At 42.2% G+C, this 80,898-nt stretch carries 67 protein-coding genes, 1 tRNA gene and 2 pseudogenes (1 of these 70 cut by a window edge); 31 read left to right on the top strand and 39 right to left on the bottom strand.

Translation table 11 applies throughout. The features are described 5' to 3' along the window. Nucleotides 1-879 precede the first annotated feature (879 nt). The 5 genes from RMY31_RS12205 (at nt 880) to RMY31_RS12185 (ending at nt 5,694) form a co-directional block, all read left to right on the top strand. Nucleotides 880-1,062, top strand: coding sequence for a hypothetical protein (locus tag RMY31_RS12205; RefSeq protein WP_322658002.1), 183 nt, complete (start codon nt 880-882; stop codon nt 1,060-1,062). A gap of 733 nt (nt 1,063-1,795) precedes the next feature. Beyond that, nucleotides 1,796-2,626, top strand: a complete 831-nt coding sequence (locus RMY31_RS12200; protein ID WP_322658001.1) for a phytoene/squalene synthase family protein — start codon at nt 1,796-1,798, stop codon at nt 2,624-2,626. 143 nt (nt 2,627-2,769) lie between these two features. Beyond that, nucleotides 2,770-4,230, top strand: a complete 1,461-nt coding sequence (hpnJ, locus tag RMY31_RS12195) for a hopanoid biosynthesis associated radical SAM protein HpnJ (protein WP_322658000.1) — start codon at nt 2,770-2,772, stop codon at nt 4,228-4,230. Between the two features lie 120 nt (nt 4,231-4,350). Beyond that, the gene (gene hpnK, locus RMY31_RS12190; protein WP_322657999.1) at nt 4,351-5,220 is read left to right on the top strand and encodes a hopanoid biosynthesis-associated protein HpnK; all 870 of its coding nucleotides are present in this window, start codon (nt 4,351-4,353) and stop codon (nt 5,218-5,220) included. A gap of 333 nt (nt 5,221-5,553) precedes the next feature. Beyond that, nucleotides 5,554-5,694, top strand: a complete 141-nt coding sequence (locus RMY31_RS12185) for a hypothetical protein (RefSeq protein WP_322657998.1) — start codon at nt 5,554-5,556, stop codon at nt 5,692-5,694. 250 nt (nt 5,695-5,944) lie between these two features. Here the strand turns inward: RMY31_RS12185 and RMY31_RS12180 are convergent, their stop codons facing one another. From RMY31_RS12180 to RMY31_RS12160, 5 genes are all read right to left on the bottom strand, one after another. Then, entirely contained in the window at nt 5,945-6,256 is a 312-nt protein-coding gene (locus RMY31_RS12180) for a threonine dehydratase (RefSeq protein WP_322657997.1), read from the bottom strand. 183 nt (nt 6,257-6,439) lie between these two features. After that, entirely contained in the window at nt 6,440-7,621 is a 1,182-nt protein-coding gene (locus RMY31_RS12175; protein ID WP_322657996.1) for an AbrB family transcriptional regulator, read from the bottom strand. A 459-nt stretch (nt 7,622-8,080) separates the two neighbouring features. Further along, nucleotides 8,081-8,419: a hypothetical protein gene (locus tag RMY31_RS12170; protein ID WP_322657995.1), complete on the bottom strand. Its 339-nt coding sequence runs from the start codon at nt 8,417-8,419 to the stop codon at nt 8,081-8,083. 133 nt (nt 8,420-8,552) lie between these two features. Further along, on the bottom strand, nt 8,553-8,993 hold the full coding sequence (locus RMY31_RS12165) for a (2Fe-2S) ferredoxin domain-containing protein (RefSeq protein ID WP_322657994.1): 441 nt from the start codon (nt 8,991-8,993) through the stop codon (nt 8,553-8,555). Nucleotides 8,994-9,173: 180 nt separating this feature from the next. Then, on the bottom strand, nt 9,174-9,368 hold the full coding sequence (locus tag RMY31_RS12160; protein WP_409877850.1) for a hypothetical protein: 195 nt from the start codon (nt 9,366-9,368) through the stop codon (nt 9,174-9,176). Between the two features lie 816 nt (nt 9,369-10,184). Between RMY31_RS12160 and ppsA the strand changes: the two genes are divergently transcribed. Both ppsA and RMY31_RS12150 read left to right on the top strand, forming a co-directional pair. Further along, nucleotides 10,185-12,680, top strand: a complete 2,496-nt coding sequence (gene ppsA, locus RMY31_RS12155; protein WP_322657993.1) for a phosphoenolpyruvate synthase — start codon at nt 10,185-10,187, stop codon at nt 12,678-12,680. Between the two features lie 579 nt (nt 12,681-13,259). After that, on the top strand, nt 13,260-14,210 hold the full coding sequence (locus tag RMY31_RS12150; protein WP_322657992.1) for an RpoD/SigA family RNA polymerase sigma factor: 951 nt from the start codon (nt 13,260-13,262) through the stop codon (nt 14,208-14,210). A 24-nt stretch (nt 14,211-14,234) separates the two neighbouring features. On the opposite strand, the gene RMY31_RS12145 is transcribed toward RMY31_RS12150, so the two are convergent. From RMY31_RS12145 to RMY31_RS12125, 5 genes are all read right to left on the bottom strand, one after another. Next, nucleotides 14,235-16,268 carry a carotenoid oxygenase family protein gene (locus RMY31_RS12145; RefSeq protein WP_322657991.1) on the bottom strand — a complete coding sequence of 678 codons (2,034 nt, stop codon included), beginning with the start codon at nt 16,266-16,268 and terminating at the stop codon, nt 14,235-14,237. Between the two features lie 673 nt (nt 16,269-16,941). After that, nucleotides 16,942-17,118 (bottom strand): hypothetical protein, encoded by a 177-nt coding sequence (locus tag RMY31_RS12140; protein WP_322657990.1) that lies wholly within the window; start codon nt 17,116-17,118, stop codon nt 16,942-16,944. Between the two features lie 402 nt (nt 17,119-17,520). Next, a complete protein-coding gene (locus tag RMY31_RS12135) occupies nt 17,521-18,159 on the bottom strand; it encodes a glutathione S-transferase family protein (RefSeq protein WP_322657989.1) in 639 nt (212 codons plus the stop codon). 118 nt (nt 18,160-18,277) lie between these two features. Beyond that, a complete protein-coding gene (locus RMY31_RS12130; RefSeq protein WP_322658008.1) occupies nt 18,278-19,573 on the bottom strand; it encodes a HEAT repeat domain-containing protein in 1,296 nt (431 codons plus the stop codon). 120 nt (nt 19,574-19,693) lie between these two features. After that, nucleotides 19,694-20,119 (bottom strand): ubiquinol-cytochrome c reductase iron-sulfur subunit, encoded by a 426-nt coding sequence (locus RMY31_RS12125; protein WP_322657988.1) that lies wholly within the window; start codon nt 20,117-20,119, stop codon nt 19,694-19,696. 492 nt (nt 20,120-20,611) lie between these two features. Between RMY31_RS12125 and RMY31_RS12120 the strand changes: the two genes are divergently transcribed. The 8 genes from RMY31_RS12120 (at nt 20,612) to RMY31_RS12085 (ending at nt 30,593) form a co-directional block, all read left to right on the top strand. After that, entirely contained in the window at nt 20,612-22,201 is a 1,590-nt protein-coding gene (locus RMY31_RS12120; RefSeq protein WP_322657986.1) for a ferredoxin--nitrite reductase, read from the top strand. A gap of 126 nt (nt 22,202-22,327) precedes the next feature. Then, complete coding sequence (locus RMY31_RS12115) at nt 22,328-23,821, top strand: NarK family nitrate/nitrite MFS transporter (RefSeq protein ID WP_322657985.1); 1,494 nt, start codon at nt 22,328-22,330, stop codon at nt 23,819-23,821. A 426-nt stretch (nt 23,822-24,247) separates the two neighbouring features. Continuing rightward, nucleotides 24,248-26,461 (top strand): nitrate reductase, encoded by a 2,214-nt coding sequence (locus tag RMY31_RS12110; RefSeq protein WP_322657984.1) that lies wholly within the window; start codon nt 24,248-24,250, stop codon nt 26,459-26,461. A 325-nt stretch (nt 26,462-26,786) separates the two neighbouring features. After that, nucleotides 26,787-27,233 (top strand): phosphate-starvation-inducible PsiE family protein, encoded by a 447-nt coding sequence (locus tag RMY31_RS12105; RefSeq protein ID WP_322657983.1) that lies wholly within the window; start codon nt 26,787-26,789, stop codon nt 27,231-27,233. Between the two features lie 49 nt (nt 27,234-27,282). Beyond that, nucleotides 27,283-27,735 carry a nitrate reductase associated protein gene (locus RMY31_RS12100; RefSeq protein WP_322657982.1) on the top strand — a complete coding sequence of 151 codons (453 nt, stop codon included), beginning with the start codon at nt 27,283-27,285 and terminating at the stop codon, nt 27,733-27,735. Between the two features lie 76 nt (nt 27,736-27,811). Then, a complete protein-coding gene (locus RMY31_RS12095) occupies nt 27,812-28,411 on the top strand; it encodes a DJ-1/PfpI family protein (RefSeq protein WP_322657981.1) in 600 nt (199 codons plus the stop codon). Between the two features lie 639 nt (nt 28,412-29,050). Beyond that, on the top strand, nt 29,051-30,436 hold the full coding sequence (locus RMY31_RS12090; protein ID WP_322657980.1) for a PrsW family glutamic-type intramembrane protease: 1,386 nt from the start codon (nt 29,051-29,053) through the stop codon (nt 30,434-30,436). A 22-nt stretch (nt 30,437-30,458) separates the two neighbouring features. Beyond that, a complete protein-coding gene (locus tag RMY31_RS12085) occupies nt 30,459-30,593 on the top strand; it encodes a hypothetical protein (RefSeq protein WP_409877849.1) in 135 nt (44 codons plus the stop codon). Between the two features lie 547 nt (nt 30,594-31,140). Here RMY31_RS12085 and RMY31_RS12080 read toward each other — a convergent pair. The 3 genes from RMY31_RS12080 to RMY31_RS12070 all read right to left on the bottom strand — a co-directional run bounded on the left by RMY31_RS12080 (nt 31,141) and on the right by RMY31_RS12070 (nt 36,074). Continuing rightward, entirely contained in the window at nt 31,141-31,788 is a 648-nt protein-coding gene (locus RMY31_RS12080) for a hypothetical protein (RefSeq protein WP_322657979.1), read from the bottom strand. 218 nt (nt 31,789-32,006) lie between these two features. Next, entirely contained in the window at nt 32,007-33,581 is a 1,575-nt protein-coding gene (locus tag RMY31_RS12075; protein ID WP_322657978.1) for a CHAT domain-containing protein, read from the bottom strand. Nucleotides 33,582-33,791: 210 nt separating this feature from the next. Next, nucleotides 33,792-36,074 carry a protein phosphatase 2C domain-containing protein gene (locus RMY31_RS12070; protein ID WP_322657977.1) on the bottom strand — a complete coding sequence of 761 codons (2,283 nt, stop codon included), beginning with the start codon at nt 36,072-36,074 and terminating at the stop codon, nt 33,792-33,794. 129 nt (nt 36,075-36,203) lie between these two features. Here RMY31_RS12070 and RMY31_RS12065 point away from each other — a divergent pair, with 129 nt between their 5' ends. Both RMY31_RS12065 and RMY31_RS12060 read left to right on the top strand, forming a co-directional pair. Continuing rightward, on the top strand, nt 36,204-36,338 hold the full coding sequence (locus RMY31_RS12065) for a hypothetical protein (protein ID WP_322657976.1): 135 nt from the start codon (nt 36,204-36,206) through the stop codon (nt 36,336-36,338). Nucleotides 36,339-36,566: 228 nt separating this feature from the next. Then, entirely contained in the window at nt 36,567-36,833 is a 267-nt protein-coding gene (locus RMY31_RS12060) for a hypothetical protein (RefSeq protein ID WP_409877848.1), read from the top strand. Nucleotides 36,834-36,996: 163 nt separating this feature from the next. On the opposite strand, the gene RMY31_RS12055 is transcribed toward RMY31_RS12060, so the two are convergent. Continuing rightward, nucleotides 36,997-37,356 (bottom strand): NAD(P)H-quinone oxidoreductase subunit M, encoded by a 360-nt coding sequence (locus RMY31_RS12055; RefSeq protein WP_322657973.1) that lies wholly within the window; start codon nt 37,354-37,356, stop codon nt 36,997-36,999. Nucleotides 37,357-38,156: 800 nt separating this feature from the next. Here RMY31_RS12055 and RMY31_RS12050 point away from each other — a divergent pair. Continuing rightward, nucleotides 38,157-38,444: an Npun_R1517 family heterocyst differentiation transcriptional regulator gene (locus tag RMY31_RS12050; protein WP_322657972.1), complete on the top strand. Its 288-nt coding sequence runs from the start codon at nt 38,157-38,159 to the stop codon at nt 38,442-38,444. Nucleotides 38,445-38,998: 554 nt separating this feature from the next. Here the strand turns inward: RMY31_RS12050 and RMY31_RS12045 are convergent. The 16 genes and pseudogenes from RMY31_RS12045 to RMY31_RS11970 all read right to left on the bottom strand — a co-directional run bounded on the left by RMY31_RS12045 (nt 38,999) and on the right by RMY31_RS11970 (nt 56,447). Next, a complete protein-coding gene (locus RMY31_RS12045) occupies nt 38,999-39,694 on the bottom strand; it encodes a response regulator transcription factor (RefSeq protein WP_322657970.1) in 696 nt (231 codons plus the stop codon). 130 nt (nt 39,695-39,824) lie between these two features. Further along, complete coding sequence (locus RMY31_RS12040; RefSeq protein WP_322657969.1) at nt 39,825-42,026, bottom strand: exopolysaccharide transport family protein; 2,202 nt, start codon at nt 42,024-42,026, stop codon at nt 39,825-39,827. Nucleotides 42,027-43,134: 1,108 nt separating this feature from the next. After that, entirely contained in the window at nt 43,135-44,094 is a 960-nt protein-coding gene (locus tag RMY31_RS12035; RefSeq protein WP_322657968.1) for a ribonuclease Z, read from the bottom strand. Between the two features lie 266 nt (nt 44,095-44,360). Then, nucleotides 44,361-44,579, bottom strand: a pseudogene (locus tag RMY31_RS12030) (arsenical resistance protein ArsH); the annotation flags it as partial. Continuing rightward, complete coding sequence (locus RMY31_RS12025; RefSeq protein WP_322657967.1) at nt 44,537-44,752, bottom strand: hypothetical protein; 216 nt, start codon at nt 44,750-44,752, stop codon at nt 44,537-44,539. The gene RMY31_RS12025 and the pseudogene RMY31_RS12030, both read right to left, overlap by 43 nt. Before the next feature lie 97 nt (nt 44,753-44,849). After that, on the bottom strand, nt 44,850-45,263 hold the full coding sequence (arsC, locus tag RMY31_RS12020; RefSeq protein ID WP_322657966.1) for an arsenate reductase, glutathione/glutaredoxin type: 414 nt from the start codon (nt 45,261-45,263) through the stop codon (nt 44,850-44,852). A 31-nt stretch (nt 45,264-45,294) separates the two neighbouring features. Next, nucleotides 45,295-46,362 (bottom strand): ACR3 family arsenite efflux transporter, encoded by a 1,068-nt coding sequence (gene arsB, locus RMY31_RS12015; protein WP_322657965.1) that lies wholly within the window; start codon nt 46,360-46,362, stop codon nt 45,295-45,297. 188 nt (nt 46,363-46,550) lie between these two features. Beyond that, nucleotides 46,551-46,868 (bottom strand): metalloregulator ArsR/SmtB family transcription factor, encoded by a 318-nt coding sequence (locus tag RMY31_RS12010; RefSeq protein ID WP_322657964.1) that lies wholly within the window; start codon nt 46,866-46,868, stop codon nt 46,551-46,553. Nucleotides 46,869-47,049: 181 nt separating this feature from the next. After that, nucleotides 47,050-48,417, bottom strand: coding sequence for a CHASE2 domain-containing protein (locus RMY31_RS12005; protein ID WP_322657963.1), 1,368 nt, complete (start codon nt 48,415-48,417; stop codon nt 47,050-47,052). 119 nt (nt 48,418-48,536) lie between these two features. Continuing rightward, entirely contained in the window at nt 48,537-49,214 is a 678-nt protein-coding gene (locus tag RMY31_RS12000) for a response regulator transcription factor (protein ID WP_322657962.1), read from the bottom strand. Between the two features lie 145 nt (nt 49,215-49,359). Beyond that, nucleotides 49,360-50,019: a hypothetical protein gene (locus RMY31_RS11995; RefSeq protein ID WP_409877847.1), complete on the bottom strand. Its 660-nt coding sequence runs from the start codon at nt 50,017-50,019 to the stop codon at nt 49,360-49,362. Between the two features lie 375 nt (nt 50,020-50,394). Next, on the bottom strand, nt 50,395-51,807 hold the full coding sequence (locus tag RMY31_RS11990; RefSeq protein ID WP_322657960.1) for an HlyD family secretion protein: 1,413 nt from the start codon (nt 51,805-51,807) through the stop codon (nt 50,395-50,397). A gap of 24 nt (nt 51,808-51,831) precedes the next feature. Then, nucleotides 51,832-53,982: a peptidase domain-containing ABC transporter gene (locus RMY31_RS11985; RefSeq protein WP_322657959.1), complete on the bottom strand. Its 2,151-nt coding sequence runs from the start codon at nt 53,980-53,982 to the stop codon at nt 51,832-51,834. A 122-nt stretch (nt 53,983-54,104) separates the two neighbouring features. After that, nucleotides 54,105-54,434, bottom strand: coding sequence for a hypothetical protein (locus RMY31_RS11980; RefSeq protein WP_322657958.1), 330 nt, complete (start codon nt 54,432-54,434; stop codon nt 54,105-54,107). Nucleotides 54,435-54,561: 127 nt separating this feature from the next. Beyond that, entirely contained in the window at nt 54,562-54,825 is a 264-nt protein-coding gene (locus RMY31_RS11975; RefSeq protein ID WP_322657957.1) for a CTB family bacteriocin, read from the bottom strand. Nucleotides 54,826-55,217: 392 nt separating this feature from the next. Then, nucleotides 55,218-56,447 (bottom strand): methionine gamma-lyase family protein, encoded by a 1,230-nt coding sequence (locus RMY31_RS11970; RefSeq protein WP_322657956.1) that lies wholly within the window; start codon nt 56,445-56,447, stop codon nt 55,218-55,220. Nucleotides 56,448-56,534: 87 nt separating this feature from the next. Here RMY31_RS11970 and RMY31_RS11965 point away from each other — a divergent pair, with 87 nt between their 5' ends. The 3 genes from RMY31_RS11965 (at nt 56,535) to RMY31_RS11955 (ending at nt 59,961) form a co-directional block, all read left to right on the top strand. Further along, nucleotides 56,535-57,353 carry an acyl-CoA desaturase gene (locus tag RMY31_RS11965; protein ID WP_322657955.1) on the top strand — a complete coding sequence of 273 codons (819 nt, stop codon included), beginning with the start codon at nt 56,535-56,537 and terminating at the stop codon, nt 57,351-57,353. A 241-nt stretch (nt 57,354-57,594) separates the two neighbouring features. Next, nucleotides 57,595-58,647, top strand: coding sequence for a fatty acid desaturase (locus RMY31_RS11960; protein WP_322657954.1), 1,053 nt, complete (start codon nt 57,595-57,597; stop codon nt 58,645-58,647). A gap of 234 nt (nt 58,648-58,881) precedes the next feature. Then, nucleotides 58,882-59,961 (top strand): fatty acid desaturase, encoded by a 1,080-nt coding sequence (locus tag RMY31_RS11955; protein ID WP_322657953.1) that lies wholly within the window; start codon nt 58,882-58,884, stop codon nt 59,959-59,961. A gap of 533 nt (nt 59,962-60,494) precedes the next feature. On the opposite strand, the gene RMY31_RS11950 is transcribed toward RMY31_RS11955, so the two are convergent. The 5 genes from RMY31_RS11950 to psbZ form a co-directional block, all read right to left on the bottom strand. Then, nucleotides 60,495-61,760 carry a glutamate-5-semialdehyde dehydrogenase gene (locus tag RMY31_RS11950; protein ID WP_322657952.1) on the bottom strand — a complete coding sequence of 422 codons (1,266 nt, stop codon included), beginning with the start codon at nt 61,758-61,760 and terminating at the stop codon, nt 60,495-60,497. Between the two features lie 4 nt (nt 61,761-61,764). Further along, nucleotides 61,765-62,172 (bottom strand): hypothetical protein, encoded by a 408-nt coding sequence (locus RMY31_RS11945; protein WP_322657951.1) that lies wholly within the window; start codon nt 62,170-62,172, stop codon nt 61,765-61,767. 695 nt (nt 62,173-62,867) lie between these two features. Then, nucleotides 62,868-62,939 (bottom strand) — tRNA-Gly (locus tag RMY31_RS11940). A gap of 225 nt (nt 62,940-63,164) precedes the next feature. Next, nucleotides 63,165-63,740, bottom strand: a complete 576-nt coding sequence (gene ribH / locus RMY31_RS11935; protein ID WP_322657950.1) for a 6,7-dimethyl-8-ribityllumazine synthase — start codon at nt 63,738-63,740, stop codon at nt 63,165-63,167. A gap of 167 nt (nt 63,741-63,907) precedes the next feature. After that, nucleotides 63,908-64,096 carry a photosystem II reaction center protein PsbZ gene (gene psbZ / locus RMY31_RS11930; RefSeq protein ID WP_322657949.1) on the bottom strand — a complete coding sequence of 63 codons (189 nt, stop codon included), beginning with the start codon at nt 64,094-64,096 and terminating at the stop codon, nt 63,908-63,910. 268 nt (nt 64,097-64,364) lie between these two features. Between psbZ and RMY31_RS11925 the strand changes: the two are divergent. Continuing rightward, nucleotides 64,365-67,090: pseudogene (locus RMY31_RS11925) on the top strand (CBS domain-containing protein). 43 nt (nt 67,091-67,133) lie between these two features. Here the strand turns inward: RMY31_RS11925 and RMY31_RS11920 are convergent. Then, nucleotides 67,134-67,382 (bottom strand): hypothetical protein, encoded by a 249-nt coding sequence (locus RMY31_RS11920; RefSeq protein ID WP_322657947.1) that lies wholly within the window; start codon nt 67,380-67,382, stop codon nt 67,134-67,136. An 811-nt stretch (nt 67,383-68,193) separates the two neighbouring features. Between RMY31_RS11920 and RMY31_RS11915 the strand changes: the two genes are divergently transcribed. The 5 genes from RMY31_RS11915 to RMY31_RS11895 all read left to right on the top strand — a co-directional run bounded on the left by RMY31_RS11915 (nt 68,194) and on the right by RMY31_RS11895 (nt 71,187). After that, nucleotides 68,194-68,667 (top strand): FAD/NAD(P)-binding protein, encoded by a 474-nt coding sequence (locus RMY31_RS11915; RefSeq protein ID WP_322657946.1) that lies wholly within the window; start codon nt 68,194-68,196, stop codon nt 68,665-68,667. Nucleotides 68,668-68,683: 16 nt separating this feature from the next. Then, the gene (locus tag RMY31_RS11910) at nt 68,684-68,965 is read left to right on the top strand and encodes a hypothetical protein (protein WP_322657944.1); all 282 of its coding nucleotides are present in this window, start codon (nt 68,684-68,686) and stop codon (nt 68,963-68,965) included. 51 nt (nt 68,966-69,016) lie between these two features. Then, entirely contained in the window at nt 69,017-69,343 is a 327-nt protein-coding gene (locus tag RMY31_RS11905) for a hypothetical protein (protein ID WP_322657943.1), read from the top strand. Further along, nucleotides 69,282-70,394 carry an MBL fold metallo-hydrolase gene (locus RMY31_RS11900; RefSeq protein ID WP_322657941.1) on the top strand — a complete coding sequence of 371 codons (1,113 nt, stop codon included), beginning with the start codon at nt 69,282-69,284 and terminating at the stop codon, nt 70,392-70,394. Before RMY31_RS11905 ends, RMY31_RS11900 begins: the two co-directional genes overlap by 62 nt. 376 nt (nt 70,395-70,770) lie before the next feature. Continuing rightward, the gene (locus RMY31_RS11895; RefSeq protein WP_409877846.1) at nt 70,771-71,187 is read left to right on the top strand and encodes a DNA mismatch repair protein; all 417 of its coding nucleotides are present in this window, start codon (nt 70,771-70,773) and stop codon (nt 71,185-71,187) included. A 242-nt stretch (nt 71,188-71,429) separates the two neighbouring features. Here the strand turns inward: RMY31_RS11895 and RMY31_RS11890 are convergent, their stop codons facing one another. The 3 genes from RMY31_RS11890 to RMY31_RS11880 form a co-directional block, all read right to left on the bottom strand. Continuing rightward, entirely contained in the window at nt 71,430-72,599 is a 1,170-nt protein-coding gene (locus RMY31_RS11890) for a cupin domain-containing protein (RefSeq protein ID WP_322657939.1), read from the bottom strand. 382 nt (nt 72,600-72,981) lie between these two features. Further along, nucleotides 72,982-73,311 (bottom strand): hypothetical protein, encoded by a 330-nt coding sequence (locus RMY31_RS11885; RefSeq protein ID WP_322657938.1) that lies wholly within the window; start codon nt 73,309-73,311, stop codon nt 72,982-72,984. A 315-nt stretch (nt 73,312-73,626) separates the two neighbouring features. Further along, nucleotides 73,627-73,800, bottom strand: a complete 174-nt coding sequence (locus RMY31_RS11880) for a hypothetical protein (protein ID WP_409877845.1) — start codon at nt 73,798-73,800, stop codon at nt 73,627-73,629. Between the two features lie 360 nt (nt 73,801-74,160). On the opposite strand from RMY31_RS11880, the gene RMY31_RS11875 reads away from it, so the two are divergent. The 4 genes from RMY31_RS11875 to RMY31_RS11860 form a co-directional block, all read left to right on the top strand. After that, nucleotides 74,161-76,275: a sensor histidine kinase gene (locus RMY31_RS11875; protein WP_322657937.1), complete on the top strand. Its 2,115-nt coding sequence runs from the start codon at nt 74,161-74,163 to the stop codon at nt 76,273-76,275. Between the two features lie 123 nt (nt 76,276-76,398). Beyond that, nucleotides 76,399-79,770, top strand: a complete 3,372-nt coding sequence (locus tag RMY31_RS11870) for a PAS domain S-box protein (RefSeq protein WP_322657936.1) — start codon at nt 76,399-76,401, stop codon at nt 79,768-79,770. Nucleotides 79,771-79,934: 164 nt separating this feature from the next. Beyond that, complete coding sequence (locus RMY31_RS11865) at nt 79,935-80,312, top strand: response regulator (RefSeq protein WP_322657935.1); 378 nt, start codon at nt 79,935-79,937, stop codon at nt 80,310-80,312. Nucleotides 80,313-80,572: 260 nt separating this feature from the next. After that, on the top strand, nt 80,573-80,898 hold the beginning of the coding sequence (locus tag RMY31_RS11860; protein WP_322657934.1) for a protochlorophyllide reductase. 637 nt of this gene lie beyond the right edge of the window; the window shows 326 of its 963 coding nt (coding positions 1-326); the start codon lies at nt 80,573-80,575; the stop codon falls past the right edge of the window.

Raw genomic sequence — 80,898 nt, 5'->3', positions numbered from 1 at the left:
CCAGCCAATCTCTCTGTTGTGCGAGCGATCGCTCTCAACATCCTCCGCCGAAATGGTCATACTTCCATCACAACTGCGACTAGATTTCTCTCTCATGATATTGACAAACTTCTTGCCCTTGTGGAATGAAACAGCCCTGCCCATAAAAAGGGGTACTACACTTGCTTTGGTGCATACGAATAGGATGGTATCGAATTGTGGGAACTAAAGATAATTGCATCATGTAATTGCTGGCAATTAATTAAAGCAGTAGTTAGCAGGTTTTTTCGCGATCGCATTAGGTGAGACGCACCAAACTAGTTTGTATAATTGGCTGCATTGCCCGTCAGCTATATCTGACGACAAACCCTAATCTACTTTGCGGGAACACTTTCAGCGAAGGATTACATTACGCAGTACTGTTACTCTGCGAGAACCCCTGAGGTAAACGCTAGTCATTAAATAAGGAAAACTACACTAATTTCTAGACTACAGGAAACTACGCTTCTTGGAATTTCTGTTAATTTCTTCAAATAAACACAAACTTTGGTTTAACTGTGTACTAATAACAGCATTTTTTTATGCTCCAAAATGATGTTTTTGAATATTTTTCAATGTCGTTATTTTTAAGTTACAATTTCTTTTTTCATAATGCAATGCGTCTTTGGGAAGAATAAAGCTACTTAAGAGTATCCATTTTAAAAGTAGGAAAAGTAGGAAAAGTAAGAAAAGTGGGAAAAGTAGGAAGTGAGGGAATTTAAAATATTTTTTTAGTAGAAAAATATGAATATTATAGTATTGATTAGAGGTTAAGAGCGTGCAAAAGTTATTGCAGAAAGTCATGCGAAAGCGATTGATATTATAGAAGCATTGCACTTCGAGAAAATATCGCTTATAGCTTTGTACGACTCAACAGCTATCTTGTTTCCCACGCTCTTCAATCTCATTACAGGTGATTCAAGATTAGGAATTACCCACGCTGCGATCGCAGGCAGACCTCTGACGGATATGATTTTGGGTAAAAAAATACTTGGGCTGATGTCTACGGTAATTAATTACTGGCGACTGGAGATTAAAAGTTGAAAAAAATATATAATGCCAATTCACATGCATTACAGCTACAAATCAATCTCCCTAGTTCCCAATATGCAGTTCCTTTTTATTCAATACGATAAAGACGTAATACCTGAAAGAGTTAAAATTAGATCTTCAAAAGTATTTTTTTAAGTAGATATTGCTCAATTTTTTTAATTTTTAGAAAGTGAATTTATAGAAAATATTCATTCATGAATCTCCGCATTGATAGCTTTTCCAAACCAGTATTTGTAGTCGTAAATATCAACTCAACTTTGCTCTATTTACCGAGAAAATACTAACCCACTATCTACAGACCTGTACAGATACTAGTATACTTTCTTGGGGCTTTCATAATTGTTCTAAAAGATACACTAGTTTGAACTTACTCTTCATATAAAGGCATTGCGGTAGCTTTGGTCGTATAAATATTAGATTATTATTACTGAAAAGCTTTTGGTTTTTAATGCTTTAAATTTTAGCATACTTATTTATATTTACACCAAAAATTCCCCTTGGCCATATCAACTTGCATACACCAGTTCGTGCAACCAAAGTCTTATATACTAGGATTTACTTTGATAAATTTTGTACATTTCGTTAATTTTGATACCGAAAAGTATCAAATTTTAGATGAAATACTATCACATCTCAACTTTTTCAAGTTCAGTAACAACTAGATCCAGTATCATCAGAAAACTGCTAACTGCATGTGGTGTCGAAACAAGAGGGGAGTGAAGACATGGATTTACGTAGCGATGCATTGCAAATCCTCAAAGAAACTAGCCGAACTTTTTATATTCCAATTAGTATATTGCCGCCAGGACTGCAAGAAGCAGTAGCATCAGCATACTTGTGTATGCGTGCCATTGATGAAATTGAAGATCATCCAGAACTGGATAATTTTACTAAGACCAAACTCTTGCGAATAATTAGCTCGACATTACAAGCAGGTGTTGATGGTTTTGCGGTTGATGCTTTTTCTGTAGGGTTTAGCGAATATGAGAATTCCTTAGAAGAAGTCACTGTCAGGGTGAGAGAATGGTCGCTACTAGCACCTGAAACGATCGCACCGCGAATTTGGGATGCTACCGCCGCGATGGCAGACCGGATGGCTTACTGGGCAGAAAGAAATTGGGAAATTTATACAGAATCTGATTTGGATCGTTATACCTTTGGAGTTGCAGGTGCAGTTGGTTTGTTACTCTCAGATTTATGGACTTGGTACGACGGAACGCAAACGAACCGCACTCAAGCAATTGGGTTCGGTCGCGGACTACAAGCAGTTAATATCCTGCGTAATCATCAAGAAGATAAAAGACGGGGAGTAAACTTCTTTCCTGATGGTTGGAGTACAACAAATCTACATGACTATGCTCGTCGCAATCTAGTGCTAGCAGATGCCTATACCAAATCTCTACCGCCAGGCCCTGCTTTAGACTTTTGCCAAATTCCTTTAACTTTAGCTCATGGTACTCTTGACGCTCTAGCTAATGGTCGAGAAAAACTCACCCGCAATGAAGTTATTGCACTTATTGAGCAATTTATCAGTGTAAACATGAAAGTCGGCTAACAGACTGGGGAGTAAGAAGATAGGGAATTGATTAAAGGTCAAAGCAATGGTGCTTTCCTTTTTTCGCTTTCCCCAATTCATAATCCCTAATTGCCAATATTGCTGTAGTTTAAATAAAAACATGCAAGTAGGAGAGATCTTCAGTGAAGAAAACCCTGTTCCTCAATCCTCCTTCCTTCGATGGGTTTGATGGTGGTGCTGGTTCGCGATACCAAGCCAAGCGCGAAATTACTTCTTTTTGGTATCCTACTTGGTTGGCGCAACCTGCTGCACTTGTGCCAGACAGCAAGCTTGTGGATGCTCCGCCACACGGTCAGACTTTGGAAGATGTGCTGAAAATTGCTAAAAATTACGAACTGATTGTTATGCACACCAGCACACCTTCACTGGCTAATGATGTCAAGTGTGCTGAAGCGATAAAAGCTCAAAATTCGGACGCACAAATAGGCTTTGTCGGGGCGCACGTAGCTGTCTTACCAGAGGAAACGCTACGAGATAACCCAGTTATCGACTTTGTATGTCGTAACGAATTTGACTATACCTGTCAGGAACTAGCCGAGGGCAAATCTTGGGAAGAAATCAAGGGTTTGAGCTACCGAGATCGGAACTCTAATATACGCCACAATGAAGAGCGCCCATTGATTCATGACTGGGATGCTATGCCTAGTGTCTTACCAATTTATGGGCGAGACTTAGACATTAAAAAATATTTCATTGGCTACCTGCTGCATCCCTATATTTCCTTTTATACCGGGCGTGGTTGTCCGGCAAAATGCACTTTCTGCCTCTGGCCGCAGACAATTGGTGGTCACCTCTACCGTCATAAAAGCCCCGAAGCTGTGGGACGCGAGATGGAAGAAGCCAAAGCCATCTTCGGCGATAAGGTACGGGAATATATGTTTGATGATGATACTTTTACCATTGATAAGCATCGAGCGATCGCTATCAGCGAACATATGAAGCGACTCAAGCTCACCTGGAGTTGCAATGCCCGCGCCAATTTAGACTACGATACCCTCAAAAAACTGCGCGACAATGGTCTGCGGTTGCTGCTAGTCGGTTTTGAATCTGGTAACCAAGAAATTCTGAATGGCATTAAAAAAGGTATCAAGCTAGAAGTAGCAAGGGAATTTATGAAAAATTGCCACAAACTTGGCATTACAGTCCACGGTACTTTTATTATTGGTCTGCCAATTGAAACCCCAGAAACAGTAGAAGAAACCATCCGTTTTGCCTGCGAACTCAGTCCGCATACAATTCAAGTCTCCATTGCTGCGCCTTATCCGGGTACGGAACTCTATGAACAAGCTAAGGTCAACGGCTGGTTTACAAACCAATCTCTTGTGGCTAACTCTGGTATTCAAACCTCAACACTGCAATATCCCAATCTTTCCAGTGCAGAAATTGAAGATGCTGTTGAGCGTATGTACCGTCAATTCTACTTCCGCCCGAAAGCGATTCTGCCAATTGTCAGGGAGATGTTGACTGACCGACAAATGTTAGTACGTCGTCTGCGCGAAGGTGGTGAGTTCTTCTCTTACCTAAAAGAACGCCGCGCCCAAGCTGTTGCCAATGCACAATCTAATCAAACAGCAGTCATTTAATAGAAGTCAGAAGGCAGGGGGAGCAGAGGAGAGAATTCTTAAATAATTTCTCTGTGCCCCCGTGTTCCATCATCCCCCTCATCTCCCCTTGCCTCCCTCGTCCCTCTGCCCCATACTCCCATGCCCCATTCCCCTCGTTTCGTCATTATCAATGGTGATGATTTTGGCTTTTCTAATGGCGTTAATCAAGCGATTATCAAGTCACACGAGCAAGGTGTGCTGACTAGTACCAGCTTGATGGTAACTGGTGATGCAGTTGAGGAAGCGATCGCTCTAGCACGTACTCACCCTAATTTGGCAGTTGGTCTACACTTGGTGTTGGTATGCGGTCGGGCTATTTTGCCACCCTCCCAGATTCCCCATTTGGTTGACTCAATGGGGAACTTCTCAGACAGCCCCTTCCAAGCTGGGTTGCGTTACCAATTCCATGCCGCTGCCCGTGAGGAACTACAGCAGGAGATTCGCGCCCAGTTAGAAAAATTCTGTGAATCTGGATTAACCCTTTCCCATGTAGACGGACATTTACATCTACACGTCCATCCTGTGGTACTGCATATTCTAGTTGAGTTGGCGCAGGAGTTTGACATTCGAGTCATCCGTCTGCCATCTGAAGAACTAGGTATGTCTTTAAAGCTCGATCGTCGGCGATTGCTGACTAAACTAGTTTGGTCGGCGGTGTTTGGTAGATTACGCCGTTATGGTGAGGTTTTGCTGACATCTCAAGGTATTGGCTTTGCTAAGCGAGTCTACGGTTTGCTGCAAACTGGTTCTATGACTGAGGAATATTTGCTCGGACTCGTACCCCAGATTCAGGCTGACTTGGTTGAGATTTACTCCCATCCCGCAGTACTTAAAGACGGAGAACCGCAAAATGGGCCATTAGGGACGGGTGAACTAGAACTCGCTGCCTTGTTGAGCGAACAAGTGCGCCAAGTGTTGACTGCCAAAGGCTTTGAACTAACTAACTTTCTAAAAGTTACGCGTTTATAATTTAAGGGATGAAAATTTATCTGAGAATTAGTATTTTTAAATGTATAAGTCGATTTTCGCAGAACCCTAAAAATAGAATGCAGATTGAAAGTTTTTTATAAAGAGTTTGTCATCTAAAGTAAGTTCGGACTGTTTCAACTTTTTAAGTAATATGTATCGTTTAACAGCTTCTTGCTGTAAATAAACTCTATCTGCTTCAGGATATGCAGCCTCAAAATTGTTTCTTATCATGGCATTTTGCCGTTAGTAGCTCGATCGAGGTGGTAGTTCTTAATTTACTCTTATAGTTAAAAATACGTAACTACCTGAGGAATGAGTTTAAGTAACTTTTGAATGTATTTATTTCTACAAGTACTGGCTAACAACCCTGCCTCATACATTCAATTAGCCTCAACTGACCAAGGAAGTTTCGCTGTCGCACCTAACTACAACCTTGATAAATATGGCACTTTGAGCAAGTCAGAAATTTTATAGCTTAACTTTTAATACCAAAGTCAACAACTGTTCTTTGCTTACACCAGCCATCCTCATAATTAAGTAAGTTAAAGGCAGCGCGATCCCAATGGTTATTTAATAGAGATTCAACGTTTCGAGACTGACAGCTAGCTTAATATTTAAGCTAGGGAGTTGTCCCCCTAGCTTAGTATCAACTTATTAGATGTGCGATCGCTGTAATTGTCGCATAACAAATACTCTGTTATTCGATACTTGTTGATGGCTTTGCTTATTTCTTTTTCAGATCGCGAGCCATGTTGAGGTAGTAGTCCATTTTAGTATTAGGACGGCGGCGGGAGTTGGCAGGAGTTTCCGGAAGAGCGGCATCCTGCTTAGCTTCTATTTGCTGTTTAGCCGAAGCTTGCTTGACACTTTGCGATTCATTAGATTCTAAGAAATATTCAGAGCTATTAAATCCAAAGAGATTAGCAAAAAAACCAAAGAAATTTCTGGTAAAACGCCAAAAAATGTTGAAAACAACAGAGAAAAAACCTTCAACACGAAGGAATAAGTTCTGAATAATTTGAGGTAGACGAAACATAGTAGCACCTTACTATGATTGCTTATTATTATTGTGACCTAAAAGGCAGGTAATTGGAGGGCAAGGGGGCACAAAGAAACAGAACACGGAGAGAAGTTGCGTGCAAACAGAAGAGATTCTCCCTCTTTGCGTCTTCTTCATCGCCATGTCTGAGTTACCCTCAAAGAAATAGAGTATAAATCACTAAGTTGTTTCTGATACTTGACTATCAAGACGGCGAAACAAAAATACCCAAAGCGGTAAGGAACTATTAATTGCAATAAGCCGCACTAAATGACCAGTCGTAACAATGTCCGCATTATGATTCAATGTCAAAGAAACCAAGATTATTTCTGCCGATCCTCCTGGTGCTGTGACTAGTAGACAAGTCAACCAGTCCCAAGAAGTTAATCGCATGGCTAGCAAGGCAGCAATAGCTCCAGCTACTAGGGTCATTGCTACAGATATGAAGGCATAAACTACAGTCCGTTTCCCGAAATTAGGTTTGTCTCCCCAATACTCACCAATAGTGATTCCCAAAAGCATTTGACCCAGTATATTGATTAAAGGCGGTGGAAAAAAGTGAACATCACCTATAAAAGGTAGCCAATGTAGTAAAGAATTAAATGTTATGCCGGTCAACAATGCTGCCAAAAAATCACCAGCCGGAATTTTGTATAAAAGGGCTAGATAAACTCCTAAAGCGGTAACTAGTAGTGCTAACAAGAGTAATCCTAATTGAGATTGCTCCAAATTCAGCAAAGCACCTATGACAGGTAGTGTTTGCGAATTACAGTAATTACCAACTGCTGTCCTGGCAATGAAAGGAATCAGAAAAACTACAGACGTAACGCGAATCGCTTGCACTAATGCAACTAAAGTGACATTTCTATTGTAATCTGCGGCAATGGCTGCCATCACTCCCACACCCCCAGGAACTGTAGCTAGCATTGCTGTCAATAAGCTGGTTTTACTCAAGCGAGAGTAAATGTAGCCAATACAGCTACCACATAAAAGCAGGAATAAAGTAAGAACAATAAATATAGGAATACCAGAGGCAAGACTTGTTATGTCGCTATTGCTATTTGACAAGCCAACAGTTAGCCCAACAAGTGCCATTCCTACTTTTCTAGCAGTCCGGTTTGGTTTGGGAGAATATTGATAGAAAAGCCGAAACACTTGCAGAACTACTGTACCAGAAGCAATCCCACCAAATATCCAGGCAATCCCGCCAATGTGGAACTTTGCCAAAGCTATACCCAAAGGCAATGCTAGCAGCATTTCTACCGCTAGAACATTTAGTTGCTTCACAAATGGCTCAGCAACAGCGCGATTGTTATGAATGGGTTCCTCTTGGATGGGAGCAACGCTTATGCTTTGATTCATCGATACGCGGTTTTTAAAATAATTTAACTATGTACTCAAGCGATCGCTTAGGACTCGCTACTTCTTCCATCCACAAAGGCAAGAACATGATACAATTCTTAATAATATTTTAAATATAGCATCCATTCAAAGTGTTACATAGCGACGATCTTTTGCAGTTATTGAAGAAAGGCAAAAGTACACGTCAGAAGGCACAAGGAGTTTAGAAGGTGATTCAAACCCCTCCTAAATGAAGACCACCAAATTTTCAATTTAGTGGGGGTCTTAAACCCAGTTTGTCCAAGGCAAAAAGGTATAGGCAGACCTTAAAACTTTTTTCTTCCCTTCGCCTTTTGCCCTCTGTCCTCTGCCTTGCCCGAAGGGCAGATAAATAGCAGGAGTACAACAACTGTTGCACTCCTATCTCTACAAATAAGCTAATTATGACAAATTTTTGAGTTTGCAAACAACAGACAAAGTTTAATCTTCGTCTAGTGCTGGAAAAGCCTCCTCAAACTGCCATAATTCATCTTTATGATTGAGAAACCAGATACGAGTTTCTGGAGTCAATTGACTCCAAATAATATCACCGGGAACGTGAGGAGATGCATATCGATATTGCTGACCAAGTGATTTCAGATTTTCTGCCACTTCATGGGGAATACCGAAATCCTGCCAGTCAACTTCTATATGTCTTCCTGAGAGTCCCGCAGCAGGGTCAAACATTATTTGTGCAGCTCTGATTAAATCGGCGAAGTGTTTTGGTTTGAGGCTGGCTAGCTGCTGAATTTGGAGTGATTCGTTATGCTCTTGAGACATTGTCAATGGAGTGGTGAAAGTTGCTAGTCCATTGAACTTACTGCCAGAGATTATCCTAATATCTTTAGTTTAGCGTAGAATTAGTTGCTGATGTGAGCAGTCTAAAGCAACTATATGGTTTATTACCAGCAAATTACTTTTTGTGCTTGATGTATGAGTAGAGAAGTTCGCGATCGCTTTGTGGGTTTACAATTAAGCACTGACTCTTGCCACCACCTGCATTACTATCGAGAACTACAACAACACGTGCTTTTGGACAAACTCCTAAACAACTAGTACTAACAACCCGAAATTCACCCCATAATCCCTCAAATTTCAGACGAGTTTTCAGCCAATTCTGTAAGTCTTCTGAAGCTGTTGAACTTCTGCTAGTTCGATGAGAGCTAGCTGGCTGCTCTTTTCCACACTGCGAACACACAAGTACTAAACCAGATGCCTCCCACCGAGGAGAAACAGTTGGAATAGGAACGCTGGACGGGCGAGAAGTAGGTGTTGCCAGTTGTTGAGAGTTGGATGAGAATAGCTGGATGATGCGTTGTATCAGTGTCTTGATACGTTTGATCGGGTTCTTCATCGATGAGTTCTCTACTTAATACCAATTCGTAATTCGTAATTACTAAAATTAAATTCAATCAGGGTTTTAAGGTTTGCATCTGTAGCAACATTTTGGAGAATTGATAAATACTCAGACAAAATTAATTACACAGATGTTTTTTTGTTCCCTGTTCCGTGTTCCCTGACCCCACCAATGAATTTAATTTTGTTCAACTAGCTTAAAAAAAGCAGAAGGAAAGAAAAGTTTTTCATCTGTCTTGGTGAGGTAGCGCGGTGAGGCAGTCCGGTGAAGCACTTGCTGTCTTCTCCCAAAGGGGAGACGCTGGCGCGAAGGCGGTTTTCGTCGATAGCAAAGTGCTGTTAGCGCAGCGAAGCGCGAGTATTCGAGCGTCACCCGAAGGGTCTTGGGGTCTCCCCAGGTAGAGGAGAACCCGCACAACGCAGTGTCTCCCCAACGCACTGGCTCTCCATGAGGACTGCTGTTAGCTACGCAGGAGCGTCACCCCGAAGGGGTGTAAGCAGTTCATGACGGCTACTTATAATTTCTGCTCCTCGATCTGAGAAACCCAAAACTTCCCAAACCTAACCCCCCTAGCCCCCATTGCCTTGTATGGAATGGAGGTTTCAAAGCCTCTCTTCGCTTCAGGGAGCCAGTTTTCCGGCTTGAGACAAGTGGCATGATTTCCCCCATGAGCGACTGGCGTTAAGAGGTTTGGAGAAGGGTTTTTAGTATACTTTACGATTTTCCAAACAACGCTCTTAACTAGATAGTTATTTCTGCCATATTGTACTAGCCTTAAAAAGGCTAGAATCTATGTTCTACTTGGATACGTTTTTGACATGCTTGTCTACAAATTCTTTTTTAAAGTTTTCTAAAAAGTCACAATTTATGACGTTATGTTAATTAGTTGAACTACAGTTACAAATCATTTTACTTTGCTCCCCGTACCATATATGTCCATTTATAGCCACTTTCAGTGAAATCAGACTCGATGCGTTTGCCCTAACCTGCAACACAGTTGGTAGAAAAACTAAAATTGAAAAAGGGAAAAATAATACTAGTGCAGTGTGACGGAAATTACTATCTAGTAAAAAAAGGGTAAAAAGGTTACTTTATCATCAATATTCTTTCTGCCTCCTGCTTTTTGCCTTTATAGACTAGCGATTACGCACTTAAAAAACCGAGCATAAACTAAAAGAGGTAATACTAATGAATACAGTAGCTATAAACACAGTATCTCCATCAGCCAAAGAGCGATCGCTGGTTCTCTGGTTTGATGAAGTTGGTATTGCTGATATACCCTTAGTTGGCGGCAAAAATGCATCACTAGGGGAAATGATTCAACAGCTGACACCCAAAGGCGTTGACGTTCCTACTGGATTTGCCACTACAGCTTATGCTTATCGTTATTTCATTCAATCTGCTGGATTAGAAGAAAAGCTACGGGAATTATTTTCTGATTTAGATGTTGAAGATATCAAAAATTTACGGCTACGGGGGAAAAAGGCGCGATCGCTGTTGATACACACACCATTTCCTGTAGAATTGCGGCAAGCGATCGCCACAGCTTACGAAAGTCTATGTGAAAAATACAACACAGAGACAGATGTAGCAGTCCGTTCTAGCGCCACCGCCGAAGACCTCCCCGATGCTAGTTTTGCCGGTCAGCAAGAAACTTACCTCAACGTTGTTGGTGTTGAAGGAGTTTTGGCAGCTTGTCATAAATGCTTTGCTTCCCTATTTACCGATCGCGCCATTTCTTATCGGCATAACAAGGGATTCGATCACTTTAACATTGCCTTGGCCGTTGGCGTACAAAAAATGGTGCGCTCTGACTTGGCAACCTCTGGAGTCATGTTCTCCATTGACACGGAAACTGGCTTTAAGGATGCTGCGCTGATTACAGCTGCCTACGGTTTAGGAGAAAACGTTGTTCAAGGGTCTGTCAACCCAGATGAATACTATGTTTTTAAACCAACTTTAAAAGCAGGTTTTCGCCCAATTATTGATAAAAAATTGGGCAGCAAAGAACTGAAAATGATTTATGATGACGGTTCTAAATTTACAAAAAATGTATCTGTATCAACCGCAGATAAAGGTAAATTCGCTCTTAATGATGCCGAAATTTTACAACTAGCACACTGGGCATGTTTGATTGAAGACCATTATTCCCAAGTCCACGGTGTTTACACCCCAATGGACATTGAGTGGGCAAAAGATGGAATTACTAACCAGTTGTTTGTTGTACAAGCACGTCCCGAAACCGTCCAGTCGCAGAAGAAGGGAAACGTACTGCGTAGTTATCGCTTGGTATTGGAGAATGGCGGTTGGGGACTGGGAACTGGGGAAAAATCTTCCTCACATCCCACACCCCACACTCCACACTCTCTTGTTACTGGACGTGCAATTGGGGAAGCGATTAGTCAAGGGAAAGCAAATCTAATTTTAGATGTACATAAACTCGACCAGTTCCAACCTGGAGAAGTGTTAGTGACAGAGAGAACTGACCCGGACTGGGAACCGATTATGAAACGTGCCAGTGCCATTATCACCAACTCTGGTGGACGTACCTGCCACGCAGCAATTATTGCCCGAGAATTGGGTGTACCTGCGATCGTGGGATGCGGTAATGCGACAGAAGTCTTGAAAACTGGTCAAGAGATCACAATTTCTTGTGCCGAAGGAGAAGAAGGAAAAGTATATGCAGGGTTATTACCTTTTGAAGTTCAAGAAGTCCCCCTAGAGAACTTGCCCCGCACCCACACCCAAATTTTAATGAATGTGGGAAATCCCCAAGAAGCTTTGAGTTTATCTGCCATTCCTAACGATGGGGTAGGTTTAGCGCGGACAGAGTTTATCATCGCTAACCAAATCCAAATTCATCCCATGGCGTTAATTTATTTCGACAAGTTAAAAGATGAATTTGTCAAAGCCAAAATCAGCGAAATTACCTCACTTTACAACGAGAAACCTCAATATTTTGTGGATAAATTAGCCCAAGGCATCGGCAGAATTGCAGCGGCCTTTTATCCCAAACCAGTAATTGTGCGAATGTCTGATTTCAAAAGTAATGAATATGCGAATTTATTAGGTGGCGAACAGTTTGAACCCAATGAAGAAAACCCGATGTTAGGTTGGCGAGGGGCGGCACGTTACTATGATGAAGGCTACAGGGAAGCTTTTGCTCTAGAATGTCATGCAATCAAGCGAGTACGGCAAGAAATGGGTTTGACTAATGTCATTCCAATGATTCCTTTCTGTCGCACCCCTGATGAGGGGCGTTTGGTGTTGGCAGAGATGGCAAACAATGGTTTAAAGCAAGGTGTTAACGACTTGCAAGTTTATGTGATGTGCGAATTGCCAAGTAATGTAATTATGGCTGAAGAGTTTGCTGAAGTATTTGACGGCTTCTCCATAGGTTCCAATGACTTAACTCAGCTAACACTAGGTTTAGACAGGGATTCAGCATTGGTAGCAAGATTGTTTGATGAGCGCAGTCCTGCTGTCAAGCAAATGGTGAAAATGGTAATACAGACTGCGAAAAAATGCCAACGCAAAATCGGCATTTGTGGACAAGCACCCAGCGATTACCCAGAATTTGCTCGGTTCTTGGTTGAACAGGGAATAGACTCTATTAGTCTGAATCCAGATTCGGTTTTAAAAACGATGCTGGAAGTAGCAAAAGTTGAGAACGGTGAGTCATAAATCTTGTAAAGTCGATAGCTCACTTTTTTCTAATTGTTCATTGGGCGTTGCTGATTAATGCCTCACCGTTCGCATAAGTAGCTAAACATAATTAATTACACAATGTCATTGCGCTAAGCGAAGCCATGCCCATTTGTGAAGCGTCTCACGCCACTTGCTCCACTTGAGAACCACCCCTGTGGGCGGGTCTCCCAACTTGTAGACGCGTTAGCGGTGAGGGGGGCGCAGTCTTGGCGGTGAGGCAGTCCGATCTTGGGGTTTCCCCAAGTGGAGGAACGCCGAACCCGTAAGGGTTCCCGTCGTTAGCGCAGCGAAGCGCGAGTCCTCGAGCGTCTTGCGATAGCGTAGCGTTAGCGACGTTAGGAGCGTCACCCCCGAACCCGAAGGGCTTCCCGCAGGGTGGGGAGTGGCGTGAAAACCATCGCCTGTCTTTACTTTCGTCTGCTTCTTCACACATCCTTTATTTAATCAAACTCACTCTCGATTAGGCGAACGGTGAGCGTTTAAACCAGGAAAATTTATTGAGCGATTTGATTTATACTTTTAGGTTCCCCTGGTTATTAAAGAACGTTAAGTTGTATGTCCAGCTCCAGTTCAGACATGGTTCGCATTTATTTGCAAGAAATTGGTCAGTTTCCGTTGTTAACAGCAGACCAGGAAATTGCTTATGGAAGGCTTGTACAGCAAATGATTGCGATCGAGCAACACAAAGATATGCTAAGCCAAAAATTGAATCGCGAACCAACGATGGCCGAATTGGCTGTTGATATTGGCAAAAGCGAAACTGAAGTAACTCAAATACTTCAGCTAGGTCAGCGAGCAAAGCAAAAGATGGTGACAGCAAATCTACGGCTGGTGGTTTCGATAGCCAAAAAGTATCAGCGCCGTAATCTGGAGTTCTTGGATTTGATTCAAGAAGGAGCGATAGGTTTACAACGAGGTGTGGAGAAGTTTGACCCGAATCGCGGCTATAAGTTGTCAACTTACGCATACTGGTGGATAAGTCAAGCAATTACAAGGGCGATCGCAGAGAAATCGCGCACTGTTCGTTTGCCGATTCATATCACCGAAAAACTCAATCAAATCAAGAAAGTACAGCGAGAATTGTTTCAAACATTGGGTCGTCTTCCCACGATCGCAGAAATTGCCGAAGCTTTGAACCTACAACCCAACCAAATACGAGAATATCTCAGTGCTTCAAAGCAGCCATTTTCTCTAGATTTAAAGGTTGGAGAAAACCAAGACACAGAACTCAATGAACTGTTAGCAGATGAAGGCATATCACCGAACGAACATATAACCCAAGAACTTCTGCGCCAAGACATGAATAATTTGTTGGCATTACTCAAACCGATGCAGCGTGAAGTATTAATTTTGCGCTTTGGACTTTTAGATAATCAAGAACGAAGTTTGGCCCAGATTGGGGAAAAGCTAAATGTCAGTCGAGAGCGAGTTCGCCAAATCCAACAGCAAGCAATGAATATTTTGCGTCGTCAACAACCAGAAATTGGACAGTATTTATCTTCCTAAAAGATGGCAAATTATAATTAATAATCATGAAAAAGATTGTTGAACAAGACGACTAATAAACCCACTTGCCATATTGGCTAATTCAAAAATCTTTAGATAGGTGGGAATCTCAACGATCGGAACTTTATAATCAGGATATTGCCAGTGTTTTACACCATCACAGTCAAGCCACGAAGAGTGAAGTGGAAAACCAGGACGTAAACCACGTTCACCAGGAGATGGACCTAGTTTACATATAGGGCCAAGATGAAGAGGACGAGACGCATCCCAAACCCATATTTCCATGTGTGGCTGATGAGGTACCCAAACTTGACCTACCAGCCATCCATCGTAAACACTCATTGAATCTTGGCGGGGAACAAATATTGGTGCAGCCATAAAATAGCCTGGTTCAAAAATGTATGCACTTTCCAAACATAAATTTCTATCTAGCCGAAAGAAACGAACTGTATTATTTGAGTTCTCTATTTGTTGCAGATATTCAGCTTCCGGTACAAGACGTTCTGAGGGATAGTCTTGGCGACAACGTTGATTTCTAAAAATATCGAAGACTCGCATACTCATAATTTGCGGAATCCACCCTCCGCTGACCCAATATGTTGCATCCCAGTGTTCAACTGCACTGAGTAAATCATAGTTGGTAGGGCGAGAACGGTAAGGCAGTATCTGCATTGGTGGCAGCAAATTTAGTCCATAAGGAAAATTTTCAAGATCGTCTGGTTGTGGAAAAGCAGTTGTGTTCAGTTGACCAGTATTCATATCAATTACATGTTTGCGTACTTGATTTAGGTCAGTTGCACCAGAAAATAGACCTACCAAATCTTCTAATACAACAGTGCCATCCATAAGTACATCCGCAGTTTCCATATGTTGAGCGGGATCTGCTCCAACGTTGTGTTGGCAAAAAACTGTGATGAGATTTCCCGAATCATCGTAATCAGCAATAGCATGGGTCAACTCCCAAGGAATATCAATCATCCGTTGTACATTAACTTGCTTGCTACTTGATGCGATCGCTTGGCGAATATCCTCTTTACTGAGAATATATAGCTGACAGTGAGGAGAAGGTATTGCAGCTGCTAAGCGGGTACATAGTTTCTCATAGATATCTTTAATCAATCGTGGGGTTCGTCCCTGGAAAATTTGGCACAGCCATACAAACACAATCTGTATTACAGGTTCTATCAGGGAACCAGCACTTAATACTAAGCAAGCATTGAAAATCAGCACATAATTGCGTGTAACACACATCTGATGGGCTGAAGCTTGCTCTAAAATCACAGGTTTACCATCGAATATTACTTGCATAGGTGTGGTTGGGTTGGAGACGGTACCATCCCAAGTCATAAGGTAGAGGTCGGCTGTGATTGGCTGATTAGTCCTAAAAAATGAAGCGATTCTTGGTACAAGGTGAGTGAAAAACAAAAGTGGTTGTTCTGGCGCAAATTCCGGGTCATATGCAGGATGTCCTGTGGTCATAATCATAGGCTTGAAGGAACTACCAACTGCTGCGTGGTAATCTTGGTTGCGACCAATCGGGTTGAGGTAATTTAAGTCACTCGGACTGACCTCACCTGGACGACCAGCATCATAAGAAAGTAATAATCGTACTCCTTGCTTACCATCATGGGATGGGATGGGAAAAATTGGTGTGGCTGTTGTATTACTTAAATCAGAAGTACCAAACCAACTGAACTCAGCAAAATGCGATCGCACAAACGCATTTGGGGCCAGTTTGCGTAAATGCCAAGCTGCATTACCAATAGTATGGGTACTAACTTCAAAGTATGGTGTTCCATCCTTAGCGTATAGGGGTTGAAAATTAATCTTTAAGACCCTCCCAGGCGCACTGAGCATGTGAGGATTAGCATTAATTTGTTCTTTTTGTGTAACTGACTCATAAGAAAATACAGTTGTAAATGCATATCCTGACAATTCATCAGGATAACTTCCCTCAATGCAAGTGTAGCGAGCTGAGCGGTCTGCTAATTCGCCGTGATAAAGGTGACGTAATCCCTTCAAAGTTTGAGCATTAAAATCTGCATATTGCGTTGACATCTGTACTATCCTAAAGTTAAATATCTTGGTGATTAAACGTGTTTTCAAAACTAAGTTTCTGAATAAGTTAAGACTGTCGTTTGGGTACATCCCAGTTTTTATTTTGCAATGAGATAATAGCTGTCATTGCGTTCGCGTAGCGTCTCGTAGAGAGGATGAATGACGAAGCAATCGCATGGACTCGCTCGTAGTTGGAGGATTTTGCGATTGCTTTGCTTCGCTCGCAATGACATGCAAAAAAGTGGGATGCTCCCCTGTCGTTTTGGCATTTGCAGTTAGTTTTAGTCAATATATATGTTTAGTTGAAATTATTTATGCATTTGATGAGTTGTAGGAGCCAGCAATAAAAATATATTTAAGTTGCAAACAGGATCTTTTGCAGCTAGGCTGAACTGAACCAGCTAGCAATCAATAAATTTAGCCAAAATTAAAATACTTGTCTGAAAATTTATAACCCAGTCGAAGCCAAAGTAGTTATTATCAGATTATCCTTTGAATTCAAAAACGTAAAGGTGGATAATTTAAGGAGTTTGATTCAATCAAATTCAACTACAAAAAAATTCAATTAAGGTTAAGTAAGGAAATTTAAAGATAGTAATCTTTGTTGAACCAGACTAGCTCTCAATTTCAGCTATTTAAATATTTTTTGGTGAAAACTCCACAAATTTTCGCATCAATAATTGGGTTGACTAACCAAAGCGATCGCTCGACGCTCGACATGAAGAGGTGCGAGAATCCTACAGAGTTCAAGTTCTATGTGTTTTAGTTTCATTTCTAGCCAGTTGCAGAGCGGGAACTGAACTCTGTTGAGTGCTGTATGAATCATGTAGAGCGGTTCTACAGTACTCATTCAACAACTGGCATAGAACGGGACAATAGAAGCACGGCTTTTGCCTGTGTTTCTCGTACAACTTCTTCACTGCCCCGTTGTGTTGATATCTCCATTGAAACTGCAATAGAACAACATAGGTTGCCAAATTGCCAAAATCTGTGATTTGTTTTGTGTTTTTGGGTAGGCAGTTAGAGAAATCAATAGTGGGAATTTGGATTTCCACCTACTGCTAACTGATTCGCTTATCGAATGTGTCTAATTTGGACACATTTACAAAGATCGGCGCGGCGAAATACAGTTTAAGTTATTTGACCTGCCTGCATAGTCCTTTCAAGCGAGGAAATCAAAAAGTAAACACTCCTTGTTGCGATCGCTGCACCTAGCTGCATTTATTTGTATATTGCATCTAAGCCGACAAAACTAGGGAGCTATCTTGGCATAAAAATCTTCATCAGCACGCATAAAAGCAGGTCGTTGCATCAAGTGGTTGATATATCCACTAAGGGGGTCATCATTTAATAGCATTCCTAGTTTCTTTGCCCAAAGCAAAACTCCTCCAATTACAATATCAGCAGATGTCAGTTTATTAGCCACTAAATAATTCCTTCCTATTAATACTTCTCTTAAAGGTTGAGCTACTCGGTCAAACCATTGGCGGGATTCTTGCTTTGAAGTTTCTGACCTGACGAAACCTGGCAGCAGCTTTTCTGGCAGATTTGGTAAAACATTAAACATAAAATGCTCCACGGGTGGCTCTAGGGTAGCCGCAGCATAGAAGAGCCATTGGTAGTAATAGGCACGCTCAGGACTATCTGGCAGTGGAGCAAATCCCATTCCTATATATTTGTCTGCAAGATAAGCACAAATTGCCGCAGACTCAAAAATTGTGACTGACCCATCCACCAAAACTGGTACTTTACCATGTGGATGTAGTTCTTTATATTCTGGTTGTTTTGTCATAGTCATATTGACTCGAACTAAGTCATAAGCAATTCCCATTTCTTCTAAAAGCCACCGAGGGCGTACCGCTCTTGTTGTGGGAATGTAATATAGCTTCATTGCTCCTCCATCAGCCAATGTTTACTATTCTTATACATAAAGTTCTGCCAAATTCTAGTTTCTAAATTAAACAGTGTTGCACGCAAACTCTTTGTAGACTCTTGAAAGCAAAATAGTCTTACCATTCCGCTAGAGCGATCGCTACTCCTTGTTGCAAATCTGCTGTGAGGCTGGGATTATTTGTCAATTGCTGCAATTTTTGCCATGCAACTTCTGGTGACAGCTTCTTGAGTGCGGCAATCGCGTGTAGTCGCACTTGTGGCTCGGATGCCAGCAGCAAAATCAATGTCTCAATTGCCTGGATGTAGCCTAACTGCCCTAAAGACAAAGCGATCGCACTTTTGATGCTGGCAATTTTGGTGGCTGGATGCTGCGATTGCAGGATGTCCAGTAAAATTTCTGCGGCTGGTGTAGTTAACTGCGGTTTTTCTACTCGTCCCAAAACTGTGACAATTTCCTGCCACACTGTCTCTGATTTACTTTGATTAAATGCTTGTTGCAAATATTCCAAACTGGATCGCGTCTCTACCCAAATTAAAGTGCGGATAATTTCTATTTGTAGGATTATTGGTGTGTGTGGTGATATCAGCACTTGAAATAAGTGCTTGGCAGCATCATCACTACCCATCCGCGAAAGGGCGATCGCTGCGGCACTACAAACTTCAAGACTAAAATCATACAGCCGAGGTTGCAGTCTTCTCACCAAATCTAATTCTGCATACAAGTCAGGGCGAAAACTCAAACCAAGCACGGCTGCACGTCTGACTGTGGCAGCTTTATCGTCCAAAGCGTTCAGCAACATTGGTGGCACGCGTCGATCGTGAAAGCTGCTGAGGGCTTCAATTGCAGCGACGCGTGTTGCTACTTGTGCATCTTGTACTACCCTCAACAAAGGTGCGATCGTTTCTGTGTGCTGGATATAGGAAAGCGATCGCACTGCTAAAAGCCTAGTATCTTCATTGTTTAGGAGTTCAGCAAGTGCAGTAATAGCAAGAGTACCTATTTGCCCCAATGCCGTGGCTGCGATCGCTTTAAGTTCTTCGTCTTCATTGTTTTTCAGCACTTGCACTAAAGGACTTATGGCATCTGGGTGCTGAAACTCACCCAAAATCCGTGCTGCATACCAACGGACTTCTTCTTCTGCGTCTTCATCTTCTAAGATGTCTATCAGCGCTGGGATAGTAATCTTTCCTAGATAAGTCAACACTTTAGCAATCTCCCAGCGTTGCTGAAAATCTGCCATTTCTAAAACTGACAGTGCTAATTCCAGCAAATGCTCTTGATTTTTTATTATCTCTGGATGTTTAGGGTTTGCCAAAATTATCTTTTGCAGATATTGAATCAGCAATGACCAATCAGCTGCATCATGTGCTGCCTGCGCTTGCACCAAAAGCTGGTCGATAGTATTCACAATTCCCTGGTTAAATTATCAATTTGTCAATAGTCATTGGTTATTGGTCACATTCTCCGCGTCCCCGCGTCCTCGTTGTCCCCACGTCCTACACATCTCCCCCTGTTCCCCTACCTCCTTGCACTAAGTCGGCTTAACCACAACCGAATTACCCTCAATCTTGGCGACGTAAGTTTTGAGCGGTTCTGTGGCTGGGCCTTTTTGTACTTTACCATCAGCCCCAAATTCTGACTTATGACAGGGACAAGCGAATTTTTTTGCTTCGGCTTTCCATGTTACCGTGCAACCTTTATGGGTACAGGTGGGATTAACAGCAATCAAATTTGCGGTTTTAGATGTACCGACTACCAATACAGGCCCAACGGGTGAGTTATTGGCAATTAATTGACCATTCTTATCTAATTCTCCTGAAGTCCCCACCGTTTGCCAAACTCCAGATGCTGAAGATGTTGGTGCAGTTGTCTGGGAAGTACAGGCGGCGATCGCTACGGGTAGGCTGCTAGCTATCCAACCCAAACCTACCCAATTGATGAAATCACGACGTTTCATAGTTGTGGAAATTAATTATTACTTGTGGATAATCCTGAAAATTCAGATTAAGGGCGATCGCGTTCTTCAAGGATTTTGCATCATAACATTAGCAGAATGTGATGCAGAAAACGCATTTTACAGATACGTTTTCTGCAATTTTACTAAAATTTCGTAGCTATTTATACGATTTTAACGAAAATCCCGCCTTAACCTGATAAGTATCGAAATTGTTACATAAACAGTAACCAAGTCCTCTTGATAAACTTTGCAAATGTAAAAGATTACAATTTTACTTTCACTAATTACGAAGTGGCGTTCAGCTTATCCTAAGCATCTTGACCGTTATCGAGTAACTAAAAAAACACCTGTGAACGCACTTAATTGCAAAAAATTAACCACTAATAAATAGACTTTTTCAGTAACTAAACCCTATAAATCCAGGGAATCAAGAGACAAAAGGTTAATTAGTATTAGGCAACTACCTTAGCAATTTGCAATGAGAATCAACTCATGACAGATACAGCAACTACCACCAAAACTAACCTTAATAAGTTCGAGAAATTCAAAGCTGAAAAAGATGGACTTGCAGTCAAGGAGGAAATAGAAAAATTTGCCTCTCTAGGCTGGGAAGCAATGGACGAAACAGACCGCGATCATCGCCTTAAGTGGGTGGGTGTGTTCTTTCGCCCAGTCACCCCAGGGAAGTTTATGATGCGGATGCGGATGCCTAATGGTATTCTCACCAGCAATCAGATGCGTGTATTAGCAGCAGTGGTGCAGCGCTATGGAGATGAAGGCAGTGTCGATATTACTACGAGACAGAATATCCAATTGCGGGGTATCAGGATTGAAGATTTACCCGATATCTTTAATAAATTTCACGCAGTTGGTTTAACTAGTGTGCAGTCGGGGATGGATAACATCCGCAATATCACAGGCGATCCTGTTGCTGGGTTGGATGCAGATGAGTTGTATGATACGCGAGAGTTGGTGCAGCAAATTCAGGACATGCTCACTAACAAAGGCGAAGGTAATCCAGAGTTTACCAACCTGCCACGGAAGTTTAATATTGCGATCGCCGGCGGACGAGATAATTCTGTTCACGCCGAAATTAACGATTTGGCTTTCGTGCCAGCATTTAAAGAAGTAGGGGAGCAAAATTTCCCCTCTGCCCACTCTCAACAAAAAGTCTTCGGGTTTAACGTTTTAGTGGGTGGCTTTTTCTCAGCCAAACGCTGTGAGGCGGCGATTCCTCTAAATGTTTGGGTATCTCCTGAAGATGTAGTCAGCTTATGTAGAGCCGTTTTAGAGGTTTTTCGCGATTGCGGCCCCCGCGCCAATCGGCAAAAATCACGGCTGATGTGGCTAATTGATGAATGGGGCTTAGAAAAGTTTCGTTCAGAAGTCGAAAATCGTTTGGGTAAATCGTTGTTACCCGCAGCGACAAAAGACGAAATCGACTGGGAAAAACGCGACCATATCGGGGTATATAAACAAAAACAATCAGGATTGAACTATGTAGGCTTGCACATTCCTGTTGGTAGGTTGTATGCCGAAGATATGTTTGAAATCGCCAGTCTAGCTGAAGTTTACGGCAGTGGTGAAATCAGGCTCACAGTTGAGCAAAACGTAATTCTCCCGAATATCCCTGACTCGCGTTTAGCAACATTTTTAACTGAGCCGCTACTAGAAAGGTTTTCAATCGATCCCGGTTTACTGACGCGATCGCTAGTTTCTTGCACAGGCGCACAGTTTTGCAACTTTGCCTTAATCGAAACCAAAAACCGCGCCCTAGCAATGATTAAAGCTTTAGAAGCTGAGTTAACATTCACTCATCCAGTCCGAATTCATTGGACAGGTTGCCCAAATTCCTGCGGACAACCTCAAGTTGCAGATATCGGCTTGATGGGAACTAAAACTCGCAAAGATGGCAAAACCGTGGAAGGAGTTGACATCTATATGGGCGGCAAAGTCGGTAAAGACGCTCATTTAGGAACTTGTGTAAGTAAAGGTATTCCCTGTGAAGACTTGCACTCAGTACTGCGGGTATTGCTGATAGAAAACTTTGGCGCACGTTTGCGAGAACCAGCCACAGTCTAAAAAAAGTCAAGGGTTAATAGTCAACACAAATCATTACTTTTGACTTTCCCAATAAATATTGGAGGCAATTTCACGATTGCCCACGGGATTCCTTATGCAATTTTTTTTTTAGTGAGGAAGGGCTGAATGCTTAAAAGATTATTTTCATTTGGTGGGCGCTACAGGATATTACATCAAACTTGGTTTGCCTTCTTTCTCACCTTTGTTTGTTGGTTTAATTTTGCTCCCTTTGCTACAACCATTGGTAAACAGCTACAGCTAGCACCTGAACAAATTAAAACTTTGGCTATCTGTAACCTTGCCCTGACAATTCCAGCACGCCTGATTATTGGTATGCTGTTGGATCGTTTCGGCCCCAGAATTACCTACTCTATATTGTTGATGTTTGCCGCTGTTCCCTGTTTAGCTACGGCACTATCCCAAGATTTTAATCAATTAGTCATCAGTCGTTTGCTAATGGGAATTGTCGGATCTGGGTTTGTTGTTGGTATCCGGATGGTGGCAGAATGGTTCCCCCCGAAGGAGATGGGAAGTGCCCAAGGTATTTATGGCGGCTGGGGCAACTTTGGTGCTTTTGGGGCAGAATTTGCTCTACCAATGATTGCGGTTTCTACTGCGTTTCTAGGTGGTGGTGCTTCCAACTGGCGATTTGCGATCGCTCTTACAGGTATCGTTGCTGCCATATACGGCGTAATTTATTACAATAGCGTCCAAGATACGCCTGCTGGCAAAGTCTATAAGAAACCCAAGAAAAATGGTGCTTTGGAAGTAACTAGTGTCAAAAGCTTCTGGGCAATGATTATCTCGAATTTTGGTTTGATATTTGCCTTGGGTTTATTAGCTTGGCGCTTGGAACAAAAGAACATTCACTTCCTGACTCTCAGCCAAATGTATCTCACTTGGGTAGTGTTAGCAGGATTATTTGCGTACCAAACCTACAAAGCTTATCAAGTAAACCGAGAACTTTTAATTGGTAAGAAAACCTACGCTCCTTCTCAACGCTATCAATTTAGTCAGGTAGCTTTACTCGAATTCACTTATGTCACTAACTTTGGCAGCGAGTTGGCAGCCGTTTCTATGTTGCCTGCATTTTTTGAAAAAACTTTCGGTTTAGAACATGTGATAGCTGGGATGATCGCCGCTACTTATCCCTTTTTGAACTTAGTTTCTCGTCCTAGCGGTGGCGTAATTTCTGATAAATTTGGCTCGCGTAAGTGGACAATGACAATTATCAGCGCTGGTATCGGTGTTGGCTATTTAATGGCACATTTTATTAATAGCAACTGGCCGATTCCTGTTGCGATCGCAGTAACTATGTTTGCTGCCTACTTTGCTCAAGCTGGCTGCGGTGCAACCTACGGTATCGTGCCTCTAATTAAAAAAGAAGCCACTGGACAAATTGCCGGCAACGTGGGAGCTTACGGTAATTTTGGTGGCGTAGTTTATCTCACAATTTTCAGCTTAACCGACGCATCAACATTATTTACCACAATGGGTATAGCTGCTATAATCTGCGCTTTTATGTGTGCATTCTTCCTCAAAGAACCGAAAGGCTCATTTGCAGGTGCCTTTGAAGGTGAAACACCCGAAAATTCAACTCATCACTCAATTGAAGTCTGAAAATTAACTTCATTAGGAGACTTCCATTTGAAAAATCTTCAATTGGTAGGGTGTGTTAGTCTTTGGCATAACACACCACGATAAATCAGAGCATGATGGTGCGTTCCTGTGTGAACGCACCCTACAAATAAATATTTTGATGATTTATTTTTTTGTATTCCCTAGTTAAATCATCAATATACTTAGCGCACTCTTCTCTGTGCCCCTGCATTTATACGTGAGATAAAAAATATCAATAAAACTACAGATAAAACAAATAAACACCAATAAATTATCTGTATTTATCTATGGTTTTAAACCTTTATTATTTAGAACTCATGTGCAACAAGGTAATTTTCCAACTATCGCTGCAAGTGGGGTTGCACAATCCAAAACACGCCACTTCGCTTAATAAGTGGCTAGAAAATCCAAAGTGGTGTGAATGCCATGAGTGAATTTACCAAAACTCTATGTCCTTACTGTGGTGTCGGTTGTGGTCTAGAAGTTTCGCCCCCGGCACAACAAGGCAAAGCAACTCATCGAGATAGCCAAGGAAATCCGATTTGGCGAGTGCGGGGCGACAAAGCACACCCATCTAGTCAGGGTATGGTTTGTGTCAAAGGTGCAACGATCGCTGAATCTTTAGATAAAAACAGATTACATTACCCAATGGTGCGAGACTCCTTGGATCGGGAGTTTCGACGAGTTAGTTGGGATGAAGTTTTTGATATCATCACGAGACGCATTCAAACAGTGCGCTTTACCCAAGGGCCAGAAGCTATATGTATGTATGGTTCCGGTCAATTTCAAACAGAGGACTACTACATAGCCCAGAAACTCATGAAAGGGTGTTTGGGTAGCAATAATTTTGATGCCAACTCGCGTTTATGTATGTCTAGTGCTGTGGCTGGGTACATTCAAAGCTTTGGCTCAGATGGCCCCCCTTGCTGCTACGAAGATTTAGAGTTAACCGATTGTGCATTTTTAATTGGCACCAATACGGCGGAATGCCACCCAATTGTTTTTAATCGACTGGAGAAATATCACAGAAAGAATCGCAAAGTCAAAATGATTGTGGTCGATCCCCGACGTACACCGACCGCCGAAGCAGCTGATTTGCATTTAGCCATTCGTCCCGGTACAGATATTGACTTGTTGAACGGTATCGCGCATTTATTGATGCGTTGGGATCGCATTGATACGATGTTCATTGACGACTGCACCAGCAACTTTTCTGCATACGCCGAGGTAATTCGCCACTATCCGCCAGATGTTGTAGCTCGTCAATGTGGAATCAGTGTTGAAGATTTAGAAACAGCAGCTCGCTACTGGGGTGAATCGCAGCGGGTGCTGTCGCTGTGGTCAATGGGTGTGAATCAATCAAGTGAAGGCACGGCTAAAGTTAGAACTATCATTAACCTGCACCTAATGACTGGACAAATTGGCAAGCCAGGCGCAGGGCCTTTTTCCCTCACCGGTCAGCCAAATGCTATGGGAGGACGAGAAGCTGGGGGTTTGGCACATTTGTTGCCTGGTTATCGCTTGGTAAAAAATGACCAGCACCGAACAGAAGTTGAGGATTTTTGGGGATTGAAGCGAGGTCAGATTTCTGCCAATCCTGGTTTAACCGCTTGGGATATGATTACTGGCTTGGAAAATGGCAATGTCGGGTTACTGTGGATTGCTGCTACTAACCCAGCTGTGAGTATGCCAGATTTGGAGCGGACTAAAAAAGCGTTGTTGCGATCGCCTTTTACTATTTACCAAGACGCATATTACCCTACAGAAACCACTGCTTATGCTCACGTTCTACTGCCAGCTGCCCAATGGGGTGAGAAAACTGGTGTGATGACCAATTCTGAACGGATGGTTACTCTGTGTCAAGCATTCCGCCAACCGCCCAGAGAAGCGAAAGCAGATTGGGAAATTTTTGCCGAAGTTGGTCGTAGATTAGGCTTTATCAAAGAATTTGCCTTTACCAACTCTGCGGAAGTTTATGCCGAGTTTGCCCAACTTACTAAGAGTCGCCCCTGTGACATGACAGGTATTAGTCACGAGCAATTACAGACACAAGGCCCAACTCAATGGCCTCACCCACAAGAGAGCAGGGGGAGCAGGGGGAGCAGGGAAGCAGGGGGAGAAACTTCTCAAAAGAGATTATACACCGATTTGCGCTTTCATACCCCTGATGGACGCGCTCGATTTGGGGCATATTATTCACGGGGACTGGCAGAACCACCAGATTCTGATTATCCCTTTGTATTAACTAATGGAAGACTTTACGGACACTGGCACACTCAGACACGTACTGGCCGTATTGAAAAAATTCGCTCTATGCACCCCGAACCATTTATAGAAATTCATCCCCGTGATGCTGTTAAGTTAGGAATTAGCGATAATCAAATAGTGGAAGTGCGATCGCGTCGAGGTCAAGCTCATTTTCCAGCAAAAGTGACAAAGGCGATCGCACCAGGTACAGTATTTGTCCCCATGCACTGGGGGGCACTGTGGGCAAACGATGCTGAAGCTAACGCTCTGACTCATCCAGAATCTTGCCCCGATTCACTGCAACCAGAATTAAAAGCCTGTGCGGTACAATTAATGCCAGTTTCTCATAAAATCACGGTTCAAAATTATCAACTCCAGTCCTCACAATGGTAAGCTGCTAGATATGCCCCTAAATCAAAAATAGGTAATCAGTAATTGGTATTTGGTAATAGAATCAATAGTTATCATTACTTTTAACTATCGATTTTCGGGCTTCTACTCTCGACTATTCCTAACTAACTCTGCTAAATTACCGACATAAAAAAGGCAAAATCTCTAGTAGAAAGCAGTTTTCTTCCTCCCATGCTTTTGTTATGGAATAGAAGAAAAAGTACGACAAAAAACTCATAGCACATCAACTAGACATTTTTTGTCAATCCTCTAGATTTATCTATGGGGTTTTTCTTTTGTCTTTTTACTTGAAAATGGGGTGCAGTAAATGAAGAAATTATTTAGACAAATCATAGCAGCTACCAAAGACGAGAACTTTATGCACTTCATAGAAAACATAGAGGTGCTAGTTTCTAAAGTTCTTTCTATTTTGATGGTCTTGGTAATTTTGGTAGCGATCGCAGACTTAGCAGTATTTCTTATTAAAGAGTTATTTGACGTACCCTACGGTACATTCAACACAACTTTATTTAAGATTTTTGGTTTATTTTTAAATATTTTAATTGCTTTAGAAATTTTAGAAAATATTACAGCATATTTACGAAAACATGTTTTTCAAGTGGAATTAGTTATTGTCACTTCTTTGATTGCGATCGCTCGTAAAATAATTATTCTTGACTTAGAAAAAGTTTCAGGTATTGATATTATTGGTTTAGGAATTGCAGTTCTCGCCTTATCAATCAGTTATTTAATAATTCGTTCAAGTAATAAATAGTAAATCCTTACAGCGTTTGTAATTGTTCATATATTTTTAGTTGTCAATTATGACAGATTTTTTTGAATTTGAAGCAGATTTTGTTGATTCTTTGCGTTGCATACCCATGCAAGTACGCTACAAATTAGACACCTGTGGCATCAAATTAAAATTAGCTGATTGGAGCCAAATGACTCAAGCTGAGCGCGCAGTTTTAGTCGAGTTACCTTGCACTACAGAAACAGAAATTCAATCTTACCAAGAGTATCTCCAGCAGTTGGTTTTAGAATGCACGGGTACACCACCTGCAAAATTGCCTATTGAACCTTATCCTGTATGGATGGACTCTAGCACCGTGCCAGCAAGCCTTCAAGAAAAAGCTCAAGAAATAGGTGTCACTCTCACACTGCAACAGTGGGCAGCTTTAACTTGCTTACAGCGTTTTGCACTGATTAAACTCAGCCGTCCAGGGCATGAAAACAAAAACTTTCCCCGAGCCATAGCAGAATTTCATTTGCTTTAACTTAGTTAATATCAGTGGTCAATTGTCAGTGCTAAATTGCAACTAACAAGTGACGAACTAAGTGAGCATACCAGACATGGCAGCTAAGAAAATTTTGATGCTGATTGGCGACTATGTAGAAGACTATGAAGTTATGGTTCCCTTCCAGGCTTTACAAATGGTAGGACACACCGTCCATGCAGTTTGCCCAGACAAGAAAGCTGGAGACAAAGTGCGAACAGCAGTTCATGATTTTGAAGGAGACCAGACTTACAGTGAAAAACCCGGTCATAACTTCACTTTAAATGCCACATTTGCAGAAGTAGAAGCCGAAACCTACGATGCTCTAGTTGTCCCCGGAGGACGAGCGCCAGAATATATCCGTTTGAATCAGCGGGTGTTAGATATTACCCGTCACTTTGCCCAAGCAAATAAGCCTATTGCTGCTATCTGCCACGGTTTACAGTTATTAGCAGCAGCTGATGTCCTGCAAGGCAAGAGTTGTACCGCCTACCCTGCTTGTAGTCCAGATGTACGCAGTGCTGGCGGTATCTACGTCCAGATCCCAGTTGATGAGGCAATAGTTGATGGCAACCTAGTGACAGCACCAGCTTGGCCTGCTCATTCCCGTTGGCTAGCGGAATTCCTCAAAGTACTCGGAACCAAGGTTGAACATCCAGAAATAGCTAAAGTATGAAGGATGAAGAGGGAGTCAGGAGTAAAGACGCGATTAATCGCGTCTGTGCAAGAGTTAGGAGTTAATAGTTTTATCCTGTTGCATTGCCCCTCTGCAACAGACACTTTCACGCCAGTTGCTTCAAGTCGGCAGAGCCGACGACAGTCGCTTCAAGTCGGGAAACCCTCCCACAGCGCTGTCTCCCCAATGCACTGGCTCTTCAACGGGGGGAACCCCCGTACGGAAGTATCCTCCCCTCTACTCCTCTACCCTTTTGCCTTCTACTGTCTTGCACTGTAAAATCTCCTACTTTATTCTTCATCAACGATTTTATGTTTTTTGAATACAATTAAATGTGGCAAATACTACTAATATTTGATCGACTGCTGTGAATTTAATTGGTAGTAGGATTTTAGAAGTCATTAGCTATGCATACTGAATTAATATGTCTGATAAACAAGGCACAAAAACTCTCCTAATCGCCAGAATGCTTGTCAAAATAGACTTATAAAATTTTAAATTTTGAATGAGTGAATTTTAAATTTATTAGCAGTAAGTAAAGCTATAGTGTATTTAGCAATGCTGCTGTTGGTGTGGCTAAGGTCAATTCCTAATGCCAGAAATCTTTTATGAATTAGTTTGGAAAGATACTCTAACTCGATGACAGGCAAAAACGCAAGACATAACGCTCTCCTGCGGCAAGTGTCTGGTAATGGAGCAGCTTCTGGGTCAGATCGCTACTCGCTGCTTACCAGTAAAGAGGTAGTAATTGGACGCGACCCCAGCTGCCAAATTGTCTTAGATGCCATGACGTATCGGATGGTATCTCGCCGTCATGCTGTGGTTCGTCCCCTTTCTTCATCTCCAGATAGCAAATTTAGCTGGCTACTTTGTGATTTGAATAGTGCTAATGGCACTTACTTAAATGGACAACGCTTGTATGGCTGTCAAGAATTGCACGCAGGCGATCGCATTGCTTTGGGTGCTGATGGGCCACAATTCATCTTTGAATATGAATTAATCTCTCAACCTACGGTATTAACAACACAAACACAAGTTGCACCGCTACCGTCCCCAGCGGCGAGTCTCCATAACCACACTCAATTAAAGCAGCCGGATTCGGTTAGCTTCACTCAACTGTTTCCGATTATTTCCACTGGCAAGGATTTGACTCGTAAAGCTTACCTCATACCAGGAATACTGACAGTAGTATTTGTGGTGCTGATGTTTGCTACGGTAGGTCAGCCTCAAGCTAATCAAGTGATAGTAGCAATTTATATAGCGTTTGCTGCCTACTATTTTGTTTACCAACTTTGCGGTAAACAGAAACCATGGTGGGTACTGATGGGTGCGGCATTGACTACGACGCTGATTTTGCTCAGTCCCCTATTGGATCTATTTATTTTCGTATTTCGCGTTGTCTTGCCTGGTAACTTGCCCTCACCTCAAGATTTTCCTACCTTCACAGAATTACTGGTGCGGATGTTTTTTGGTGCGGGGTTGATGGAAGAATTGCTCAAAGCGTTGCCTGTAATCGGAGCATATTTTATCGCCAGGGGATTACCCTCACCTTGGCGGGAACGCATTGGCATTTGGGAACCTTTAGATGGCATTCTCCTAGGAACAGCCTCTGCTGTGGGTTTCACTCTGTTGGAAACTTTAGCACAGTATGTACCAGAGATAACTAACAATGTTGCCCAACAGGTGGGTGTAGGAGCTGCTGGTCAACTGGTAGGTTTACAACTGCTGATTCCACGCATTCTCGGCTCTGTGGCAGGACATATGGCTTACAGTGGCTATCTGGGGTACTTTATTGGGTTAGCTGTACTTAAGCCCCGGCGGAGTTGGCAAATTCTTGCAGTTGGTTATCTTAGCGCTGCTGCACTCCACGCTTTATGGAACGCTACAGGATCTATCAACGCTTTACTTTTGGTGGTCGTTGGAGTGTTATCTTACGCCTTTTTGATGGCAGCGATTCTGAAGGCGCGGGCGTTGTCACCGACGCGATCGCAAAATTTTGCCACCCGCTTTCTTGGGCCTAAATAGGAGAGGACTGGGAGACGCGGGGATGGGGAGACGCAAAGAGAAGTGCGGTCTTGGGGAGACACTGCGTTGCTGGGGTTCCCCCGGTTGTAGACGCGCTTTACGCGGTGAACCAGCGTGGTCTTGGGGTTTCCCCCATGAGCGACTGGTGTTAGCGTAGCGGTAGCGACGTTAGGAGCGTCACCCGAAGGGCTTCCCGCAGGGTAGCAAGTGTCGTCTTTGCCCAAGTGGAGCAACTTCGGGGGGTTCCCCCCGTTGAGCAAACTTCTCCTATGGTCGACGCTACACGAACGCGGGACGCGGGGACTGAGATTTTTACCTTTGTTTGTGGGATTTTCTCGTGATTAGCTGACTTGAAAGAGGGTGTAGGGAAAGTTTCTCCCTTGTCTCCCTTGTCCTCTTTGTCCCTTTTTCATGCATGGCGGTGAAAATTTTTTCATCGGGACTGCCTCCGAACTCCTACAGTTGGTTGCTTCTCCCCAACGTTGTATGTTCAATAAATGAAAAATCTTTTTTATGTCTTAGGATAGATAGCGCTAGTTTTGCAATTAACTTATGGTTGGATTACTCTACAATGCCTATGCCTAAAGAGTGATACCTGGAGAGCTTTGAAACTAGCAGCACAAGCGCCACCGATAGACAAAATTATCTGCGGTCGAGATTTAATCAAAGCTAAAAGATAGGATAGGAAAACAAAACAACGGAAGTTAGGCTTTTGACTGAAAACTATCTAATTGTTTTAGAGCGTAGTAAGCGATCGCTATACTAACTTTTGCTTGCTCTATTTCTGATAAACTTGTCCACTCTCGATTCTCAACATTATTTATTACAGATGTCATATTGTGCGATTCACTGCTACGCATAGCATAAGCAAAGGGTCGAGCTAAGACAAAAAGGTCGTCTGCTGCCCATGTAGGTAGCACAGACTGAACGCACTGCACTAGTTGCTCACCCATTGATTGTTGTGGAGAAAAAATTTCAGCAGCTTTGGTCGCAATCTCGTTGAGCCAGCCTTGGGGTACACCAGCAGCAAAGGCTGTATGTAAACTTTTTTGAAGACTGCTTATAAGTGAATGTTCCATACTACACTTGTAATATGAATGATTTGAAACTTCAGACCAAAGATTGTCTAGTTGGTTGTAAAAAGTTTGCGAACGTATAGACAGTTCCTCGTCTAGCAATTCCTCCATACCAAACTGTTGTTCTAGTTCGTCAAAATATACTTCTGACTCATCGTCAGTCGGATTCCAAGGATAAGTAGTATCTTCTGATTCTAGTAATACCTCTAATAGCTCTAATTCCACTTGAGACTGTAAAGAGTGGAAAGTGTGTGAAGTGTTGATTTTGTTTGCCATTGATAGTCTCCTGATGAATTAATTAGCGTTATTGACAGCTACACCTGTCATTGTCATGTTTCCGTAAAAAAACTTGATTTTGTCTAATGATAAAACTAGGTTTTAAAGCTGGTGCTGGTAAGGCAAATCCAATTTTATTAATGATTAGGTATTAGTCAGTTATCAGTTATAATTTTTCTCACCCTGTTCCCTCATCTCCCTTATCCCCAGTCTCCACTTTAAGAATCTTCAATCATAAACTCCCAAGTCTCACCTCTAGAACTTCCAAACTTTAATTGCATTCCCGACTGGAGAGGAACTTCCTCACGGAGGATTTGTTGCCAACCGTTAGGGCTTGAACACCAAGTTGTTCCATAGGTAGAAAAATCTTGTAGGTAATATGTTCGCACCGGAGTATTGCCAGTGAGATTGTTCCGACAGAGGATTTCGGCGTGACGCTTGGAAACTGATGGTTCTGGAATGACAATATCATTGTCTTTTGTGCGACCGATGCGGGTAACACCAGATCGTAAAAACCATGTTTTACCCCCTGGTGCGAGCGATCGCAAACAAGCTCTAGCAAAACTGGAATTTATGCTGGGGATAGCAGTATCTGGTAGTTCCGTAATTCCTTCATCAAAGCTTTTAATCAGTTCGCCATCAAAATCCGGATGCAGGTAGAGAACGGGCAAAGTCCAAGCAGGTTGATTGAACTTATATACTGTTAGCAGCTGTTGTCTGGCTTCTGCTACTGCTTCATCAATGGGCTTACGCGATCGTAAAGCTTCGGCAAGGGATTGAATAAAACTACGGCTTTCGCGATCTGCAATCTCATCGCGCATTCCTAAAACAGCAGGCACACCATGACGAATCATTACTTCTGCTAAACTGCTGGCAGGGATAGCTTTGTGATTAACAGCAGCTGGTTGTGCCCCCCAACAGGCATTAAAAACCGCCAGTTTTAAACCACCACGGGTTAAGGCTTGTGCTAATTCTATGCCATTGAGGGTCATGCCTGAACGTAAAAAGAATAATCCTCCGTCTGGCCCTGGCAGTCCGTGACCAGCGTAAAAAAAGACGTTGTATGCTTTTGTTTCTAGCTCTTGAATCAACTCTTGTGGAGTTGGTTGCAGGAGTGTGGTTACTTTACAAGGTGCATAAGCGTTAAAATTGCCACCCACCTGACCAGTATTTGAGAGGGTTTGTTCTAGGATAGCGGCTTCTTTTGATAATTGCAGATTCTCATCATGTCCTAAAACCAGCAGGATGTTTAAATCCCGATCGGCTCGCAAATAAGGCAGGGCTTCAACTTCGCTAGTGGTACGACTAAACAGCAAATCTTGCGAAAGAGACATTGCTGATTGACCAGGCTCGCGCTGCATAATTTCCCAAGGTAGAGCGATGAGGTCTGGGTCACGAATTTCTAGTCGAAAGCGCAAACGTGTATGCTGACCCATAGCGATGCCGCGACTGCGTTCGAGACTACCAAGAATCGGCCCATCAAATACCCAACGCCACAAATTGATACCTAGGTGTTGCATCAAACGAACACTGTAAATAGAGGTTTGACCTAAAGGAGGCGAACCTAAATTGATAGGTGGGTTTACCTGATGCGTGCCCTTTGAAGAAATATTTAAACCACTATGACCAGCAAACAACTGCTGCCATTCTTGCCAAACTTGAGAGAGTTCAACAGGCCATACACAGTCACGCAGAACATAGCCACTGGGATAGGGAGCCTTGACCACCCAAATGGCAAAGTTGTCTGTGCCAGTGTTGATGAGACGGGCGATCGCCAAGTTCAGGGATGGCATTGATTCATGAAACTATAAAGGTAAAGGGAGCAGGAAAGAGCAGAGGGGCAAGGGAGCAGGGGGAGATAAAACTATTAACTCCTAACTCAGCAGTCTTTTAACTCCTACTTCCTACTCCCTAGTTTCTTTTTCAAGCTAGGAGGCAAAAGCCTTAACAGCTTGAGTTTTTATTTTGATAATTACCTGATATTATTTCAGGTTTTTACTAGTTTATCGAGTATTTGACTCAGTTGCACTGGTATCGCTTTGTGCATTTGGTTCGGGGGGCTGGCTGTCTGGAGATTGGGGCACAGTATCACATGGACTCCTATCGCTTGCTTGCAAAACAGTTACTCCCAAGCGTTTTAGTTTAGACAATTCTACCAATACTCTTTTTTCTTGTATCGGTAAACGAGAGCCTACTTTTTTGTTTGGATCTGCTGAAGTTAGCGTGTTTTCACTGGAGCAGAGCCGCATATTTACCAAAAAGCTTCCAGAAGCTTGAGGATTGTTTTTGTCGATAACTTCTAAAAAACTGTTAGAGGGCAAAATTTCCTTATTGTTCAAGGTAATTTCTCGGTTGGTTTTAATCACCCATCCACGAGCGAGATTATCAAGCGATCGCGCTGTTGGTGCCTCGGAAGCAGTTGGTTGCAAAGTCGCAACTGGATTTGAGAAAACTGGAATCGTTCCTGATGAAGATGGCGATAGTCGTTGCTTCACCCAGTATGCCATCGAACCAACTACGACAACTAATATTAACGGCACTATCAAATGAAACGGTAATTGAGTAGTTGTGGCAGGCTTGCTTTCTGGAATTACTTTAGTGTTCTGGGGAGGGCTATCTTCTAATAATGTTGCTTGTGTTGGGGATGCAGCAGCTTTGACATAAAGACCATCTGGAATGACTGCTTTCAGGCTTAACTCTGGTTCGTGGTATTGGACTTGATAGTGTACTAAAGCAATAGTGACATTATCATGTCCATTCTTGGTGTTAGCAATTTCTATTAATTTATTAGCAACATTTCCGACATTATCTTCACCAGTCAGAATTGGTAAGATATCCGTTTCCCAGTATTCCTCAATGCGGTCAAAGTCACTCAATCCATCGGATGTCAGTAGAAAAATAGCATCTTCGTCGAGAATAAACCGCTGGGAGGTGGGATGTAATGAGTTGCTGGAACTCATGCCCAAAGCCTGCACTAGAGAGCCTGCACCATTCTGTTGCACAGCTTCGCGATAGATGGCATAGCCGAGTCTTACTTCCCGAGAGGCGACATCATCGTCGAGGGTGACTTGATAACAACTGTGGTGTGTAATCCAATAGGCACGACTATCACCGACGTGGGTAATGTACATTTCTTGGGCAAGAGGCAACGCCATTACCAAGGTTGTGCCCATGCGTTGTCTTCCCTGTCGATGTTCGCCGTCATTACGCTGGCTAATTTTGTCATTGGCAACTGCTACGGCTGTGTCTAAGTCCGCCAGCAAAAGTGAAGGTTCTATGTGGTCGTAGGGAACCTTTGTCAGTTGCTGCACCTGTTGCTGAATTGTTTCAATCGCTAAATTGGATGCGACATTGCCTCCCTCGTGTCCGCCAATGCCGTCACAGACAATGGCTAAGGCTGTCGCCTGCGGTGGTTTGCTCACCAGCGTGCCACTGGGCGGATAACAAGCATCTTCGTTTCGTTGGCGGCTCGGCCCGGTGTCAGTTTTGGTGATAATTTTGATGCTGGGTGTTTGAGCGCGCCCTAATTCTGCCAGTCCTCGATCTAAAACAGCAATTAATATCTCTGGCGAGTTAATTTTTCCCTGAATCAGCAAACTGCTAATTTCGTTAACAAATTCAGCTATGACTGGTTTTGCCTGAGAGTGCAATTGTCGCCAAAATTCACCTAATTGAGTTAAGTCAACTGCCGTTGGGGAGTCAAAACGTAATTCTAATAAGCGGACTAAAGATCCTTCTACCCTTAATAAATGCGGGTCGAGTAAGCTAGAGGCCACGCCTTCACTTACAAAAGGTTGCCACAGATGAGCTATTTGCCATAGCCAATTGAGTTGACGCATTGATGTGGCATCGCGCCAAGCAGTAGTTAATTGGCTACATAGCTGCACTTGTAGAGCTGTAGTATCTGTTAACAACGGTGGTTTTTCTAAAAGTAAGACTTCTTTTTGAGCGCGTCCATCGCCTAGGGGAAGCACTCCATATACCTGCGGTACGTTTAAGCGATAGGGAATTAGTCTCAGATAAGCTCTGATGCTTTGTAAATTTTCTAATTCAGGTACTTCGGGTAGCAACCCAGGCTTAGTATCTAAAACAACAGATTTACTGATGACTAAATAGCGATCGGCTAATAATTCTCCAGGATTACCCACACTCAGACCATCTCCCACAGCCCAGAGATAACGCTTAGGTAGGGGTGTGGAGCATCGCTGGCAAAACTTGTGAGTCAGGGGGTTAGCAGCCTGACAAAGTTCATTGGGGCAGTAGAGCGTTGCCGCATCATTTTCCATAGTGTTCGGGGCGATCGGCGATTGGCAATTTCTTCAACAGCGTTGGTAGCGGCAATCTAAACCGCTCATATTTCTTGAATTTGACGTATCCAACTTGGGATCATAATTTTAGCTGGCAGATACCAGCAGATGCTAAAACGTAATTTACTAATCTATGCCAAGAACATACTCCTTAATCAACTCTACAGCCTCATGATAGCTTCTATTGCTCTATGGCTCTCCATCGGCATAGCAACTAACTTTAATCCTGTCACCAAAGCATAACCCAAGCATATCTAAACTGTTTAGTTATTAATGAATGAACTTATCATAAATAAGGTAAATAATACTGGTATTTCTTTAGTTTATAAGTCTCGTGCATCAATTAACTTTAATTAAGAATTAAGACGACTGAGATGCTGTCTCTTAAAGTACTTTTTTACCATTTTGAGTTTAATGACTATTTACTGATGACTAAATTATTTAGGGGTTTGTCGAGTTGGAGGCTTGGCGATGTCTGTCGACAAGCCTTACTCTACCCTTTGGGTTCTGCGAAGCAGTACGAGAATGACTAGCCTTCTCCTAGGTCTCCTAGGGGAGACGCTACGCGTAGCTTGCTTCCCGGCAAGGGTACAGCAACGCCAAGGGCGAACGCCGAACGGGTTCCCCGGCTTGTTCGCTCAAGCGCGTTCCCGCAGGGTAGCAAGTGGCATCCAAGACTGCGACTGCCTCACCGCTTTGCACCTACGCACCCAATTACTACAACCTCGTAGTGATTGATTTAGGAAAACATTTTATCAGTCTACTTTTTGGTAAAAAAGAGGAAACTATGAAGTTAATTTCAAAACGGCAGTTTGTCGGAAATTTGGGGGCATGGCACTGCCGTGCCCCCAAGGAGTTAGGTGTAATAGTAATTATTACTCATAACTCGTCAGTCTGAAATCTACTTATTCTCGTCAACTGCAACATGAGGAAGTCCCATGCTGTAGTTGGTGACGCGAGCAGAGAGATTGTAGCTGATTTCGCCTTTTTGTAGGAGCGATCGCAAATGATGCTCCAAGTCTGACCCAATGCGGCGTAAGTTGTAGTCTGTTAGGTCTGCGCCACTAGATGCTTCTACAAGTTCATCAAACTTGCGATAAACCTGTTGTAGCGCATCTTCATTCCAGTTGAATTCGTTGTCTGGGTCAACATCCAACGTTAATACCTGATTACTGGGAACCAGTTCGCCATCCCGGTCAATTTCTGCCGCAAAAATGCGAATATGCCGGGTTGTGGACTTGAGCAGCATTGGATTGTCCATAGAAGGGTGTAAGGTTTGGGTTGATTACACTGAAATCATTGTAGACGCTATGCCCGGGCTTAAATGCACTTCACGCACAAGCTGGGAATACAGCAAATCCCTTGACAAAAGTATAGTAAATGAGTGGATTGGGAAAAGGATAAGGGGAAAAGGAAATAACTATGCCTTTGCCCTTGAGCTTTTTCTCTTTCCCCCCTCTTGTTCCCAGTTTTCAATCGCCATTACCTCTAACCCTAATCCCCAGAGGAGACTGCGAGTTCCCAATCCCCTTCAATCCAAAATGGTATAACTTAGCTTGAACTTTACTTTCAATAAATTTATTCATCAAAATATCCTGATTTTTATAATGAAAAAAACGTACATACAGTAATTTTACGTAATTATCGTACAGCTACCTCTGGCTTTAATAAAATCAAAAAAAAACAGCGTTTTTACTTACGTGTAAACACCAAAAGTTCAGTAAAAACTCAAACTATTGTTGACATGAAGATAAAGTTGGTGTAAAAACCTTTAAAAAGCTATAACAACTTCTTACAAAAACTTTATTGTATAGAATCTTAAAAACTGAATAATAGTTATGGCTTACCTAAATCATATCTAGGGCACGAAGCTTGTGACAGAGGCAGTGTAAAGTTTAGCTAGGAAAAAATCACAAATGAGTGAAATGGAATATAAATGCTATGGACTGAGGAAAAATTCTTAATTTAAGGGCTGTGGATTCAAAAAAATATAAAGAATTTTTGCTCTTGGATATAGCTCACTCATCCTCATGACCACCAAGTACAGGAATCCTCAAAACTATGAACTCGAAAGCATTACCACGCCAAATAAGTAATATTGAAGTAGGTGTTTATGAGTGCGAAATACATCTTAAGTTTCGGTTGATCGAGGAAAAGAGTTTACTGGGCGATCGCGAGCAACTATTGCAGGTGCTATTGGATGCTTTGACCGAAGGGTCAGATGACTTTCTAGAGACGCTGCAAGCATCTGTTAAAGCCCAGGAAGTCTCTGAGTTCAAAGCCTCACCCCAAATGCGCCGCCAACTGATGCGCTTACGTAATTCTGTTGACAATAACAACAGCCAATAGTTAAGGCTAAAAGTCTAATTTGAGTGGTGGCAAATTTTTGATTGGCGTTATAATGGTAAATCTTTATAAATTAAGCCCATTCTCTCTAACCATGAGTTAGTTTGTATCACCTAACCTCTGGGCTACAGGCTAAAAATTGCACTACTTTCCCAAAAACCGAAAAAAGCATCTACAGGGGTCTTCGCCCTTCACACTACGAGTATTTTTAAGTGCGTAGTCATAAAGTAATACCTTGCTTTTAGGCGGGTTACGGTCTTTGAAAATTTATCTTTCATAGCAAGCAGCCCTAACCAGGGTTTTACTTGAGTTTCAAAAAGTGTTAGCTAGTACATTACAGCAGAAATAAAACTACCATTCAAAACAGCACAAAACACAGAGGTAGAGTTAGGAGTTATTATTCTCACTCTACCTTTGCTTTCTCTGAGCGATTACCGTTAACCAGTCTTTCCCCAAGTAGAGCCAGTGGCGTGAGACGCTACGAGCGAACGTCACCTGAAAGGGTGAGATTTTTCCTAGGGACTGACTTCTAGCTTCTGAATTCCCCAATATCGAGTTTATTTAGCAAGACCGTGTTCTAGTGCAAAACGAACTAACTCAGTACGACTATTGGTACCTGTTTTACTAAACAAACGACTGACGTATTTTTCTACATTGCGAACGCTGGTTTCCAAGCGACGGGCAATTTCTTTGTTCATCAATCCTTCAGCTACCAAATTTAAAACACTTTGTTCTCTGGGGGTCAGGTCGATTTTGAAGGGTGTTGGGGATTGAGCGATCGCATTTCTTTGGGTTAATAAAGCCTTAATTTGGGCAATCTGACTGGCTAGTTCAGCAATATCAGGTGTTTCACCCTCTTCACCCTTAGCCTGAGGCTTGGCTGAACGCCGGACCAGTAAGTTTTCAACTATTGCCACTAACTCATCTGGATCGAAGGGTTTGGGCAGATAAGCATCAACACCAGCTTGATAGCCTTGGATGCGATCGCCTGTCATGCCTTTAGCAGTTAAAAATATAACTGGGAGTGCTTGGAAGCGGGGGTCTTCTCGCAGTTGCTTGAGGAACTGATAGCCATCTACCTGGGGCATCATGATATCCGAAATCACTAAGTCAGGTGTGTTCTGCTGCATCCAGTCCCAACCTTCACGGGCGTTACTGGCGACTTGAACACTGAAACCGCTTTCTTGTAAATAGTCTTTCACGGCTTCCCGCAATCCTGGTTCATCATCCACCAGTAACAATTGTGCTGACATTGAAAGTTTCCTTGTGTTTACCTTTTTCCAATTTAGCGAAAGTTGGCAGTCATTGATCGATTGTCAGTTGTCAGCATCAACAGTCAACAGTCAACAACCACTATGAGTATTTATGCCTTTTTAATGCCCTTCAGTAAATATCATTAGCAATAATTCCAAGTAAATTCAACTGGCTCAAAATTCCTGTAGCCTGAGTCAGTTCATTTTGGCTGATCTGACCGATACGCCCCACCATGATAATGCCATTGCAAAAAGCTGCTAAAATTCTGCCATCTACTGTGTCTAAAATGGGCGGAGCATCTATCAGCACTAGGTCATAGATTTGCTCAAACAACTCCAGCAATTCTTTCATTCGCTGCGAACTCAGCAACTTGACTGTATCTTCTGGTGTAGGGCCAGCAGTCAAAATGTCAATAGCAGGGTGAATAGGCTGGATATAATCTTGAACGCGGGTATTTGTCTCATCGAGTAATAACAGCGATAGCCCCCAGTCATTGGATAGTTCCAGAATTTTGTGCAGCCTAGGATATCGAAGGTTGCCATCAATCAGCAGTACCCGTCGATGCATGTGAGCGGCGCTAGCCGCAAGCCCCAAGGACAGGGTAGTCTTACCTTCTCCAGATACGGCTGAAGTCAACATCAACGACTTAAAGGTGAAGGGATACTTTAATATTTGAATGTTTTGGTAGACCATATCCAAAGTTTCGTGGCAAGGCAACCAAGTGTCTGCTTCTACTAAAGAAGGAGCTAAGTTTTGCTGTTCGTGCAAAGACAGGCTTGGAAACCGCTTCTTAGCCCAACGCGGCTTGAGGTTTGGCACTGACCCCAGTAATCGGAGGTTTGTCAGCTTCTGTAATTCTTGTACGGAGCAGATTGCGTAACTAAACATCCCCCAAGTTAAAGCTACTGCAATGCCTAGAATGGGACCGATTACCACGCCCCCAAGTAAAATGAATAATCTATTGTCACTCGTAGATGTTTCCAGATCCGGTTCTCCTAACACCTGCCAATCAAATCCTCCTTGAACAATTTTCAATCCCAAAGATTGTTGTGTCTGAAGCAGTTGCTCAAGGATTTTGCGGTTATTTTCCACTGCTGGCAGGAGGCGGTTGTATTCTGCTATCAAGCTTGGGTACTTGCGTAACTTCGTGCGAAGCTGCTGTTCTGATTCGGTTAGGCTTTTTTCATTGGCACTTAGTCCTTGGGCAGTTACCTGCAACTGAATTAATTCTTGTGCTAGCTGCGGGTTAACTTCTACCATCTGCTCTTGTGTCAAGGATGCTTCTGTGCCGTCGATGGTAGCTTTTTCTTTTAGCGATCGCTCCACCTCTTGCCGTAATAACTTCTGTTGACTCTGGCGTTGCCGCTCCAATTCTTCTATTGTTGGAGATTCATCTGTATAGCGCAGCCGTTCCTTAGCTAAAGACAGTTCAGTCTGTTGAATCTCATTTAATAACGATTGGTAGCGGCTCGATTGGCTTAAACGAGAAGAAATAGCTGCCTTCTGGGATGAAACCGCCATTTTTTGCTCTAGGCTATTGTGGCGAGCTTGTACGTCTTGAAGCTGTGCCCGAGTACTTTGTAGCTGTTTTTGAGTGTCAGTAAGAGATTGTAGAATGATTTTACTTTCTACTTCTGGATCGAGTAAGTTATATTTCCTGCGAAAATTTTCTAAGTTTTGCTCTGCTTGATTCACTTCTTTTTTTATTTTAGGCAGCCGAGCATTAATGAAAGAAATACCTTTATTTAGACGTTCTTTTTGCTGCTCTATGTTGTAGTCTTGATAGACTTTTTGTAGGGATTGAATTACTCGTTTGGCTTTAACCGGATCGTCATCATTAAAAGAAACCTCATAGACTTTACTAAGAACTTTATTCACTCCTGTCCTAACTCCTACTTGGGTCACTTCCAGAGGTACTTTTTTGCCTTCCTCATTTTTACCTTTGATATCTTCTGACGTAATATCTGGATAATAGGCACGAAGCAAATTTACAGCTTTCTCAATTAACTTAGAACTCAGCATTAGTCTCATCTGAGTAGCATAGTCAACAACTTGCAGATTAGAGTCGTTAAACTCATTCTTGACATCTCTTTGGATATCACTTGACCGTAACTCTTCACCTAAATTGGAACTCACCAGTATCTGCATAGAACTTTGGTAACTTGGTCTGTTAATAACAGCCATTAAACCAGCAACTGACATAACTAAGCAGGAAACACCCAAGATAAGAAAGCGTCGGCGAAGCAAAGTTGTAGATATTTGTCTGATGTCAAACGCGTTTAGTGAAGTGTTAGTAACCAGTTGCTCTTGATTCAGACTCGTATTAGCCACTATCAAAGTCCTCTAATATCGAAACAATATGTACGGAAGATTGTGAAAAAATATCTTGAGCATGAGTTTTTTTAACTTATAGACATAACAATATACTAAATGTTTCCTAACCTAGCTATAAAGATTTCTAACGAGAAGTGATTGAGCAAAAATTGACACATACCGACTTTATTTAAGTCAATATAGTAAATTTTAAGTCGGCTACAATTACTAGTGAGAATATTGAGATTATATTAAGATTGTTATGAGAGTCAACCCTCTCTGTGAATCTTTAACAGATCCTTATTAGTTAAAAATGTTCTATTATTTAATATTTTTTGTTGTTTATGTAATTCAATTATTCTCAGTATTATAGTGATAAATTATGGTGTAATTACAAAATATAAATTTATTATTATTCAAGATGCTAATCTTCTAAATAAGTATATAAAAATACCGAGTAAAGACTATGCGGTCTATGTTTTGAGTTTGCTTGTCTATAATTCGATGCCTAGTGCAACAAAGCAAGTAACACTAATATTTAAATATTTGTCCTTTGATAATACTGAGTTGCTCGGTTCACTAATAACAGGTAAAAATTTGGATATCTATTCAAAACAAAAGTTATAAAACAGCATAGACTTGTATATTAAATGTATGCAAAATTTTGAAAAATTATTTAAATATGTATAATAGAATGTACTGTATTCAGTATTATTTATCTACTAAAAAAGTAGATAATATTACATTTTTATTTTGTCTTTAATATTTTAAATTGAAAATTACATAAAATTAGTAAATCATGTCCGGTTCAAAAATATAAGTGTTGTATAAATAAAAATGTGATTATTAAAAGAATAAATTTAACCCCAAAAGGGAGTAGTGTAGTTCAATTACTTGAAAAGCCCTGTAAATTAAGAAGAGAAAAATTATCTCCTTTATCTCCCCTTTAAGTGACGCTCGCAGGCTCGCTAACGCAGTCGCTTGAGTCGGGAAAACGCCATTTGCTCCCCTTGGGAGAGGACTCGCGCTTCGCTACGCTAACACCCAATGCAGTGGCCCCCTACCAAGAGCGCTGTCTCACTTTGTCTCCCTATCCCCCTTGTCTTTCCATCTCCGCTAATACAAGTTAAACGCTTACCTCGGTTAACTCTAGTTCCCTGCGTCTGGGGACATCATAAGTCATGAAATCATAAGCCATGTCCGTATTGGGAAAGATGGCACGGGCTTCCTGAAGCAGATCCTTCAACTCCAAGGAATTTCCAGGAGCATAGCGCGGACTGAAATGAGTCATAATTAATCGATGCGCTTTGGCGACTAAGGCTGTTTGTGCTGCCATCGTAGATGTAGAATGCAATCGCTGAAAAGCCATGTCTGCATCTTGATGGGCAAAGGTAGCCTCATGAATTAAAACATCTGCATCTTGCGCCAATTCAACTGCGCCTTCACAATAAACTGTGTCTGTGCAATAAGCAATCTTGCGTCCAATTTCTGTAGGTCCGCATAGTTCTGTGCCATTAATCACTCGCCCATCGGCAAGTGTCACTGTTTCACCACGCTTGAGTTGACCATAAATACGACCAGGAGGAATTTGCAAAGCTTTGGCTTTTTCCACATCAAAGCGTCCTGCTCGGTCTTTTTCTGCTAAGCGATAACCGAAAGCTGGGATGCGGTGATGCAAAAGACCACAGCTAACGGTAAATTCATTATCTTCATAAATGACTCCAGGACGGATAGCATGAACTTTGATGGGATAAGAAAAGTGCGTATGGGAATAACGAGAAGCAGCTTGGATATATTCATTTAATCCAGGCGGGCCATAGATATCAACTCGTGCCACGTTACCAGCCAAGCCGCAACTGGCCAGAAGTCCCATCAAGCCAAAAATGTGGTCGCCGTGCATGTGGGTGATAAAAATTCGGGATAGTTGGCTGCTTTTCAGGTCACTCCGCAAAAGTTGATGCTGAGTACCTTCACCACAGTCGAATAACCACAGTTCTGCCCGTTGGGGTAATCTGAGGGCAACGCTGGAAACATTGCGCCCTCTTGTGGGTACGCCCGAACTCGTCCCTAAAAATGTTATCTGCACAGCGTTCTTTAGCCTTCCTCTTGCTCAATTGGACGCTCTGTTTTCTATAGTGGCATGGTTATTGAGCAAAATTCTTTTGGACAGTTCTCAATTGTCTGCAATATGCTTTTGGTTAGGGAGTCAGAAGTCAGGAAAACTATACATTCTGGCTTCTGGCTCCTATACAGGGCTGCGGTCTTGTGTCCTTCCTCGCTATTAAGAATCCCCAGTCATAATTAATTTAGATGAATATCTAATTTTTAACAACTCAAATGGCAATTAGATACCTAAATAGAGTCTGCTTCTAAGGCTTTGCTCGCCATCTCAATCACTTGTTTGGCTGCTTTTTCTTTGCGTTCGCTGTAGCGATCGCTTAGGTAGTCCACCTTGTCTCGTAGCAACAAGGTGAACTTGTAAAGTTCTTCCATGACATCCACGACGCGATCGCGGTAGGGCAAATCCTTCATGGTACCGTCAGAATTAAACTCTTGGTAGGCGTTCGCCGTCTGCCACTGGTGCAATGAATGGCAATAGCACTGCCAAGATTATTTTGACTATCAATAAAGTTTTGCAATTCCTGAAGTTGCTCCTGACTGGGTGCAGCACCGCCTTTGATTGGCAGCCAGAGATAAGGAATGTTCACTTCTTGATACAAATCTAAATTTGATGGGTCATCCATAACAGAGACGATCGCACGAATACCCACCGTGTAATTCGGTTAACTCTTCTGGCATGGGCTTATTCGAGCCTTAGTTTAATCCGAGTACTACAAATCCTTATCCAGCAGGTGTAAATTTTTTATTCACAGACGCAATCAGTTGAGTTACCCGTTCTTTAATTTCATCGCGGACTCTGGGGAAAATTTCCGGCTGTTCAGCTGGATCGTCTAGCTGCCAGTCTTCAAATACTTCCTGCACGCTCCACTCTGGCGGCAAATTGACACCACAACCACACAGAGAAATTACTACATCAAAGTCTTCGGCTTTAAAGTCACTTAGAGGTTTTGAATATTGATCGGTAATGTCAATGCCAACTTCTTTCATGGTAGCGATCGCTTCTGGTCTAATTTGACTTGCTTCTAACCCAGAGCTAATTACTTCAATCTTTCCCTTACCAAGAGTTTTAGCAAGGCCTTCCGCTATTTGGGAACGGGCAGAATTCTTTTTGCAGACAAACATCACACGTTTCATAGTTCAACTCCTCTAGATAATGGGACTAAATTTATAGGGTTCTGGAATCAGGTGGTGCGAAATAACGTTTTTGAAGCCAGAAGGCAACATTAACAAGACCAATCAGTACAGGCACTTCCACTAAAGGGCCAACGACAGCTGCAAAAGCCACACCCGAATTAATGCCGAATACTGCGATCGCTACTGCGATCGCCAACTCAAAATTATTTCCTGCGGCTGTAAACGCTACACTTGCGGCTCTGGAATAGTCCGTCTTGATTCGCCAAGCCATGTAAAAGCTGACCAAAAACATGACGATAAAGTAGATGATTAGCGGAATGGCAATCTTAACCACATCCAAAGGAATCTGAACGATTAAATTCCCTTTTAAGCTGAACATGACCACGATTGTAAATAACAAAGCAATCAGCGTAATCGGGCTAATTTTGGTCACAAATTCCTCGTGATACCAGCGCTTACTTTTCACCTTTACTAACAAGTAACGAGTGAAAAATCCAGCTAAAAAGGGAATACCGAGATAGATGAACACACTCTGGGCTATCTCGGCAATACTCACGTTAACGACACTGCCTTGCAACCCAAACAGCGGCGGCAGCACACTGATGAAAAACCACGCGTAAGGACTATAAAAGATGACTTGGAAAATGCTGTTGAACGCAACCAATCCAGCCGTGTACTCAGTATTACCTCTTGCTAAGTCACTCCATACAACTACCATTGCAATACAGCGGGCTAATCCAATCAAAATCAATCCGGTCATGTATTCTGGATAATCTCGTAAGAAGGTAGTTGCCAGAGCAAACATTACTGTTGGCCCGATGATCCAATTCTGAATTAGTGATATACCGAGAATTTTACCGTTGCGAAATACATCCCCTAACTCTTCATACCGCACCTTAGCTAAGGGTGGATACATCATCAGAATTAAGCCAATGGCGATCGGTATATTAGTCGTTCCTACCTGAAACTGATTAATAAAGGCTTCGATTCCAGGAAGAAAATAGCCTAAGCCGACCCCAACAGCCATTGCCAGAAAAATCCATAATGTCAGGAAGCGGTCAAGAAAAGAAAGTTGTTTAGAAATGGTTTTCGTTTTCATCACTTTGCTAGAGCTAGCGTTCCTAACGCGAGAGCCAATTTTCTAATTTTTGTTTTCATCGACTTCTCCACCGCGTGTTATTGCTAAGTTTGTACACCTTTCATTTCAAGAAAACTTGATATATATATTTGTTGTCAACGGCAAGATATAAAAATTCATCAAAAAAACTTGATATGTAGTTGGGAATCTTAGCAGGGGCGGGCAGGCAGTATCTTAGTGAAGCGGCGATAATCAGATAAATATTGCTCTAAAATAACAAATTGAGCCAAATTAAGACTGTAGTAAATCCAGCGACCTTCTTGGCGCGAGCGGACTAAGCCAGCTTCTTTCAGAGTTTTCAGGTGAAAAGACAGTTTCGACTGGGTAACGCCTAAAGTCTCGCACAAGTCACACACACAAAGTTCTTGCTCTCTGAGCAGTTCCAAAACTTTAAGCCGTAATGGCTCAGAAAGAGCATGAAAGCCAGCAACGATAATATCGGAAGTGGGAGTGTAGAGAGAATCCATCAAGTTTTATTGAAATCTATTTTTATATTCATCATACCAAGCTAAATTCAACCTAGAATTTATAGCATCTAATTTGAATAGCATAGAAGTTACTGAACTGCTGATGAAAAGCCTACGTGTAGCGACTTTGACGGCTGTTTACACGCAGGCTTTCTTACTTATTACTTTCCTAAGCTGAATATTAACGCAACCAAAACTTTGCTACAGGCCAAGATAACTCACAAATAGTTCCTTGAGGTTCAAGGGGTAGTCGCTGAAATTTTCCTTTGAGTTGCCGAGCTAAATTGATAAACTGTTGTGTGCCACGACCTTCTCTAGATGAATTAATTCCTAAGCCATCATCGATAATTCTCAGAGTGTACCAGCCTTGAGATGAAGTGCAAGTGACTTCGAGACAGGTTACTCCTATGGCATGTTTGCCAACATTGCACAAAGCTTCTTCCAGAAATCGGCAGAGTCCTTGCTTATGTTCATTATTCAAGTATTGCTCATCCAAAGGCTCAAAGGTACGAATTTTAACCTTGATAGTTCTAAAACAGGGAAAGTCTCGCTCTAAAGTGTGGGTGTAAACTTGATAGAGAATTTCATGAAGAGGGTCTTGCAAATTTAGTACTAGATGATTTCCTAAGTAAAGACTACTATCTTGAGTTGGAGGTTCGCGTTGCAAAAAATCATAAATTCCCCGTAGCTCGTGATTTAATTTTTCTAGTTCTTTTTCTAGTTCTGGCAATAGTTCTTGCATTGGTAAATCTTGGCATCGAACTAACTTCAAAACTTTAGCCAGACTTTGCAGCGGGCCGTTGTGAATGGTTTCAAATGTACGTTCAATGATGGCTTGACGAGCGTGAATTCCTGAGTGCAAAGCTTTGTCAGATTGATATAAAGCAGTGAGTTCCATGCCATTTATCACTAAAACGAGAATTGCTGGTATTACTGGAATCCACCAACCCCAAATCAAAAGTACATAACAAACAAGGACTAGGCTAAAGCTAGCAATACCAACAAGCACCAAATTTGCCAAAAGAGATTTAGTCAACCGAGCAATAGCAATTCCTAAAAAACCCCAGGCAAAAATCCATATATATTCCCATCCATCGTCCCAAGTATTAAAGAGCGGTCTAGCTTTAAGCACTTCACTGATAATTTGGCTAACAGCATGTACTGGAATTTCCACTTTGTAAATTCGCTCTGTTGCAGGTTCGATAGATGTAATTGCAGAAGTATTTATGAAGTCTTGACGGCTGGGGTCAATTATGCCGATAATCACAATGCGATCGCGTATCCAATCTGGATAAAATTTGTTGTTTTTGATTTCATCTTTATGACTGCGGATATCATCTTTATTAATTCCCACAAGCACAATTCGTTCATCTGTTGGTTCTTCAGAACGCAAACGCAGAAAAGTATCAAAAGCTAACCATTCTAAAAATTGCATTGAACCAATAAGACGAGCAAAGATTATTAGCCCAATTACTATCATTCCTGGTAATGCACCCACACGCAAAACGTCAATTTTGTCTCTGATTATTCTCCAAAGTCCAGGCCGCATAAGCTTGTTCCCCAGCCTTTAGTTATAATTCAATCATTATTGACTTATTATTAATCAATAAAAAGGAAACATGTATTAATAGACATAAGTAATAAACTTCCTGAAAAATTGATTATTATTTAATCAATTAAACCTTCTTCCCTAGCTCGCATTTCAGTTTGAATACGAATATTTTTTCCTTCATGAGGATAAATATTTAAAGCGTCTTGTAACTTGCTCCAATAATGACGCACCATCCGTTCAGATATAGACATTCTCTCGGCAATAGTTTTATCTTGCAATCCTTCCTCAAATGCCAAAGTCAACACCCTAAGCCATTCTGGTTTCACCTCTAATCCAGTATGAATGCCTTTGATATCTTTGGTATGTGTTAGTCCCTGTAATGCCCAATCTACTCTGGTCAACATTTCTTGAGTAGCAAGACTTTTATCGGCGACTGTAAAGCCTCCTTTATGACTATCAATATCTGGTCTAATTCTTACCAGTGTTCTTACATGGGCGCTTTGAATAATAAAATTCAAGTTGGGATAGTTTTTCATCAGCGTTCTCAGAAGTTGTACACCTATATCAGGTCGCGCCTTAAATCCAGAAAATTCTGGAATAGAAAGATCCATAACTACGATATTTGGCTGTATGTTATCGACCCGATCGAGAGCATTATTAGCGTTTGTAGCAGTGCTAAAATTAGCATCAGGATAATGTTTTCGTAGTATTTCTACTGTTCCATTCAGAACAGATTCGTGGTCATCAATTACTAAAATTTTTAGCAATTCTTTCTCAGACAAAGCTTGTTTCATAATTAATACTATGTTAATTAACTACATAAGTACAATTTGTCTGGGCATCTACAATAATTATTTTTTTATATTAGATTGCATTACTTATATAATGCTTCTATAGAGGTATTTTTTCCAGTAACAACAAATAATTAAGCAATCCTACTTACCAGATAAAATACCAAGTAACTCTGAGATTTTGAGTACGATACAAGCATTTTCCTGATGTTAAAAATCGAAAGGTTTCGCAAAGATACTTTAATTCTGGTAGGTTAGAATTAAAGACAAATGTAGATACATCGGGATAATTAATTTGTATCTTTAATTCTCCTAAGTTTTTCTTTTTTTTTAAAGTAAAATTAATTGAAACTGAGGCTAATATTTCTGACAAAATTATTGTTAGTAATTCTTCTAAAGACATTAAAACGAGCAGACTGCGTTCAACTGGCTCGTGTCGCCAATCAAGTGGCATATCGCTCTGAAAATGTATATGAGGATTAGATGCTACCCAACGTTCCAATAAGCACTCAATAGCTAAAGGAAGGCTATCTTGAAGGAACGCTGGAAACAAGCGATCGCTCAATTTCACTAAAGAATGATGCAAATTGTCAATTTTGTCTAGGTATTCTTGAGTTTTAGTGCTTGATATACTCATATTTTCTAGTGTCAACAAATATAAATTGCAACGGATTGTGAAAGTTTCTTGCAACAATTCGTCCCGAATTTTCTCAGCTTCTAGAAAGAGCTTAATTGACTGCCTATAATGCCACCATTGTAATGCTTGTTGAATTCTATAATAAAATATGAGAAATTGAACAAGAGACATAAGTTTAACAATGGAAATTAGAATCTATTTATGTAACTAAAGAGTATGATTTATAAAATATTGCAACGTTATTTATTTTACTATCGTAAAACAATATTTTACGTAAATCATGCTATATTTATGTGAAATAGAGTATTTAAAGGGTACAAAACAATTACCAAAAAATACCATTTTACTTCTCGAAAATACACAGTATATTATTAATTAATTTTATATGATACTGATGTTTATTGCATAATTTATAAAGACAATATTCTCTTCCCTGTAAATTCAGGAGAGAGAAGATTAAGCTAAAGCGATGATGGATGATAGTCTACTGTAATTAATTCAATGTATAATTTTCTTGGTGTAACAACTGATAATTCCAGCAAAAAATTATAAATCAGTGACTAACCTTGCTTTTCGTAGCATAAATTGCATGGCTGTTTCTTCTTGAGAAATAATATTAGCTTTAACCTCCATCCCTGGTTGGATATGACATTGGCGATCGCGATTTCCAAATTTAAGATTTTCGGGTTGAATAGTTGCTTCAAAATAGCTAGCAAGAGAATTTGCAGCATTTGAGGTTTCTGCACCGAGATTTTTACTTTCAGGTGTAATTACATCCGGAGAAATAGCACTGACAACAGCTGCAAGAGTGCCATAATCTGGATATGGGCAAGCATCAACTCGCAATTGTACTTTTTGACCAACTGCAATTTTGTTGATTTCCGCAGTCGGAATCATAGCTTTAATCACCAAAGGAGCGTTTTGCGGAACAATTTCAGCAAGAGCTTCGCTAGTACGCACCACTTGGCCGGGGTTACGCAAATTGAGTTTGAGGATGATACCGTCACTAGTGGCACGAATAATGCTACTTTCCAGTTGAGTATCCACCTGTTGAAGCTCTTTTTGATACTGCTTGAATTGAGTTTGCATTTCAACTCCTTGCTGTATCAAAGCTTGTTTTTCTTTTTGCAAGTTAGCGATGGTTGCTTGACCTTTAGCAACTTCTTGGGCAATGCGTTCTTGGGCGATCGCCACCATCGCTATACTAGGATTGATTGCAACTCGAGCTGACTGCATTTTGGCTTGGGCAATGTCTACGGATCTTTTGGCAGATTCAAGTGTGGATTTAGTCTGCTCAACCACTAATTTTTTTTGCTCAAATTCACGCCGACCAATTGCTCCAATTTTGGTAAGCTGTTGATAGCGATCGCGATCCATCTTTGCAAAGTCTAAATCGGCTTGGGCTTTTTGCAAGTCTGCCTGTGCTTTTTGCCAATTGGCTTGTGAAGCGATGAATTCATTTTCAGTAGTAACTTGCCGTTCTTGATAATCTCGTTGGTTGCGGATTAAATCTGCTTTCGCAGAAGCAACTGTTCGTTCTATAACTCTACTTTCAGCTAGTATCTGAGTATTTAGAGTGCTAATTTGAGCATCAATTTGAATTAGTTGTAATCTCCCCTGTTGAATATTAACTTGCAGTTGGCTTCTTTTGATTTGTAGTTGCTCAGTATCTAGGCGAGCAATTGCATCACCCTGTTTGACAACCTGATTTTCACGCACGAAGATATCTCGAACAATTCCCTCTATTTCTGGTTGTACTAGCCGAACGTTACCCATAGGACGGACAACAGCAGGAGCATTCACCATCACATTATATTTAATCCATGAAGATAGAGCGATCGCAGAACCAACAGTTGCTACAAGAAATATTCCTAGTAAAGATGTCCAAGCACTAATAGGAGGAAGAAACTCTTCATCCTGAACTGATGGGAGAATTTTCTTATTATGTGTGTAGAGCATATTTCTCCGAATAATGGTCAATATTTAAGGAATTAAAAAGCCTATATGGTCTCCTGGTTTTGCCCGTAATTCATCCAAGGAACCTTGAAGTTTTAACCTACCTTGTTCTAGTAATACAATCCAATCAGCCCGATTAACTACCTTGGGGCGATGACTAATCAAAATTGTGGTTTTACTTTGGCGATGTTTTAGTAATCGATCCAAAACTTGCGCTTCACTCACAGGATCGAGACCACTAGTAGACTCATCCAAAATGAGAATTGGTGGGTCTGTAATAATAGCTCTTGCTATTGCTAGGCGTTGACGTTGTCCACCAGAAATATTTACACCAAATTCACCCAAAACAGTTTGATATTTTTCCGGAAGTTTACTAATAAATTCATCTGCACCAGTAATTTGACAAACTCTGACAATTTGCTCAAAAGTAGCGTAGGGCGCTCCTAAACGGAAATTTTCTACAATAGAACGACTCCAAAAGTGAGCATCTTGAGGAACAAGCACCACCTGTTGCCGTAGACAATCAAGTGCAAGGTCTTGTAAGTTATATAATCCAATACGAATATTCCCAGACTGTAGAGAATATAAGCCGGCAATTAGTTTAGCCAAAGTACTTTTACCGCATCCAGATTTGCCGATGACGGCAATAACTTCACCACCAGGAATTGTTAAAGTAAAGTCTTCTAGTAGATCGACTCGACCAGCATAGTGAAAGTTGACATTTGCACAAATAATATCAGCGTTACCGGGGATGTTGGCAAAAGGTTTTTTACCATCGTCTTCATTTTCTGGTGTAGTATCTATAACTTCTGTCAGACGTTGGATGGCAGTTTTGGCACGGGTAAATTCCTCTATAAAACTGATTACAGTACCAATTAATCCGAGGAAATTACTATTCATCGAGTTAAAAGCAAAGAGTTGTCCGATACTCAGGTTTTCATCGGGATTTATCACTAAATTCCCGCCGAACCAGAGTAAGGCAATACCTCCAACAGAAGCAACTAAACCAGAAAAAGTATTATTAATAATTCCAATATGAATTGTCCGAAACGCTAGATTAGCAAGATTACCAAATCGGTTTTGAAATTCATCTAAAAACTGTGAGCCAGATGTGGTAGTTTTGAGGGTAAGTGCGCCTTTAAAGGTTTCTACCAAAACCCCTTGTGCTTCTGCCTCTTGAACTAAAAGCTCACGAGTCTTTTGGCGCAAAGTTGGTAAAAATACAATTGTAGATATGGTCATTAATAGAGAAACTAGTGTAGCTACTACAGTTAATTTCCAACTATAAAAAACCATGAAACTATAAGAAATTACGGCAATAAAAAATCTACTAGGTAGACTGATAACAACTTGAGCAACTAACTGATTAATTTGGCTAATATCTTGCAGGCGGCTAACAATTTCTCCACTGCGGCGAGCTTCGTAGTAAGCCAGAGGTAATCGCAAAATCTGCTTGCCAAATTCCATGACAAGCCCTAATTGTAGGCGTTGGGCAAAGTGGGCGATTAAATTAGATTGTACCCAAGAAAGGCTGCTAAGAATTAAATTCATAACTACCACAGCGATCGCCATAGTAGTAAGTAGCTTTGTATCACCTCGGACTAAAACATCATCAGTGAGAATCTGCAACAGAAAAGGAGACGCTAAAGATAAGACTCCTAAAAGTAAATTGAGAGGTAAAGCTTGGGCTAGAATAGAGCGAAAAATCCAGACGCGCTTAAAGAAACGCCAAAAGCCAGCGACGTTATCGTCTTCTGTTTTCAAAAATAATTCTGGATTTGGTTCCACTAAAAGCATTAACCAATCTGTCCAACCTTCCGCTAAATCTTTTTGAGAAAGATAACGGACACCTACCGCAGGATCGGCAATTATACATTCTTTGCCTTTCTTACCATATAAAACAACCCAGTGATTCCCTTTCCAGTGAATAATTGCTGGTAAGGTTGCTTCATGCATTCTGTTTAAAAGTTCTGGTGAAGTTTTGACTGAGCGAGCATTAAAACCAAGTGTTTTTGCCCCTCGCTGAAGCCCCAACAAAGTTGTTCCAAATTGTCCAGTTCCTACAGCTTCACGGATGCGATTTAGAGTAAAATTGCGTCCATAATATTTAGCGATCGCAGCAAGGCAAGCGGCACCGCAGTCTTCTTCACTATGCTGTCTCACAAATTTATATTTCATAAGTAAAACATCATATTTAATGACAAACATTTAAATTTTGACCAATATGTTAATTCATTTTTGTAATTTATAAATAAAATTCCTTTTTGGTGTACTTGCTTCAATAAAATTAAGAACTTTTATTAACATAAATTTGATAAGATTCCATATAATATATCTAACCAATTTAGGTTATTTGAACTTGAATTGTGTCCCCTTTCTCGACCATTGAGATTCAAGCCAATATTAAATTCTGAAAGTTCATATCCAGTTTTTTGTGCATTAGAAATTTTATTTTCACCGTTATCTAAAATATTTTCATTATTAGCAAAACTTTTGATATTTTTAACTTGAAAATAAACATCATATATATCACTCACGGAAGACGAATAGCCACCAGATATTGTCTCTTGAAATTGTTCAGGTAAAATAATAAATAATTCATTTTCTTGTGAATATTTATAGTTAAACATGGCATTATATTTCTAATTTTAAGGAGTGAATAGTTTTTGTATAGTTAAAAACTAGGCAATTAACTAGAATAATTAATTGCCTAATCATACAAATTTATACCCAATTGATGAGGGTATATTCAGTTAGTTATACAAACAAGTGAACGTACTTATTAGCTGTGGACTTAGTTATGTCTTTAGCAGCTTCTATATTCTGTTTTACGGTACCACCGTTTTCATTAGATCTGACATCTGCATAAAGATCAAAAAAGTTATCTGCGTCCAAGAAACTAGTATTAATGTTATCTTGTAACTTGGTATCCTCATTTTTTTCTGGTGTGTAAGACCAAGTACCGCCAGATACAATTTCTTGTTGTTCAACAGACAAATTGGTAAATAGTTCGTGCAACATGATTGTAGTTTCCTTTATTTTTAGATAAATTCGAGAGTTGTCTGCCTCTTTTTTGCTGTTCAACTTCTCGCTTAATTAATACAATAACGGCAGAAAATAGCTGAGTCATTCTCACTTTCTGCAAACTTAGTTACCTGATTTAGAAACACCTGTTGCACAATTAAGCCAGTAATCTTTCCGAAAAATACCTATATAAACTAAATACCCGATTTGTTTGATAAATCGGGTATCTATGGCTTTCAATTGTCACAAATCAAATAGGATTACTATATATAAAGCTCAAGTTATCAACTCTGCTTTATAAAGCGCTCAAAAGTTTATTTAGTAACTCTTTCACAATCAAAGTTGCGCTTCCAGCGCACCAAAGGTGCAACCCAAAATCTAAAATTGCATTAAGCTGGGCCTACAGCCTCTATCGCTGCCTCCAAAGCGATCGCCACATGAGTCCAATGAGTCCCACCTTGGCAATAAACCACATACGGCTCACGTAAAGGCCCATCGGCTGATAATTCCAAGGTACTGCCCTCAATGAAAGTCCCTCCAGCCATGACTACTTGGCTTTCGTACCCTGGCATTTCATCGGGAATGGGGTCTAGGTAAGAACCTATGGGAGAATGCTGTTGTATAGCTTTACAGAACGCAATCAGCTTTTGGGCACAACCGAGTTTAATAGCTTGGATCACATCTCCACGGGGAGCAAGAGGTGCGGGATTTACGGGATAACCGAGCTTGTCAAATATGTAACCAGTAAGATACGTCCCCTTCATCGCCTCTCCTACCATTTGCGGTGCCAAAAATAATCCTTGGAATAGCAAGCGATTTTGATCGAAAGTAGCACCACCATAACTACCAATACCAGGAGCTGTGAGGCGACAGGCTGCTGCTTCCACTAAGTCAGCGCGACCAGCAACATAACCGCCAGCATTGACAATAGTGCCACCAGGATTTTTGATTAATGACCCCGCCATTAGATCGGCACCAACAGCAGTGGGTTCCTTGGTTTCGATAAATTCACCGTAGCAGTTATCTACAAAACAAACGGTATTGGGGTTTTGTTGCTTAACCAAATAGATGATTTTTTCTATATCAGCTATTGATAAACTAGAACGCCAAGAATAGCCACAAGAACGCTGAATTAACACTAAACGTGTGTTATCTGACACGCTAGAACTTAAGGCTTGCCAGTCTATCGTTCCTTCTGGGGTTAGCTCCAATTGACGGTAATTTATGCCAAACTCGATAAGGGAACCTTGACCTTGACCCCGTAAACCAATGACTTCTTCGAGCGTATCGTAGGGAGAACCGACCACTGCTAACATTTCATCCCCGGGACGAAGCACACCAAATAAGGCACAGGCGATCGTGTGAGTTCCTGAAACAAACTGCACCCGCACTACCGCAGCTTCAGCACCCATCACCTCGGCAAAAACTTTATCTAAAGTTTCTCGTCCTAGATCGTCGTGGCCGTAACCGCTTACACCAGCAAAATGGTGTGCACCTACACGGTGATTACGAAAAGCATCCAGCACTCGTTTCAGATTATGCTTGACCTGAGCGTCAATTCCAGAAAAAATTTCTAACAGTGCCTGTTCTGCTTCCCGCAGCTGTTCCAAGCTGTTCATTAGTTCCTCAATCAAAAAAAAACATTAAGATATGCGGATTTTTAAATCGCGCAGATTAGGCCAAACAATTCCAATTCAGGTTACTGCATGACAATTGTTACCTCAACAAAACCTCAAATTAACTGGGTTAATACCCTATTTTTCATTGGATTGCACATCGGTGCTTTGTTTGCTTTTGTTCCCAGTAACTTTAGCTGGCAAGCAGTTGGTGTGGCTTTCTTGCTTTATTGGGTGACAGGTGGTTTAGGCATTACCTTGGGATTTCACCGCCTTGTCACCCACCGCAGTTTTCAGACTCCTAAGTGGCTAGAGTATCTCTTGGTTTTCTTCGGGACACTTGCCTGTCAAGGAGGCCCAATAGAGTGGATAGGGACACATCGCATTCATCATTTACATTCTGATACTGACCCCGATCCCCATGATTCCAATAAAGGCTTCTGGTGGAGCCACATGGGTTGGCTAATTTATCATTCCCCCTCTCACGCTGAAATTCCTCGCTTCACCAAAGACATTGCCGAAGACCCAGTTTATCAGTTTTTACAAAAAAATTTCATTTTTATCCAAGTCGCCCTAGGTTCACTACTTTTGCTTGTGGGTGGTTGGTCGTTCGTTGTTTGGGGAATATTTGTTCGCATTGTTTGGGTTTACCACTGCACTTGGTTGGTGAACAGCGCCACTCACAAATTTGGTTATCGCAGCCATGATGCTGGCGATCGCTCGACTAACTGCTGGTGGGTAGCCTTACTCGTTTTTGGTGAAGGCTGGCACAATAACCACCATGCCTTTCAATACTCAGCTCGTCATGGGTTGCAATGGTGGGAAATTGATTTAACTTGGATGACAATTCAATTGTTGCAAGCACTTGGTCTAGCCACTAATGTGAAACTGGCTCCAACAAAACAGTAAGTCATTAGTCATTAGTCATTAGTCATTTACTTAAGACTAATGACTAATAACGAAGGACTTTTTATGTAACCAATATCCATTCGCCAATTCTGAAATGGCATCAAAAAGCTACTTACGGGTGCGCTTGGGTAGGTTAGGTTGCTATAATCCGAGACGCTGATATTCTCTAAATGTTAAGAAATTTTGCGGCAAGCCACTTTTTAGTGACTTGGTGGAGGAGTTTGTTGTTTTTCAGGTTTTCATGACTACATCAATAATCAACAGCCAGAAACTAACTGATGGCCTTGGTAATTCCGACCTAAGGCTAAAAGATATTATCAAAACTTTGCCGCGGGAATGCTTTGAACAGAACCGTCGCAAAGCTTGGACACGAGTGCTAATTAGTGTTTTGATGGTTGCCTTGGGCTACTACAGCCTGACGATCGCTCCTTGGTTCCTCTTGCCCCTAGCTTGGATTTTTACGGGCACAGCTTTAACAGGGTTTTTTGTAATTGGTCATGATTGTGGACACCGATCGTTTGCCAAACGTCGTTGGGTAAATGATTTGGTAGGGCATTTCTTCATGATGCCGCTGATTTATCCCTTTCACAGTTGGCGGATTAAGCATAATTATCACCACACTCATACCAACAAGCTGGATGAGGACAATGCTTGGCATCCCATTAGACCAGAAGTCTTTGAAGGTTGGGATAAAACCAGGCAGTCTGCCTTTGAGTTATTCATGCGTAAACGTCTCTGGTGGGTCGGTTCAGTTGGGCATTGGGCTGTTGTGCATTTTGATTGGCGGAAGTTCAAAATTAAAGACCAATCAAGTATTAAGCTTTCTGTAGCGGTAGTAGTTGTGTTTGCAGCGATCGCATTCCCTATCCTCATCGCTACAACTGGTATTTGGGGATTCGTCAAGTTTTGGCTCATGCCGTGGCTGGTTTACCATTTTTGGATGAGTACCTTTACCATCGTTCACCACACAGCTTCAGATGTGCCTTTTGTGGCAGCGAACAAGTGGAACGAAGCTCTCGCACAACTATTTGGTACTGTTCATTGTGATTATCCTCGCTGGGTAGAAATCCTGTGTCACGATATCAATGTTCACGTCCCGCATCACATTTCTACTGCTATTCCCTCTTATAATTTGCGTCTAGCCTACAGCAGTATCAAAGAAAATTGGCAGCCTTATCTACATGAAGAATGTCAGTTTTCTTGGTCTTTAATGAAGCAGATTGTAGACCAATGTCAACTGTATAAAACTGATGCTGGCTATGAAACTTTCAACGAATATTACGCAGGACGATAAAGAAACCTCTCAGTAATTTCGCTGAGGGCAAATTTTTGTTGATATAGCAAAAATAGCGTTGATCGTACTGTAGTTAAATAGATTCTGGCAATCGGCTTTCCACTAACATTGTTAGGTAAATTGCCAGAGATTATCTTGTTCTGTGTTAACGAGAGCTAGTGCCGTAGGCATTGCAGAGGTGAGATTAGCTTGCCTCAAACAAAGTTCAGTTTTCTATTCAATATCAAGAATCCAGTGCAATTAAATACCATTCCTTTCAATCATCCTCATGGCAGCGCTCCATCTGAGGATAAGATTAACTTGCCTTTTACTCTTCAGGATTTAAAAGCTGCAATACCTGCTGAATGTTTTCAGCCCAATGTGACAAAATCCTTATTCTACTTTTTTCGTGACATTTCGATTATTGGTCTGCTTTATGCAGTAGCTCACACTCTGGATTCTTGGTTTTTCTGGCCTATTTTCTGGTTAATGCAAGGAACGATGTTTTGGGCTTTGTTTGTAGTAGGACATGACTGCGGACATCAATCTTTTTCTAAGCATAAATGGCTCAATGATTTGATTGGACATCTTGCTCACACACCGATACTAGTTCCTTATCACGGTTGGCGCATTAGCCATAGAACTCACCACAAAAATACTGGCAATATCGATAATGATGAAAGCTGGTATCCCGTGACAGAATCACAGTACAAGGAGATGCCCTTAGTACAAAAGATAGGTCGATATTATGTTTTCTTATTGGCTTATCCTGTATATCTATTTAAGCGTTCTCCTAATAAGGAAGGTTCCCACTTTGCGCCTAGTAGCCCGCTTTTCAAACCATCAGAAAAATGGGATATTATTACTAGCACTACACTCTGGATTTGTATGGTAGGTTTGCTGGGATTTCTTACCTATCAATGGGGTTGGATGTGGTTACTGAAATACTACGCTGCACCCTACCTCGTGTTTATTGTTTGGCTTGACTTAGTAACATTTTTGCATCACACCGAGCCAGATATTCCTTGGTATCGTGGAGACGATTGGACTTTCCTCAAAGGCGCAATTTCTAGTATCGATCGCGATTACGGTTTGATCAATCATATCCATCACGATATTGGTACTCATGTTGCTCACCATATATTCCTCAACATTCCTCACTACAATTTGTTGAAGGCAACTGAGGCAATTAAACCTGTGATGGGTGAATACTTCCGCAAATCTGAGGAACCAATTTGGAAGTCGTTATGGCGTTCTGCTATCAGTTGTCATTTTGTACCGGATAATGGCAGCAGAGTTTACTATACATCCAATAACAAATTAGCGAAAGGCTGATTTATCGCATTAGTTAATCATGTAGAGACACAAAATTTTGTGTCTCTGCTATTTTTTTGTAAATCCTGATATTTCTCCTCAGTAAAATTTTCTAACTCCTCAATACTATGTGTAGATAAATTATGATTAGACATAAAATAAGTAAAGTTATTTGCAATATTATAAAAATATAAAAATGGTCAAACTTTTTCTCAAATTTTCCTTTGTTTTTTAGAGTCTGATCTACACATATTTACTTTAAAACTTCGTCGATTCAAATCTAAAAAATTAAATTCATACTATGCTTGCGCTCTTACAAGCAAATTTGAATCTTGATGAAGTTGTTCACAAAATTTGTACCTCATTAAAAACTCAGAACAAAGTCTCTAATAAAAAGGCAAACATCCCCAACAATTATCTCATCTTTACTTTCAAGTAACTTAATCAGAGTATGAACTGCACCAAGTGATGTAACAACCTCAGGCATGTACTCTGAATCTCCCAAGTAGTTAAGATGGTTAAGAATTTTAGTCTCTAGCATTTTTTATTAATGACTAAAATCGCCCATTTCCTTGGACAATATGTTTAACTGTAGTCAGGGTTTCTAGGCTAATAAATCCTCGACGATGACCTTTTTGGTTAGACATACCCAGAAACACCGAATCTCCCCGCGAAGGGTTGCGGGAAAAACGCGGGGAAGTGTTGATGTAGGTAGAGGCGCTGTTAACTCCTAGAGCAAACTGCCGACTTTCTTGATAAGATTCTGTGACAATACAGTCGGCATGACCGCTGCTATATTGATTAATCCAAGCGATCGCAACTTCTAAGCTATCCACTAGCTTAAAAGCTATTGTCTTGGTTAAATAGGGGTTACCCCATTCGCCTTCTTTAGCTAGATGCAACTGAGGAAACGCCTCTACTAGTTCTGCATCCCCTTTAATTTCAAAGCCTTTTTCCTTTAAGCTGTTCCACAGAACTGCTAAAGATGATGGCAAGGCTTGGCGATGAATTAATACCTTTTCAATGGCGTTAACTGGATCTGGTTGGCTTTGATGACTGTCGATAATCATCCAACGCACCATCTCTAAGCTGGCATTGAGCGACCAGTAAAGGTAGCAGTTACCCATAGCTGACTTTAAGACTGGGCAAGTTGCTTGTCGCATTACCTGCTGTACCAAGCTGGAACGTCCGTAGGGAATCACTAAATTCAGGTAATGGTCTTGGGTAATTAAATCCCGAATTGAAGCACCATGTTCTGCGGGAATTAATTCTAAACAGCCTGGTGGTAGACCAACCTCAGCAAGAGCGTTTTGCAGTACCTCAGCGATCGCCTCATTAGAATGGCTGGCTTCAGCACCACCTTTGAGAATTATACTATTACCAGTTTTAATACATAAACCAGCAGCGATCGCTCCTAAATCGGGAAACGCTTCATAAACAAATCCAATTACTCCCAAGGGCATTAATTGAGTGTAACTTTGAGAGTCCTCTATTTGATAGTCAGCGGTTCTAACGCGCCGTAGTGGATCTGATAGTTCCCCTAACCGTTGCAGAATATCCACTGTTGTCTCTAGCCGTGTGGGAGTCAGCTTCAGCCAATCCAAGATTAACTCTGGCACTGCCATTTCCTTGCTGGCTTCTAGATCCAAAGTGTTGGCTTCCAAAATGTCATCAAATGAGCGTTCAAGCGCCTGTGCCATCGCCAACACAGCGCGACTGCGGTCTGCTCCCTTTGTGAACCCCAATTTTAGGGAAGCCTGATAAGCGCGTTTAGCGCTAGTAATTGGTTCGGGGTAATCATCCAAAGCTTCAACAGTCATGGAATTAACGTCTGTAGGTAAGCCAGACCATAAGTGCTGGCAGAATAGCCAACAGCACTGCTACCATTGCCCAAGCAATAATGCTCGAACCATTTGCCAATCGCAGCGCTAGTGGTAACCATATAATCACTAGCACGAAAATAATGCCCAATGCTATCGGCAAATAGCTTTCTCCCAAACGAGGATGGACAACATGCCAACTATTTCCCGTCCAGCGCCAAGCTCGCTTATAGGGATAGGTGGTAGAAAGCTGTTCTAGGACATGTCCATTATCTTCTACTACAAAGATTTGCTGACAGCGATCGCAACCAAATGCTTCTGTCAGGGTAATGGGAATCAACCGTCCCCGGCGACGGCAGGGACAGGGGTATTGGTTGTTGAAGTCGATTTTTTCTGGTTTTTGAGATTGCACAAGCGTTCTAAAAACTTGAGCGTGTTTTTCATCAACTGCGAGAATATGCTCCCTTGGTAAATATTTTGGGAGCTTCTCTCTTAATTAACTTTTTATATCAGTAGCGAGCCAAATGCTGACTAAGACTGTCATATCCGCACTCTCAGGATGAGTAAATCTGATTGACCTATATCTATCTGTTGTCCTTCCCTGGATTGGGCAATCTTGTTTAAAAATTTCCTTATCTTCATCTGTGGCTTCAAATGTAATGTAGTTGCTTTGGTTGGGCATTTATTGTGCTTGTATGTCTGCTACAATTCTAAGCTTACGTGGCGATAACTTCTAAGACAACCCGTTAGGGAAAGCTACGCCTACTCAGGCAAGGCAGAGGAAGTGGCATCCAAGACTGCGACTGCTTCGCCTCCTGCCTTCTTCAATATTCCTTTCGACTCACGGATGGTAGGCGACTTTCGAGCGTAATGCTTGTCTGAACATCTGTTCAGGCAGTTTGTGTAACGCTTTACCCAGATAAATTTAAGCTAGCTTAACTGCTAAAAGACGTACTTTGCACCTGATAACATTACTATTAACCTAGCCAACTCTTATTCAGTGTAATACACCCTACACAAAACCAATCTAGCTACTATTAATAAGGATTCTAGCCAAACTAGTCTGTGCTTAGGATAGATTAAAACTGAGATTTATATTTTTTAACAAGCGGGTAACGCGATTCGAACGCGCGACATTCACCTTGGCAAGGTGACGCTCTACCACTGAGCTATACCCGCAGTTAGCAATTAAATATAAATATCTCAGATTTATCCTTATTTGTCAACCTCTAATTTTGGGTGCAGTGCAGAGGGAGCAAGGGTAAATGAGGGAGATAATTCTTTACTCCTAAACGACAGTCGCTACCCTGGAGGAACGCGCTTGAGCGAAAAAGTCGGGAAACCCGCTCACGGCGCTGTCTGCCCAACGCACTGCCTCCTCCTAACTCAGCACTCATAATCCATTCAGCTAAGTTCTTCGGACTCTGCTGTTAAATTGCCTACGTTGGCATTTTGAAAAGAGGCTGGTAAAGATTGGGTATTACGATATGGCTCTGCCAAGTTAGAGCGCAGTTGCCGCATGAGATTAGCCATTTCTAGAGCATTGAGAGCGTAGTCCCAACCATGATTAGCTTTAATGCCTGCCCTTTCTAAGGCTTGTTGCATAGTATCTACTGTCAAAATGCCAAAAATCACTGGTACTCCGGTTTGAAAGCTAGCGGCGGCAATACCTTTGGCAACTTCAGAGGAGACTAAATCGAAATGCGGCGTTTGCCCTCTAATCACAGCACCTAGACAAATTACAGCATCATAACGATGTGATAGTGCCAACTGGCGAGCCACAATCGGTACTTCAAAACTTCCTGGTACCCAAACGTAGTCCACTTGATTACCGTGAGGGTTAGGATCCACGCCGTGGCGTTTCAAGCAATCTTGACATCCCTCTAGCAGCTTTCCGGTAACAAGGTCATTGAATCGACCAATAACCACTGCAAAACGCAAAGGTTCCGTTTGAGTAAAAGTTCCCTCGAAAACTGCCATGACTGCCTCTGAAATCAACTATACTCTTGCCAATATACATTTCTTCTTTAAATGCAGAAGAGCAGGAAAGCACAATTAGGTAAAAAGAACTATCTTTTACCTTTGACTTGGCTCTCCTGCTCTTGTAGTCCCTATGCTATTTACCTGCACTAGGGCGAAGCCATTGCTTAAACCACAAAAAAGTTTAACAGACCAACTAAAAGCACCAAGGCAATCCAGACTCCAGAACCAAGCCAAAGCAGCCTTTTTGATTCAACCCAATTTTGCGGAGTTGCATAAGCAACAGGTACGCCAACAACTAGTACAAAAGACATGAGGACTAGAGCTATCAAAGCGAATTGGAATATTATGGTCATTTTTGCTTCTCCCAAGACAGCGAAATACTAAAAATAGAATATCCTAAAGGGCGACACTAACTGTTTTTCCTTATTTGTAAGCTAGCAGAAATTGCGTCACTATGGTCATTAGTTAGTTGTCAGTTGTCAGTTGTCAGTTGTCATTGGTCAGTTGTTGCTCTTGACCATTAATCCCGAAGGAATTCGCCAGTTAGTCATTTTGAAAACCAAAACTACTGCGCTGCCTCGCCACTGACTACTGACTACTTACCACTGACCACTGACAATTATGGATTTAATTCTTTGCCACACAACAGTTGATTTTGATGCACTAGGCGCAGCCGTAGGGCTAACTTGCCTATTACCAGGCAGTAAGATTGTGCTGACTGGTGGGGCGCACCCACCTGTAAGAGATTTTTTAGCTTTGTATCGAGATGAATATCCGCTCATTGAAAGGCGTTCGGTCAATCCGGAAACAATCCGTTCTTTGACAGTGGTGGATACACAACAGCGCGATCGCTTGGGTAAGGCTGCTGAATGGTTAGATTTACTTAATATCAAAGAAATTATAGTTTACGACCATCATCTAGGACAAGAATCGGATATCCCGGCTACCCAATCTTATATTGAGCCAGTCGGAGCTACAACGACTTTAATGGTGGAGCAATTACAACAGCAGCAAATTTCTCTAACTCCTGCTGTGGCAACAGTTATGGCTTTGGGTATTCATGTTGATACAGGTTCGTTGACTTTTGATAGTGCTACATCGCGGGATGCTCTAGCTTTGGCTTGGTTGATGGCACAAGGAGCTAGTTTATCGGTGATTTCGACTTACCGCGACCCTGGTTTGTCTCCTCAGTTGCAGCGGCTATTAACTGAGGCATTGGAAAAATTACAATATATTTGTTTGCGGGGATATACGATCGCTTGGGTAATTCTGAAAACAGATAAGTTTGTCCCAGGTTTATCAAGTATTGCTTCCCAACTCACCGAACTCACCGAAATCGATGCTTTACTGTTGGCAAATGAGTATCCTTTGGGAGAGGATGATTCGCGTTTAACTGTAATTGGGCGATCGCAAATTCCTGGTGTCGATCTCAATCAATTATTCCAAACAATGGGCGGTGGCGGTCATTCGCAAGCAGCATCGCTCAACATTCGAGGAGTAAATGCACAGGAAACACTCGAACAACTCGTAGATTCGATCAAAGCCTCGATTCCCCATCCTCCCACAGCCAGGGATTTGATGTCTTCACCAGTCCGCACTATTCGTCCCGAAACCACAATTGAAGAAGCGCAACGTATTTTGTTACGTTACGGGCATTCTGGTTTATCTGTAGTCGATAATCAAGGGCAATTAGTAGGGATTATTTCTCGGCGGGATCTGGATATCGCCTTGCACCACGGGTTTAGTCATGCACCAGTCAAAGGCTACATGACCACGAATCTGAAAACTATTGCACCAGAGGCAATACTGCCACAAATTCAAGCGCTGATGGTGACATACGATATCGGACGCTTGCCAGTGTTGGAGAATGGAAATTTAGTAGGTATTGTAACTCGCACTGATGTTTTACGAGAATTACATCAGGAAGAGGGGCAGAGGAGCAGAGGAGCAGAGGGGGAGATGTCGTTAAGTTTACCAGTTTGGTGCAATTACGCGATCGCCTGGCTCCCCAACTATGGGAGTTACTCACGAAAGCTTCTCTTGCAGCCCAAAAACGAGGTTGGCATCTTTATCTTGTCGGGGGTGCAGTGCGGGATTTGCTGTTAGCTGACAAAGCAGCAGGCAGCTTGATGATTAAAGATATTGACCTTGTGGTTGATGGCTTTCATAAATCAGCAGATGTTGGGGCTGGCGTGGAACTAGCAAAAGCACTCCAGCAAATTTATCCAGCTGCGCGTTTAGAAATCCACGGGGCTTTTCAAACTGCTGCTTTGTTATGGCACAAAGATCCAGAATTCGATTCTTTATGGGTGGATATTGCCACTGCTAGAACAGAATTCTATCCTTACCCAGCAGCAAATCCGGAAGTTGAAGCAAGTTCTATTCGTCAAGATTTGTATCGCCGAGACTTTACTATCAATGCAATGGCACTGAGGCTTACCTCTCCCCGTGCTGGTGAATTACTCGATTTTTTCGGCGGTTTACTAGATTTGCAAGCAAAGCAAATTCAGGTTTTACACGCTAACAGCTTTATCGAAGACCCCACCCGCATTTATCGCGGCGTGCGCTTTGCGGTGCGCTTTGGTTTTGAAATTGAACCGCAAACAAAAGAATATATCCGCTATGCCATCAACAGTGGTGTTTACGATCGCACTACCCAAGAAAATAGCAGAACCCCAGCCCTGCAAACTAGACTCAAAGCAGAATTAAAACACATCTTGGAAGCCCTCTACTGGAAATCGGCTTTGCAGTTACTCGACGACCTAGGAGCGTTGCAGTGTATACATCCTACTCTCAAACTAGACCGGGAACTTCTATGGCAACTACGTTTGTTAGAACGCTGTCTGCAAAGATTTGACCAGCAACAAACACTCGTTCACTGGCAAATACGTTTAGAAGCATTAATTGCCCACTTAGCACCTGAATATCGGGCGAAAGTAGCACAAAATCTGCAATTGCCAGAAGACAGCATCGCTAGATTGAAGAACTTAGCTCAAAGCTTTAGTCAGGTAATAGAATCTTTGCCTGGTTGCCAAAGACCTAGTCAGGTGGTGCAGTTGCTAAGACAGTTTAACTTGCCAATGCTAATTTTAATTGCCATGCACAGTCAGCTATGTCTAACGACAAATGGCTGCGCGTCTACACTGAGACGGCAGATATGGCATTATTTAACAATTTGGGCAAATGTCCAACCGATATTAAATGGTAATGACCTGAAAAAATTAGGTTACAAACCAGGGCCACAGTATCGGCAAATTTTAGATGATTTATTAACTGCTACTTTGGATGGATTAATTGGCGATCGCACTGAGGCTGAAGAGTTTTTAGTACAACATTATCCTAAGTGAATTAGTGAGGCGATCGCTCATCTCTTTGTTGCAACAATCTGCATTAGAAATCATCCAATCGAATATCCTTCCAAATATCAGAAACCTGCCACCCCGAGTTGCCAACAGATTGGACTATAGGGTTATCGCGTATCGGAATATAGTTAGGTTCTGTTTTCTCTACATATAATTCTTTCTCAACTATTGGTTCTGGGTTATCAAAAGTATCTGCTGGAAAATTTTGCTCTTCTGATTCCTCCATTATTTTGATTTTATTGAGGAGGAGCTTTTCAGATTTTTTGATTAGTTTCATATCCATTTATTGAAAGTTTTGAAAAAGACATTAAAAAATGTAAATCTGACTCCTAATTCTGAAATAAACTAATATAGTCTTTCAAGAATCGTTAGGAAGATTTACATAAGACTTTGATGAAGTCTTGTGTGGAAAAAATTACATAAGCTAGACTAGGATACAGCAGATTTATTGAAAATACCAGCAATTTGCTGAGAAATTTCTGAAATTTAAATCGAAGAATTATACTAGCTCTCAGTTGTCTGCGCTCGATATTGCTTGGTGAGGCAAGAATTAGGAGACAAGAGGACACGGTGACACAGTGAGACAGCGCTCTCGGTAGGGTTTCCCTCCGAAGCCACTTATGTGCGGTGAGCAGTCCGTTGGGCGGTTAGCCTTCTCTTATCAAAGACAGAGGTACGGCACGCCAAGGGCGACGTTAGCGTTGCCTCACCACGTGGCTGGCTCCTCTTTGGTCACCGCGTTATCTTCCTCATCTCCACAGTCCCCAGTCATTGTCAGAAAATATTGACAATTTTATTAGTATATTTATGCCTTTAGAACTGGTTATTATGAGGTCAGCCTAAAACCACGATATTTCTATCGGATTTGGATAAAACAGACACATGATTTAGAGATGAAGAGTGCCAAAGCCTACTAAAGTTTGAGTTTTAGGTTTTGTCCTGTTGCGATCCCTGCGTTCTTGATTGGAAGATTCAGACACTTCATTTCAATTCCCACTTTTTCATGTGCATATGTGGTTATTTGATTTAATTCATACGTCTATTGAGGTAAAACAGACGTAATTTCACAGTTTGTCTGGGATAACTTTGTGAGTAGAAAGTACCAAGCACAACTCTCACATCCCATGAACAGCAGCACTCTTAACCTCAACATTTCTCCTGTTACGTTTGCCATTGTTGGCGGTGGTTTTAGCGGTTCTTTGGTTGCCGCAAATCTTTTGCGAAATGCCACTATGCCACTTTCCATCAAATTGATTGAACGTAATTCTGAAGTCGGTAGAGGAGTTGCATACGGTACGCAAGTAAACTGTCACTTGCTTAACGTTCCGGCAGGTAAGATGAGTGCGTTTCCTGATGAACTGAATCACTTTCTCAACTGGTTGCATCAAAATGGACATCAAGAAGTAACAGCAGCTACTTTCGTGCCGCGTCAGGTTTATGGAGATTATGTGCAGGCAACCTTGAAGGAAGCAGAAGTCAATGCACCCGCTAATGTCTGCCTGGAAAGGATTGTAGATGAAGCGATCGCCATCGAAACGACAACCCATAGCACAACATTATAATTGAGTAGGTCAGCGTTTGTATGTAAAAAAAGCTGTAATAGCGCTAAATAATTTCGCGGTAACTCTGCCAGCACCTCTCGCCTCTCTGGCGAACGGGAATCGCTATGTTAAAGATGCTTGGGCGAGTGATGCGTTCGCAGACTTAAATCCAGATGATGCAATTCTGTTTGTGGGCACTGGATTAACAATGGCAGATGCAGTTGTTGCCTTACATCAACAAGGGTTCCAGGGACAAATCCATGCTGTCTCTCGTCATGGATTGATGCCCCAGCGTCACAAACCAAGCAAGCCTCATTAGGGATTTATTGATGTAGAGACTGCACCAAGAACAGCACGCGGACTACTGCATTTGGTACGCCAAGAACTGCGGCAAGCGCAAGACTGGCGTACAGTCATAGATGCAATCCGCCCAGTCACGCAACAACTCTGGCAGGCATTACCATTTAACGAACAAAAGCGCTTTCTCCGTCACATCAAAGCTTACTGGGAAGTTCACCGTCATCGGATTGCTGAAGGAATTGCCGACATTCTAGATGCTGCAATGGAGTCTGGTCAACTGACTTCATTATCCAGGTCGAGTTCAAAGCTGTCGGGATTTGGAAAATGGTGTAGAAGTGAGAATTTGCGAACGGGGAACCCACAAAGATATCGCTTTGCAGGTCAAACGGATTATTAACTGCACTGGTGCAAACTGCGACTACCGCAGATTGCAGCACCCATTAATCGCCAGCCTGCAAGAACAACGCCTGATCCGTCCTAATGCTTTGGCAATGGGAATCAACACTGCCCCAAACGGTGCGCTAATCGATGCCGATGGCAATGCATCACAAATGCTGTACACCTTGGGGACACCACGCAAAGGCAACCTTTGGGAAACCACCGCAGTTCCCGAAATTCGAGTTCAGGCGGCAAATCTGGCACAGGAGCTACTGAAATCTTTGAAGCCAAAGACTTATGCTCCTGTTGGAGGGGACTGGTTTATTGGAAATCCATTGTTCGTGTTAAGGAAACCTCCTATGTTATTTTGTCAACTGTTCGATAAAGAATCAAGTACCTATACTTATTTGATTGCTGACTCAGAAAGCAAAACAGCCATTTTAATCGATCCTGTGTTGGAGCAAGTAGAACGTGACCTCCAGATATTGCACGAATTGGGACTGACCCTGCACTACTGCTTAGAAACCCATATCCATGCCGACCACATCACCGCCACAGACAGATTGAGAATGCTTACGGGTTGTTTGGGTGTCGTCCCTGAAAAGACACAAGCTAGCTGTGCAGACTGTTACATTGCAGATGGCGATATCTTGCAACTAGGCAGCGTAGAGATAAAAGCGATCGCCACTCCTGGTCACACTAACAGTCATATGGCTTATCTGGTTAATGACACTCATCTATTAACCGGAGATGCGTTATTCATTCGGGGTTGTGGTCGTACCGACTTCCAGTATGGTGATGCTGGATTACTCTATGATGCAGTAACTCAGAAGTTATTCACATTACCAGATGACACATTGGTGTATCCCGGTCACGATTACCAGGGACGAACAGTATCTACTATTGGCGAAGAAAAGCTGTGGAATCCCCGGTTTGCCGGACTTAGCCGCAGCCAGTTCATTGAGTTAATGAACAACCTCAACCTGCCCATGCCTAAGAAGATGCTAGAAGCCGTACCCGCAAATCAGCATTGTGGCAAAGTTTTAATGGCATTGGACTATCAAATTTGAAATTGGTAAATGATGACTGATGAACGCCAGTTCGCACAATGGGGGCAGCCGTGTAAGCCGCTCAACGGACTGATCGCCGCACAGAAGTGGCTCTGAAGGGAAACCCTCCGACGCTCGTTCGCGTAGCGTCTCCCCTTGGGAGAGGACTCGCGCTTCGCTTGTAGCGTCTCACGCCACTTGCTCCCCTTGGGCGAGGACTTACGCTATGGCAACTTCTCTTTGCAGTGCTGGACTCACCCGCAAGCGACTGACTCAACTTTTCGCAAAATCCAAAATGGTATTAGTTTTGGCAGCAGTCTTGATCGAGTTCCTCTCTAAGTGGGAATACTAAGTTTAGCTAACCTAATTTTTTGAAAAATTTGTAAGGCTTGAACTTATGCCAGAAATTAATAATATTGGTGATTATTTAGCTCATCCATTAGTCAGATATCGGAATCATTTAGAATTCAATGGATATCATGTTCAAGAAGATAAAGATTTACTTTTATGTCGTCATCCTAGAAAACACAATTTGCTAGTTAAATATATTCATAGTAGAGGAGTATTAATTAGAGCGCTTTACTCTTCCAAGCCAAGTATAAATAAAATGTATCTTCTAGAATATGTAAATGAATTAAATTCAGAGTTTATGTTTATGAAAGCATATATTCATAATCCAGAAAATGATTTATTTTTAGAAACTTTTTGTGAAGGTGAATATGACCGAATAATTTTCTCTATTCTTCTAGATAATCTCGAATACGATATGGAATTATTTGGTAATCATCAGCTAACGCGAGAGTATTTACAGTAAATAAGTTGGCGATAAAAATTAAATCTACAGCAGAATTCAGGAGGAGGCAGTGCGGTGAGGCAGTCTGGTGAAGCACTTGCTGTCTTCTCCCAAAGGGAAGACGCTGGCGCGAAGGCGGTTTCCGTCGATAGCAAACTGCCGTTAGCGCACCATTAGCGATGTTAGGAGCGTCACCCGAAGCGTTTTGGGGCCTCACGCCACTCCCTTCAAGTCGGCAAAGCCGATTCAAGACTTTCTCTTATTTAGATGACAGGCTCAGTTTTTATTTGTAATATTCCTTCTGTGACGAGGCGCGTGATGAGCGGCGCAATATCACCCTCTAGATCCAAATTGGGTACCCAATCAGCAATGTCCAACAAGCTAAACTCATCTTGCTTGAATAAATTTTCTACAAAGATTTCTGAAACTCCCTTTAGGTCAACTTGTTTCGATCCAACCCGAACTTGGTAATGTTTTTCGCCTAGTTGCTTAACACGAATGCGGTGTAATGGCGACCAAGCAAACCGAGTCATAAATAAATCTGGAAAAATGTCAGTTCCCATCTGAGCAGGTAAAGTAACTTGCAGAGGCGGCTGATGGCGATAAGTGACAGCGTCCATATACTTATGCAGAATGTCAGGCTGATGTAGAGTTTCAATGAGATGCTGTCGTAGTGCAGTTAACTGCTGTTCTAAAGCATTGGTGTTGCCGTCTACTACAACGGGTAAGCTTTGCCGCCAGTTGGAACTATCTTTTAGTTCATGGCTGAGCCAGTTGAGCCAGTCAAGTCCTGTCTGACAATCAATCCCAACTGTGAGATGGAGAGATAGCCGATCGCAAGCGACAGCATAGTGCCAATGTCCTCGTGGAATGTAAAGCAAATCTCCAGCTTTAAGCACACACTCTAGATAAGGTGGCTCCTCTGGTTGATGCTGTTTTGACGAGGGCATATCTGGAGTAGGATAGAGTACCGTTTCTCGGTAAACGAACCATTTCTTTTCCCCGTCAATCTGTAGAATTAGCACATCATGAGTATCATAGTGACAATCAAATCCTCGCTGTTGTGCTGGTGAACAATACAAATTAACATGAGTTCGATAACCAATGTCGTATCGAAGATTTGCTGCGAGTTCAGCTACAGTTAGAACACGTTGATGAAGCCCGTTGATGATGAGTGTGGCTCCCTGACGTAGGCGATCGCTCCAATCTTGGGGATCGCGTGTTTGGGGCAATGATTTGCCTTCCATCGAGAAGCGTAAATCTGGTTCTGCAAGTTTGTGATAGTTCAGCAAATAATTCAGATCGCTCCATGAGAACAAGGCGTGAAACTTTCGAGCATCACCTGTCGAAATGTGAATTGCCTTTTGCGTCCAGTATTCTGCCAAAAACTGCTCGATTGGATATGGTGCAAGTAGCTGTTGCAAAATCTTCATGACACAGTGATGCCTAAATAGGATTTTAGATTTTGCGAAAAGTTGAGCCAGTCGTGTGGGCGGGTTTCCCACACCACTTGCCACAACGGGGAGCAGGCGCGTGGGCGGGTTTCCCGACTTGAGCGACCGATGTTAGCGAAGCGCTAGCGACGCAGGAGCGTCACCCGAAGGGCTTCCCGCAGGGTAGCAAGTGGCGTTGGTTTACCTCCGTAACAAACTTTTCAAGACGGATTTTGGAGTCATTGCGTTGCTTTAGTTGCCAACTATTGATGGCTAAGAAAAGGGGCAATAATTCAATCGATGCGCTGGAGTTTTGACAGCAGTGCTATCTTGAACAATCGATTTTAGCCCGCTGCGATCGCTCAAAACTTAGAGCCTCAGCCTAATCATCCCACTCATCAGAGTCACTGTCGCTATTACTATTACTGTTGCTATTGCTATTACTATTGCTGTTGCTATTGCTATTGCTATTGCTATTGCTGTTGCTATTACTGTTACTATCGCTATTGCTATTGCTATTGCTGTTACCCGCGATGATGAATTCAGAAGAGTCGCGTCCGACTAAATCAACCACCTCAAATTCAATAGACGATTGCCGCGCTGGTACGGGTCTGTTTGAAAGCACAGCAGCAGTAGCAGATTGACTCTGTATAGGCAACAACAAGCCAATATTGGCGCTCATGAGTAAGCCAAGGATGAATTTAGGATTCATTTGTTATCTCCTCATACAGTACAAGTTATATCAGTAGTGAGAAAAACCAGAAAAATTTATACTGGTTTCCCTAACTTCTATCATCCGATCTGTCAGTGAGAAGAACGTGAACAATTTGTGAGAAAGTCCTTATCTTTTTCCTGAATTTATCGAATTTAAGACTTATGCGGTGATACGAAAAACCAAGGGTTTGGACAAGGGATGTATAAGTATAGGGGTGTGAGGGTGTAAGTGAACAAAACCCTTACCCCCTTATACCCGATCTCAACAAACAACCTTTCTGCGTAAGTCCTGGAATTGTATATCAACTTCGGGTTAATGCTTTGGCGATCGCAGCATCACACTACGCGAGTTACACAAACGGAAGAACTTGCCTGGGGATTGGTTTAGGGGTATTTTCTCACCGCAACGAATTTTAAATTTGGTGGACAGTTGAGTCAGTCGCTGGTAAAGCACTTTAACGGGGGCTACCTCACCACACTGTTTCACTACGCGACAGGCTCAATTTTTCGCAAAACCTAAAATCCAAAATTGAATGACGCTTCACTTACCGTTATCACAGCAATCTTTCTGGGCAAACTAGTTTTAATTGCTTAAGGAACTCCAATAAAGAAATTATCAAGCTTGAGGTTGTTGACTGTTAACAGTCAATAATAGCCATTGCTCGTTTAAAGTCCAGTGTTGAAATTAGGAAATAAAGTGGAATACTAAGCTCAAAAGATTTCTAAGCAGTAGTTTTAATTAACATATCTCAATACATGATAAAAAAACTTAATTTTTTAGGTTATGACATCATTCCCATCAAAGTGAAAGTTGAGTATCTCATCCTGGTAGAGGTGGAGGTGTTTTATGTCGCCAGTTAGCCTCAGAAAAATTTTTAATAAAAAAGAGTTGCCGTCTCTGCTTAAGGACTTAGTTTATCATCTCAACATCGTGATTGATGTGGAACTGGTAGACGGCAGTAAACTGATTAGCATTGGGATTGGGGAGCAAACTGCGGATAACCGACATCCAATTGAGGTTTCAGGAGAAGTCATCGGTTGGGTTGTTGGAAAAGAACAAGCAACCCTACTAGCGACTTTACTCTCGTTTGTAGCAAAACAGGAAGCTGAGAAGAAGGTACTCGCCATAGAATTGCTAGAGCGATACCAAGAAATTGATTTATTTGAGGATATCTCGACTCAACTCACAAGGAGTTTGGATACGCGACAGATTGCCCAACTAGTGCTTCAGGAAATGAGTCAATTGATTGAATCGTCTGCGGGCACAATCCTGCTCCTCAATCCAGATGCAACGGCATTTGAAATCATTGCCGAATTTGGCATGTTTTTTGATGACAAGCCACCGGAACCAGGCAAGGGAATTATTGGCAACATTGTGGAATCTGGTCGGGCTGAACTTGTCAATGATGTCCAAGCCGATCCGCGATTAGAGGGTGAGAAAAACGTTAAAGCTTTGATTTGTGCGCCGTTAAGAGCAAAAGAGCGGATACTGGGAGCGATCGCCATTGGCAGCCAAAAAACTCACTCATATACAGCTGAACATCTCAAGCTGGTGAGTATCTTTGGCTCACAAACAGCGATCGCCATTGAAAAAGCTTTGCTTTACGAGCAAAGCACTCAAGCAACCGCCCAGGCAAAAGCCCAGACAGAGAAGCTTCAGCAAGCTCTCCAAGACTTGCAACTAGCACAAACCCAGTTAATCCAAAGCGAAAAAATGTCGAGTTTGGGGCAACTGATTGCCGGAGTTGCCCACGAAATCAACAACCCCGTTAATTTCATTTCTGGCAATTTGAATTATGTTGCCGAATACGCTCAAGACTTGTTGCACCTGCTGCGTGACTATCAGAGATTTATACCTGTTCCTCCGCCAGATTTGCAATCAGAGCTAGACAATATCGATTTGGAATTTCTCATGCAGGATCTCCCCAAACTCCTAGATTCGATGAAGCTTGGCACCAATCGCATTGTGGAAATTGTCCAATCTCTGAAAAACTTCTCCCGCCATGACCAAGCAGACATGAAAGCTGTCAACATCCACGATGGCATCGACGGGACACTGATGATTCTTGGCCATCGCTTGAAAGCAATCGCTCGCCGTCCGGCAATTGAAATCGTTAAAGACTATGCAAAACTTCCTTTAGTTGAGTGCTACCCCGGACAGCTGAATCAGGTGTTTATGAACATCCTAGTAAACGCCATTGATGCCTTAGAAGAGCGAATAGTAAATGAGGAATTGGAAATTCAGGAGTCAGGAGTCAGGAGTCAGGAGTCAGAATCAACTCAAGATTCTACTACTCCCTACTCCCCATTGCACCTAATCCCCAGAGAGGGTTCCGAGTTCCCCATTGCCCCTAATCCCCAGAGGGGGCCCCGAGTTCCCCAAATCACCATTCGCACCGAAGCCCTCGACGACCAGTGGGTTTTGATTCGCATTGCCGACAACGGCCCAGGGATGAAGGAGGGGGTAGTTCGACGTATTTACGATCCCTTCTTCACCACGAAAGACATTGGCAAGGGAACTGGGTTAGGTATGGCAATCAGCCACCAAATTATTGTGGATAGACACCGAGGAGTTCTCAAATGTCGTTCGCAACCGGGTGAAGGGACAGAATTCTGGATTCAAATTCCGGTTAATTGTTTAGTGCAGGCTTCTGAAGGGGAGAGTTACACGATTTCTATTCCGAAGAACGCGATCGCCCCGTCAACTTCCACTACTGACTTATCCTCCACTCCCGATGTAGACGGCTTCGTTCCATCAACAACTCCAATGCTCAAACCAACTGACCTGTTGATCCGCCATACACAACTGATCCGGCGACTTTCGCAGCAGAGTCCAGAAGTTGGTGCTGCATCACCCGATAAAATTTACCAGATATTTCAACGACACCCAATTTCGTTAAAGCTATACGCCACCTTGTTGTCCTGCTTCTATTGTTCTCACTCTACCCAAGAACACTATTAATCCTAAATTTGCAAAGTCACTATCGTTGGAATTCTACAGAATACCTTCGTACTACAACGAACTCTGTTCCTTGGAAGCTCACATTAATCCAAAATCTAAAAATCGTAAAAGGAAACCTCAATAATGTCTAGCCAATTTGAGGAATACAATCGTCAGCTATTTGAACAATGTCCTGTTGGGCTGGTACTGTGCCGGATGGATGGGACACTGATTGACATCAATCCCGCCTATGCTGCTATTTTGGGTCGTACCGTTTCGGAAACATTGAATCTCACTTACTGGCAGATTACCCCAGAAAAGTATGTTGCCACCGAGCAATCTACGCTAGAAGATTTGGAACAAACAGGTCGCTACGGACCTTATGAGAAAGAGTACATCCACAAAGATGGCCATCTAGTTCCCGTGAGGCTTTCTGGACAGTTGATCGAAAAGGATGGGGAGAAGTTGCTCTGGTCAAGCGTGGAGGACATTAGCGACCTTAAGCGTGTCCAAGAGGAACGCCTACACTCTGAAAAAATTTTAAAACGGAGCGAGGCACGATACCGCTCTCTGGTGAAAACTAATACACAAATTATCTGGGTCAGCACACCAGAAGGAATTTGCTTTGAATTAACAGACTGGATCGCCTATACAGGTCAAAGTCTAGCTGAAGCTGAGAATGGGGGCTGGATTGATGCCGTACATCCCGACGATCGCGGCTACACCGGAGAAGCCTGGGGTATTGCCGTAGCCAACCTCAGCATGTATCAAATTGAATACCGAATTCGGGGTCAGGATGGCAATTATCGCTACTTTTGGGTCTGGGGTGCCCCCGTCATCGAAGATGATGGTAGCGTTCGGGAGTGGATTGGCACTTGCACCGATATTCACGATCGCAAGCTGGCAGAAGCCGAAAATCAGCGGCTGAAAGAACGATATAGTTCTTTAGTCGCTGCCACCTCACAGATCGTCTGGGGAGCCACGCCGGAAGGACTGGGGATTAGCAGTGAAATGCTTACCTGGATAGCCTATACGGGGCAGACTGAAGAGGAGGTCGAGGGTTGGGGCTGGGTCGATCCAATTCACCCTGATGACCGTGCCCGCTCCGCAGATGACTGGAATCGGGCTGTGGCAAACCGCAGCCTTTATGAAACCGAGTACCGACTGCGTGGCAAGGATGGCATCTACCGCTATTTCTCGGTTTGTGGTGCCCCCGTTCTAGAAACAGACGGCAGCATTCGCGAGTGGATTGGCACCTGCACCGACATTCACGATCGCAAACTGGCAGAAGCCGAAAATCAACGTTTATTGGAGATGTTGAATCATTCCAGCGATGCGATCGTAGTGCGCGACATGGCTGAAAAAATCTCTTACTGGAATCAAGGAGCAGAAAGGCTCTATGGTTGGACTCGTGAGGAAGTGAAAGACCAATACATTCACACATTTTTGAATACTACTTTTCCAAAACCTTTAGAAGAAATCATGGCGGAGTTATTACACCAAGGGAATTGGGAAGGAGAACTGCAACACATCACCCGCGACGGCAAACTCATCACAGTTCAGAGCCGCTGGACGTTGCAACGGGATACCTTTGGTCAACCCTGCGCGGTGCTGAAAATCAATACCGATATCACTGCCCGCAAACAAGCAGAAATCGCTCTGCGACAACTGAATCAAGACTTGGAAGCCAGAGTTGCACAAAGGACAGCTGCCCTGCAAAATACCCTAGCAGAAGCCCAGGGTTTAAATGCCATTTTGGATAACTTAGCGGATGGTCTGTTAGTGGCAGACACCAAAGGACAAATCACTCACTTCAATCCTGCCTTTTTAGCTATGCATGGATTGACAGCTACTGCTCTCAACGGTCACTACCAGGAACTGCCGATATCTGGTTTGGCCCATTTGGTTGAACAAACCCAATCTCATCCCCAAGAGGTGTTCGCTGCTGAAGTTGCACTGGCAAAGGAACGCATCGGTCAGGCAGTGGCAACCGCCATCTTCAAAAAAGCGGCGGTCAACGAACCCGCTACCTGCTTCGGTTCGGCGCTGCTGATTCGGGATATCACGGCGGAAAAGGAAATCGACAAGATGAAGACCGACTTTATCTCCACCGTTTCTCACGAGCTGCGGACACCACTGACCTCTGTCCTCGGTTTTGCGTCCATTATTAAAGAAAAGCTGGAAACTGATGTGTTCCCCATGATTTCTACCGAAGACCGCAAGCTTCAGAAAACTATCCAGCGGGTAGATAACAATCTCAACATTATTGTGTCAGAAGCAGAACGGCTGACTTCTTTGATTAACGATGTTTTAGATATCGCCAAGATGGAAGCAGGTAAGGTGGAATGGCAGATGCAGCCCATTGACCCCAGCGAGTTACTAGATTGGGCAACTACTTCCACAGCAGGGTTGTTTGAAACCAATGGCTTGCTGCTAATTAGCGAGATTGAACCCGGAATGCCTCAAATTGTCGGCGATCGCAATCGTTTGTTGCAAGTCCTAATTAACTTGATTTCCAATGCTGTTAAATTCACTGAGTCTGGTTCTGTGATCTGTCGTGTTGGACTCAAGAACGATGGTGTTTGCATTAGCGTCATCGACACAGGCATTGGCATTGCATCTGAAGACCAGCCCAAAGTCTTTGAGAAATTCCGCCAAGTTGGCGACACCCTCACCGACAAACCCAAAGGCACAGGGTTAGGACTGCCCATCTGTAAACAAATCGTCGATCATCACGGCGGTAGAATCTGGGTGGAGAGTGAACCAGGTAAAGGTAGCACCTTCTCGTTCATCATTCCTATCTACGCCAGCGACAACAAAACCTGTGGCAATCTGAATCTGGATGCGCTGGTCAAACAACTAAAAGAACACGTCATCACTACAAACAGTGTGCCGAACCAAAACCGCAAAACCATTCTGGTAGTGGATGATGATGCCAACATTCGGGAACTGCTCCGTCAACAACTAGAAAACGAAGGCTACAACGTTCGGGAAGCAAAAGACGGCATGGATGCGATTCATCAAATCAAAACAGCCCGTCCCGATCTGATTCTTCTAGACGTGATGATGCCCCAAATCAACGGCTTCGATGTAGCAGCCGTCCTCAAAAATGACCCCCAAACCGCAGATATTCCGATTATCATCCTGTCAATTATTGAAAACAGAGAACGGGGCTACCACATTGGCATCGATCGCTATCTCACTAAGCCAATTCACACAGAGAAACTCCTCAACGAAATTGGTTCGCTGCTATCTCAGGGCACTTCCAGTAAGAAGGTAATGGTTGTCGATAAAAATGCTTCAACCTTAAAAACTATATCAGATGTACTGCAAACTCAGGGATACAACGTCATTGAAGCCTCCGACCCCCAAGAATGCATTAATAAAGCCCTCTCAACCAAACCTGACATGATCATCCTCGATTCTATGTTCTCTCAAGAAGCTGACCTGGTGAAAACCCTACGGTTTGAAAAGGGGTTGGAGAATGTATTCTTCATCATGCTGTCCGAGCGCTAATTGCTTGGGTACTGGGGACAAAGAAAGGGGAAAGGGGAAAGTAGAAGAACTTTGTTTAATTCCTTTACCCCTTACCCAAGGCGAAGCCTTTAACCTTTATCCCTTACCCTTTAACCTTTTCCCTTCCCCACTCCCTAATTTCTAATCCCCAACTTGGAAAACATATGACGCAGAAAATTCTGATTGTTGATGATGAACCTAATATCGTGATTTTGATGGAACAAGCTCTAGAAGCATTAGAAGATGAAGGGGTTGAACTACTCACTGCCAGAAATGGAGAAGAAGCCCTCGAAACCATTAAAACCGAAAAACCAAACCTAGTGTTTCTCGATGTGATGATGCCTAAAATGAGTGGGCTAGAAGTCTGCCATACCGTTAAACACGACCTGCAAATGATTGACATCTACATCATAATGTTAACAGCAAAGGGGCAGGAATTTGATAAACAAAAAGGAATTGATGTTGGTGCTGACCTGTATCTAACTAAACCATTTCGCCCCAAGGAAGTACTGGAAAAATCAAGACAAGTGTTGGGTTTTTAATAACTAATTCGTAATTTAGACACAGAGAAAAAGGCTTGATACAGAAGTTTTACAATACTTTATCTTGTTCCACAAATCATACTAGTTTGTTCAACCAAGTAAAGATAGTCACATCTATGCTCTATGCGATCGCTACTTGGGAGCTAAAACTTTTTCCAATATTCTAATAACTGTAAAACATCTCAAACAATCAGAGGTGGTAACTCAAGTAATGTAAGATTTTGGAGATAGTAAAAGGCAGTTAAAAGAGTCTGAATAGAATGGCACAGGATCGAAAGTCAACAGTTGTAATCACGGGTGCCTCTTCGGGGGTCGGTTTGTATGCGGCGAAAGCACTTGCCGAAAGAGGATGGCATGTGGTGATGGCCTGCCGGGATGTGGTAAAAGCACAAAAAGCTGCCCGAGATGTAGGAATGACCGAGGACAGCTACACCATTATGCTTATCGACCTCGGCTCCTTGGAAAGCGTTCGCCGATTTGTGAATAACTACCGAGCCAGCGGCAAGTCTCTAGACGCTTTACTGTGCAACGCTGCAATTTATATGCCCTTATTAAAAGAGCCGTTACGCAGCCCAGAAGGGTACGA

Source organism: Dendronalium sp. ChiSLP03b (assembly GCF_034531165.2).
Classification (GTDB): domain Bacteria; phylum Cyanobacteriota; class Cyanobacteriia; order Cyanobacteriales; family Nostocaceae; genus Dendronalium; species Dendronalium minutum.
The sequence above is the reverse complement of the archived record's forward strand: the minus strand, read 5'-3'. Positions and strand labels throughout refer to the sequence as shown.

Coding starts and splice junctions, on each gene's coding strand:
- RMY31_RS12200 (WP_322658001.1), top strand. CDS start 1,796: ATGGATTTACGTAGCGATGCATTGCAAATCCTCAAAGAAACTAGCCGA.
- hpnK (WP_322657999.1), top strand. CDS start 4,351: ATGCCCCATTCCCCTCGTTTCGTCATTATCAATGGTGATGATTTTGGC.
- RMY31_RS12185 (WP_322657998.1), top strand. CDS start 5,554: ATGTATTTATTTCTACAAGTACTGGCTAACAACCCTGCCTCATACATT.
- RMY31_RS12180 (WP_322657997.1), bottom strand. CDS start 6,256: ATGTTTCGTCTACCTCAAATTATTCAGAACTTATTCCTTCGTGTTGAA.
- RMY31_RS12175 (WP_322657996.1), bottom strand. CDS start 7,621: ATGAATCAAAGCATAAGCGTTGCTCCCATCCAAGAGGAACCCATTCAT.
- RMY31_RS12170 (WP_322657995.1), bottom strand. CDS start 8,419: ATGTCTCAAGAGCATAACGAATCACTCCAAATTCAGCAGCTAGCCAGC.
- RMY31_RS12165 (WP_322657994.1), bottom strand. CDS start 8,993: ATGAAGAACCCGATCAAACGTATCAAGACACTGATACAACGCATCATC.
- ppsA (WP_322657993.1), top strand. CDS start 10,185: ATGAATACAGTAGCTATAAACACAGTATCTCCATCAGCCAAAGAGCGA.
- RMY31_RS12150 (WP_322657992.1), top strand. CDS start 13,260: ATGTCCAGCTCCAGTTCAGACATGGTTCGCATTTATTTGCAAGAAATT.
- RMY31_RS12145 (WP_322657991.1), bottom strand. CDS start 16,268: ATGTCAACGCAATATGCAGATTTTAATGCTCAAACTTTGAAGGGATTA.
- RMY31_RS12140 (WP_322657990.1), bottom strand. CDS start 17,118: ATGAGTACTGTAGAACCGCTCTACATGATTCATACAGCACTCAACAGA.
- RMY31_RS12135 (WP_322657989.1), bottom strand. CDS start 18,159: ATGAAGCTATATTACATTCCCACAACAAGAGCGGTACGCCCTCGGTGG.
- RMY31_RS12125 (WP_322657988.1), bottom strand. CDS start 20,119: ATGAAACGTCGTGATTTCATCAATTGGGTAGGTTTGGGTTGGATAGCT.
- RMY31_RS12120 (WP_322657986.1), top strand. CDS start 20,612: ATGACAGATACAGCAACTACCACCAAAACTAACCTTAATAAGTTCGAG.
- RMY31_RS12115 (WP_322657985.1), top strand. CDS start 22,328: ATGCTTAAAAGATTATTTTCATTTGGTGGGCGCTACAGGATATTACAT.
- RMY31_RS12110 (WP_322657984.1), top strand. CDS start 24,248: ATGAGTGAATTTACCAAAACTCTATGTCCTTACTGTGGTGTCGGTTGT.
- RMY31_RS12105 (WP_322657983.1), top strand. CDS start 26,787: ATGAAGAAATTATTTAGACAAATCATAGCAGCTACCAAAGACGAGAAC.
- RMY31_RS12100 (WP_322657982.1), top strand. CDS start 27,283: ATGACAGATTTTTTTGAATTTGAAGCAGATTTTGTTGATTCTTTGCGT.
- RMY31_RS12095 (WP_322657981.1), top strand. CDS start 27,812: ATGGCAGCTAAGAAAATTTTGATGCTGATTGGCGACTATGTAGAAGAC.
- RMY31_RS12090 (WP_322657980.1), top strand. CDS start 29,051: ATGACAGGCAAAAACGCAAGACATAACGCTCTCCTGCGGCAAGTGTCT.
- RMY31_RS12085 (WP_409877849.1), top strand. CDS start 30,459: ATGGGGAGACGCAAAGAGAAGTGCGGTCTTGGGGAGACACTGCGTTGC.
- RMY31_RS12080 (WP_322657979.1), bottom strand. CDS start 31,788: ATGGCAAACAAAATCAACACTTCACACACTTTCCACTCTTTACAGTCT.
- RMY31_RS12075 (WP_322657978.1), bottom strand. CDS start 33,581: ATGCCATCCCTGAACTTGGCGATCGCCCGTCTCATCAACACTGGCACA.
- RMY31_RS12070 (WP_322657977.1), bottom strand. CDS start 36,074: ATGGAAAATGATGCGGCAACGCTCTACTGCCCCAATGAACTTTGTCAG.
- RMY31_RS12065 (WP_322657976.1), top strand. CDS start 36,204: ATGCTAAAACGTAATTTACTAATCTATGCCAAGAACATACTCCTTAAT.
- RMY31_RS12060 (WP_409877848.1), top strand. CDS start 36,567: ATGTCTGTCGACAAGCCTTACTCTACCCTTTGGGTTCTGCGAAGCAGT.
- RMY31_RS12055 (WP_322657973.1), bottom strand. CDS start 37,356: ATGGACAATCCAATGCTGCTCAAGTCCACAACCCGGCATATTCGCATT.
- RMY31_RS12050 (WP_322657972.1), top strand. CDS start 38,157: ATGAACTCGAAAGCATTACCACGCCAAATAAGTAATATTGAAGTAGGT.
- RMY31_RS12045 (WP_322657970.1), bottom strand. CDS start 39,694: ATGTCAGCACAATTGTTACTGGTGGATGATGAACCAGGATTGCGGGAA.
- RMY31_RS12025 (WP_322657967.1), bottom strand. CDS start 44,752: ATGGATGACCCATCAAATTTAGATTTGTATCAAGAAGTGAACATTCCT.
- arsC (WP_322657966.1), bottom strand. CDS start 45,263: ATGAAACGTGTGATGTTTGTCTGCAAAAAGAATTCTGCCCGTTCCCAA.
- arsB (WP_322657965.1), bottom strand. CDS start 46,362: ATGAAAACGAAAACCATTTCTAAACAACTTTCTTTTCTTGACCGCTTC.
- RMY31_RS12010 (WP_322657964.1), bottom strand. CDS start 46,868: ATGGATTCTCTCTACACTCCCACTTCCGATATTATCGTTGCTGGCTTT.
- RMY31_RS12005 (WP_322657963.1), bottom strand. CDS start 48,417: ATGCGGCCTGGACTTTGGAGAATAATCAGAGACAAAATTGACGTTTTG.
- RMY31_RS12000 (WP_322657962.1), bottom strand. CDS start 49,214: ATGAAACAAGCTTTGTCTGAGAAAGAATTGCTAAAAATTTTAGTAATT.
- RMY31_RS11995 (WP_409877847.1), bottom strand. CDS start 50,019: ATGTCTCTTGTTCAATTTCTCATATTTTATTATAGAATTCAACAAGCA.
- RMY31_RS11990 (WP_322657960.1), bottom strand. CDS start 51,807: ATGCTCTACACACATAATAAGAAAATTCTCCCATCAGTTCAGGATGAA.
- RMY31_RS11985 (WP_322657959.1), bottom strand. CDS start 53,982: ATGAAATATAAATTTGTGAGACAGCATAGTGAAGAAGACTGCGGTGCC.
- RMY31_RS11980 (WP_322657958.1), bottom strand. CDS start 54,434: ATGTTTAACTATAAATATTCACAAGAAAATGAATTATTTATTATTTTA.
- RMY31_RS11975 (WP_322657957.1), bottom strand. CDS start 54,825: ATGTTGCACGAACTATTTACCAATTTGTCTGTTGAACAACAAGAAATT.
- RMY31_RS11970 (WP_322657956.1), bottom strand. CDS start 56,447: ATGAACAGCTTGGAACAGCTGCGGGAAGCAGAACAGGCACTGTTAGAA.
- RMY31_RS11965 (WP_322657955.1), top strand. CDS start 56,535: ATGACAATTGTTACCTCAACAAAACCTCAAATTAACTGGGTTAATACC.
- RMY31_RS11960 (WP_322657954.1), top strand. CDS start 57,595: ATGACTACATCAATAATCAACAGCCAGAAACTAACTGATGGCCTTGGT.
- RMY31_RS11950 (WP_322657952.1), bottom strand. CDS start 61,760: ATGACTGTTGAAGCTTTGGATGATTACCCCGAACCAATTACTAGCGCT.
- ribH (WP_322657950.1), bottom strand. CDS start 63,740: ATGGCAGTTTTCGAGGGAACTTTTACTCAAACGGAACCTTTGCGTTTT.
- psbZ (WP_322657949.1), bottom strand. CDS start 64,096: ATGACCATAATATTCCAATTCGCTTTGATAGCTCTAGTCCTCATGTCT.
- RMY31_RS11920 (WP_322657947.1), bottom strand. CDS start 67,382: ATGAAACTAATCAAAAAATCTGAAAAGCTCCTCCTCAATAAAATCAAA.
- RMY31_RS11895 (WP_409877846.1), top strand. CDS start 70,771: ATGCCAGAAATTAATAATATTGGTGATTATTTAGCTCATCCATTAGTC.
- RMY31_RS11890 (WP_322657939.1), bottom strand. CDS start 72,599: ATGAAGATTTTGCAACAGCTACTTGCACCATATCCAATCGAGCAGTTT.
- RMY31_RS11885 (WP_322657938.1), bottom strand. CDS start 73,311: ATGAATCCTAAATTCATCCTTGGCTTACTCATGAGCGCCAATATTGGC.
- RMY31_RS11875 (WP_322657937.1), top strand. CDS start 74,161: ATGTCGCCAGTTAGCCTCAGAAAAATTTTTAATAAAAAAGAGTTGCCG.
- RMY31_RS11870 (WP_322657936.1), top strand. CDS start 76,399: ATGTCTAGCCAATTTGAGGAATACAATCGTCAGCTATTTGAACAATGT.
- RMY31_RS11865 (WP_322657935.1), top strand. CDS start 79,935: ATGACGCAGAAAATTCTGATTGTTGATGATGAACCTAATATCGTGATT.